Source organism: Microbacterium sp. Z10_103 (assembly GCF_058310455.1).
In genome coordinates this window covers 398,352-512,673 of sequence record NZ_JBZEGK010000001.1, presented here as the reverse complement: position 1 = coordinate 512,673, position 114,322 = coordinate 398,352, and the positions used below count along the sequence as shown (strand labels likewise).

The window sequence follows — 114,322 nt, the reverse complement described above, 5'->3', positions numbered from 1 at the left end:
TTCAGCAAGCCGGCGCTCGAAGGCCATGTCGGCACCCTGCGCAGCGTCCGCACGCCCGCGGGCCGGTATGTGCTCGTCATCGGTGCGCGCACCCACTTCTACGAAGGGCACGGCGTGCGCCGCGTCGTGCACAGCGTCCGGACGGCGGCGGCGACCGGGGCATCCACGATGATCCTCACCAACGGCGCCGGAGGCATCCGCGAGACGTGGCGTCCCGGGCAGCCCGTGCTCATCAGCGACCACATCAACCTCACGGCTGCCTCGCCGTTGGAGGGTGCGACGTTCATCGACCTGACCGACCTTTATTCGGCGCGGCTGCGGGCGGTCGCCCGGACGATCGAGCCGGAGCTGGATGAGGGCGTCTACTGCCAGTTCCGCGGGCCGCACTACGAGACTCCGGCCGAGGTCCAGATGGCCAAGGCGATCGGGGGGCACATCGTGGGGATGTCGACCGCGCTCGAGGCGATCGCCGCGCGTGAGGGCGGGATGGAAGTTCTGGGGATGTCGCTGATCACCAACCTCGCCGCGGGCATCCAAAAAACGCCCTTGAGCCACCAAGAGGTACTCGAAGCCGGCCGCGAGGCCGAACCGGTGATCTCGTCGCTGCTGGCGCGGATCATCGAGGCGCTGTGAGTGCCGCGCCTGAGGAGGTGCTGGGGGCCGCGCGCGCGTGGCTCGCCCAGGACCCGGATGCGCAGACCCGCAGCGAGCTGCGCGAACTGATCGACCGGACCGAGGCCGGAGACGCCGAAGCGACCGCCGACCTTCTCGATCGCTTCACCCACCGCCTCGCCTTCGGCACGGCAGGTCTCCGCGGGGCACTCGGGGCGGGCCCGAACCGGATGAACCGCGTTCTCGTCGCGCAGGCGGCTGCCGGACTCGCCGCGTACGTCGCCGAGCGTGCGGCGGCCGATGCGACGCCTCTCGTGGTCGTCGGGTACGACGGCCGACGCAACTCCGACGTCTTCGCCCGTGAGTCGGCGGAGATCTTCGCCGGGGCGGGGCTGCACGCCGTCCTCCTGCCGCGGATGCTGCCGACCCCGGTTCTCGCGTTCGCCGTTCGGCATCTCGGCGCGGCGGCGGGCGTCATGGTCACGGCCAGCCACAATCCGCCCAATGACAACGGGTACAAGGTGTACCTCGGCGGCGAGGACGGCGGCGCGCAGATCGTCTCCCCCGCGGATGCGGAGATCGCCGCGCACATCCAGGCGGTCGCGGACCGCGGCGACATCGGCACGATCCCGCGGTCGGTCGGCTACGCGAACGCGCCCGAGGAGCTGGTCGAGGCGTACGTCGCCGCGACCGCGGCCGTCGCCCCGGCGCCTGCATCCGCCGAAGGGCTCAACTGGGTGTACACCGCGATGCACGGCGTCGGGTGGGAGACCCTCCGCAGCATCCTGGTCACCGCCGGCTACCCCGAGCCCACGGTGGTGGCCGAGCAGATCGAACCCGACGGGGCATTCCCGACGGTCGCGTTCCCCAATCCGGAGGAACCGGGCGCGATGGATCTCTCGTTCGAAACCGCCCGGCGCGTCGGCGCGGAGCTCGTGATCGCCAACGATCCGGACGCCGACCGCCTGGCCGTCGCGATCCCGGATGCTGACGCCGAAGGCGGATGGCGGCGCCTCAGCGGCAACGAGGTCGGCCTGCTTCTCGGCTGGCGCGCCGCACGCAGAGCGTCCGAAGCCGGCACCGAAGGTGCCACCCTGGCCTGCTCCCTCGTCTCCTCCCCCGGACTGCAGGCGATCGCCGAGCACTACGGTCTCGGCTTCACCGCGACCCTCACGGGCTTCAAGTGGATCTCCCGCGCCCCCGGGATCGTGTACGGGTTCGAGGAGGCTCTCGGGTACCTCGTCAACCCGGAGACGGTGCGTGACAAGGACGGCGTGTCGGCGGCGATCGCCCTCCTCGGGCTCGTCTCCGAAGCGCGTGGTCGCGGGACGGACCTGCGCGGACTGCTCGACGAGATGCTCGAGACGTTCGGGGCGTTCGCGAGCGACCAGATCTCGATCCGGGTCGCGGATGTGTCGGAGATCGGGCGGATCATGCAGGCGCTGCGGTCCCAGCCGCCCACCCGGCTCGGCGACAGCCCGGTCGCCCGCATCGACGATCTCCTCACCGGGTTCGAGGATCTGCCGCCCGGCGATGTGCTGCGCATCTGGCTCGACGACGGGTCGCGCCTCATCGTGCGACCCAGCGGGACCGAGCCGAAGCTCAAGATGTACCTCGACGTGCACGGCGACTCGGATGTGGAAGCCCGCGCACGTTTGGCCGCTCTCGCCGCGGGCGCGCGGGCGCTGCTCGACAGCATCCGCTGACCCGCGTCCGCTGCACCGCCCTGGTCCGGCGGGGGGCGGCGGCTTGCGCCCGGATCGTGGTTGGGGCGAATTCGGTGCTTTGGGGCGGGTCGGCGCGCGCCCCAAAGCACCGATGGCGCCCCAAACCCGCGGGGCGCACTCGTCCTCCACAGGCGGGGATGAGGGGCGTTACTCCCCCGGAAGCGCTGCGCGGCACAGCCGCGGGGGCACTGGGGGTCAGCATCGGTGGATGCGGAACATCGGGCGCGTGCCACTGCTGACGCGAGACGACCTCGCCCAAGAGGGCGCCCGCTCCCGTGCGATCCGGCGACAGGTCGACGCGGGGCGACTCCAGGTCGTGCGTCCGGGCGTCTTCACCCGCGCGCCCGCGGATGCGCCGTACACCGTCGAGGAGAAGACGCTCGCGCGCGCGGCCGCGTGGGACATGGTCGCCACCGTACGACCGGTCTTCTCGCATCTCACGGCCGCGGCCGCTCACGGCTACCCGCTGTACGGTCCCGAGGACCGGCGCATCCACGTCATCACACCTCCGGAGCGCCCCGGCGCGGCGCAAGGTCTCACCCGTCACCGCGGCGACCTTCCGGACGGCGAACTCGTCGAGACTCACGGGATGCTGTTCACCTCCGCCGAGCGCACTGTGGCCGACGTGGCGCGCACCGCCGCCTTCGCCACCGCCGTCTGCATCGCGGATTCCGCGCTGCACGGGGTCGCCCATGTGCGCAACGGCGAGTATCTGGTCGACCGGGCCGAGGCGTTCCGCGGAACGGCGGCAGACGTGGCCCACCGTTCGGCCCACGGGGCGCGGCGCGCCGAACGCGTGCTCGACTTCGCTGACGGACGAGCGGACCTGCCGGGTGAGAGCGTCAGCCGCATCCACCTCGTCGAGCTCGGCTTCGCCCTTCCTCGGCTGCAGGTGCACGTCGCCGGCCCCGGCGGTACCGACTACTGGGTGGACTTCGGCCTCGACGATGTCCTGGCCTTCGGTGAATTCGACGGGAAAGGGAAGTACCGCGACATCCTGCTGCGCCGCGGCCTCACCATGGAGCAGGTGGTCGAGCGCGAAAAGCAGCGCGAAGACTGGATCCGCGGTACCACCCAGCGCCGCTTCGCGCGGTGGGGATCCGTGCACAACCGAACGGCCCTGACTCTCGGCGATCGTCTCGCGTCGTTCGGCATCGTCCCGCCAGGCGTCCCTCGCCGCGGCCGATGACCACGTGCCCCGGATTGGGGCGCCACAGGTGCTTTGGGGCGCGGCAAACCCCGCCCCAAAGCACAGAATTCGCCCCAAATGCAGTTGGCGGCCCACCGGCATGCGGGCTCAGCCGGCCGTAGGCTCTGCGGCATGGAGTTCGCCGAGCCGGTCGTGCTGGAAAACGCGTACGTGCGCCTTGAGCCGCTGACCCGCGAGCAGGCGACGGGCCTCGCCGAAGCCGCCAGAGGGCTCGAACATGTCTGGTACACATCGGTGCCCGCGCCGGATGCTGTCGCCGACGACATCGCGCAGCGCCTCCGGTGGCGCGACGAGGGTGCCATGAACCCGTGGGCCGTGATCCGTGGCGGGGCCGTGGTGGGCGAAACCACCTTCTGCAACATCGACAAGGCGAACCGGCGCGTCGAGATCGGGCACACCTGGCTGGCACCCGCCGCCCAGCGAACCGCCGTCAACACCGCCGCGAAACTCTTGCTCCTCGGCCACGCCTTCGACGCGTGCGACGCCATCGCCGTGGAATTCCGCACCCACTGGCACAACCGGCAGTCCCGGGCGGCGATCGAGCGACTCGGCGCAAAGCAGGACGGGGTGCTGCGCAACCACCGCCTCGGGCCCGACGGCATCCTCCGCGACACCGTCGTCTACTCCATCCTCCCAGGCGAGTGGCCGGCGGTACGCCGCGGGCTGGAGGCGCGCCTCGGCCACCACCGCTGATCGGGCCACCCCGGCCCCGCCCGGCGCACCCCGCCCCGGCGCCCGGTCCCGCCGGGCGGATCAGCCGTCGATGACGGCGACGAGCTCGTCGAGGAATCCGGGGAAGTCCGCCACGCGCCGCACGATGCGCTGCACGCTCTCGCGCTCGGAGAAGACCTCCACGAACTGCTCGAAGACCGTCTGGAAGGCCTCGCGGTCCGCCTCCGAGAACGCCACGAGCGCCACCACCTGCACGCGCCCGTCCCCCCACGGGATCGAGGGATCCGCAATGCCGATGGCGATCTGCGTGCGCGTCGCGGTCATTCCGATCGCATGCGGCACCGCGAGCGCGTCGGTGAAGGCCGTGGACGACAGGCGCTCGCGCTCGATCGCCCGCTCGACGTAGTGGTCGTCGATCACACCCTGCCGCACGAGGAGCCCCCCGAGGTGACGGATGACGCCCTCCTCGCCCTGCGCGCTGTCGATGCCTCGGACGAACGCGGACGAGTCGAAATACCGCTCCAGCTCTGCCCGGAGGCGCTGCAGCCGCCGGCCACGGCGGATGCGGGCGGCGGCCGCCTGCACGCGGTCGACGTCGGCATCGGTGAGGAACGGCTGGATGCGGACGATCCGGTCTCCTGCGACGGGCGGGTCGATCGTGGTCAGCACGAGGTCGGTGTCGATGGAGGGCCAGTCGGGGTCGACGCGCGTTTCGACTCCGACGACCTCGATCGCCTGCCCGAGGGAGCGGTCGACGCTCGAACGCAGCAGCTCGTGCAGCTCGTAGTATCCGGGGCACACGATCGTCGCCGTCAGGAGCTGGTCGGCGCGGCGGCTGCGCTCGAGCCGTCCGCCGACGTGCATCGCGATGTAGGCGATCTCGTCATCCAGGATCGGGATGCCGAGGCTCTCGTGCAGCCCGCTGGCGATGAAGACGGCGACTTCGAAGATCATCGGGTACGACGACTTCAGCGAACGCGTCAGCGGGTTGCGCGACCACGCCTGCTCCTTCGAGCGGTGCAGCAGGTTCTGCACATGCAAGGCAAGGCGCAGGATGAAGTCCTCGTCGGCGATATCGACGAGGAATTCGGATGCGGCCCGCTCGACGACCGCCCGCACCGCCCGATCCACGTCGGGCTCGAGCCGGGAGCGCGCATCATCGGCGGCAGGAGCGCCGGGCGCGACCACCCGCGTGAGGACGAGAGTGGCTAAGTGCTGCTGGTCTCCGGCGCCCAGGCGTACGCCGAGATGGGTGTCTGCGAGGCGGTCCAGCAGCGCGGCGACATCGCGGTGCGCCGGGGAAGAGTCCCCCGCCGTCCGCTCCAGTGCCCGGTCGCGCGCGATCCGGTCGGCGGCGATCGCGATGTGCATGACGACGTCCCCGATGCCGTACTCGTTGACGAAATACCCGAGGGCACCCAGCTCCGCCGCGAGTTCGGCCTTGAAGGGTCCGAACGCCTCCGCACCCACCGACCCCTGGCCGAGCGTGCGTCGAAGCGCCTCGAGATCGAAGGATCCCGCATCCATCTCGTCGTGGGCGAGGCGGCTGAGGAGACGCCGCTGGGCCATCTCCGTGCCGCGCAACCGGGCCGTCGACGCAGAACGCTCCAGCGTCAGCTCCGTGCCGCCGAGAAGTCCCCGCACGCGGGCAAGGTCGGCCTCGAGCGTCGCGGGGCTGACGTGCAGCGTGTCAGCGGTGACGAAGACGTCGATGCCGTCTTCGCTGTCCAGGAGCGTCCGCACCAGGATGTGGAGGCGATCGCGCGGCGTGCCGCCATCGGTGGCCGGGGCCGCGCGGAGTGCTGCCGCCGCATCCGGGCCTGCCCGGTAACCGAGCGGACCCGACTCCACCGCCGCACCGCCGGGCACCCGGGCATTCAGCGAGGTGACATACGACCGGATGCTGCGGGGGGTGACCCCGAGCACATCGGCGAGCGAAGCGGCTGTCGCCCATTCACCATTGCGGGTCAGCAGGCCGAGGAGCCGGTCTTGGCGAGCCCTCGTCATCATGTGCCGTCACGATCGTTTCCGCGGGAGGTGCGTTCCTTGCCGCTGTCCCAGTCAATCACGCCCCTTCCTGCCCGGCTCCGAGGTGCGCCGGTGGCGCCGGGCCCTGGGCGTCCGGCTCGCACCTCGCCGCGGCGCAGACCTGCACCGGTCGCCCACACGGCGAGACGCCCGGATGCGGCAGCGCCGGCCGTGATGACGTTCCGGGGGGTGGGAAACAGACCTGGTTGTCCGCTCCCAGGAGACTCACAAGAATGGCAGGGAAGGAGGCGGGTCGATGAGGATCCTTGTGGTGTGCGGCGCGGGCGCGTCCAGCACGTTCGTGGCTCAGCGCGTCCGGCGCGCCGCGCACGCGCGCGGCCTGGCATACACAGCGGTGGCGGGAACAGCCGGATCCCTCGTGGTCGACCTGGACTCCGCCGACATCGTGCTGGTGGGGCCCCACCTCGTATCCGAGCGCGAATGGATAGAGCGCAGCGCCGCCGGACATGGCGTGGCCGTGGCGTTCCTCCCCGACGATGTCTTCACGGACCTGACCGGGGAGCGCACGCTCGACCTGGTACGAACGACTCTGCCGGATGCACCCCCGGCAGGTCTTGACTCTCACACGACGAACGCGTAGACGCGAGAAAGCAGGAACCATGCCTCCCCTCACCCGCACGGTACGGATCGGGTCCAGCCACGGGCTGCACGCGCGCCCGGCGAAGCTCTTCGCCCAGGCGGCGAAGGAAGCCGGCATCCCGATCACGATCGCGAAGGGATCCGGAGCGCCGGTCAACGCCGCCAGCATCCTCGGCGTCATCGCACTCGGAATCGACCAGGGCGACTACGTCACGCTGACCGCGGACGGCGAGGGAAGCGAAGCGACCCTGGATACGCTCGCCGACCTGTTGAGCACCGACCATGACGCCGAATGAGGACGGGACAGCCACGATGAGCGAGGTCCGCGGAGTCGGGATCGGCCTGGGCGTGGCCCAAGGGCCGATCGCGCGCATGGCCGAGCCGCTTCCGGCACCCGCCGATGCCCCGAGCACGATGTCGCCCGAAGAGGAGACCGCGCGGGTGCGGGATGCGGTGGCCGCGGTGGCCCGCGAGCTGGAGCAGCGTGGATCGCAGGCCGGCGGCGCCGCCCGAGACGTTCTCGAGGCCCAGGCGATGATGGCGGAAGATCCCTCACTCGAGGCTGAGATCGACACCCGCCTCACGGCAGGGAAGACCGGCGAATGGGCCGTGTGGGATGCCTTCGCCTCGTTCCGTGACCAGCTCACCGCGCTCGGGGGTTACCTCGGCGAGCGCGCCGCGGATCTCGACGACGTGGCCCAGCGCGTGCTGGCGCACCTGCGCGGAGTACCGGCGCCGGGCGTGCCCGATCCGGGGCATCCGTTCGTGCTCGTCGCGAAAGACCTCGCCCCCGCCGACACCGCCCTGCTCGACCTCGACAAGGTGCTCGCGCTCGTCACCACCGAGGGTGGCCCGACGTCCCACACCGCGATCCTCGCCCGCGAGAAGTCCATCGTCGCCGTGGTCGGCGCGGCGCAGGCCAAGGACCTCGCCGACGGCACGGTCGTGATCGTGGATGCCGCCGCCGGCGTCGTGACCGTCGACCCGAGCCAAGACGACCTCGACCGCGCGCAGAACCGGGCCGCCGAGCGGGCGTCCGCGTCCTCGGCGCCCATCACCCCCGGAGCGCTCGCCGACGGTACCGCGGTTCCGCTGCTCGCCAACCTGGGCAAACCAGGAGGCGCCGCGGAGGCGGTCGAACTGGGCGCCGAGGGCGTCGGGCTGTTCCGCACCGAGTTCCTCTTCCTCAGCGCGAACTCCGCGCCGACGGTCGAGGAGCAGCGCACGGCGTACACCGAGCTCCTCTCGACCTTCCCGGGAAAGAAGGTCGTCGTGCGGGTGCTGGATGCCGGTGCCGACAAGCCGCTGCCCTTCCTCAACGACGCGCACGAGGAGAACCCGGCGCTCGGGCTGCGAGGCCTGCGCGCGCTCCGCGCGAGCGAAGACATCCTCCGCGAGCAGCTGACCGCGCTGGCCGAGGCGGATGCAGCGACCCGCGCGACGTCGGAAGGCCCGGCCGACCTGTGGGTCATGGCGCCGATGGTCTCGACGGTCGAGGAGACGGAGTACTTCGTCGCCCTGGCCCATGACTACGGACTGAAAACGGCCGGGGTCATGGTCGAGGTGCCCTCCTCCGCGCTCCTGGCCGACCGCATCCTCGCCCGGGCCGACTTCGCCTCCATCGGCACGAACGACCTCACGCAGTACACGCTCGCCGCGGACCGTCTGCTCGGTTCGGTCGCATCGTTCCAGGACCCGTGGCATCCCGCGGTGCTCCGCCTCATCCGTGAGGTGGGCGCGGCAGGAGCCGCCGCGGGTAAGCCGGTGGGAATCTGCGGCGAAGCAGCGGCCGACCCCCTCCTGGCGGTGGTGCTCGTGGGGTTGGGCGCGACGACCTTGTCCATGGCCCCCACCGCGCTGGCGGACGTGCGCGCTTCCCTCCTTACCCACACGCTCGACGACGCCCGACGCGTCGCCGAAGCAGCCCTGGCCGCGGATGACGCGGCCTCCGCCCGCGATGCGGCACGAGCCGCTTCGCTGGAACCAGCACCGGAGGCGGCACGTGCGGCCTCCGCATCACAGAAAGTGACACAGCCATGACAACGACGTCACCAGAGGTGACCCCCAAGAGAGGGGGCGCCCGCGTCGCCGTTCAGCGATTCGGCACGTTCCTGTCCGGCATGATCATGCCGAACATCCCCGCGCTGATCGCGTGGGGTATCTTCACGGCCTTCTTCATCGACGTGGGATGGACGCCGAACGCGGATCTCGCCACGATCGTCGGGCCGTTCATCCACTACCTGCTGCCGATCATCATCGCCTACACCGCCGGCCACATGGTCTACGGGGTGCGCGGTGCCGTCGTCGGCGCCATCGCCACGATGGGCGTCATCGCAGGCTCCGACCTGCTGATCGCCCAGTTCAACGCCACGCTGCCCGCGGGCGAGGAGCCGCTGGGTCAGATCCACCAGTTCATCGGTGCCATGATCATGGCACCGCTCGCGGCCTACACCATGAAGTGGCTCGACAAGCTGTGGGACGGCAAGATCCGGGCCGGCTTCGAGATGCTCGTGAACATGTTCTCTGCGGGCATCTGGGGCTTCGTGATGGCCATCGTCGGGTTCTACCCCGTCGCGTGGCTGGTCAACGGCCTGATGAACGTGCTCAGCATCGCGGTGAACTGGCTGGTGGAGACGAACCTGCTTCCGCTGACCAGCATCATCATCGAGCCGGCGAAGGTGTTCTTCCTCAACAACGCCATCAACCACGGCGTGCTCACGCCCCTCGGCATCGCACAGGCGTCGGAGAACGGCTCCTCGATCCTGTTCCTCCTCGAGGCCAACCCCGGCCCCGGTCTGGGTCTGCTCCTCGCGTTCACGTTCTTCGGCATCGGCGCGGCCCGCGCGTCGGCACCGGGCGCGGCGGTCATCCAGTTCTTCGGTGGCATCCACGAGGTCTACTTCCCGTTCGCCCTCATGAAGCCGGTGCTCATCGTCGCGCTGATCGCGGGTGGTGCGACCGGCGTCACCACGAACATGCTGCTCGGCGGAGCGCTGCGAGCCCCTGCCGCCCCGGGAAGCATCTTCGCGGTGCTCGCGCAAACGGCATCGGGTGCGTACTTCGCGGTCATCCTCTCCGTCGTGCTGTCGGCGGCGGTGACGTTCCTCGTCGCGGCGGTCATCCTGCGCGCCTCTCGCAAACGTGACCTCCTCGCGGAGGGCGACCAGTTCTCCGCTGCGGTTTCGAAGACGGCGGCGAACAAGGGCAAGTCGTCCTCGGCCCTGGATGGGCTGCGCGCCTCCGACAACCGGGACCGCGAGTCCGTGCGCGAGGCCGAGGATGCCGTGGACCGACTCGAGACCGAGGCTGAGACCGGCGGCCGGCTGGACGGCGGCATCGTCGCGACCAAGCCGGTACGCAACATCGTGTTCGCCTGCGACGCGGGTATGGGATCGTCGGCGATGGGCGCGAGCGTCCTGCGCAACAAGATCAAGAAGGCCGGCTACGAGGGGGTCACGGTCACCAACAAGGCCATCGCGAACCTCGACGACTCGGCCGATCTGGTGATCACGCAGAACCAGCTCACCGATCGCGCGCGCCGGCAGTCCCCGGGTGCGATCCACGTGTCGGTGGACAACTTCATGAACTCGCCGAAGTACGACGAGGTCGTGGAGATCGTGCGCGACCAGAACGACGGCGCGTAACAGAACGACCGCTGCGGGGCCGGGCCGGCGTGATGCCCCCGGCCTCGCGGCCTTTCCGTTCGGCTGAGCATTTGCCAGGCTGAATACATCGAACGAAAGGCGAGACCATGGCACGTGATGTCCTCAGCATCGGACAGGTGCGCATCCACTCTGGGAGCGCGACGCGCGAGGAGGCGATGAAGGAGGCCGCAGACATCCTCCAAGCCGCCGGCGCCGTCACCGGCGCGTACTTCGACGCGATGCAACAGCGCGAGGAGACGGTCTCCACCTACATGGGCAACGAGCTTGCGATCCCCCATGGCACGAACGAGACGAAGCAGACGATCCTCGACTCCGGCCTGTCGGTGGTCCGGTACGACGGAGGCGTGGATTGGGGCGGGGAGCCCGTCACCTTCGTCGTCGGCATCGCGGGCAAGGGCGACGAGCACCTCGAGATCCTGTCGCAGATCGCGATCCTGTTCTCCGACGAGGACGAGGTGGCGCGGCTGAAGACGGTGGAGTCGCCCGAAGAGCTCTTCGCGGCGCTATCGGCGGTCAACCAGTGAGCAAAGCCGTCCACTTCGGCGCCGGCAACATCGGCCGGGGGTTCGTCGGGCTGCTCCTGCACGAGGGCGGGTACGAGCTGGTGTTCTCGGACGTCGCCGAGGCGCTCGTCGATGCGATCAACGCCGCGTCCGAATACACGGTCCACGAGGTCGGCGAGGGGGGCGTCGACACCGTCGTCACCGGATTCCGCGCGATCAACAGCGCGACCGACGCGTCCGCCCTGGTGGACGAGATCGCCACGGCCGACGTGGTCACGACCGCGGTCGGGCCGACCATCCTGAAGTTCGTCGCCCCGCACATCGTCGCGGGTCTCGGACTGCGCGATCCGGCCGCCGCTCCCCTGCAAGTGATGGCATGCGAGAACGCCATCGGCGCGACCGACACCCTCCGCGACGAGATGGCCGCCGCCGCCGGCGACGCGTGGGACGCGGTGTCGGGGCGAGCGGTGTTCGCGAACACCGCCGTCGACCGCATCGTTCCCGCGCAGGCCCCGGGTGGCGGGATCGACGTGACGGTGGAGCCGTTCTACGAGTGGGCGATCGAGCGTGGACCGTTCGGTGACGCCCCGCCGCACATCCCCGGCGCACACTTCGTCGACGACCTGACCCCGTACATCGAACGGAAGCTGTTCACGGTCAACACCGGGCACGCGACGACGGCGTACTTCGGGGCCGCCGCGGGCATCGAGCGCATCTCCGACGCCCTCGCCGACCCCGCCATCGCCGCGAAGGTCGAGAAGGCCCTGCGGGAGACCTCGGACCTCCTCATCCAGAAGCACGATCTCGAACCCGCGGCGCAGCACGCGTACCGCGAGACGATCCTGCGGCGCTTCCGCAACCCCGCCCTCCCCGACACGGTGTGGCGGGTGGGCCGGCAGCCGCTGCGCAAGCTCTCGCGGCACGAGCGCTTCGTGGGCCCGGCCGCGGAGGCGATCGAGCGTGGGCTGCCGGTCGACGGGCTCGTGGACGCGATGAGCGCCGCACTGGCCTTCGATGACCCCGAGGATGCGCAGTCCGTGGACCTGCAGCGGATGCTGCGGGAGCAGTCGGCTGCGGAGTTCACCTCAGCGGTGACCGGCCTGGAGGCGGAGCATCCGCTCTTCCCCCGGATCGAGCGGATCGTGGCCTCCCGGCAGGCCGCCCTGTCCTGACGCCGGTTCATGTCCCGGTGAAGCAGCTTTCCGGGCTGAGTTTGCTGCGAAGGTGGGACATCAGACAGGGCCGGGGCGCCACCCGGCGCGGATGAGGGCAGCCCGGGTGCGATCGAGAGCGACGGACCCGTCGCCCGGGAGATGATGGTGGAGCACCCGGACGAGCGTCCACCCGCTTTCGGCCAACCCGTGCCAGCGGTCGGCGTCACGGGCGAACTGCACGGGTCGCTCGCGTGCTGACGACCGTCGTACTCCACGAGCACCCGCCAGCGGGGGAACACCAGGTCGCCGCGGCCGAGGAAGCGGCCCTCATCGTCGAAGAGGTCGATGTTCAGCTCGGGTTCCGGCAGCCCACCGCGCAGCAACACGAGCCGCAGCCGCGTCTCTTCGGGCGACTCGGACCCGACGCGGACGGCCGCGAGCACACCGGCGAGCGTCCGTCCGCGGCGTGCCCATGCCGCCTCCGCACGAAGCTCCTCCATCGTCGCGAGAGGCCGCCGCCGTGCGACGAGGAAGTCGCCCGCGGCCACCATCGCGTCGAACGGCCACTCGTGGGCGAGCTGCACCCACGCGCGACAGGGGTCTTCGAACCGCAGTCCCTCCACCTCTCGAACCGCCGGAACGCGTTGTTGCAGACGGTGACCGCGGATGCCGCGGATCCGTGGCGCCTGGTGCGGCCGGTGCACGGCGACATGGAGGTCACCCAGCCGCCACCCGTAGGGGGTAGGAGCGCCGTACATCACCAGGGCGGTGTCGTGGCTGAAGAACTCGTTCGCGGCCATCCGCTGCGCGTACTGGCGGCAGCGGATGAGCAGCCGAGAGCGCTCGGTGTCGGGCTGCGGGGCGCCCTTCCACTGGCGAACGCCGCGAAACGGCGCAGTGAACCTCGGGCCGGCCAGCGCTCCGCGCCCGATTCCGGCCGCCTCGCCGGCGGCCACCGAGAACGGTCGGTCGTCGAAAGGCGAGTTCCGCGTGGTCACTCCCCCAGGAGACACCCCCAGCGCGCCCCGAGCCGCGCCATCCACAGCCGCCCCTTCGCCCCGCGGACCCGACCGCCCCTGTGGAGGACGGGTCAAAGCCCGTCGTGTCTCAGTTGTGCAGCTTCTGGCACGTCAGAAGCTGCAGAACTGAGACACGACCGGCCGTGAGGTTCTGGCAGAGAGGTCAGGAGGCGAAGCCGTCGGCGATGAGGTCGATGAGCTCCTCGCGCTCCTCGATGGGGAGGAACGCGGCCGCCGCCGCATTGAGCTGGAACGCTTCCAGGTCGTCCAGACCGTACTCGAACGCCTCGACGAGCAGAGCCAGCTCGCGGGTCAGCGAGGTGCGGCTCATCGTCCGGTTGTCGACGTTCACCGTCACGGAGAAACCCAGCTGGTAGAGCAGGTCGAACGGGTGGTCCTCGAGGTTGGTCCCCCACGCCGCAACGGCGCCGGTCTGCAGATTGGATGAGGGGGCAAGCTCCAGAGCGATCTCTCGATCCCGCACCCATCGGGCGAGGTCACCGAGGTGCACGCGCACCTCGTCGCCCGCACGCGAAACGACATCGAGGTCTTCCGCGACCCGAACGCCATGGCCGAGCCGCACGGCGCGCCCGTCCAGCAGAGCCGAACGGATGGAGTCCAACCCGGCCGCTTCGCCGGCGTGCACGGTCACCGGGAAGAACTCCCCCGCGAGGTAGTCGAAGGCCTCCCGGTGGAGGGCGGGTAAGAACCCGTCCTCGGGGCCGGCGATGTCGAACCCGACCACGCCCCTCCCCCGCCACTGCACGGCGAGCCGGGCGATGTCGAGCGAGCGGTCATTGTGGCGCAGCGCCGTCAACAGCTGCCCGACCCGGATGTCCTGGCCGGCCGCCTGCGCGGCATCCTCACCCTCTTCGATGCCCTCCTGCACGGCTGCCACGGCCTCCTCGAGCGTGAGGCCCTGCGTGAGGTGCTGCTCGGGTGCCCAGCGCACTTCGCCGTAGACGACGCCGTCGGTGGCGAGATCCTCGACGAACTCGCGGGCGACGCGCGCCAGTCCCTCACGGGTCTGCATGACCGCCACGGTCAGGTCGAAGGTCTTCAGGTAGTCCACGAGCGTGCCACCCTCGGCGCTTTCCGCAAACCAGTCAGCGAGGTCGTCGGGGTCTGCTTCCGGGAGGTCCACGCCGGCAGCGTCGGCGAGCTCGATCACCGTGGCGGGACGCACCGCGCCGTCGAGATGGTCGTGCAGCGACACCTTGGGCAGCGCGCGCAGCGACCGCCCTTCGATGCGGACGTCGCCGTCGGGTTCGATGGCCATGGTTCCTCCCGGAGCTTCGATCGTCAGGCGGTGATGCGTTCGCGGACCAGCGGTGCGGCCGGTGGAGCCTCGTCGCCGATCTCCCACGCGCCCGCCACCGCATCCAGGGCGCGCGAGAACCGCTCCCCATCATCGGCCAGCAGGGTGAACAGCGGCTGACCGGCAGAGACGGAATCGCCGGGTTTCACGTGCAGGTCGACGCCGGCGGCGTGGATGATCGGATCCTGCGCGCGCGCCCGGCCGGCACCCAGGCGCCACGCGGCGATCCCGAACGGCAGAGCCTCGACGCGCGCCACCACCCCGGCGCGGTCGGCGGTGACCGTGTGGGTCTCGCGCGGCTGCGGCAGCGCCCCATCCGGGTCTCCGTCCTGCGCGCGGATCATGCGCCGCCAGACGTCCATGGCGCGGCCGTCCGCGAGCGCCCGCTCGACGTCGGCGTCGGGCTGGCCCGCGAGCGCGAGCATCTCGCGCGCCAGGGCCACGGTGAGCTCGACGATGTCGGCAGGGCCGCCGCCGGCGAGCACCTCCACCGATTCGCGCACCTCGTTGGCGTTGCCGATCGCACGCCCGAGAGGCGTGTTCATGTCGGTCAGGAGCGCCGTCGTGGCCACACCCGAGTCGGTCCCCAGCGCAACCATGGTGCGCGCCAGCTCCCGTGCGCGGTCGAGGTCCTGCATGAAGGCTCCGGAGCCGAACTTCACGTCCAGCACGAGCGAATCCGTCCCCTCGGCGATCTTCTTGGACATGATGCTGGACGCGATGAGCGGGATCGCCTCGACGGTGCCGGTGACATCCCGGAGCGCGTAGAGCTTCTTGTCGGCCGGAGCCAGGCCGATGCCGGCCGCGCAGATGACGGCGCCGACCCCTTCGAGCTGCGCGAGGATCTCGTCGTTCGACAGGGCGGCGCGCCAGCCCGGGATGGACTCGAGCTTGTCGAGTGTTCCGCCGGTGTGGCCGAGTCCGCGACCGGACAGCTGCGGGACCGCGACGCCGAAGCTCGCCACCAGCGGGGCGAGGGGCAGTGTGATCTTGTCGCCGACCCCACCGGTGGAGTGCTTGTCGACGGTGGGCTTGCCGAGCGAGGAGAAGTCCATGCGCTCACCCGAGTCGATCATCGCGTCGGTCATCACGCGGATCTCATCGCGCTCCATGCCGTTGAGGAGCACGGCCATCGCGAACGCCGACATCTGGGGGTCGGTGACGTACCCGCGGGTGTAGGCGTCGATCATCCAGCGCAGCGCCGGCTCCGGGATGCTGCCGCCATCGCGCTTGGCGCGGATGACATCGATCGCGTCATGCGACTCGATCGACGCGAACTCGGAAGATGAGACGGTCATCGATTGACCGATCCCTGTTGCTGTCGGGTGGCGAGGTCGCGCGGACCGAAGGCGTCGGGCAGAACCTCGTCGATCGTGCGGATGCCCGACACCGTCTCCAGCAGCATCCCGGGAATCGAGTGCTCGAACAGCAGCTGACGGCAGCGTCCGCAGGGCATGAGGGTGCGGCCTTCCCCGTCCACGCAGACGAAGGCCACGAGCTGCCCACCGCCGGACATGTGCAGCTCCGACACGAGGCCGCACTCTGCGCACAGCGTCACGCCATAGGAGGCGTTCTCCACGTTGCATCCCGCGACGATGCGCCCGTCGCTGACGAGGGCCGCAGCGCCCACCTTGAACCGCGAGTACGGTGCGTAGGCGCGTTGCATGGCCTCGGTGGCGGCGACGCGGAGAACGTCCCAGTCGATGTCCGTCACTTCACTCCTTGACATAGGGTTTGCCGGCGGCCTTGGGGCCGATGACTCGGCCGGCCACGATCGCCACGGCGATGAGGGTGACCACGTACGGGGTCATCTCGATGAGGTCGGTCGGAATCTGCGATCCGGCTTGGCCGGCCCAGATGCGGAAGTTGCTGGCGAAGCCGAACAGGAGTGCCGCGATCGCGGCCCCCCACGGGTTCCACCGGCCGAGGATGACCGCAGCCAGGGCGATGAATCCCTGTCCCGCGCTCATCTCTCGGACGAACGCGCCGACCGAGCCGATGGTCAGCGACGCGCCGCCGAGACCGGCGATGAGACCGGCGACGCTGACGGTCCAGAACCGCCACACGTTGACCTTGATGCCGACGGTGTCGGCGGCCAGCGGATGCTCGCCGAGGGCACGGATGCGCAGCCCCCAGGTCGTGCGGAACAGCAGGAACCAGGTCAGGGGCACCAGCAGGAACATGATGTAGGTCGTCAGCCGCTGGTCGAACAACACCGGGCCGAGAACAGGGATGTCCGAGAGCAGCGGGATCTTGATCCGCGGGAGGGTGCCCGGGTCGTTGAGCGCCGCGGAATTGGCGCCGATCACCGCCGAGTAGAGGAAGTTCGTGATGGCGGTGACCAGGCCGATCAGCACGACACCGACCACCACCTGGTCGACGAGGTAGCTGATGGAGAACCATGCCAGCACCATGGCGATCAGCGCGCCGGAGATCATGGCGGCACCGAGGGCGAGGATCTGGTTTCCGGTGACGGATGCCACCATCGCGGCCGTGCAGGCACCGGCGAGCAGCTGCCCTTCGATGGCGATGTTCACGATGCCGACGCGCTCGCCGATGACCCCGGAGAGCGCGCCGAACACGATGGGGGTGGACAGCGCGATCGCGCCGGTGAGGAGGAAGACCACCGGCACCGATCCCCCGGCGCCGACCCAGGCGACGAGGGCCACGAGGAATCCGAGGCCGACGACGAGCGGGAGCCAGACGCTCACCCGGCGTCGGCGGGCGGCCAGCGCGAACGCGCCGGCGGCCGCGGCGACCGCGATGACGCCGGACACGAGACCGGCCGCACGCGCGGTGGTGACGAACGGGGCGAGCTGGATCGCGTCGTCGCGCCCGGAAAGCTGGAACGCCACCGTCTCGTCATTGCCCAGCAGACCGAACGCCACGAGCGTGATCGCGGCGAGCGCGCCGAGGAGGATCGGGGTGCGCCAGGCGCGGGGCGGGAGGGCGCCGGCGGGAGCGCGCGTTTCGGGAACGGCGACGGCGGTCATCACTCGTCTCCCTTCGCCTCGAGCTGCGGCTTTCGACCGGTGTTCAGCTCGGTCACTTCGCGCGGAGTCGGCAGGAACCGGAAGATGGCGCGCACCAGCGGCGGCGCGGCGATGAACAGCACGATGAGGCCCTGCACGACACCGAGGATCTCCGGTGCGACATCGGCCAGCTGCATCGTGGGGCCGGCGGCACGCAGCATCCCGAACAGGATCCCGGCCAGCAGCACGCCGCCCGCCCGCGAGCCGCCGAGCAGAGCCACGGTGATCGCGTCGAATCCGATGCCGGAGTCGATCGAGGGGCCGAAGTTGCCGTCGCGCCCCAGCGACTGGTTGATGCCCGCCAGACCGATGAACAGGCCGGACAGCACCATCGCGACGATGTACATCCGCTTCACGTCGATGCCCGCCGTGCGCGCGGCGTCGGGGTTCAACCCGACCATGCGCAGCCGGAAGCCCAGCGACGAGCGCTCCATGAGCCACCAGTAGACGCCGACGGCCAGGATGCAGAGGACGAAGCTCCAGCGGAGATCGAAGCCCGGACCGAAGATGCGGGAGAACACCGCGGTCGGGTCGGGCGCCCGCGTCGTCGGGTTGTTCCCCGACTCCATGTCGTGCAGCACCGGGGTGCGCATGAGGAACGTCGCGAACGACACCGCGATGTAATTCATCATGATCGTGACGATCACTTCGTGGGCGCCGGTGGTCGCCTTGAGCAGCCCCGCGATGCCTGCCCAGATCGCGGCGCCGACGAGCCCGAACAGCACCGCGACGACGAGGTGGATGCCATAGGGCAGGTGCAGCTGGAACGAGGCCCATGCCGACCAGATCGCGGCCATGACCATCTGGCCCTGGCCACCGATGTTGAACAGACCGGCGCGGAAGGTCAGCGCGACACCGAGGCCGGCGGCGATGAGGGGGCCGGCGAAGCGGAGCGACTCCAGGAGGGGCCGGATCGCGCGGTCGGGGGAATCGGCGGAGAAGTTGTAGATCGATCCCCGGAAGAGCGCCGCGTAGGCATTCCCGACCGCGCGCGCGGCTTCCCCGAGGAAGTCCGTCGGGCGGGAGAAGAAGTACGGCAGCGTGCGACCGACGTCTTCGTTCGTGAAGATGATGAGCACCGATGCCACGATGAGCGAGAGCACGATCGCGGCGAGGGTGCGGACGATGCCGCCGGAGGCGATGTCACGAAGCACGTCGCCGAGCGTCGGGCGGCTCCCCGGAGCCGGGTCCGGCGTGATGACGTCGGTCTGCGGCTGGGTCATTCGTGCACTCCTGCCATGAGGCGGCCGAGCCGCTCGCGAGGCGTGTCGGCGGGGACGATGTCGATGATGGCGCCCCGGTACATCACGGCGATGCGGTCGGCGAGGGCGACGACCTCGTCGAGCTCGGTCGAGATGATGAGGACGGGAATGCCCGAGTCGCGGATCTCCACGATCCGCTCGTGGATGAACTCGATCGACCCCACGTCCACGCCACGCGTCGGCTGCGACGCCACGAAGAGTTTGAGGTCGCGTCCGAGCTCGCGGGCGAGCACCACCTTCTGCTGGTTGCCGCCGGAGAGGCGTCCGACCAGGACGCCGCGGTGCGGGGTGCGGATGTCGAACTCCTCGATCGCCTCGTCGGCGAAGCGGTCGCGTTCGGCGAAGTCGATCGCGGGGCCTTTCGTGAAGGGGCCGGAGAACGATCGGTCGAGCATCAGGTTCTCCGCCACGGAGAACTCCGCGACCAGCCCGTCCACTTTCCGGTCTTCCGGCACGAACCCGACGCCGCTGTCGAGCACGTGTCGCACGTGAGCGGAGGAGAGCTCCTCCCCGTCCAGGCGGATGCTGCCCTGCACCTTGTCGCGGAGTCCGACGAGGGCCTCGGTGAGTTCGGTCTGCCCGTTTCCCTGCACACCGGCCACGGCGAGCACTTCGCCGGCGCGGATGGTGAAGGAGATGTCATCCAGGAGTCGCTCGCCGGCGGGCCCGAACAGGGTGAGGTTCTCCACGACCAGCGCTTCCGCGCCGAGCTTCGGCGGATCCTTGTGGACGGTCAGTTCGACCGCGCGCCCCACCATGAGGGCGGCCAGTTCGTCGGTGGATGCACTGGGGGCGGCTGATCCGACGACCTTGCCGAGCCGGATGACCGTGATGGTGTCGGCGACCGCGCGCACCTCACGGAGCTTGTGCGTGATGAAGACGATGGAGGTGCCGCCGTCGGCGAGGCGACGCATCGTCGCCATCAGCTCGTCGGTCTCCTGGGGGGTGAGCACCGCGGTGGGCTCGTCGAGGATGAGCACGCGGGCATCCCGCGCCAGCGCTTTGATGATCTCGACGCGCTGCTGCGCGCCCACGGGGAGGTCGCCCACGACGGCGTCCGGGTCGAGTTCGAAGCCGAAGCGGTCGGAGATCTCGCGGACGCGGCGGCGGGCCTCGGCGAGGTCGAGCACCCCGCCCCGGCTGGGCTCGTGGCCGAGGATCACGTTCTCGGCGACGGTGAAGACGGGGATGAGCATGAAGTGCTGGTGCACCATTCCGATGCCGGCGGCCATGGCCTGCCCCGGTCCGGAGAAGCGCTGCGGGACGTCGTCGAGAAGGATCTCACCCTCGTCGGGCTGGTAGAGCCCGAAAAGCACATTCATGAGGGTGGACTTCCCGGCGCCGTTCTCCCCGAGGAGGGCGTGGATTTCGCCGGTTTCCACCACGAGGTCGATGGCATCGTTGGCCACGAGCGGTCCGAACCGCTTCGTGATCCCACGGAGTTCGAGTTTCATGGTGCGACCCATCCTGCCGGAACCGGCTCGAAACGGCACACGCCGAGGCGGACTCTGCCGCCCCGGCGTGTGCCAGGGGTGTGACTGTGCCAGTGAGGGGACGAAGGATCAGACGCCGGCGAGCGGGTCGATCGAGCCGTCGATGATGCCTGCCTTGAGCTCTTCGAGCTTGTCCTTCACGTCCTGCGGGATCTCGCTGTCGAAGTCGCCGAACCCGCTCAGTGCGGTGCCGTCGTTCGCGAGCGTGCCGACGTACGGCTCAGCGGTGAACTCGTCACTGTCGATGATCGACGTGATGACCTCGAGCACGGCCTGCGTCATGCGCTTCTCCACCGAGGTGAGCGTGATGTCGGCGAGCTCGGGCTGGGTGACGGCGATGTCCTTGTCGACACCGAGCATGACGCCCGAGCCGGCCTCGCGGATCGCCTCAGCGGTCGCGGTGAAGAGGCTGCCCGCGACGGGGAAGATGACATCCGCGCCGGCGGCGAGCTGCCCCTGCGAGATGGTCTTGGCCACACCGGTGTTCGCGAAGTCGCCCACGAAGTCACCGGTGTTCGCTGCCGGGTCCCAGCCGACGATGGTGATCGGCGTACCGGTCTCCTCCTCGTAGTACTTCGCACCGTTGTAGTAGCCGGTCATGAAGGAGGTGACGGAGTCGATCTGGTCGCCACCGTAGGTGCCGATGATCTTGCTGGTGGAGTACGCCGCGGCGAGGTAGCCGGCGAGGAAGCTCGACTCCTGCATCGCGTAGGTGATCGGCTTGAGGTTCTCCTGGCCCTGGTTCCACCCGTCGATCCACACGAGGCGGGCTTCGGGGTTGGCGTCGGCGAAGTCGAAGATGACGTCGTTGATGGAGAAGTTGAAGCCGACCGCGAAGGTCACGTCGCAACCGGCGTCGACCATCTGCGTGAGGTTCGGGGTGAAGTCCTCTTCGCTGTTGGACTCGGCGTCGGCGATCTCGATGCCGAGGTCGGACTCCGCGTCGAGCAGGCCCTGGTAGGCCGACTCGTTGAAGCTCTTGTCGTTCCAGCTGCCCTCGTCGGACACGGCGCAGGCGAGGAAGTCGCTGTCCTCTGCGGAGCCGCCACCCTCCTCGGGAGCCGGTGCGCACGCCGACAGCAGCAGGCCGGCGGCTCCGATGAACGCCATGGTGGCGAAAGTCCGCTTACGGGTGGGTGCAGTCACTGCAGTCCTCTCTGAACAGGTTCCGGGCGCGGAGAAACCGCAGCGCCCAGCCGGGATATTTCTGAACGTTACGTCGGATGGCGCACAACCACCCACTCTGGTAAGCCCTCAGGCCCGAAGAGTTACCAAGTTGCGATGCTTCCGGGTCGCTCAGAGCACGTCGCCGCGACCGGTGAGCTTCAGAGCATCCACAACGCCCTTCACGCGCTGGGCGTGTTCGCTCGTGGTCACCAGCAGTGCGTCGGCGGTGTCGACGACGACGATGTCCTGCACACCGATGAGGCTGATGATGCGGTCGGTCTGCGACACCACGATCCCGCTGGAGGCGTCCGCGAGAACCCGCGCCGAGCCGCCGAGGATCGCCAGCTCGTTCTTGCCCCCGTGGGAGTTGAGCTTGGCCAGACTCGCGAAGTCGCCCACGTCGTCCCAGTCGAAGTGTCCGGGGATGACCGCGAGGCGGCCCTTCTCGGCAGCAGGCTCCGCGACGGCGTAGTCGATGGCGATCTTCTTCAGAGTCGGCCACACCCGATCAACGACGGGACCGCGCCGCTCGCGGTCGTCCCAGGCCTCGGCCAGTTCCAAGAGCCCCGCGTGCAACTCGGGCTCGTTGGCGGCCAGTTCGGCCAGCAGCACATCGGCCCGACTGATGAACATGCCGGCGTTCCACAGGTAGTTGCGGTCGGCGAAGTAGGTGCGCGCGGTCTCCAGGTCGGGTTTCTCCACGAACCGCTCGACCATCGCCGCCTCGGGAGCGCCGTCGACGTCGAGCTCTCCGTCCTTACGGATGTACCCGAAGCCGACCGAGGGCTCGCTCGGCTGGATGCCGATCGTGCAGATGTACCCGGCGCGGGCGACCGCGACCGCCTGATGCACGGCGAACTCGAACGTGCGAGTGCCCCGGATGACGTGGTCCGCGGCGAAGGAGCCGATGATCACGTCGGGGTGTCGGCGGTGCAGGATGGCCGCGGCCAGCCCGATCGCCGCAGACGAGTCGCGCGGCTCGGACTCGAGGAAGACGTTGTGGTCGGGGACGGCCGGAAGTTCCCTCTCGACGGCCGCGCGGTGCGCTCGCCCGGTGACGACGGCGATGCGGTCGTGCCCTGCCAGTGGCTCCAGCCGATCCCACGTGTCACGCAGCAACGTCTGACCCGAGCCGGTCAGGTCGTGCAGGAATTTGGGCGCCTCAGCGCGAGAGAGCGGCCACAGCCGGCTGCCGATGCCGCCGGCGGGGATGACGGCGTAGAAGTTCTCGATCGGGTCGTTGGGCATGGGATCAGGCTATCCGGGCGGGGATCGCGGGGCATGTCGCTCGTGTGACCGTTGTGGGACGGGGCATCCGCCGCCCGCCGGGACTATCTCGATATCGAGACACTAAGGCCGCCCTAATCCCCGGGATTACGCCCCCCGACGTAGGATGAACCAGCGCCCGTGTGACGCAGGAGCCTTGTGCTTCTTGGGGCAAAGAAAGCCCCGCCCAGCCGTGTTCGATCAGGGAGGACGATCGTGTCTGCACCAGCGCGCGTCACGCCGACGGTGGCCGAGACCACCTCCAAGGTCCCGCGCGGGACTCTGTACCGCGGCCGTGAAGGCATGTGGTCGTGGGTTCTGCACCGGATCACCGGCGTCGCCATCTTCTTCTTCCTGCTCGTCCACGTCCTGGACACCGCGCTCATCCGCGTCTCCCCCGAGGCATACGACGCCGTCATCGGCACGTACAAGAATCCGATCATGGGCCTCGGTGAGGTCGCGCTCGTCGGCGCGATCGCGTACCACGCGTTCAACGGGCTGCGGATCATCCTCGTGGACTTCTGGGGTTGGGCCACCCGCCACCAGCGTCAGCTGTGGTGGATCGTCCTGGGCGTATGGGTCGTCACCATGCTCGGCTTCACGCCCCGCCACCTCATCAATGTCTTCTCGTCGATGGGAGGCGGTCACTGATGTCCCTTCGACAGGCTCAGGGAGCGGCCGACGTCTCGATGATCGTCCCGCCGCGCACCCGCAACAAGGGCTCGAACTGGGAGAAGTGGGGCTGGGTGTACATGCGCGCCTCCGGCGTGCTCCTGGTCGTCCTCATCTTCGGGCACCTGTTCGTCAACCTCATGACGGGCGACGGCATCCACCAGATCGACTTCGCCTTCGTCGTCGGCAAGTTCGCCTCGCCGTTCTGGCAGTGGTGGGACGTGCTGATGCTCTGGCTGGCGCTCATCCACGGCGCGAATGGCATGCGCACGATCGTGAACGACTACGTCGCCTCCCCCACCGTGCGTCGCGTGCTGGTGTGGGCGCTGTGGCTGTCGGCCGGTTTCCTGATCCTGCTGGGCACGCTCGTGGTCTTCACCTTCGACCCGTGCATCGGCGTGACCGAGTCCAGTTCCCTCTGGGACATGTGCCAGGCCGCCTGACCTTCCGACCGAACCAGTAGAGGCATCATTCCGTGAGCACCCAGACCAACGCTGATTCCGTCGTCCGCGACGGCGTGCACTACCACCAGTTCGATATCGTCATCGTCGGCGCCGGCGGCGCCGGGATGCGCGCGGCGATCGAGGCGGGCCCGGGTGCGAAGACCGCGGTCATCTCCAAGCTGTACCCCACCCGGTCGCACACCGGCGCGGCGCAGGGCGGCATGGCCGCGGCGCTGGCGAACGTCGAAGAGGACTCGTGGGAGTGGCACACCTTCGACACCGTCAAGGGCGGCGACTACCTCGTCGACCAGGATGCGGCGGAGATCCTCGCCAAGGAAGCCATCGACGCGGTCATCGACCTCGAGAACATGGGCCTGCCCTTCAACCGCACGCCCGAGGGAAAGATCGACCAGCGCCGCTTCGGCGGACACACCGCCGACCACGGCAAGACCCCCGTGCGTCGCGCGTGCTACGCCGCGGACCGCACCGGTCACATGATCTTGCAGACGCTCTTCCAGAACTGCGTCAAGCTCGGCATCAACTTCTTCAACGAGTTCTACGTGCTCGACCTGATCACGGTGAAGGATGCTGCCGGCGACACGCAGGTCGCGGGTGTCGTCGCGTACGAGCTGGCCACCGGCGATCTCCACGTCTTCCAGTCCAAGGCCGTCATCTTCGCCACCGGCGGCTTCGGCAAGATCTTCAAGACCACGTCCAACGCGCACACCCTCACCGGTGACGGCGTCGGAATCGTCTGGCGGAAGGGCCTGCCGCTGGAAGACATGGAGTTCTTCCAGTTCCACCCCACCGGTCTGGCCGGTCTCGGCATCCTGCTGACCGAGGGCGCCCGCGGTGAGGGCGCGATCCTGCGCAACGCGTCCGGCGAACGCTTCATGGAGCGCTACGCACCCACGATCAAAGACCTCGCCCCGCGTGACATCGTCGCGCGCTGCATGGTGCAGGAGGTCGCGGAGGGCCGCGGTGCCGGTCCTCACCGCGACTACGTGCTGCTGGACTGCACGCACCTGGGCGCCGAGGTGCTCGAGACCAAGCTCCCCGACATCACCGAGTTCGCCCGTACCTATCTGGGCGTAGACCCGGTGGTCGAGCCGGTGCCGGTGATGCCCACGGCGCACTACGCCATGGGCGGCATCCCCACCAACAACAACGCCGAGGTGCTCAGCAACAACACCACCGTGGTCCCCGGCCTGTACGCCGCCGGCGAGTGCGCGTGCGTCTCGGTGCATGGCTCGAACCGCCTCGGCACGAACTCGCTGCTGGACATCAACGTCTTCGGCAAGCGCGCCGGCCGCAACGCGGTCCAGTACGTGCAGACCGCCGACTTCGTGGCGATCCCGGACGACCCCACCCGGGAGATCCGCGAGATGATCGAGCGCCTCCGGGTCAACCCCGGCACCGAGCGCATCGCGGTGCTGCGCAAGACCCTCCAGGACGAGATGGACAAGGGTGCTCAGGTGTTCCGCACCGAAGAATCCCTCGCCCACGTGCTCGACGTCATCGCCGACCTCCGTGAGCGCTACCTCAACGTGCACGTCGACGACAAGGGCAAGCGCTACAACACCGACCTGCTCGAGGCTGTGGAACTCGGGTTCCTCCTCGATCTCGCCGAGGTCGTGGTCTACGCCGCGCAGAACCGCAAGGAGAGCCGTGGCGGACACATGCGCGACGACTACCCCAAGCGGGACGACGAGAACTACATGCAGCACACCATGGCCTACCTGACGGGCGACCCCCACTCGTCGCATCCGGCCGACCACATCGAACTCGGCTGGAAGCCCGTCGTCATCACGCGGTACCAGCCGATGGAGAGGAAGTACTGAGATGGCCATCGCCACCATCGACACCGTCAACGATTCGCAGAGCGTCGAGCAGGCGCCCGCTGCCACCGGCATCCAGTCGTTCCTGGTGACCTTCAACATCCGTCGCTTCGACCCGGAGGTCGACGCGGAACCGCGCTGGGTCGACTACGACGTCGAGCTCTACCCCACCGACCGTGTGCTGGACGCCCTGCACAAGATCAAGTGGGAGGTGGACGGGTCGCTCGCGTTCCGCCGCTCCTGTGCGCACGGCATCTGCGGTTCCGACGCGATGCGCATCAACGGGCGCAACCGGCTCGCATGCAAGACGCTCATCAAAGACCTCGACATCTCGCAGCCGATCTACGTCGAGGCGATCAAGGGCCTTCCGCTGGAGAAGGACCTGATCGTCGACATGGAGCCGTTCTTCGCGTCGTACCGCGACGTGCAGCCGTTCCTCATCGCCAGCTCGAAGCCCGAGCCCGGCAAGGAGCGGATCCAGTCGATCGTCGACCGCGAGGTCTTCGACGACACCACCAAGTGCATCCTCTGCGCCGCGTGCACGTCGTCGTGCCCCGTCTTCTGGACCGACGGGCAGTACTTCGGGCCGGCCGCGATCGTCAACGCGCACCGGTTCATCTTCGACTCCCGTGACGACGCCGCCGACGTGCGACTCGACATCCTCAACGACAAGGAGGGCGTCTGGCGCTGCCGGACGACCTTCAACTGCACCGAGGCATGCCCGCGCGGCATCGAGGTGACCAAGGCCATCGCCGAGGTCAAGCAGGCGGTCCTGAGCGGCAGGCGCTGACCCCGACCGGATCGCCCCCGCGCCGGAGCACCCGGTGCGCTCAGCTCCCACTGCGGGGGCCCGGGCGCTTCGCCGACCGTCGCGGTCACCGGCGGGTATGCGGCCCGAGGAGCATGGGTAGCCTGTTCGCGTGACCGACACGCCTCCGTCGCGCCGCCGCCCGTCCGACCCCGCTCCCCTGCCGGGGCCGATCGGCGCGGCCGAGGCATCCCCGTCGGACCCGCGGCGCACCGCTCGCCTGCGGGAACGCCTGGACCAACCGATCGAGCGTGCAACGGAGATCACGCGACGCACCCTGGAGTGGTTCCCCATCCGCGTGTGGCGGCATTTCCTGCAGCACAACGGCTTCCTTCTCGCCGCCGGCATCTCCTACCAGTCGCTGTTCGCGATCTTCGCGGGCATCTATCTGGCGTTCGCCGCCGTCGGCGTATGGCTCGGCGACAGCGAACGCGCGGTGAGCCTCCTCATCAGCGTCATCAACCGGTATATCCCCGACCTCATCAGCGAGAGCGGCCTGGTCAAACCCGCGCAGGTGCATGCCGTGGCATCCAGCAGCAGCGGGCTCCTCACGATCACTGGATCCGTCGCGGCCATCGTGGTGATCTGGACGGCGATCGGATTCGTCACGTATGCCCGCCGCGCTGTGCGAGACACGTTCGGGCTCCCGTTCGACCGGCGCAACTACGTGATCCTCAAGGCGCGCGACCTCTTCGCTGCCGCTCTGTTCGGTCTGGCGCTCCTCGTCGGCGCCGCGCTGAGCGCCGTCACCACCGGCGCCGTCGACCTGGTCTTCGGGCTGCTCGGGTGGCAGGGCGACTCCGCAGCCGTCCAGGTGGCCACCCGAGCCGTGTCGCTTCTCGTCGCATTCGCGATCAATTCCCTGGCACTCGGGGGGCTGTTCCGCTTCCTCACCGACACATCGCTCCCCTGGCAACGGATCTGGCCGGGTGCACTCCTGGGCGGCGCAGCGACGGTGGTGCTGCAGATCGGCGCGGGCTTCCTCTTCGTCTACACGCCGTCGAATCCGCTGCTGGCCACCTTCGCGGTCCTCGTCGGCTTCCTCCTGTGGTCCCGGTTGAACGGGATCGTCATCCTCGTCGCCGCCGCGTGGATCGCCGTCTCCGCACGGGACCACGGGGAGACTCTGGAGAGCGGCGCGGATGCCGAAGCTGCCGAGCGGGCCGCCGTATTGGCCGCCGCCGGCGTTGCGCTGGAGCGGGCGCTGCGCGACGCCGCGGATGCTCCGTGGTACGCACGGCGCGCTGCTCGCCGCCGCGTGGCCGAAGCCGAAGCGGCCGTGGCCGAGGCCGAGCGCAACGTCACGCCGCTTCCCGGCTCAGCGCTCCCCTGGGACTGAGCCCGGGGCTACGAATCGGTCGACGGCGCGGCCCAGGCGGGGCGGATGTGGCCGCTCTCCTCCGCGAAGGCCGCGACACCGGCTCGACTTCGGGCGCCGGCGAGCCGGAGTCGGGCCGGCGTCGGGCCGCCGCGGACCGGGGTCGGAGGCCGCCGTTAAGCTCGGGAGGTGCCCCGCCGCGTTCGCATCGTCTCCATCAACGTCAACGGCATCCGCGCCGCCGCCCGCAAGGGCATGAGCGAGTGGCTCGCCGAGGCCGACGCCGACATCCTCGCGATCCAGGAGGTGCGCGCCACCCAGGACGAGCTGCGTTCCGCGCTCCCCGGATGGGAGGTGGTCAACGACGAAGCACTGGCCAAGGGCCGCGCCGGCGTCGCCATCGCGAGCCGGCTGCCCTCCGTCGAGATGCGGACCGTCCTCGGGCCGGAACCGCTGGATTCGGCCGGCCGGTGGATCGAGGCCGACTTCGACATCGACGGCGAGAGCATCGCCATCGTGAGCGCCTACGTGCATACGGGTGAGGCCGAGACTCCTCGGCAGGATGCCAAGTGGGCCTTCCTCGACGCGATGGAACGACGGATGCCGCAGCTGGAGGCGGAGCATCCCCTGGCCCTCATCATGGGCGACCTCAACGTCGGGCACCGCGAGTTCGACATCCGCAATTGGAAGGGCAACGTCAAGAAGGCCGGCTTTCTCCCCCGCGAGCGCGCCTACTTCGACCGCTTCCTCGGTCCGGCCGGCGCGGAGGTCACCGCCAGCGACGGCACGACCGGGACCGGGCTCGGCTGGGTCGACGTCGGCCGGCGGTTCGCCGGTGACATCGACGGGCCCTACACGTGGTGGTCGATGCGCGGCCGCGCCTTCGACACCGACACCGGGTGGCGCATCGACTACCACCTGGCCACCCCCGCTCTGGCCGAGCGCGTGGCGGACTACCGCGTGGAGCGCGCTCCGTCGTGGGACACGCGGTGGAGCGACCACGCGCCCGTCATCGCGGATTACACGCTCGGACACTGACCCGCCGCCGGCCTCCCTCGGCCTCGGGTAGGTTTCGGCGCCGCGGGTGCCGGGGGCGCGGGTGCCGCGGTGGGCCGGGGGCGCGTGGGCCGGGGGCGCGGGTGCCGCGCTGGGCCGTGGTTCCGCTGTTGCCGCCGCCGGATTCGGAGCTCGTCGCCAGATTCGGACATTTCGGCACACGCCAACCCCAATTCACGGACGTCGTCCGAATCTGCAACAGCCGCGCCACCGCCACGCGCCCCGGGCGCACGTCAGCCACCGCCGGACGCCCCGGGGACGCATATCCTGCCCGGCACCCCGAGGCCCCCGCCCGCTCATGTCGCACCGGCGAAGCGGTCCGGGCGGCGCCACGGGCGGCCGCCGCATCCACCGCCGGTAGAATCGGTCAGTGACCAAACCCCGTCTCTACTCCGGCATGCAGCCCTCGGCCGACTCGCTTCAGATCGGCAACTACATCGGGGCTCTCATGCAGTGGCGGGAGTTGCAGGACTCGTACGACGCGTTCTTCTCGGTCGTCGACCTGCATGCGCTGACGCAGCCGAACGACCCGTCGGAGTTGCGCGAGAAGACGCGCCGTACTGCCGCGCAGTACATCGCCGCGGGTATCGAGCCCGCACGCTCGACGCTGTACGTGCAATCGCACGTACCGGCGCACGCCGAGCTGGCGTGGGTGCTTTCGACCATCACCGGATTCGGTGAGGCCGGGCGGATGACGCAGTTCAAAGACAAATCCGCCCGCTACGGCGTGGATGCCACCAACGTGGGGCTCTTCACCTACCCCGTGCTGATGGCCGCCGACATCCTGCTGTACCAGACCGATGTGGTGCCCGTCGGCGATGACCAGAAGCAGCACATCGAGCTCACCCGCGACCTGGCCGAGCGGTTCAACGCACGGTACGGCGAGACCTTCACGGTTCCGATGCCCGTGATCCAGCGTGACACCGCCCGGATCTTCGACCTGCAGAACCCGACGGCGAAGATGTCGAAGTCCGCCGAGTCGGACGCGGGAGTCCTGTGGCTGCTGGACGATCCGTCGGCGACCGCCAAGAAGATCATGCGCGCCGTGACCGACAGCGAAGGCAGCGTGCGCTTCGATCGCGAGGCGAAGCCGGGCGTGTCGAACCTCCTCGTGATCTACGCCGCCCTCACCGGCCGGCAGATTCCCGCGATCGAGGACGAGTACGCCGGCCGCGGTTACGGCGACTTCAAGAAGGGCCTCGCCGAGGTTGTCGTGAACGAGTTCGCGCCGGTCCGCGAGCGGGCACTGGCGATGCTCGACGACCCGGCTGAACTCGACCGCGTGCTGGCGGACAACGCCGGGCGCGCCGCATCCGTCGCTGACCGCACCCTCTCCGACGTGTACGACCGGATGGGCCTCCTCCGCCGCGTCTGACCCGCGCTCCGACACACTCGGGTGGCTCCCGCCGGAACCTAACTCAGGCTCGATGCGTCGGCGCGCCTCCGCGGCGGCGGAATTCCGCCCCTGGCCAATCGCCCCACCCGATCGAGCCTGAGTTCGTGCGCGCGGCGGGGGAAGAACGTGTTTCCGGGTGGAGGCGCGTCGGCTGCCCGCACAGCCGGGCGCCGCGCCGCGGAGTGGGTCGGAACCGAGCTCAGGCTGAGTGCGTGAATGTCGGACGAATGCACCGCGATTCCGCCCGCAGTTCACATTCAGCCTGAGTTAGTGCAGACCGTACGCAGCACCGCGATGCGGTCCTGGGTCCGGCCCGGCCCGGGTGCTTCGGTGGGGACCTCAGCGGGACCACCGGTGCGGGTGGGGCCCTACGGGCGTGTGTCGAGAAGGCCGCGCACGGCGTTCAGTACGAGCTCCGGCTCCTCGTAGATCATCTTCGCGGTGGGCCGCAGCGGCGTGAAGTTCCGCGCTGCGAGGAGGAGGTCGCGCCTCCGATCGCGGGCCTGGGCTTCCCAGCCCCCATGGAATTCCTCGCTGTCACACTCGATGACCAGCCATCCATCGACCAGGAGGTCGACCCTGCCCACACCCTCGATGCTGACTTGCACCTCGATGTGACAGCCCAAGCCACGCAGCATGAGGCGCATCAGTGTCTCCGGCCCCGACTCAGCACAGCCATTGACTAACGCCTGCAGCACTCGATACCGGCCCGGAAGCCGCCGAAAGACCTCGGCCAGTTCGACGAGCGATAGCAGCCCGCTATGCAACGCACTGTCGAGACTTGCGACCGCCGCACGGGGAGGCTGGCACAGCACGCTGTGCACCAGGGCATCGATGATCGAAACCGTGGCTGACTGCCCCGGATCATCCCCCAGGGGGAGCCAGTGCAGGCGCACCCCACGCGAGGATCGGTGCTCCAAGCGACGCCGGCGGTCGTGCGGTGACCGCATCCGACTGGCGTTGCCTTTCATATGTACATGGAGCGCGTCGTTCCTCAGCACGAAAATGCCGAGCATCGCCAAGAGCGACAGGCAGGTCAGGCGTCCGCCCACCCGCACCGCACGGATGACGGCGTCCGGAGTGCCGCCGGGGAGGTAGTGGTCCCGACGTGCGCGGACCAGGTGTCCCAGCGCGACAGCATCATCGACCTCCCTGCGATTCAGGCCTTGCAGAAAGAGCTCCCCGCGGCTCATGATTTCGACGGTCATGGGATCGAGAGTGCGGGCACGAGGCCGGCGCAGGCATCTCGAACGGGCGGACGGTGGATAAGCGGCGACGCGACGCGGCTGGGGAGGAGACTCTCGGGCGCACTAAATCAGGCTCGGCTGAGCGCGTGGCCGCACGCCAGCCGGAATTCCGCCCCTCGTCATCCATGCGATGCGTGCCAGCCTGAGTACGGTTCGGAGCGGAGGCGAGACGGGGACGCCACGTGCGCGGGCCACGGGCGAAGCGGCGGGCCGTAGGGTGGCGGCATGGAGCCGGTCGAACTACGCACGCCGCGCACAGTGCTGACGACACCGACACGGCGCGACACCGACGCGATCTTCGCCGCGTGCCAGGATGCGGACATCCAGCGCTACACGACGGTCCCCTCCCCGTATCTTCGCGAGCACGCCGAGAGCTTCGTCGAGGCCGTGCCCGGCCGCTGGGCGGACGGGATCGAGGCGACCTGGGCCATCCGCGATGGCGGCACGCTCGCGGGGATGCTCGGCCTTCACCGCCTCACGAGCGGCACGCCCGAGATCGGCTACTGGATGGCGCGGCCCTCCCGGGGGCGAGGCCTCCTCACCGAGGCGGCCCGCGCGGTCATCGACTGGGCGTTCGCCTCGGACGGGCTACGGGCGGCGCGCATCGAGTGGCGCGCCGTCGTCGGCAACCGGGCATCCGCGCGTGTGGCACAGGCCCTCGGATTCCAGTACGAGGGGACGATGCGCCAGGCACTGTCGAACTCGTTCGGGCGCGACGACGCGTGGCTCGCCGGCCTCCTCCCCGCCGATGACCGCACACCCCGGCGGTGGGCCGTCCTCGGCGACTGAGCCGCCGATCCGTGGCAGGATGACCGTATGCCGGAGATGCCCGAAGTCCAGGGGCTCGTCGACTTCCTGCGCGGGCGAGTGGTCGGTCTCACCATCACGCGCGCCACGGTGTCGGCGATCTCGGCCCTGAAGACCTACGACCCGCCGATCACCGCGCTGCAGGATGCGGCGGTCACCGGCGTCGAGCGGCACGGGAAGTTCCTCGACCTCGCCACCGACGGCGAGGCCCACCTCGTGTTCCACCTCGCCAAGGCCGGCTGGCTGCGGTGGTACGACGCGCTCCCCGCGACCGTGATCCGCCCGGGAAAGTCGCCGATCGCCCTCCGCATCGCGTTCGACGACGGCTCGGGCTTCGACCTCACCGAGGCGGGCACGAAGAAGTCCCTCGCGGTCTACGTCGTCCGCGACCCTGCCGACGTTCCCGGGATCGCCCGCCTCGGCCCCGATCCCCTCGACCGGGGCTTCACCCGCGACACCCTGGCCGGCCTCCTCACCGGTCGGCGCACACAGATCAAGGGAGTCCTGCGCGACCAGTCCATCATCGCCGGTGTCGGCAACGCCTACTCCGACGAGATCCTCCACGCGGCGAAGATGTCGCCCTACGCCCTCGCGTCGACCCTCGACGAAGCCGAGATCGATCGCCTGTTCGCCGCGATGACCTCCACCCTCGCCGAGGCGTTGCAGGAAGCATCCGGGAAGCCGCCCGCCGACCTGAAGGATGCCAAGCGCCGCGGCATGCGCGTGCACGGCCGTCGTGGCGAGACATGCCCCGTGTGCGGCGACGAAGTGCGCAGCGTCTTCTTCGCCGACAACTCCCTCGAGTACTGCGCCACGTGCCAGACCGGCGGCAAGATCCTCGCCGACCGGCGGCTCTCGCGCCTGCTGAAGTAAGCGGGATGCCGCCGCCGCGGCGGGAATGCGTCGCGCCGTCGCGTGTTGACTAGTATCAGATACATCAACGTGCTCCGGGGTCGGTGAGAATCCGAACCGGCGGTGACAGTCCGCGAGTCCGAGTATCCGCCCCAGGGCGGAAACGAGGGCCGATCCGGTGGAAATCCGGGACCGACGGTGATGCGACGGTCAGCCGTCGCGAGTCCGGATGGGAGGCAGCACGGTCGGCGTAACGCGCCGCCCTGCCGCAGCGACCCCGGGACCGGACCGGAGGATCGATATGGCGGATGCAGCGGAACGCGAGGCGATGCGGCATGCGCTCGACCTCGCCGCACGCGGACCTGTCGGTGTGAATCCGCAGGTGGGCGCCGTCATCCTCTCCCCCGACGGCGACGTGATCGCCGAGGGATGGCACCACGGCGCCGGCACCGCCCACGCCGAGGTCGACGCCCTGTCCAAGCTCGCCCCCGGGCAGGCCCGCGGGACGACCGCGGTCGTCACTCTCGAGCCGTGCAACCACACGGGGCGCACCGGCCCGTGTGCCGTCGCGCTCCTCGAGGCCGGTGTGGCGCGCGTGGTCTACGCCCTGGATGACCCGAACCCCGCCGCATCCGGCGGGGCCGAGCACCTGCGTGCGGGCGGCGTCTCCGTCGAGGGCGGCGTCGGAGCGGACGACGCACGCCAGCTTCTCGATGGCTGGCTCACGGTCCAGCGCCTGGGGCGTCCGTTCGTGACGGTGAAGTGGGCGCAGAGCCTCGACGGGCGCGCCGCCGCGGACGACGGCACCAGCCAGTGGATCAGCGGTCCCGCCGCCCGCGCCGACGTGCACGAGCGCCGCGCCCAGGCCGATGCCATCCTCGTCGGTACCGGCACCGCCCTCAGCGATGACCCCTCGCTCACCGCCCGGCGCGACGACGGCACGCTCTACGCGAAGCAGCCGGTCCCGGTCGTGATCGGCGCGTCCTCGGTCCCCGAGGGTGCCGCCCTGCGTCGCCATCCCGCCGCCGCACTGTTCTATCCGACGCACGATCTGCCTGCCGTGCTCGCCGATCTCCGCGAGCGCGGGATGCAGCGGGTCTTCGTCGAGGGCGGGCCCACCCTCGCCAGCGCGTTCCTGGCGGCCGGTCTGGTCGACGAAGTCCTCATCTACCTGGCGCCCCTGCTCCTCGGCGGCCGCAGACTCGCCCTCGGCGATGTCGGCGTCGCCACACTCCCCGACGCGCGGCGGCTCGCCGTGTCGTCCTTCCAACCCCTGGGCGACGACTTCCTCGTCGTCGCCACCCCGGTGAAAGGAGACCGGTGATGTTCACCGGAATCGTCGAAGAACTCGGCACGCTCACCGCCGTCGAACCATCCGGCGACGGCGTGCGACTGACCGTCCGAGCGCCCCTGGCCGTGACGGATGCTGGCCACGGAGACTCCATCTCCGTCAGCGGCGTGTGCCTCACCGTCGTTGAGCAGGGCCCGGACTGGTTCACGGCCGACGTCATGAAGCAGACGCTCGACATGTCGACCCTCGGCGGCGCGGAACCCGGCCGCTCGGTCAACATCGAGCGGGCGACCGCTGCCCACGGCCGGCTGGGCGGACACATCGTCCAGGGTCACATCGACGGCACCGGAACGGTGCTCGACGTGCGACCCGGCGACCGCTGGCAGGTCGTGCGGATCGGGGTCCCCGTCCATCTCGCCCCTCTCGTGGTCGACAAGGGTTCCATCGCCATCGACGGCGTCTCGCTCACCATCAGCGCGGTGAGCGATGCCGACGACGCCGAACCATGGCTCGAGGTCTCGCTCATCCCCGAGACGCTCGAGGCCACCACGCTCGGCACCGCCGCCATCGGTGACCCCGTCAACCTCGAAACCGACATCCTCGCCCGCCATGTGCAGCGGCTCCTGGCATTTCCCGCATCCCCCGAAGGAGGCTCACGATGAGCCTTTCCACCATCCCGCAGGCGCTGGAGTCTCTCCGCGCCGGACGCCCCGTCATCGTCGCCGACGATGAAGATCGCGAGAACGAAGGCGACGTCATCCTGTCGGCGGAGCTCGCGACGCCGGAGTGGATCGCCTGGACCGTCCGGTGGTCCAGCGGGTTCCTCTGCGCCCCGATGCCGGCCGACTGGGCTGACCGTCTCGAGCTTCCGCCGATGGTCGCGGTCAACGAAGACGCCCGGGGGACGGCGTACACCGTCAGTGTCGATGCGTCCGACCGCGACAGCACCGGCATCAGTGCCTCTGACCGCGCCCACACCCTGAACGTCCTGGCCACGCCTGCCTCCGGGCCGGCCAGCCTCATCCGCCCCGGGCACGTCCTGCCGCTGCGCGCGGTCGACGGTGGCGTGCGCGAGCGCAGCGGCCACACCGAGGCGGCAGTGGAATTGATGAAGCTCGCCGGCCTGCAGCCGGTCGGAGCGATCGCGGAGGTCGTGGCCGAAGACGGGTCGATGATGCGGATGCCCGGGCTTCTCGAGCTCGGCGAGCGCAACGACATCCCGGTCATCACGATCGAGCAGCTCATCGCCTACCTCGACGAGGATGAGCCGAGCTCGGCCACCGCCGCGCGGGAGCGACACACGCGCCGCGTGAGCCTTCGCGCCGAAGCGCGGGTGCCTACGACGCACGGGGAGTTCCGCTTCCTGGCCTACAAGGATCGCGCGACCGGCACCGACCACCTGGCCGTGGTGTCGGGAGACCTGAGCGATGACGCACCCCTCGTGCGGGTGCACTCCGAGTGCCTGACCGGTGAGGCATTCGGCTCGCTGAAATGCGAGTGCGGCCCGCAACTGGGGGCCGCCCTGGACGCGATCGACGAGCACGGCGGCGTCGTGGTGTACATGCGCGGACACGAAGGTCGCGGCATCGGGCTCATCAACAAGCTCCGGGCGTACAGCCTGCAGGAGCAGGGGCTCGACACCGTCGACGCGAATCTCGCGCTGGGGCTTCCTGCCGACGCGCGCGACTACGCCGCGGCCGCCGGCATCCTCGCCGACCTGGGCGTCAGTCGGGTGCGTCTGATGACGAACAACACGGACAAGGTCGCGCAGCTGCGCGAACTGGGGTTGGATGTCGCCGAGCAGGTGCCGCTGCTGGTCGGAGTCGGTCCCAACAATCACCAGTACCTGGAGACCAAGCGCGACCGCATGGGACACCTCATCGCGGAGGCCGACCTGACCGAGGCGTTGAAAGAGATGAAGGAAGGTGCCGAGGCATGAGCGGCAAGGGTGCGCCGGAGGCGCAACAGATCGACGCGAAGGACCTGCGCGTGGTCGTCGTGGCCGGGACCTGGCATGACGTCATCACCGACGGGCTGATCGCGGGTGCTCGCCGGGTGCTCGACGCATCGGGAGCCTCGTGGGAGCTCGTTCGCGTGCCGGGGTCGTTCGAGCTTCCCGTCGCCGCAAAGGCGGCGCTCGACGCCGGGGCCGACGCCGTCGTGGCGCTGGGTGTCATCATCCGCGGCGGCACCCCGCACTTCGAGTACGTCTCCTCCGCCGCCACCGACGGCCTGACGCGCGTCGCGCTCGACACCGGCAAGCCGGTCGGCTTCGGACTCTTGACCCTCGACGACGAACGGCAGGGCCTCGATCGCGCCGGCCTGCCGGATTCGAAAGAGGACAAGGGCGCCGAGGCGGCGGATGCGGCGCTCCGCACGGCGCTGACCCTCCGCGCCCTCCGCGCCTGACGCCGGGACGGCGCCGACCCTTCGTCTCGTCGCTCCGCTCCTCGCTCAGGGCCCGGTACCCCGAACCGCGCCCCGCGGCGCACCCCGGCCGCGGAGCGAGCGCAGCGGAACCCCCGGACGCTGAGCGAGCGCAGCGGAACCCGCGGACGCTGAGCGAGCGCAGCGAGACGAAGCGTCACGCCCGCACGGCGTCGACCCCTCGTCTCGTCGCTGCGCTCCTCGCTCAGGGTCCGGTACCCCGGGCCCGCGCCCCGGACGCTGAGCGAGCGCAGCGAGACGAAGCGTCACGCCCGCACGGCGTCGCCCCCTCGTCTCGTCGCTGCGCTCCTCGCTCAGGGTCCGGTACCCCGGATCAGCACCCCGGACGCTGAGCGAGCGCAGCGAGACGAAGCGTCACCCCGTTGCGGTTGAGGCGTGCCTTCCTGGCGCCGGAGCCGGGGCTCCCCCTACGGTGATAGCCATGGAGATCCTGCGCCACGTCGTCGTCCTCATCCACCTCGTCGGGTTCGCCACGCTGTTCGGGTCATGGGTCGTCGAAGCGGTAGCTCGCCGCGTCCGGTTCACGCGCGTCATGGACTGGGGCCTCGCCATCGCCGGCGTCGCCGGTCTCATCCTGGCCGCGCCGTGGGGTATCGACGGCGACCTGAACTACGTCAAGATCGGCGTGAAGCTCGTCATCCTCGTCGTGATCGGAGCGCTCCTGGGCATCGGGTCGGCGCGTCAACGGCGCACGAACGCCCTGCCGCCGGTCATGTTCTGGCTCGTCGGCATCCTCACCCTCACCAACGCCGCCATCGCGGTGCTGTGGTGAGACCGACCACACCCACTCCCGTCCTCATGCCCGCCCGCCGCCCCGCATCCCACACCCACCCTTCACCGCGCTCACTGACAGGCATCTCATGACATCATCAGCCCCCGTCACCGCCGCCCCCGCCAACCCGCGCTCCCGCGTCATCACGGCCAGCCTCGTGGGAACGACCATCGAGTTCTACGACTTCTACGTCTACGCGACGGCAGCCGTTCTCGTCTTCCCGGTCCTCTTCTTCCCCACCGGCGATGACACCACGGCGCTGCTGTCGTCGTTCGCGGTCTTCGGTGCCGCCATGGTCGCCCGCCCCGTGGGCGCGGTGATCTTCGGCCACTTCGGTGACCGCTTCGGCCGCAAGGCCACGCTGGTCGCGTCGCTGCTGACCATGGGCATCGCGACCTTCATCATCGGTCTGCTGCCGACGTACAACGAGATCGGCTGGTGGGCAGCGCTCCTGTTGCTGTTCCTGCGCCTGGCCCAGGGATTCGCCCTCGGCGGCGAATGGTCGGGCGCGGCCCTCGTCGCCACCGAGAACGCTCCGCCCGGCAAGCGCGCCTGGTACGGCACGTTCCCGCAGTTGGGTGCGCCGATCGGCTTCATCATCGCCAACACAATCTTCCTCATCATCAATTTCGCGCTCCCCCACCCCGACGGCCCGGCCCAGCGTTCGGAGGCCTTCCTGGCATGGGGATGGCGCGTGCCGTTCCTGTTCTCGGCGGTCATGGTCATCATCGGCCTGTGGGTACGTCTGAAGCTGGTCGAGTCCGAGACGTTCGAGAAGGCGGAGAAGAAGGGCGCCCTGCGCCGATTCCCCCTCGGGGAGGTGCTGCGCCGGCACTGGCGGCAGCTGATCCTCGGGACCTTCATCATGCTCGCCACCTACGTGCTCTTCTACCTGATGACGAGCTTCACGCTCTCTTACGGGACGAAGGCGACGGCGGATGCTGCCCAGGCCGCGGCGGATGCGGCGGGGCAGCCCTTCGACGCGGCGACCTACGTCGCGGGCCTCGGGTTCGGCTACACCGACTTCGTGCTCATGCAGATCATCGGGGTGGTCTTCTTCGGAATCTTCACGCTCCTGTCCGGGCCGATCGCCGACGCGATCGGGCGTCGTCGCCTGCTGTTGTGGGTCACGGCCGCGATCGCCGTCTTCGGCCTGACGTTCAACGTCTTCCTCTCCCCGCAGATCGACCCCAAGTTCACCGGGGCTCTCACGCAGGCGTTCCTCATTCTCGGGTTCCTGCTGATGGGCGCGACGTTCGGCCCCATGGGCGCGGTGCTGCCCGAGCTGTTCCCGACCAACGTCCGGTACACCGGATCCGCGATCTCCTACAACGTGTCGTCGATCCTGGGTGCGGCGGTGGCGCCGCTCATCGCCGTCTGGCTGTGGGCGGTGGCCGACGGACAGCCGTGGCTGGTCGGGGTCTACCTCACCGGCGCCGCCGTGCTGACCTTCGTGGCGCTGGCGTTGTCCAAGGAGACGAAGGACGTCGACTACGGCGAGAACATCGGAATGGGCGCGACCGGCTCCCTCTGACCTCGGCAGACATGCGGATGCCGCGGGGCTTCGGCTCCGCGGCATCCGTCGTCGTAGGGGGTTCAGTCCAGGAAGAGAGCGCGCAGCCGCTTGGTCGTGAAGACCAGGCCGACCGCGATCATCACGACGTAATAGAGGACGTGCCAGAGCATCCCGGCATTGAGAGCTCCGGTCGTGAATCCGCGGATGAGCTCGACCCCGTGCCACAGCGGCAGGGCCTGCACGATCCACTGCACGACCTGCGGGTACACCGTGATCGGGTAGAACGTCGCCGAGAAGAGGAACATGGGCAACAGCACGAAGGTGATCCAGTCCATGTGCTGGAACGTCTTCATGTAGCTGGTGATCGCCATACCGACGCTCGCGAACCCGAAGGCGATGAGCAGCACCGCGGGCAGGGCCAGGATCGCGGTCGGCGCGAGGTTCAGGCCCAGGATTTGCATGATGATCATGAAGCCGGTCGCGTAGAGGAGCCCCCGCAGCAGCGCGTAGAGGATCTCCCCGAGCGCGACGTCCAGAGGGCCGAGCGAAGTAGACAGCATCCCCTCGTAGAGCTTGCCGTAGTTGAGCTTGAAGAAGACGTTCCACGTGGAGTCGTAGATGGCGCCGTTCATCGCCGACACGGCCAGCAGCGCCGGCGCGATGAACGCGGCGTAGGGTACGTCGACACCCGCGGAAGTCTGCACGTCGCCGACGAGGGAGCCGAGACCGATGCCCATCGACGCGAGGTAGAAGACCGGCTCGAAGAAGCCGGAGAGCACGACGATCCAGCTCGACGAGCGGGCGGCGAGCAGCCCTCGCTGCACGACCGCCTGGGGATTGCCGGCCCACAGGGCGCGGACGCCGCGGCGTCCGGTTTCGGGCGCGAGAACCGCCGTCACTTCGCCAGCCTCCGTTCGAAGATGCGACGGCCGAGCACGTAGCCGACGACGGCGAGGATCAGCAGGTACGCCACATGGAGGGTGGCTACAGCCGGCTCGAGAGGGCCGTACGTGAGCATCCGGCCGAACTCGGTCGCGTGCCACAGGGGTGAGATCCAGCCGATCCACTGCAGCCAATCCGGCAGGCTCGCCAGCGGATAGAACGTTCCGGAGAAGAGGAACATCGGGACGAAGATGAAGCGCTGGACCAGCGCGAACTGACCCTTGTCGTCTTCGATCGACGCGGCGTAGGCCATGAGCGGGATGCCGAAGCTCACGCCGGCCAGCACGCCGACCGCGATGGAGATCCACCCCGTGGCCGGGTTCGGCACCGCACCGAAGACCCAGATGAAGATGTAGTACGCAGCGACGGCGATGAACATCCGGGCCGAGGCGCCGAGAATGACCCCGTTGGCGATCTGCGGTGACGACAGCGGCGACGCGTTGAATCCGTAGAAGTACCGGCGCCACTTGAACCCCGCCATGACGGGGTAGGTGAACTCCTCGGACGCCACGCCGATCGCAGCCGTCATGAGCAGCGCGGGTGCGATGAAGACGAGATAGGGCACCGGCTGTCCGCCGTCGTCGATGTCGCTCTGGATGAGGGCGGCAAGGCCCACGCCGAGGCCCAGCAGGTAGAGGATGGGCTGCCCCAGCGCGCCGAAGATGATCGTCCAGCCGTACGCGCGCATCGCGCGCACCATGTGCTCGGTGACGTACCACGAGCCCCGAGCACGCGGCTTGCGCCCCCACTCGAGGGCTTCGGCGCGTAGCTCGTCGAGCGAGGGGTGGAGGCGCGCGTCCCCCGCGCCGGGCGCCTGGCTCAGGGTCATTCGATCAGCGACCTTCCCGTGAGTCGCAGGAACACATCCTCCAGGCTCGATCGACGGACGAGCGAGGTGATCGGCTGGAGGCCGAGGGCGGTGACGCGCTCGAGGGCGGCCTCACCGTCGGACGCGTAGATCAGCACGCGGTCGGGGAGCACCTCGACACGGTCGCCGATGCCCTGGACCTCCGCGGCGGCCTGCTCATTGCGCTCCGAGCCGAAACGCACCTCGAGCACCTCACGGCTGGAGTGCTCGCGGATGAGGGATGCCGGGGTGCCTTCGGCCATGATGCGGCCCTTGTCGACGACGACGAGCCGATCGCACAGCTGCTCCGCCTCATCCATGTAGTGCGTCGTCAGCACGAGGGTGGTGCCCTGCTCCTTCAAGCGGAACAGTCGGTCCCACAGCACATGGCGCGCCTGCGGGTCGAGTCCCGTGGTGGGTTCGTCCAGCAGCAGGATGCGCGGATCGTTGATCAGACCGCGCGCGATCGTCAGCCGCCGCTTCATTCCGCCGGAGAGCTGGTCGACCTTGCTCTTGGCCTTGTCTTCGAGCTGCGCGAAGGCGAGGAGCTCATCCGCCTTCTGTGCGCACACCTTGCCGGGGAGGCCGAAGTAGCGCCCGTAGATGTAGAGGTTCTCCCGGGCGTTCAGTTCCCCGTCGAGGTTGTCCTGCTGCGGCACGACCCCCAGCCGCGAGCGGATCTCCGGGCCATGGCGATCGGGATCGAGACCGAGGATGCTGAGGTCTCCGCTGGTGCGCGTGGAGACAGCGCCGATCATCTTCATGGTCGTCGACTTGCCGGCACCGTTGGGTCCGAGCAGCCCGAACGACTCGCCCGGGGCGACGTCGAAGGACAACCCATCGACCGCGAGGAAATCGGGTTTGCCCTTCACCTTGTACGCCTTGACGAGGTTGCTGGCGTGGATCACCGCTTCTGGCACCGGACCACCCTATCCACCGCCGTCGACACCGATGATCGTCGTCGTGGGCTGAGGGGCGAGACTGTCAACCTTGATTGACTTTGCCCTGGCCGTCAACTACGGTTGACCGCGAGCAGGAGGAATCCATGACCGGGAACGAGATCCGCACCGCACTGGGGGCGCTGCCCGACCCCGAGCCGATCGCCGAGCTGCACCGCCTCGCCGAGGTGCGCCGCGAGCTCGCACGGGCAGAAGAAGTGCAGGTGCGCCGCGCCCGCCACCAGGGATTCTCCTGGCAGGCCATCGCCGCAGCCCTCGGCGTGACCAAACAGGCCGTGCACAAGAAGTACGGTCGAAAGTAACCCACCCGAATGAGGAACCACCTATGTCGACCTCAACCCCCGCCCGCGCGCGCCGCGGCCGCCGCGCGCAGCCCGAGGGTCCGCGCGCGACCCTGCGGCAGCTCCTGCCGTTCCTCCTCGAACACCGTCGTGTGCTCGTCGTCGTGGCGATCCTCAGCGTTCTGGGCGCGGGCGCCACGCTCGCGCAGCCGCTCTTGGTCGGTCAGGTGATCGCGCGGGTGCAGGAGGGGCTCGACCTCGGTGCGCTCATCTGGCTCGTCGTGGGGCTCGTGGTGCTGTCATCGGTGATCTCGGGCTACCAGCACTACCTGCTCCAGCGCACCGGCACGGCCGTCGTCTACTCCAGCCGGCGGCGACTCATCGGCCGCATCCTGCACCTCCCGATCAGCGAGTTCGACGCGCGCCGCACCGGCGACCTCGTCTCCCGCGTCGGCACCGATACGACCCTGCTGTATGCGGTACTCACGCAGGGGCTCGCGGATGCGGTGGGTAACGTGCTCATCTTCCTCGGCGCGCTCATTGCCATGGCGCTGATAGACCCCGTGCTGCTGGCGCTCATCGTGCTCGTTCTCGGGCTCTCCGTGCTCACCGTCGTGCTCCTCAGCGGCCGCATCCGCACGGCGTCGACCGAGCAGCAGGTCAAGGTCGGCGAGCTGGCCTCTGCCGTCGAGCGCGCGGTCGGTTCCATCCGCACCGTGCGGGCGGCGGGCGCGACGGAGCGCGAGACGACCTCGGTGACGGAACTGGCGACCGAGGCTTACGGGGTGGGCGTGCGCATCGCGAAGGTGTCGGCGCTCGTCGTGCCGGTCGCCGGCATCGCGCTGCAGGTGTCGCTCCTGGTCGTGCTGGGGGTGGGCGGATTCCGCGTCGCGTCCGGCGCGCTGGAGATCGCCGGACTCATCACGTTCATCATGTTCCTCTTCCTCCTGATCGCTCCCCTGGGCTCGACCCTGGGCGCCATCACGTCGGTGAGCCAGGCGCTCGGCGCACTCGGCCGCATCCAGGAGATCCTCGACCTGCCCACCGAGACCGACGATGACCGGCCCGACGCCGCCGCGCGTCCGGATCCGGGCGCTCCGGCGATCGAGTTCCGCGACGTGCGTTTCCACTACCCCGCGCACGTGGTCCAGGCCCGCGAAGCCGCCGCGAAAGAGGCACGAGCAGTGTTGGAGCAGGCGCACCTGGAACGTGCCGCCGACGAGGTCGCCGCCGCGGACGACGCCGATCGCGACGTCCTCCGCGGGGTGTCCTTCGCCGTCCCGCGCGGCGCGCGGGTGGCGCTGGTCGGGCCCTCCGGAGCCGGCAAGAGCACGATCCTCTCCCTCGTGGAGCGCTTCTACGACCCGACCGGCGGCGAGATCCTCGTCGACGGCGTCGACGCGCGGCAGCTGGAGCGTGACGCGCTGCGCGCGCGCTTCGGATACGTCGAGCAGGACGCGCCGACCCTGGCCGGCTCCATCGCGGACAACCTGCGGCTCGCCTCCCCGGACGCGACCGACGCGGAATGCGAGAGCGTGCTGCGTGCGGTGAACCTCGGCGACGTGCTCGAACGCAGTCCGCTCGGGGTGGATGCGCCCGTCGGCGAAGACGGCGTCATGCTCTCCGGCGGGGAGCGCCAGCGCCTGGCGATCGCCCGCGCCCTGCTCGCCGCTCCCCCGGTGCTGCTGCTGGACGAGTCCACGTCATCGCTCGACGGGCTCAACGAACAGCGCATGCGGGACGCGATCGATGCGGTCGCGACCGGGCGCACGCTCCTGGTGATCGCGCACCGGCTGTCGACGGTGGTCGACAGCGACCTCATCGTGGTGCTGGACTCCGGGCAGGTCGTGGGTGCGGGGACGCACTCGGAGCTCGTCGCATCCACCCCCCTGTACCGCGACCTCGCCCGGCACCAGCTGCTGGTGTGACCCGACGCAGGCCCGAGAGGAGCACGTCACCGTGACCCAGCATCTTCTGAGCATTGGCGAGGTCAGCCGCCGAACCGGGCTCAGCGCCGACACTCTCCGCTTCTACGAGCGGGAGAATCTCCTGCCCACCGTGGAGCGGAGCTCCGCAGGACGCCGGATGTTCACCGAGGAGGACGTGGAGTGGATCGGCGTGTGTCGTCGGTTGCGCGATTCCGGGATGCCGCTGGCCCGCGTCGCCGAGTACGCCGCGCTCGTACGCGCCGGATCCGGCAACGAGGCGGAGCGGCTGGAGATGCTCCGGCGGCACGAGCCGATGTCCGCCGGAAGATGGCCGAGTTGCAGGACGCGCTCGATCTGATCTCCTTCAAGGTCCAGGTCTACAGCGAAGCGCTCCAGCGGGGAACCGCGTGCGAGCTGTTCGTCAGCGATCGGAGGGACGACGCCTTCCTCGGCGTCTCGCATCCTGCCCCGTCGACGAGTCGGCGCGGCGCACGGCGCGGACGCCTTGACCTGGAGTGAACTCCAGCTTCTAGGTTATGACCGTGTCGGTCACCAGACCCGCCGACGAGTGATTCGGAGGATGCCACCATGTCCCAGTTCATCGAGCCCGACGACACGCGCTACGACGAGCGCTCCCGCGCCCTCGTCAACGTCGGCCGGAAAGCCATCGCCCAGGAGAACCCTGAAGCGCTGCGGGCCTACTTCAGCTCGGACTTCCAGTTCCACGGCCCGGACGGCGACGCGGAGTTCGCGGAACTGGAGGCCTCCTTCGCTCAGATGCGCCAATCTTTCAGCGGCTACTACTGCGAGCGCTACGAGATCGTCTCCGCCGGCGACTTCATCGGCTGCCGCACCGAGATGGGAGGCACATTCACCGCGCCGTTCGCCACCCCGTTCGGCACCGTCCAGCCGCACGGCAAGACGGTCACGCTGTCGCTGATCAACATGTTCCGCTAAAACGCCGACGGCAAGCTGGCCGAGGAGTGGGTGGCGTACGACAACGTCGAGTGGATGCGCCAACTCGGCCTCGAGCTCGCCCCCACGCAGTCCTAGACCGCGTCCCCCCGGCGCGAGAAACAACATCCCGGCCGAGACAGCACGCGATGCGTTGTTTCTCGGCCGGGATGTTGTTTCTCGGCGGATGCGGCGAGCCTCAGGCTTGCGCGGCCTTCGCGGCCTTCAGGCGGTAGCGCAGCGACGCCAGCTCGGCCTTGAGCGGGGCGGGGATGCGGGTGCCGAAGGTCGCGTAGAACTCCTCGGTGAGGTCGGCCTCCTGCAGCCACGAATCCGGGTCGACCGCGAAGAGCTCATCGAGGTCGGCCTGCGGGATGTCCAGGCCATGAAGGTTCAGGTCCTGCACGCGCGGGATGCGGCCGATCGGTGTCTCCACCGCGCCGGCGCCTCCGTCGATGCGTCGGATGATCCAGTCGATCACGCGAGAGTTCTCCCCGAATCCGGGCCACAGGAACCGGCCGTCGGCGCCCTTGCGGAACCAGTTCACCTGGAAGATCCGCGGGGCGCGGTCGAACCGCAGCTGCTGCCCGACCTTCAGCCAGTGGCCGAAGTAGTCGGCCATGTTGTAGCCGCAGAACGGCAGCATCGCGAACGGGTCACGACGCAGCTCGCCGACGGTTCCCTCGGCGGCAGCGGTCTTCTCGGACGAGATCGTCGAGCCCAGGAAGACGCCGTGCGTCCAGTCCGTGGCCTCCACCACGAGCGGGACGTTGGTGGCCCGACGGCCGCCGAACAAGATGACATCCAGCGGCACGCCCTCCGGAGAATCCCAGTCGGTCGCGATCTGCGGGCACTGCGCGGCAGCCACGGTGAACCGGGAGTTGGGGTGCGCGGCGGGGCGACCACTGTCGGGCGTCCACGCGTTGCCCTCCCAGTCGGTCAGGTGCGGCGGGACGTCGTCGGTCAGACCCTCCCACCACACGTCGCCGTCGGGGCGCAACGCGACGTTGGTGAAGATGGTGTTGCCCCACAGCGTCTCCACCGCGGTCACGTTGGTCGACTCGCCCGTGCCGGGCGCCACACCGAAGAACCCGGCCTCGGGGTTGATCGCCCAGAGGCGTCCATCCTGTCCTGGACGGATCCAGGCGATGTCGTCGCCGAGCGTCTCGACGCGCCAGCCGGGGATGGTGGGGCGGAGCATCGCGAGGTTGGTCTTGCCGCACGCCGACGGGAACGCTGCGGCGACATGGTACGCACGACCGGCGGGGTCGATGACGCGGATGAGCAGCATGTGCTCGGCGAGCCATCCCTCGTCGCGGCCGATCACCGACGCGATGCGCAGTGCGAAACACTTCTTGGCGAGGATCGCGTTGCCGCCGTATCCGGAGCCGAACGACCAGACCTCGAGAGTGTCGGGGAAGTGGACGATGTACTTCTCGTCGTTGCACGGCCACGAGACGTCGGTCTCGCCCGGCGCCAGCGGAGCGCCGACCGAGTGCACGGTCTTCACCCACGGGTCGCCCTCCGCGATGCGACGCAGCACGTCGGGTCCGACGCGGGTCATGACGCCGATCGAGGTGACCGCGTACGCGCTGTCGGTGACCTGCACGCCGATGTGCGAGAGGGGGCCGCCCACGGCGCCCATCGAGAACGGCACGACGTACATCGTGCGTCCGCGCATCGACCCCTCGAAAACCTCATCGAGGGTGCCGCGGATCGTCTTGGGCGCGATCCAGTTGTTGGTCGGGCCGGCATCTTCTTCGAGCTCGGAGGCGATGTAGGTCCGCGACTCCAGTCGCGCCACGTCGCCGGGGTGCGAGCGCGCCAGGTACGAGCCCGGCCGCCATTCCGGGTTGAGCTTGAGCAGCTTGCCTTCGTCCACCATCTGGCGCAGCAGGGCCTCGTTCTCCGCACGCGACCCATCGACCCAGTGGATGCGGTCGGGCTGAGTGAGCGCGGCGATCTCGTCCACCCACGCCACGAGGGCGTCCATGCCGGCGCCGCGCACGTCGGGGCGCTTTCCGAAGCGACGCAGTGCTCCGTCGGATGCGCGGACCGCGGTCGGACGGCTGGTGTGGATTTCGGCGAGAGCCATGGACGCTCCTTCATGTTCAGAACGGGTGTCTTGTTCCACTTTGGCGCGCTGGGGACTCCTTTTACCCGGGAAGGTGGCATCAAGAGTCGCGATTCTTTCGCTAACATCAAGGAATGGCCCCTCCCGCGATCGAGCTGACCACCCTCGGTCACCGCATCCGCCATCACCGCCTTGCCTCCGGGCTCACCCTCGATGAGCTCGGTGCCCTCGTCGGCGTGGCGGGCAGTCAGCTGAGCCTCATCGAGAACGGGAAGCGCGAGCCGAAGCTCTCCCTGCTGCAGGAGATCGCGCGCGCCACCGGCACCGAAGTTTCCGATCTCCTCTCCACGGAGCCGCCGAACCGTCGCGCCGCCCTGGAGATCGAGCTGGAGCGCGCTCAGGCGGGCTCCGTGTTCCGTCAGCTGGGGATTCCGCCTATCAAGGTGACCAAGGGTGTGAGCGACGAAACCCTCGAGTCGATCCTCGGTCTGCATCGCGAGCTGCAGCGACGGGAGCGGGAGGCCATCGCGACTCCCGAGGAAGCCCGCCGGGCGAACACCGAGCTGCGACTGCGCATGCGCGAGAGCGCGAACTACCTGCCCGAGATCGAGCGTCTCGCCGAGAAGCAGCTGAAGGCGGCGGGGCATGTGTCGGGCGCCCTCACCCACCGGACGGTCGGCATCATGGCCGAGCAGCTGGGCTTCGAGCTCATCTACGTCAACGACCTGCCGCACTCCGCACGCTCGGTCACCGACCTCGAGAACGGCCGCATCTACCTGCCCCCCGCCTCGATCCCCGGTGGCCACGGCCTGCGCTCGATGGCGCTGCAGGCGATGGCCCACCGCATCCTGGGCCACGAACGCCCCAACGACTACGCCGATTTCCTTCAGCAGCGACTGGAGATCAACTACTTCGCCGCGTGCTGCCTCATGCCCGAGACGAACGCGGTCGCCTTCCTCCAACAGGCCAAGAAAGACCGGAACCTCGCCGTGGAGGACTTCCGCGACGCGTTCGGCGTCACCCACGAGGCGGCGGGGATGCGGCTCACCAACCTCGCGACCGAGCACCTGGGGATCCGGCTCCACTTCCTGCGCGTGGACGGGTCGGGCGCCATTTCCCGCGTCTACGAGAACGACGACCTGCCGCTTCCCACCGATGTCACCGGTTCGGTGGAGGGCCAGGTCGCGTGCCGCCGGTTCTCCGCCCGCCGGGCATTCTCGGAGCAGAACCGCACCACCGAGCATTACCAGTACACCGATACCCCCGCGGGCACGTTCTGGTGCTCGACGCAGACGGGGTCGACGTCGGACGGTGATTTCTCGATCACCGTGGGCGTGCCCTTCGACGATGCGAAGTGGTTCCGCGGACGTGAGACCCAGCAGCGGGCGGAGTCCCACTGCCCGGACGAGTCATGCTGCCGCCGGCCACCGGCCGAGGTGGCCGCACGGTGGGGCGGCAAGGCCTGGCCGAGCGCCCGGGTGCACATGCACATGTTCTCCCCGCTCCCCCGGGGCGACTTCCCCGGCGTCGACGACAACGAGGTCTTCGAGTTCCTGGAACGCCACGCCGGCTGACGAGCCAACCGCATTCACGCACCCTGCGTGCCGGTGGTGCTCAGCGGGTGATGCTCACCCGGTGACGAATGCGGCATAGCGGGCGAGCGCCGCCGCGACCTGATCCGGATCGGTCGGGGCGAAGAGCTCCGGCAGCGGGTCCTCGTCGTGGCGGCCGACCGCGAGGGAGTGCGTCCACACACCCACGACCCGCCCCTCGTCGACCAGGATCGGCCGGACGATGCCGTTCTTGCTCGGCCCGACGGCGTCGAGGAACTCCGGGGCGCACGGCACGGTGCGGTCGGCGTAGGAGAGGTAGTACTCCTCGAACGGCGGAAGTGCCAGCACGCGAGGCGCGGATGCTGCCCGCCGCGGTGCCGATCCGACCGTGACGTGGGGCGCATCCGGGCCGTCCTCGAGAGCGACGATGCGTCCCGCCGCCCGCGCCATCGCCGTGCGGGCGATGCCGACAGGTAGCCCGGTCCACCACGCGAGGTCACGCGCGCCGGCCGGACCGTGCGAGGCGACGAAACGCGCCGCCAGCTCGGCGAGCGGGTCTGCGGGTGTCCGGGGATCACGGATCCACTCGTCGGCCAGCACGACGTACTGCTCGCGGGACGGTCCGCCGGCGCGGGGCACCACCGGCCCCGACACGATCACCCCCCGGAGTGCGAGCACGTGCAGCACATGGATGCCGCGCTGACCGGCGGGATCGATGCCTCCGGTGGCCAGCATCGCGGTGAAGTCCGCCCGGGTGAGCCTGCCGCCGCCGGCGAGGGCCCTGCGTGCCAGAGCTTCGGCTCGCGTGAAGTCGCCCGCATCAAGCCCGAGGTCGCGGTGCCGGGGAGCGGCCTGTCGTAGCTGCCGCTCACCCGTGATCGACAGCATCCACGCCAGATCGCGCGCGGGGACGATGTGCAGCGTGCCGCGCATCGGCCACGCGCGCACGACGTCGCCCCGCTCGAACGCCGCGTCGACGGCGCGGATCGTCGGGGTGCCGCGCGCGCGGACCCCGAGCGCCCACCGGCCACCCCAGAACTCCTGGGCCTGCACGGCGAGCATATGATCCGCCGCTTCCACCACCGACGCCGTCGGTGCCGACAGGCGGTGCGAGCGGAGCCGGCGCTCGAGGACCGCAGAACTCATAGGCACAGTGTGCCGTGTCCCGCGGACACGAGCGGTCCGGAATGTCCGGAGGCTCAGCCCGCCGCAGCGACGGGCGCGGGGCTCTGCACGAGCATGTTCCCCGCGAAGAACCGCGTGAGTTCGTCGCGGGCGGTCAGCGGCAGGACCGCAGCGACGTACTGGTCGGGGCGCACCACCACGACGCACCCGCCGCGATCAATGCCCCGCTCGTCGAAGATGTCACCGCTGTCGGGATCGACGGCATAGACCTTCTCGTAGTCGATCACGCCGAAAGGGCCGACGCGCGGGAGGAAGATCTCGGGGACGTCGCCCATCTCCACCCCGTCGAGGGCCTGCTGGTAGATCACCTTCACGTCGAAGACGCCGTCGACATCCGCGCCGGCCGGAGTGAATCGCACCACCGGTGACTCGGGGGACGTCGCCAGCCACTCGGCCCACTCACCGAGGGGCGAGGCCTCGCCGGGGGCGGCAGCGTCCCCGAAGGCGTACACGCGCCAGCGACCGTCGGCGCGGTGGTGATGGCCGAGATGCACGGGATTGGCGTCGCCGATCCGCATCGCAGGGGCCGACTTGAAGCGCTTGCCGATCGGAAATCCGGTCGCGAGCGACTGGTGCTCGTCAGTGGCGACGAGGATGGACGGCGCGTACTGTGTCATGAAGCCGGCGGGGAACTCCGCGGTGTCGACGTAGAACTTCGCCAGTGCATCGGGGCTGTCGAAGTCCTCGGGCTTCCGGGCCATCATCGACGACCACTCGCGGTCGAAGTCGATGAGGTTCTGCGCGATGACCTGCCGCTCGTTCGAGTAGGTCCCGAGCAGGGATGCGGGGCTCCGCCCTTCGAGCACCTGCGCGAGCTTCCACCCGAGGTTGAACCCGTCCTGCATGGAGACGTTCATCCCCTGGCCGGCCTTCGCGCTGTGCGTGTGGCACGCGTCCCCGCAGATGAACACGCGCGGGTCGCGCTGCCCTGTCAGCTCGACCGGCACGTCGTCGAACTTGTCGGTGACCCGGTGTCCGACCTCGTAGACGCTGTGCCACGCGACGTCGCGCACTTCCAGCGTGTACGGGCTCATGATGCGGTTCGCCTTGGCGACGATCTGCTCGAGGCTCGTCCTGCGCACGGCGCCGTTGTCACCCTCGGGTACCTCACCGAGGTCGACGTACATCCGGAACAGGAAGCCGCCTTCCCGCGGAATGAGCAGGATGCTGCCATCGCCCGCCGACTGGATCGCGCACTTCGTGCGGATATCGGGGAAATCGGTCGTAGCGAGCACGTCCATGACGCCCCAGGCGTGCTTCGCGTGCTCGCCGATGTGCTTGCGGCCGATGGCCTCGCGCACGCGGCTGCGGGCGCCGTCGCACCCGACGACGTACTTCGCGTGCACGACGCGCTCCTCACCCTCGTGCGTTCCGTCGGAGCGGCGGAGCGTCACGGCCACCGGGTGGTCACCCTCGCTGCCGACCTCGAGTGAGACGAACTCCCACCCGTAGTCGGGGCGCACACGCGCCGGGCCGTTCGCCGCGAACTCCGCGAAGTAGTCCAGGACGCGGGCCTGGTTGACGATGAGGTGCTTGAACTCGCTGATGCCGTGCTCGTCGTCTTTCGTGCGCTGAGCGCGCATGATGTGCGAAGGGTTGCTCGGGTCGGGTGCCCAGAAGTTCATCGCCGTGAGCCAGTACGCCTCAGCCACGATGCGCTCGGCGAACCCGAAGGCCTGGAACGTCTCGACGCTGCGCGCCTGGATGCCGTCGGCCTGGCCGATCTCCAGCCGCCCCGGCCGCCGCTCGACCAGGCGGGTGGTGATGCTCGGGAACATCGACAGCTGCGCGGCCAGCAGCATCCCCGCAGGACCCGAACCGACGATGAGCACATCCGTCGTGTCGGGAAGATCGTCCGGCCGATCCACGCCCGTACCCGCCGCTGCGAGCAGACGTGGGTCACCGGAAACGTACCCGTGGTGGTGGAACTGCATCGTTGATTTCCTTCCCTGACGGCATTGTCGAGGCTGCACCCCGAGGAAGCTTGTCCTATTATCGAACGTGTGATTCGATTATGGATCAGTTGAGGTTACCCCCTCGTGCGGGATGCGTATAGCCCGCCTCGACCGAAGGACCCGCCATGCCCGCACCCGCCGTGGAGAGCCGGACCGCTCCGCCGTCCCAGACGCTGAGTCGTGGGATCCGCATCCTGGAGGCGCTGGCCGAGGCGCCGGCGCCCCTCACCACGGACGAGATCGCGCGGGCGATCGACGTGCACCGCTCGATCGCCTACCGCCTCGTGCGCACGCTCGAGGACCACGGCCTGGTCACCCGCGATGACGCCGGCCGGGTGGCACTGGGCGTGCGCCTGGCGGCCCTGGCGGCCGGCGTCTCGCCCGACGTGCAGTCCGCCGCTCTGCCGGAGCTGACCGCGGTGGCCAACGAGCTCGGCATGACGGCCTTCCTCGGTGTCCTCGACGGCAGCCAATGCGTCACGCTGACGTCCGTCGAGCCGCGCGGGGTGATCGCGTCCATGGCGCGACGCCCGGGAACCCAGCATCCGGTCTCCGTGGGCGCGACCGGAAAGGCGCTCCTCGCCATGCTGCCGGATGAGCAGTGGCCGGTCGAGCGAACGCCGAAGCTCACCGCCGACGTCGGGGCGATCCGCGGGCGCGGATTCGCCGTCAGCTCCGACGAAGTGATCCCCACGGTGCGGGCCGTGGCCGTCCCGCTCCCCCTCCGCGGACACGCTCCCGCGGCCATCGCGGTCATCTACGTCGGTGATGGGGCCGACCCGGCAGCCCTCGCCGAGCGACTGCGCCGGGCGGCCGTCACGGTGCGAGATGCCGTAGAGGGATGACACCGAAACGCCGCACGGCGGATGCTGTGACATCCGCCGTGCGGCGTGGGCGCGGTGCTGCGCTCAGGCGAACGGGTTCGCCGTGAGGGTGTACTTCGTCTGGAGGTACTCGTGGATGCCCTCGGCTCCGCCCTCGCGGCCGAGGCCGGAGAGCTTCCAGCCGCCGAAAGGCGCCGCGGCGTTGGACACCACACCCACATTGAGGCCCATCATCCCCGTCTCCAGCCGCTCGATCATGCGCTGGCCACGGGCGAGGTTCTCGGTGAACACGTAGGAGACCAGGCCGTACTCCGTGTCGTTCGCGATGCGGACGGCATCGTCTTCGGTGTCGAACGGCACGATGGCGAGAACGGGCCCGAAGATCTCCTCGCGCAGGATTTCGCTGCCCGGCTGCACGTCCGCGACCACGGTGGGTTCGTAGAACGTGCCGGGACCGTCGACCGCCGAGCCGCCGATCGTCACGGTCGCGCCGCGCTCGACGGCGTCGCCGACCAGCTGCGTGGCCTTCGCCACCGCACGGTCGTCGATGAGCGGGCCGATCGCCACGCCCTCCTCCGTGCCGCGGCCGATCCGCAGATCCTTGACCCGCTCGGTGACACGGCGGGTGAATTCCTCCACGACCGAGCGGTGCACGATGAAGCGATTGGCGGCGGTGCACGCCTGGCCGATGTTGCGGAACTTCGCGAGCATGGCGCCATCCACCGCCTTGTCGAGGTCGGCGTCGTCGAAGACGACGAACGGCGCGTTGCCGCCGAGCTCCATCGAGGTGCGCAGCACGTTCTCCGACGCCTGCTTGAGCAGACCCTGTCCCACGGGCGTGGAGCCGGTGAAGGAGAGCTTGCGCAGGCGCGGGTCGCGGATGATGCGCTCGGACACGGCGCCCGACGAGGTCGTGGTCACCACGTTGACGACACCGGCGGGAACCCCGGCCTCCTCCAGCAGCTTCACGAAGAACAGCGTCGTCAGCGGCGTCAGCGAGGCGGGCTTGATGACGACGGTGCAGCCGGCGGCGAGCGCCGGAGCGATCTTGCGGGTCGCCATCGCGAGCGGGAAGTTCCACGGTGTGATGAGGAACGCCGGTCCGACGGGATGCTGCGTCACGATCATGCGACCGGTGCCCTCGGGGTTCGCGCCGTAGCGGCCGGACACGTGGGCTGCCTCTTCGCTGAACCACCGCAGGAACTCGCCGCCGTACGCGATCTCCCCGCGCGCCTCCGCGAGGGGCTTGCCCATCTCCAGCGTCATGACCAGGGCGACGTCCTCCTTGCGGGCCTGCAGCAGGTCGAAGGCCCGCCGGAGGATGTCGGCGCGCTCGCGCACCGGCGTGGCCGCCCAGGCGGGGAAGGCGTCGGCGGCAGCATCCATCGCAGCCTGGCCGTCGGCTACTGACGCGTCGGCGATCGAGCGGATGACGTTGCCCGTCGACGGGTCGGAGACGTTCAACGTCTTGCCGCCCTCGGCCGCCCGCCACTGCCCGCCGATGAACAGGCCGTCCGGCACGGTCGCCAGCAGTACTTCCTCGCGTGACTCGCTCATGTTCGTCCTCCTGGATCGAAAGTTCCTCACCATTCTCCTGCGGCCCGGCCGGTGCGCCGATATACGCCGCGTACAGGATCCAGCGCCGAGGTAGCCCGCAGGGCGAGCGCAGGCGCGCTCGCTCGCGAGGGGTGGGGCGGCGTAACCCGTCCGCCTTATACTGGCGACCGTCCGGCGCCGAGTTGCCGCCGGTGCCCGAAAAAGGGGCACGCAGCCCGCTCCGGCAGGAGTGCGCGAGACACATACGGCCCGATCCGTCCCTGTCTCGAAAGGCTTCGCCATGCCCTCCGTCTCCGCCCACGTCGCCGCCACCCTCGCCCGCCGCATCGACGCCGTGTTCGGCGTCATGGGAAACGGCAATGCGTACTTCCTCGACGCGCTCGAGCGCGACACCCCCGCGAGCTTCGTCGCCGTCCGGCATGAGGCCGCAGGCGTCGCAGCCGCGGACGCGTACTACCGCGCATCCGGTCGCATCGCCGCGGCGACGGCCACCTACGGCGCCGGGTTCACCAACACCCTCACGGCTCTCGCCGAAGCGGTGCAGGCCCGCACGCCTCTCGTGCTGCTCGTCGGTGACGAACCGACTTCCGGCCCGCGCCCGTGGGGCGTCGACCAGATCGCGCTGGCCGACGGCGTCGGCGCACGCACCTACAGCGTCGGGCACCGGGATGCGGCGGCCACCGTGACGATCGCGCTCGAGCACGCCTACTCCTACCGCGTGCCCGTCGTGCTGGCGATCCCCTACGACCTCGCAACGCGCGACGCCGGTCCTGTTCCCACGGACATCGAACCGGAACCGGCGGCGTTCGTCCCGCCTCGGACGGCGTTCGCCGACTCGGTCATCGACGCGATCGCGGACGCTCTGGCCGCGGCCGAGCGGCCGGTGTTGCTGGGTGGCCGCGGCGCGTGGCTGGCCGGTGCGGGCGCCGTGCTGGGCGAACTGGCGGAGGCGTCCGGGGCGCTCACCACCACGACGGCGCTCGGGCGCGGCCTCTTCCCCGATGACCGGTTCGACCTGGGGGTGGCCGGCGGATTCGGCGCGCCGGGGGCGATGTCCCTCGTCCGGGAGGCGGATGTCGTCGTTGTTTTCGGGGCCGCGCTGAACCAGTTCACGATGCGGTTCGGCGACCTGTTCGGCCCGGGCACGCGCGTCTTCCAGATCGATCTCGCCCCGACGGCGACGCATCCGAATGTCGGCGGCTTCGTCCGCGGCGACGCCTCCGAGGTCGCCGGCGAGATCCTCCGGCGGATGCGCGACCGAGGCGTCCGCCCGTCGAGCTGGCGCGAGAGCGTGGATGTCGCGGCGGCCCGGAAGCAGGAGAGCGGTGGCACGGTCGGTCCTGACGGGCGGATGGACCCGCGCGCCGCGGCCGCACGCATCGCCGAACTCCTGCCCGAAGACCGCGTGATCGTCTCGGACGGCGGGCATTTCCTGGGCTGGTCGAACATGTACTGGCCGGTGGCATCCCCCGACCGGATGATCATGGTCGGCACCGCCTACCAGTCCATCGGGCTGGGGTTCCCGAGCGTCCCTGGCGCCGCTGTCGCCCGACCCGACTCGACGATCGTGCTCACCACGGGTGACGGGGGCGGCCTCATGGCCCTCGCCGACCTCGAGACGGCCATCCGCGTGGCCGGCGGCCGAGGCGTCGCGGTGGTGTGGAACGACGCGCAGTACGGCGCGGAGGTCAACAACTACGGGCTCAAGGGCCTCGCACGCGAGCCGATGCTGATCCCCGAGGTCGACTTCGCGGCCGTGGCCGCCGGCTTCGGTGCCGAGGGCGTCGTGGTCCGGACCGTGGCCGACCTCGACGCGTTGGCCGCGTGGACGGCGCGGGCTGCTGAGGAGCGCCCCTTCCTGCTCCTGGACCTGCGCGTGAGCGGCGACGTGATCGCTCCGTACTGGCAGGAGATCGTCCACGCGGGCTGACCCGTCGACTCGCCAGAAAACGTCGGATTCTCGCTCGAAATCCGACGTTTTCTGGCGACTCGACCGTCCGGGGGTGCGGGGTCACATGCCGTAGATGGGGCTCCTTGCCTGCTCCTCCTCGTTATCGGGACCGAGGGGGATCCCGCTGCGGTCGCGCAGCAGGAGCGTCGCGATGAAACCGAGCACCACCATGCCGGCCAGGTACCACGTGACCGAGTCGGTGGAACCGGTCGCCTGCACGAGCGCCTGGGCGATGGTCGGGGCGAACGCGCCACCGAGGATCGCCCCCAGCGCGTAGGAGATCGACACTCCGGAGAACCGGATGGATGCGGGGAACAGCTCGGCGTACAGGGCGGCCTGCGGTCCGTAGGTGAAGCCGAGTCCGACCGTGAGGATCACCAACCCCAGCGTCAGCAGGACGACGCTGCCGGTGTTCACGAGCGGGAACAGCAGGAGGACGCCCACGAGCAGGCTGACCCAGCCAATGAGGTAGGTGTTCCGGCGGCCGAGGCGATCGCCCGCCCAACCCGCGATCCATGTGAACAGCAGCCACGAGACGGCCGAGATGGTCACGGCGCCCAGGACCTCGGCGGTGGGCAGGCCGATGGGGCCCTCGGGGTCGGTCGCGTACCGCTGGATGTACCCACCGGTGGTCATGTATCCGACGGCGTTGTTGCCGGCGAAGACGAACGCGGCGATGACGACGAGCAGGGCGTGCTTGCGGAAGAGCTGAACGATCGGCATCCGCGACTTCTCTTTGCGCTGGGCGAGTTCCAGGAAGACCGGGCTCTCCTCGACGCGCCGGCGCACGTAGTACCCGATGAGGATGAGGACGAAGGACAGCAGGAACGGGATGCGCCAGCCCCACTCGAGGAAGGCGTCGCCGGGGGCGATCACCGCCATGAGACCGAGCATGCCGCTGGCCAACAGCAGTCCGAGCGGAACGCCGAGCTGCGGGGATGCACCGAACAGGCTCCGGCGCTTCTTCGGGGCGTGCTCCACGGCCATGAGGACCGCTCCGCCCCACTCCCCGCCGGCGGAGATGCCCTGCAGAATGCGCAGCACCACCAGGAGGATGGGGGCTGCGACGCCGATCACGGCGTAGGTCGGCAGGAGACCGACCAGCGTCGTCGCGGCGCCCATGAGGATGAGCGTCAGCATCAGGACGAGGCGACGACCGTATTTGTCACCGAGATGTCCGGCCAGGAACGCGCCGAGCGGTCGGAAGAGGAAGCTGATGCCGACCGTGATGAAGGACAGGATCTGCGCGAATTCCTCGCCCGCGGGCGCGAAGAACAGCTGCCCGAAGATGAGGCCGGCGGCCGAGGCGTAGAGGAAGAAGTCGTACCACTCGACTGTGGTGCCGACCACGGTCGCGAAGACCACCCGTCGCCGGTCGGTGGAAGAGGAGATGGTGCCGGTCGGCGTGAAGCCTTCCGGCCCTCGGGGGGATGGTGTGCTCATGGGGGCTCCCTGGTGACGCCGCTGTCTGGGCTGCGACGTCTCTGTCGAATGCGATCCGCGATGTTGCCCGCGTGGTAAGGATGATATACGATTTCGAATACGACGCAAGAGCGAAGGAGCTCGGATGACCCCGACGGAGACCACAGACCCCCGTTTCGCGGCGCTGGGCGGCCGCCCCGGCAAGATCGTCGCGGTGCATCTGGCCTACGCATCCCGTGCTGACCAGCGCGGGAGACGACCCGCTCATCCCTCCTACTTCTTCAAGCCATCGAGCTCTCTCGCGCCCACCGGCGCGAGCATCGAGCGACCGCACGGTACGGAGCTCCTCGCCTTCGAGGGCGAGATCGCCCTGATCATCGGCCGACCCGCGCGCCGCGTGGCCGTGGACGAGGCCTGGGCGCATGTGGGGGCGATCACGGCGGCGAACGACTTCGGCCTGTACGACCTCCGCGCAAACGACAAGGGCTCCAACGTCCGCTCCAAGGGCGGCGACGGTTATACGCCCGTGGGCCCGGCGCTGATCGACGCGCGCTCGATCGACCCGGCCGCGATCCGCCTGCGTACCTGGGTCAACGGCGAGCTCGCCCAGGACGACACGACGGCCGGGCTCATCTTCTCCCTGTCTCAGATCGTCGCCGACCTGTCCCAGCACTTCACCCTGGAGACCGGAGACGTGATCCTCACCGGCACACCGGCCGGGTCGCGCGTGGTCGTGCCCGGCGATCGGGTCGAGGTGCAGGTCGACGCGGGCGACGCCTCGACGGGGCGCCTCGTGACCACCGTCGTGCAGGGTGCGCACGCGTTCGACGCCTCCGTCGGTTCGCTGCCCGCGGCCGACGACACACAGCGCGCCGAGGCCTGGGGGTCGCGCGAGGCAGCGGGACTCCCGCCCGAGACTCCCCCGGTCCCTGAGCGAGGGAGCGCAGCGACCGGAACTCTCCCGGTCCCTGAGCAAGGGAGCGCAGCGACCGAAACTCTCCCGGTCCCTGAGCGAGGGAGCGCAGCGACCGAGACGAAGGGCCTCTCCGCCGAGCTCCGCGAAAAGCTCGAGCGCGTCCCCGTCGCCGGGCTCTCGGCCCAACTGCGCAAGCGCGGACTCAACAACGTCACGATCGACGGCGTCCGCCCGATGCATCCCGGAACCAAAGTCGTCGGACGGGCGCGGACACTCCGGTTCGTGCCGAACCGCGAAGACCTGTTCGCCTCACATGGCGGCGGCTACAACGCGCAGAAGCGCGCGTTCGACGCGGTCGGCGAGGGCGAAGTGATCGTCATCGAGGCCCGCGGCGAAACCGGCTCCGGCACGCTCGGCGACATCCTCGCCCTGCGCGCTCACGCCCGCGGAGCCGCCGGCATCGTGACCGACGGGGGCGTCCGCGACTACGTCGCCGTCGCCGCGATCGGACTTCCGGTGTTCTCGAACGGCGCCCATCCCGCAGTCCTCGGCCGCAAGCACGTGCCGTGGGAGCATGACGTGGCCGTCGGATGCGGCGGAACCACGGTCGAGCCGGGCGACGTCATCGTGGGCGACAGCGATGGAGTGATCGTGATCCCCCCGGGGCTCGTCGAAGAGGTCGTCGATGCCGCGCTCGCCCAGGAGGACGAAGACGCCTGGGTGGCCGGACAGGTCGCGGCAGGGCACCCGGTGGATGGTCTCTTCCCGATGAACGCGCAGTGGCGCGCGCGATACGAGGACGAGCAGGGCGCGCGATGACCCTCCGCCAGGAGCCGGGGACCGTGGATACGTCGCGGAGCAAGTCGCAGCAGGCCTACACCTGGATCAAGGAGCGGATCGCGGGCCAGCAGTTCAGCGCGGGCTACCGCCTGGTGCTCGGCGCGATCGCGGCCGATCTCGGCATGAGCGTCGTCCCTGTCCGCGAAGCGATCAGACAGCTCGAGGCCGAAGGCCTCGTGACCTTCGAGCGCAACGTCGGCGCGCGCGTGTCGATGGTCGATGACTCCCAGTACCGCTTCAGCATGCAGGCCCTCAGCATCCTGGAGGGAGCCGCGACCGCGCTGTCGGCGCGGGCGCTCACCGTCGAGGACGTGCGCCGTGCCCGGGACATCAACGAGCGCATGATCGAGACCCTCGACCACTTCGATCCGCGCGCCTTCACCACCCTCAATCAGGAGTTCCACGCGACGCTCTTCGAGCGCTGCACGAACCCGCGCATGCTCGATCTCGTGCACGCCGAATGGGCGCGCCTCGGCCACCTGCGCGAATCCACGTTCAGCTTCGTGCCCGGCCGCGCCGCCGAATCGGTGCGCGAGCACGAGCACATCCTCTCCCTGATCGAAACCGGCGCGCCGCTCGGCGACATCGAGCACGCCTCGCGCCGGCACCGATCGGCCACCCTCGACGCCTATCTGACCCACGAGCACCCCGGCGAGGCCCTCGGCCTCCTGGCGTTCTGAACAGGAGCACATCATGACCGACGTACGGACGACCTCCCGGCACATCCCCGCCGACCTGCCCACACGCATCCAGCACTACATCGACGGGCAGTTCGTCGACTCGGTCGACGGTGACACCTTCGACGTGCTCGACCCGGTCACGAACGAGACCTACCTGCAGGCAGCGGCCGGTAAGAAGGCCGACATCGACGGGGCCGTCGCATCCGCTCGCCGCGCGTTCACCGAGGGACCCTGGCCGCGGATGCTGCCGCGCGAGCGGTCGCGCATCCTCCACAAGATCGCCGACCTCGTCGAATCCCGCGACACGCGCCTGGCGGAGCTGGAGAGCTTCGACTCGGGGCTGCCGATCACGCAGGCCCTCGGTCAGGCCCGCCGTGCCGCGGAGAACTTCCGGTTCTTCGCCGACCTGATCGTGGCGCAGACCGACGACGCGTTCAAGGTGCCCGGGCGCCAGATGAACTACGTCAACCGCAAGCCCATCGGCGTAGCCGGGCTCATCACGCCATGGAACACCCCGTTCATGCTGGAGTCGTGGAAGCTCGGCCCGGCCCTGGCGACCGGCAACACGGTTGTGCTGAAGCCGGCGGAGTTCACCCCGCTGTCGGCATCGCTGTGGGCGGGCATCTTCGAGGAGGCGGGGCTTCCCCAGGGCGTGTTCAACCTCGTGAACGGCCTCGGCGAAGACGCCGGCGACACGCTGGTGAAGCACCCCGACGTGCCGCTGATCTCCTTCACCGGCGAGAGCCGCACGGGGCAGATCATCTTCGGCAACGCGGCGCCCTTCCTCAAGGGCCTGTCTATGGAACTGGGCGGCAAGTCGCCCGCGATCGTCTTCGCCGACGCCGACCTGGAGGCCGCGATCGACGCGACCATCTTCGGTGTCTTCTCCCTCAACGGCGAGCGCTGCACCGCCGGCAGCCGCATCCTCGTCGAGCGGCCGGTCTACGACGAGTTCGTCGAGCGTTACGCCGCGCAGGCGAAGCGCGTGATCGTCGGCGACCCGCAAGACCCGAAGACCGAGGTGGGCGCGCTCGTGCACCCGGAGCACTACGACAAGGTCATGAGCTACATCGAGATCGGCAAGGCTGAGGCCCGCCTCGTGGCCGGCGGCGGACGCCCCGACGGCTTCGACACCGGCAACTACGTCGCGCCGACGGTGTTCGCCGATGTCGCCCCCGACGCACGGATCTTCCAGGAGGAGATCTTCGGACCGGTCGTGGCGATCACGCCCTTCGACACCGACGAAGAGGCGCTCGCCCTGGCCAACGGCGTGCGGTACGGCCTGGCCGCCTACGTCTGGACGAACGATCTGAAGCGATCGCACAACTTCGCGCAGGCCATCGAAGCCGGCATGGTGTGGCTCAACTCCAACAACGTCCGCGACCTCCGCACCCCGTTCGGCGGCGTGAAGGCGTCCGGCCTCGGGCACGAGGGCGGCTACCGCTCGATCGATTTCTACACCGACCAGCAGGCGGTGCACATCACCCTGGGCAAGGTCCACAACCCCACCTTCGGCAAGTCCGACCCCGCCGCATCCCACTGACCCGCCACTGACGCAAGGACGCTGACATGAGCAACCGCGACGACATGACCCTCACCTCCTCCGGCTTCTACGTCTCGCAGGAGGCGCCCATCGTCACGGGCAACCCGGTCCCGACACCCACGGCGCCGGCCCCCGACATCCTGCGCTGCGCGTACATGGAGCTCGTGGTCACCCACCTCGCCGCATCCCGTACCTTCTACGTCGACGTGCTCGGGCTCTACGTGACGGAAGAGGACGAGCAGGCGATCTACCTGCGGTCGACCGAGGAGTTCATCCACCACAACCTTGTGCTGCGCCAGGGACCGGTGGCCGCCGTCGCTGCCTTCTCCTACCGCGTGCGCACGCCCGAAGACCTCGACAAGGCGGTCGCGTTCTACTCGGAGCTGGGCTGCCGCGTCGAGCGTCGTCACGGCGGCTTCACCCGCGGCATCGGCGACTCGGTGCGCGTGGAAGATCCGCTGGGCTTCCCCTACGAGTTCTTCTACCAGACCGACCACGTCGAGCGGCTCGCGTGGCGGTACGACCTGCACACGCCGGGCGAACTGGTCCGTCTGGACCACTTCAATCAGGTCACCCCCGACGTGCCGCGCGGCGTGAAGTTCATGCAGGACCTCGGATTCCGCGTCACCGAAGACATCCAGGACGAATCCGGCACCGTCTACGCCGCGTGGATGCGCCGGAAGCCCACGGTGCACGACACCGCCATGACCGGCGGCGACGGCCCGCGGATGCACCACGTCGCGTTCGCCACGCACGAGAAGCACAACATCCTCGCCATCTGCGACAAGCTCGGCGCGCTCCGCCGGTCCGACGCGATCGAGCGCGGCCCCGGCCGTCACGGCGTGTCCAACGCGTTCTACCTCTACCTGCGCGACCCCGACGGGCACCGCGTGGAGATCTACACGCAGGACTACTACACCGGCGATCCCGACAACCCCGTCATCACGTGGGACGTGCATGACAACCAGCGTCGCGACTGGTGGGGCAACCCCGTCGTGCCGTCCTGGTACACCGAGGCCTCGCTCGTGCTCGACCTCGACGGCAACCCCAAGGAGGTCGTGGCACGCACCGACACGTCTGAGATGGCCGTGACCATCGGCGCCGACGGGTTCTCGTACACGCGCCGCGACGAGGGCGAAGAGTCGATGCCCGAGTACAAGCAGGGCGAGTACAAGCTCGGCCACCAGCTGTAACGGGCCGCCCGGCGCCCTAACTCCTCAAGATCCGGCCGTTCGGGGCGAGCGGCCCCGCGTTCCGGGCCCGGTCTTGAGGAGTTCGGGTATCGGCGACTGGCTAGTCTGACAACGAAGGAGACACCCATGCTGGATGACGAGACACTCGCCGCCATCGCCGCGGAGCTGGCCGAGGCCGACCGCACGCACGGGGTGATTCCGCGCATCACCGCGCGGTACCCGGATGCTGCCGTCGAGGACGCGTACGCGATTCAGCGCCTCTGGCGCGACGCGCGCATCGCCGACGGACGGCGTCTGGTCGGCCGCAAGATCGGGCTGACGTCGAAGGTGATGCAGGCCGCGACCGGCATCACCGAGCCCGACTACGGCGTCATGTTCGACGACACCGTGTGGGACAACGGCGCCGTGATCCCGCACGCGGACTTCTCGAACGTCCGCATCGAGGTGGAGCTGGCCTTCGTGCTCGCCGAGCCGCTCGAGGGTCCGAACTGCACACTCTTTGACGTGCTGCGCGCCACCGAGTATGTCGTCCCCGCCCTCGAGGTGCTCAACTCGCACATCGAGCTCGAAGGGCGCACGATCGTGGACACCATCTCCGACAACGCCGCATACGGCGGGATGGTTCTCGGGGGCAACCCCACGGCGCCGGATGCCATCGACCTGCGGTGGGTCTCGGCGCTCCTGTACCGCAACGAGACGATCGAGGAGTCCGGGGTCGCCGCGGCGGTGCTGAACCACCCGGCCGCCGGGGTCGCGTGGCTCGCGAACAAGCTCGCCCAGCACGGCGACCGGCTCGAAGCCGGGGAGATCATCCTCGCCGGCTCGTTCACGCGTCCGATGTGGGTGCACCCGGGCGACACCGTCCTGGCCGACTACGGACCCATGGGGACGATCGCATGCCGCTTCATCTGACCCCGACCTTCCGCGACCGCCTGGGCGCAGCATCCCGTCCCCTTGCGGGGATGTGGGTGTGCTCGGGCAGCCCGCTGGTCGCCGAGATCTGCGCCGGGGCCGGGCTCGACTGGCTGCTCATCGACATGGAGCACTCCCCCAATGGCCTGGAGAGCGTGCTCGCGCAGCTGCAGGCGGTGGCGGCTTACCCGTCCACGCCCGTCGTGCGGGTGCCGATCGGCGACGTCGTGACGCTCAAGCAGGTGCTCGACGTCGGCGCGCAGAACATCCTCGTTCCGATGGTGTCCTCGGGCGAGCAGGCCCGCGAGCTCGTCTCGGCGGTGCGTTATCCCCCGCGGGGCGTGCGCGGGGTGGGATCGGCACTGGCCCGATCGGGCCGCTGGAACCGGATCGACGATTACCTCGCCGACGGCGATTCCCACGTCTCGCTGTTCGTCCAGGTCGAGAACGTCGAGGGCGTGGATGCGGCGGGCGACATCGCCGCGGTGGACGGCATCGACGGCGTGTTCGTCGGACCCAGCGACCTCGCCGCATCCCTGGGGCTCCTCGGGCAGCAGACCCACCCCGCGGTCGTCGCGGCGGTGCAGCGGGCGTTCGACGCGGTGCGCGCGGCGGGCAAGCCGGTGGGCGTCAACGCGTTCGACCCGGCTGCCGCCCAGGCGTACCTGGATGCCGGCGCCGCGTTCGTGCTCGTCGGCGCCGACGTCGCGCTGCTCGCCCGCGGGTCGGAAGCGCTCGCCGCGCGCTGGGTGCCGGCATCCGAGACGGGGCGTCGCGCGTCGTACTGACCCGCGCGCGGCCCGGGCGGGTCGCCGGATGTGCGACGCTGGCTGCATGCAGCGGAATGTGGCGAGCACCATCCTCCTGGACGTGACCGAACCGGCCGACCTCGTGTTCGCCATCGCGGTGTCGGCGGCCTACCCCTCCGTCACCGAAGAGCTCCTGGTGTCGCTGGACGGTGCAGCAGTGGAGGCGGAAGAGCTCCCCGACGCGCACGGAACCCGATTGCACCGCGTCCGCTGCGGCACCGGACGTCTCGAGGTGTCCTACACCGCCACCGTTGACGATTCCGCCGACGACCTCCCGACTTCGCCGACCGATCTGCTCGTGTACACGCGCCCGAGCCGGTACGCCGAGTCCGACGCCCTGGGCCCGACGGCCTGGGCGGAGTTCTCCGGGATCTCCGACACCGGCGACCTCCTCGCGGCCGTGTCGTCCTGGGTCGGTACCGAGCTCGCGTACGTCTCCGGGGCGAGCATGCCGACCGACGGCGCGGTGCAGACGCTGCTGAACCGGCGGGGCGTGTGCCGGGACTTCGCCCACCTGTGCGTCGCTCTGCTGCGCGCACGCAACGTGCCGGCGCGCGTCGTGTCGGTGTACGCCCCGGGGCTCGCGCCGATGGACTTCCACGCGGTCGCCGAGGCGTGGGTCGACGACGCGTGGCGGGTGGTGGATGCGACGACCCTGGCGCCGCGCGCCTCGCTGGTGCGCATCGCCACCGGACGCGATGCGTCGGACACGGCGTTCCTGACGGTCCTCGGCGGCCGCGCGACGTTCGAACGCCTGACCGTGACCGCGGTGGTCGATTCCCTGCCGGACGACGACGTGACGCAGCTCGTGCAGCTGACGTGACGGGTCGGCTGGCCGCATCCTGTGTCAGGCTGGACGCATGAGGGCCTGGATCATCCGCTTCGCTTCGCTGTACGTCTTCGACGTCGTCGTTCTGCTCCTGATCGGCGCGCTCGTCCCGGGCGTGCGCGTCGGCTGGTCGGCGCTGTGGGCGGGCGTGGTGCTCGCCGCCGCCACGATCTGGTTGAAGCCGGTGATCCACCGGTGGTTCCGCTCCATGGCGGCTCGCTCCGCCGCGCAGCGCTCGTGGCTGGCGGAGAAGGGCGTGCAGTACCTGGTCGTTCTCGCCGTCGCCGCGATCATCTGGGTTCTCCTCGTGATCTTCACGGGCGTGAACGTGCGAGGCTTCGTGTTCGGATGGTTCGTCCCACCCCTGATGCTGCTGATCGCGTGGGCCATCTACGACCTCATCGACGACCGCATCGAGGCCCGCACCGGGGCGCTGTACGACCGCGCGACCGCCGGGCGCCGGGCGACGGGTGGGGGCGCCGGCGGTTCCGCGTCGTCTCTTCCGTCGACCCTCGGCGGCTCCGCCGCATCCGCTCCCGGTCGCCCCTCGGCGGCGACGCCTCGGCCGCACGGCGACGACGGCCTGACCGACGAACAGCGCCGGATGCTCGACGGCCTGTGACCGCGGCGGGTCTTGCGCCCCGACCCTTCGTCTCGCTCGCTCGCTCAGAGTCCGGGGGCGCGCTGGCCGTTCAGGCCCCGGCCCGCGGACACGCAGCGAGCGACACCTGTCCGGACACTAAGCGAGCGGCACCTGTCCCGGCCACTGAGCGAGCCGCCACCTGTCCCGGACACTGAGCGAGCGCAGCGAGACGAAGTGTCCCGCCGCACGGCTGTCAGGATGCGGCGCGCTCGGCGGCCTCGACGACGTTCGTCAGCAGCAGCGCCACGGTCATCGGCCCCACCCCGCCGGGGTTCGGCGAGAGCCATCCGGCGACCTCGGCGACGTCCGGCGCGACGTCCCCGTACACACGACTCTTGCCGGTCTCGGGGTCGGTCTCGCGCGTGACCCCGACGTCGAGCACGGCCGCGCCGGGCTTGACGTCTTCGGCCCGGACGATGTGCTTGACACCCGCGGCGGCGACGATGACGTCGGCCTGGCGCAGGTGGTGAGAGAGGTCGGTCGTCCCCGTGTGGGTGAGGGTCACCGTCGCGTTGATCTCGCGCCGAGTGAGGAGAAGCCCGATCGAGCGGCCGATCGTGACGCCGCGCCCGACGACGACGACGTCCTTACCGGCGAGGTCGTAGCCGTTCCGCTGCAGCAGCTCGATGACCCCCCGCGGCGTGCACGGAAGGGGCGTGGTGATCGGGGCGCTGACGTTGAGCACGAGTCGGCCGAGGTTGGTGGGGTGCAGGCCGTCGGCATCCTTCGCCGGGTCGATCCGCTCGAGGATCGCGTCGGTGTCGAGGTGCTTGGGCAACGGCAGTTGCACGATGTAGCCGTGGCACGCGGGATCGGCGTTGAGGGCGTCGATCGCGGCCTCCACGTCGGCCTGCGTCGACTCGGCGGGGAGCTCCACCTGGATGGAGTTCATGCCGATCGCCTCGGAGTCGCGGTGCTTCATCCCCACGTACAGCTGCGACGCCGGGTCGGCGCCGACGAGCACCGTCGCAATGCCCGGGGTGATCCCGCGCTCCTTGAGCGCCGCGACGCGCTCGGCGAGCTCCGCCTTGATCTCTGCCGCCGCGGCCTTCCCATCGAGCCTGATCGCCGTCATCCGTCTCTCCTTCCGTCCATCCCGCGAAACTGCATCTCCGCCACGAGACTCCCGCCGATGGATGCAGTGTCGTGGCGGAGATGCTGTCTCGCTGGTCGGGTTACTGCTGCAAGCCGGGGTACAGGGGGAACGCGGCGGTCAGGGCCGAGACCCGTAGGCGCAGCGCCTCGAGGTCGGCGCCGGGCTGCAGCGCCAGCGCGATCACATCGGCCACCTCGGTGAACTCGGCGTCGCCGAATCCCCGGGTCGCGAGCGCCGGCGTGCCGATGCGCAGGCCCGAGGTCACCATGGGCGGGCGCGGGTCGTTGGGCACCGCGTTGCGGTTGACGGTGATGTGGATCTCGTGCAGCAGATCCTCGGCCTGCTTTCCGTCGATGGCTGCGTCCCTCAGGTCGACGAGAACGAGGTGCACGTCGGTGCCGCCCGAGCGCACCGCGATACCGGCGGCGGCCACATCCGGCTGCGTCAGGCGCTCCGCGATCATCGCGGCGCCGCGGAGGGTGCGCTCCTGGCGCTCACGGAACTCCTTCGTCGCGGCGAGCTTGAACGCGGTCGCCTTCGCGGCGATCACGTGCATGAGCGGCCCGCCCTGCTGCCCCGGGAAGACAGCGGAGTTGATCTTCTTCGCGATGTCGGCGTCGTTGGTGAGGATGAAGCCGGAGCGCGGCCCGCCGATCGTCTTGTGCACGGTGGACGACACCACGTGCGCGTACGGCACCGGGTTCGGATGCAGCCCTGCCGCGACGAGCCCGGCGAAGTGCGCCATATCGACCCACAGCAGGGCTCCGACCTCGTCGGCGATCTCGCGGAACCGGGCGAAGTCGAGCTGGCGGGGGTAGGCCGACCAGCCCGCGATGATCACCTTGGGCTGGTGCTCCACGGCGAGGCGATGCACCTCGTCCATGTCGATGATGGATGTCTGCGGATCGACGCCGTACGCCACGATGTTGTACAGCCGGCCGGAGAAGTTGATCTTCATGCCGTGCGTGAGGTGACCACCCTGGTCGAGCGAGAGCCCGAGGAGCGTGTCGCCCGGGCGCGCGATCGCGTGGAGCACGGCGGCGTTGGCGGTGGCACCCGAGTGCGGCTGGACGTTGGCGAACTCGGCACCGAACAGCGACTTGGCGCGCGCGATCGCGAGCTCCTCGGCGACGTCGACCTCTTCGCACCCGCCGTAATAGCGGCGTCCAGGGTAGCCCTCGGCGTACTTGTTGGTCAGCACGGAGCCCTGCGACTGCAGCACCGACACCGGAACGAAGTTCTCGGATGCGATCATCTCGAGATATCCGCGCTGACGCTCGAGCTCGCGCTCCAGCACCTGGGCGATCTCAGGGTCGACCTCGGCGAGCGGGGCGTTGAAATACTGGTCGGACACGGCGATCTCCTCGGACGTCGGCAGAATATCTGCGGTTGTTGGGCAGCACGCGTGGCGGGCTGACGGAACACCTACATCGGCCCAGGCGTGCGGTCGAATGCCGTCGTACGGTCGCTCCCCGGTGGTGGCCCACCTCAACGCCAGTCGCGACGTGTCCACCCTAGCGGGTCGGCGATAAGGTGAGGCAACGTCGCTGTTTGCAAGGCGTCCTGACAGAGCGTCCGGCTGCGGCTCGTCCCTCCTCGGGCCACCCAGGCCGCCAGGAAGGAGCATCCGTGCCCACACCCCCACTGGTGCCGTTCCCCCTGTCCGTCCGCGAGCGTCCCGATGCCGAGCCGTTCGTCCTCGCGGGTGCCGGCATCGCGGGCGACACCGACGCGTCCGCCGAACTCGCAGCGCTCCTCCGTGCGCGCACAGGCGCCGAACCCGCCCCGGCGCCCGATGGGTCGATCCGGCTCCGCATCGCTGCGGGCGGGGCCGCAGAGTCGTACACGCTCACCGTCGACGGGGCATCCATCGTGCTCACCGGCGCGGATGCTGCGGGACTCTTCTACGGCGTGCAGACACTGGCGCAGCTCATCCAGCAGCGCGGGGATTCCTGGATCGTGCCGGCGATGCAGATCGAGGATGCGCCGCGATTCGCCTATCGCGGGATGATGCTCGACGTGGCGCGGCACTTCTTCGGCGTGGACGACGTGAAGGCGCTCATCGACCGCGCGTCGGCGCTCAAGTGCAACCACCTGCACCTGCACCTCACGGACGATCAGGGCTGGCGTCTGCAGCTGCGCTCACGCCCCGAGCTCACGGCCCGCGCGTCCGGCACCGCGGTGGGTGGGGATGCCGGCGGCTTCTACACGCGGGAGGATTACGCGGAGATCGTCTCGTACGCGGCATCCCGGCACATGACGGTGGTGCCGGAGGTCGACATTCCCGGTCACACGCACGCCGTGGGCCTGGCCTATCCCGAGCTCGCCGCGGATCCGGTCATCACCGACCAGGTTCGCACCACCGCAGCGGAGTTCGGTGGCGGACTCCCCGAGACCGGCCGCCCGTACACCGGGATCGCTGTGGGTTTCTCATCGCTGCGCATCGACGACGAGCGCACGTACGAGTTCCTCGCCGACGTGCTGGGCGAGCTCGCCGGGATGACGCCCGGCCCGTACCTCCACCTCGGCGGTGACGAGGCCCTGGGGACGAGCGCCGAGGACTACGCCACGATCATCACCCGCGCGGTGGGCATCGTCGCGGCCGCCGGCAAGCGGCCGATCGCCTGGCATGAGGCCAGCACCGTCCCCGACCTGCCGGCCGATGTGGTCGCACAGTACTGGGGATACGTGGCGCCCGACCGACCCGTCACGACCGGTTCAGCCGACTCGGTCATCCTCTCCCCCGCCGACGCGGTGTACCTCGATATGAAGCCCGAGGCGGGGTTCCCCCTGGGCCTCACGTGGGCGAACGGCCCCACGAGCGTCGAGCGTGCCTATTCCTGGGAGCCGGACGGCCTCCTTCCGGGCGTGGATGCCGAGCACATCCTGGGCGTGGAGGCACCGCTGTGGACCGAGACGGTGCGCACGCTCGCCGACATCGACGCGCTCGCCTTCCCCCGCCTGGCCGCGGCCGCAGAGATCGCATGGTCGCCCGCCGCCGGCGCGAGCGCCGAACGCACCTGGGGCTCCTTCCGCGAGCGCGTCGGCGGGCTCGGCGCCCTGTGGACGGCGCTCGGTGTGGGCTTCACCCGCTCGCCCGAAATCCCCTGGCGCGCGTCGTGAGCCTCGTTGTGCACTCCGCACGCCTCATCGACGACGGCGTGGCGACGGATGCGGCGTGGGTGCGTTTTGCGGACGGCCGGGTCGTCGCATCCGGGGTCGGCGACACCTGGCGCGACCTCGCCGTCGGCGACGACGTCGTCGACGCTCGTGCGCTCGCGGGCCACGCCGCGGTGCTCTCCCCCGGGTTCGTCGACATCCACGGCCACGGCGGCGGCGGATACGCCTTCGACGATGGAGCCGATGCGATCCGCGCTGCCCGCGCCGTCCACCGGCGGCACGGCACCACCAGCGCCGTGATCTCCCTCGTCACCGCCCCTCTGGACGCACTCGCCCGGAGGGCGGCGGTCGTCGCGGAGTTGACCCGCACCGACTCCGACATCCTCGGCTCGCACCTCGAGGGACCCTTCCTCGACCCGGGACATCGGGGTGCACACGACCCCACCGCGCTGGTCTGGCCGGTCGCCGTGGAATCGCTGCTCGAGGCCGGCGCCGGAACCATCCGCCAGGTGACGCTCGCCCCCGAACTGCCGGGCGCCTTCGAGGGCATCCGGGCGCTCACGGCGGCGGGCTCGACCGCGGCGGTCGGTCACACCGGGGCGGATGCGGCCTTGGCGGCAGCCGCTTTCGACGCCGGCGCCCGCATCCTCACCCACGCCTTCAACGGGATGCCGGGGCTTCACCACCGAGCGCCCGGGCCGGTCGGGGCGGCGCTCGCCGACGAACGGGTCGTTCTCGAGCTGATCGCCGACGGCGTGCACCTGCACCCCGACATCGTGCGGATCGCGTTCGCGGCCGCCCCGGGTCGCATCGCGCTCGTCACCGACGCGATGTCGGCCACCGACGCCGGCGACGGGCGGTATTCGCTGGGCGGTCTCGACGTCATCGTCGCGGACGGCGTGGCGCGCTTGGCCGACGGCGGCTCGATCGCGGGGTCGACGCTCACCCAGGATGAGGCCGTCCGGATCGCCGTGGCGGCGGGCGTCGACGTGCGGGAGGCGCTCCGCGCCGTTACCGCCACACCGGCGCGGGCGATCGGGCTCGCCGGAGAGGTCGGCCACCTCCGCGAGGGCAGCCGCGCCGATGCCGTGCTGCTCGACGCCGATCTCCGCGTCCGGGCGGTGTGGGCCGGCGGGGCACCCGTGCGTTGAGGGGCTGCGTCGGCGGGTCGGGCGGTGCGTTCGCCGGGGCAGGAGCTGCCCGGCGGCCGGTCGTAGACTGGAAATCATGACCGATACCCCTCGCGTGCGCGCGGAAGCACCGCCGGCACCCGGGACCCGCCCCGCCCTGTCGGTCGTCGATGTCGTTTCCGTGCTGTGCGGCGTGCTCGCTTTCGGAACTCTCGCCCTGTGGGGTTTCACGGCGTGGGCGTTCCCCTGGAACATCGTCTTCGGCATCGGCGCGCCGGTCGTGGCGGTGTTGGTGTGGGCTCTGTTCGTCTCCCCCCGCGCCGTTCTCGCCGTGCACCCGTTCGTCCGCGCCGTCGTCGAGCTGCTCGTGTACCTGTCGGCGACCATCGCGTGGTGGAGCATGGGCCAGCCGTGGATCGGCCTCGGCTACGCCGTCGTCGCTGTCGCCTTCGGCCTCGTGGTCGGTCGGCGGCGCCTCGGATGACCGCCGACGTCGTCGCGCGGCTCGTCGACGCCCTCGGTGAGCGCGTGGACGTCTCTTCCGAAGCCCGCAACGCCGCGCGCGCGGACAAGTCCGGTCACACCGCCGAAGGAATGCCGCTCGCCGTCGTGCACGCCCAGTCCGTCGCCGACGTGCAGGCTGTCATGCGCATCGCGTCCGAGACCGGCACACCGGTCGTACCCCGCGGCGCCGGAACGGGCCTGGCCGGAGCCGCCAACACCGGGGCGGGCGAGATCTCGCTGTCGCTGCGGCGCATGGACCGCATCCTCGAGGTGCGCCGTGACGATCTGCTCGCCGTCGTGGAACCCGGCATCCTCAACGGCGACCTCAACGCGGTGCTGGCCGAAGAGGGGCTCTGGTGGGCGCCCGACCCCGCCAGCCGGGCGATCTCGACCGTGGGCGGCAACATCGCCACCGGCGCCGGCGGCCTGCTGTGTGCCAAGTACGGTGTGGTGCGCGATGCGGTTCTCGGCCTCGACCTCGTGCTCGCCGACGGACGTCTCCTGCACCTCGGGCATCGCAGCGTCAAGGGCGTCACGGGCCTTGACCTCACCTCGCTGGTGATCGGGTCGGAGGGCGTCCTCGGCGTCGTCGTGGCCGCCACCCTCAAGCTCCGCCGGCTCGTCCCCGGGGAGGTGCAGACGCTGTCGGCGACCTTCCCCGACGTGCGGGCCGCTGCCGTCGCATCCGCCGCCGTGACCGCGTCCGGAGTACAGCCGGCGATCATGGAACTGATGGATGCGGCGAGCCTCGCCCGCACGCACGCCTACCTCGGTCTCCCCGCACCGGCCGTCGGTGCCGCACAGTTGCTGATCCAGACCGACGGTCCTGCGGCGGCAGCGGAGGCCGACGCCATCGCGGCCGTCCTCGCCTCCGTCGGCGGGACCGTCGTGATCGCGGCGGACACCGCCGAAGCCGAGCACCTGCTGTCCGTGCGCCGGTCGATGCATCCCGCCTGGGAAGCGGCCGGCACGACGCTCATCGAGGACGTGTCGGTTCCCCGGAGCGCGCTGCCCGCCATGTTCGACGCCATCGCCGACATCGAGCAGCGCTTCGGCCTCGCGATCCCGACGGTCGCCCACGCGGGCGACGGCAACCTGCATCCGAACTTCGTCTTCCCCGGACCCGACGTGCCGGACGAGATCTGGGTAGCGGCGGGCGAACTCTTCCAAGCCGCCCTCGCCCTCGGTGGGACGCTGACCGGCGAGCACGGAGTGGGCATCCTCAAGCGTCGCTGGCTCGCCGACGAGCTGGGGGACGACCAGTGGCAGCTGCAGCGGCAGATCGCCCGGGTGTTCGACCCCGCCGGCATCCTCAATCCCGGCAAGGTCTTCGCTCCCGCCCTGTAGCCCGTCGCTCTTAGCCCGGTCGCCGTGATGGGTCGCTGTAGCGGGTCGCTGTGGCTGGTCGCTGTAGCGGGTGGCCCCTAGCGGGAGCGGGTCGCGGAAGCCGTTGCAGCACGGGAGGCGTGCACCTCAGGAGGAGAAGTGCACTCCGGAGGGCCAAAACCCTTACATCCACCCTCCCCAACGCACATCTCCTCCCCAACGGCACACCGACGCCCCACCCGCCCAGCCGCCACCGCGACCCCCCTCCACCCGTACACCTCGGGAGGAGAAGTGCACCACGGAGGACCAAAACCCCCACACCCGCCCTCCCCAACGCACATCTCCTCCCCAACGGCACACTCCGGGCCTAGAGGCGCCACGCCTCCACCCACCCGTGCAGCCCGGGAGGAGAAGTGCACTACGGAGGGCCAAAACACCCACATCCACCCTCCCCAACGCACATCTCCTCCCCAACGGCACACTCCGGGCCTAGAGCCGCCACGCCGGTCCACTCCACCCGGGCACCTCGGGAGGAGAAGTGCACTACGGAGGGCCAAAACCCCCACATCCACCCTCCCCAACGCACTTCTCCTCCCCCGCGGCACGCCGACGCCCACCCGCCCGCCCAGCCGCCACCGTCAGACCCGCCCACCCGTTCACCGCGGGAGGAGAAGTGCACTACGGAGGACGAAAACCGCCCCTTCACCGACGGCTCAGCGTCTCCTCCGGCGTCGCGCCGATCAGCGCAGCACCCAGCGCCGCCGCCGGGGAGCCGGCCGGGAGCAGTTCCACGCGTTCCGCCACGCGCAGCGAGCGAAGGAACGGGGATGCCGCGGCGCTGTCAGCGAGCGCAGCATCCACGTCAGCCGTCAGGCGCGGCGCGAGGGCGGTGAGCCCACCGCCCAGGACGACGGTATCCGCGTCGGTCGTGAGGACCAGGATTCGGACCGCCGCGGCGACGCCGCGGGCGAGGCCGGCTCGCAGCATCCCGGCGTGCGGATCTCCGGCGTCGGCGGCGTCGAAGATGTCCTGTACCGGCAGCCGGCCGGGTCTTCCCCACCGCTCGGCCAGCGAGGCGCCGCCGACGAGCGCCTCGATGCATCCGCGCTGCCCGCACCGGCACGGCGGACCCGCGGGGTCGACGGAGATGTGCCCCACCTCCCCGGCGGTCCCGCGCGATCCCCGCCACAGGGAACCGTCGGTCACCAGGCCCGCCGCTATGCCGGTGCCCAGGTTCAGGTACGCCATCGAGCCCGACCCGCCGCGGAGGGCGTACGCGCCGGCGGCGGCGGCTTTCACGTCGTTCTCCGCCCGCACCGGCACGCCGAGGAGGGGTTCGAGTGCGTCGGCGACGTCAAGCCGCTCGATGCCGAGGTTGACCGCGTGCACCACCCGCGATCCACCGGGCTCGACCTGACCGGGCATCCCCACACCGACCGAAGCCAGTCCGCGGCCGTCGACGCCCGGTTGGGCGGCGAGATCTTCCACAGCGGCGAGGATGCTCCGGACCACGGCATCCGGTCCCCACCCCGTGGCCCGGCGCACCCGGGCGAGCACCGAGTCGTCTGCGCCGAGCGCGACCGCGTCGGTCTTCGTCCCGCCCACGTCGAGGCCGACACGGATGCGGGCCGGCGCCGCATCCGCGGGAGAACTGGATGCCATCAGCCTTTGACCGCCCCGGAGACCAGGCCGCTTGTCATTCGGTGCTGCACGATGAGGAAGAATCCCACGACCGGGATGGCCACGAGGGTGGAGCCGGCCATGAGCTCGGCCCAGTTGATTCCCCCGTTGGGGTCGAGGAAGGTCCGCAGCCACACGGGCAGAGTCATCGCCTCGGGGCGGGGGTTGAGAACGAGGGCGAAAATGAACTCGTTCCAGGCCTGGATGAAACCGAACACGCCCGTGGCGACGAGGCCCGGGGCGAGCAGAGGGAAGGTGACGCGCCAGAACGCCTGCGCGCGGCTCAGCCCGTCGATCATCGCGGCCTCCTCGAGTTCCACGGGGATGCCCTGCACGAAGCCACGGAGAGTCCAGATCGTGAACGGCAGCACCGTGGCGACGTAGACCGCCGTCAACCCGGCGATGGTGTTCAGCAGCTGCCACCCGTCCATGAGCCGGAAGATCGAGATGATCATCGCCTCCGCCGGGATCATCTGGATGATCAGGATCGTCACGAGAAACGCTCCGCGAGAGCGGAACCGGAAGCGCGCTACCGCCAGCGCGGCGAGGAACGCGAACACGAGTGCGACGACCACGGTCAGCAAGGTCACGGCAAGGGAGTTGCCGAGGGCGGGGAGGAAGGGGGCGCGATCGGAGCGGAAGATGACGCCGAGGTAGTTCTCGATCGTGGCGTTCTCGGGCCAGAAGTGCAGGTCGCTGCCGCGCACCTGCGAATTCGGCTGCAGCGAGGTGTTCACCATCCAGTACACCGGGAACGCCGAGAAGACGAACACCACGACCGCGGCGATGCCGGCCAGCACCGATCCGGTGCGGCGCCGGGTGCGGCCGTTCACAGCGTGTCCTCCTTCACCGTGCGGCGTACATAGAAGGCCGACAACGCCACGAGCAGCAGCACCACCAGCACCGAGATCGCCCCGCCCGCCCCGAAGTCACCCGAGCCGAGCGAGACCCGGTAGATGTAGACGCCGAGCGTGTTGGTCTGTTCGGCGATACCGCCGATGGACTGCAGCGAGTAGATCTGCGTGAACACCCGGAGATCCCAGATGACCTGCAAGATCGTGACGACCGTGAGGATGGGGCGGAGGTAGGGCATCACGACGAGGAAGAACCGCTTCGCACCTCCCGCACCATCCAGCTGCGCCGCCTCCATCACCTCATCCGGCACCTGGGTGAGGCCCGCGTAGACCGTGAAGGCGACGAACGGCACTGCTCCCCACACGATGATCACGGTCGCGACGAGGAAGAAGCTCTCCGGCGCGAGAAGCCACGAGTGCCCCTCGAAGGGCAGTCCGAACCCGCGACTGAGGATGTGATTGAGAACGCCGTACTGCGTGTCGAAGATCCATCCCCAGACGATCGTCGCCGACAGCGGAGGCATCGCCCACGCGAGCAGCAGCCCGGTCGACACCAGGGTGCGCAGCGCCATCCCCAGTCGCCGCATGAGCAGGGCGATGAGGATGCCGAGGAGCATCGTGAGCACGACGCACACTGCCGCGAACACGACCGAGCGTGAGAGCACCTGCCAGAACTCGGGGTCCGTCAGAACGGCGATGTAGTTACCGAAGGCGATGAACTCCGGCGGCCGCCCGAACACCTGCGCGCGACCGAACTCCTGGAACGACATCACCAGCAGCTGGATCAGCGGCCAGGCCGACAGCAGCGCCAGCACGACCAGAGCCGGCAGCAGAAGCGCATACGGCATGAAGCCGCCACGCCGCCTTCGCCGGCGACCCGATGCGGCCGGCGGGGCGGGCGCGACGAGCCGCTCTCCGTCCACGCCGCTCACAGCCGGCGCGACATCGCTCGGGAGAGGTGTCATGTGATCTCCAGCGGTTCATCCCCCTCCTGCGCGAGACGGAGCGAACGTCGGGTCCGACGCTCGGGCCGTTCTCGAGCAGGAGGAGGAGGGGGTCAGCCGTTCAGGATGTCTTCGATCTTGGTGTCGACCTCCGCAGCAAGTGTCGGGAGGTCACCACCCTGGGCGACCTGCACGAAGAAGTCCTCCAGAACGCGGGATGCTTCGACCTCGGCCCAGTTCGGAGCCGCCGGGGTCAGCTTCGCGTTCGCGGCCGCAGCCGTGAACGCCTCCGCATCCGGCGTGTCGCCGAGGGTCGAGGCGAGCGACTGCTTGGCGGGGATGAGGCCGTTCTCGCCGTAGATCGTCTGGAACCCGTCGCTCAGGATGATCTCCAGCGCGCTCTTGGCGAGCTCGGGGTTGGCCGAGCGGGCCGAGATGCCGATGTTCGATCCACCCGCGAACGCCTGTGCGACTCCGCCGTCGATCCCGGGAAGCGCATAGACGAAGGGCGCGGTCGGTGGAGCGTCCGTCTCGCACTCGCTGGCCAGGCCCAGCGCCCAGTTCGGCGCAGAGAACTGGATGGCGGCGCCTTCGCAGTACGGCGTCCACGGTTCGGCGTTGTCGCCGTCCTTGGGCGCCAGCGAGGCGTTCGTCATCAGGTCCTGCACCTGCGCGAGACCGGCGAGCGACTCCGGCGAGGAGAACTGGGCATCCCACTCCTCGCCGTCCTGCACCGCGATCTCCCCGCCGTTCTCCCACATGAAGGGGAGGGCGTTGTACCAGTCCTGGCCGGCGAAGTAGATGCCGGACTTATCGGGGTTGGCTGCGGCGAGCTCGGTCGCCTGGGCGACGTACTCGTCGAGGGTCGCGGGCGCCGCCGATACGAAGGCCGGGTCGGCGAAGACGACACGGGCGCCCGAGTACAACGGCGCGGCGTAGAACGCCCCGTCGTAGGAACCCGCCTCGACGAAGCCCGGGAGCAGGTCATCGCCCCCGAGGTCTTCGTAGATGTCGGTGATGTCCAGCAGTGCCCCGACCGAAGTGAACGCGGGCGCCTGCGTGTTGCCGAACTCGACGATGTCGGGGCTGTCGGAGCTGGACAGGCTCGTGGTGAGCTTGTCCACGAGACCGTCCCAGGTCTGTTCCTCGATCACGAGCGTCGACCCGGGGTTCTCCTCCTCGAAGGTCTCGACGAGGTAGTCCCGGGCATCCTGTGGCGTGTCGGTTCCGGCGAGCCACACGCGGATCTCGGCGCCGTCGCCGTCTCCGCCGGCACTGCCACTCCCGGCGCAACCGGCGAGTGCCACAGCCGACGCGCCGACGAGCGCGAGGGAAGCGAGCTTTCTGTTCATGGTGCCTTCCTTCATGGTTTCTCTGGTGCGGGATGAGCCGAGGCTCGCGGGGTCTCGGATGCCTACGACACTCCGAGGCGTCCGGACAGGACCATGACGGCCGCCCCGCGCAGGACGATGTCCTGGCCGTGCTCCGTCATCCGTACGCGCACGCCGTCGTGGAACTCAGCGAGCGTGCGGGCACGAAGGGTCTCGGCGGTGGAGTCCGCGAGGGGGCCGCCGAGGAGTTCGGGAGGGCCGGAGAGCACGATCTCCGACAGGTCCAGAGCGCCGACCACGGGCGCCAGCGCGATACCCAGCCGCTCCCCGGCGTCGCGGAGGATCCCGTCGCGGTCGGCAGCAGGCGCGGCGTCGAGTCGTGCGGACAATGCCGGAACGGACAGCCAGGCCTCCAGGCATCCGACCTTTCCGCAGACGCACCGCGGCCCCCCGTCGGTGCCGACGGTCACGTGACCGATCTCGCCCGCGGCGAATCGCCCCCCGCGCATCGGGCGCCCGTCGGCGAGAAGCCCCGAGCCCACGCCCCGGCCGACCTTCACGAGCAGGACGTCGTCCCGCGATCCGCCGAAGGTGTACTCCGCCAGAACGGCGGCGTTGGCGTCGTTCGCGACCAGCACCGGCAGGTCGAGCGCCTCGGACAACAGCGATTGCAGGTCCAGCCGTTCCCATCCGAAGTTCGGCGCGGTCAGCACCACGCCGGCGTCATCGACCACACCCGGTGACCCGACCCCGACACCGAGCACCGGGGCGTGCGAATCCGCGACGAGCGCCGCGGCCAGGTCGGCCACGATGCGCACCACGTCGGCATCCGCCGGGGGAACAGGCACCTGCCGACGCGCGACGATCTCGCCGTCCATCGTCAGCACGGCGCCGAGAATGACGTCGCTCCCCGACAGGTCGATCCCGACGATGCGGTGTCCGGAACGATCGAGGTCGACGAGCATGGCGGGCTTGCCCGGACCGGAGCTCTCCCGCATCCCCTTCTCGGTCACGTAACCCTCGGTGATCAGCGCCGCCACGAGGTCGGAGATGGTCACGCGGGTGAGCCCCGTCTCGCGCGCCAGGTCGGCCCGGCTCATCGCCCCCCCGGAGTACAAGGTCTGCAGGACGAGGGACCGATTGTGGGTCCGCGCCTGCTCGGGGAGGACCTTCCCGTGCGGGCGCAGCGCCCGGCCTCCGCCGAAGGCTCGGGCGGAGGTCATCGATCCTGGGGTGCTCACATTTGTTAGTAGACCTTACGAACTAACTCGCCGCAAGACCGAATCTGTGACTACTCGGGTCTTTACCCACTCGTTATCCGCGCAGAGACGGGGGCGATAACCCTCCGCGTCTAGGGTGGAGACCCCCTCGAAGGAGCACGTCATATGAACGCCCGCCACGCCCTGGGTACGCTCGCCCTCCTCGCAGCGCTCGTTGTTACGGGCTGCACCGCCTCCCCCGCGCCGGCCATCACGACGTCGCCCGCGACCGCCGCCCCCGCGGATGAAACGGGGGACGGCGGGCAGTCCACCGCTGACGCCTGCGCCATCGTCGCCGAGTCGGTGGACAGCGCCATAGCGGCGTTCGCCTCCGCCTCCCCCGACGACCCCGCAGCCGTGATCTCTGCCCTGCAGGCCGCATCCAGGGAACTGGTCACCGTCTCCGAGCGCGTCACCAACGACGACGTGGCGGCGCTGCTCCCGCCCCTCCGCGACATGTTCGGCGAAGCATCCGAGGCCATGAAGGCTGTCGCAGACGGGGACCTCACGCGCGTGGCCGACGTCTCGCGCCTCAGCGGGGCGTTCCAGGAGGCCGCGAGCGCTTATCAGGAATTGTGCGCAATCGGCTGACCGTGATCGGAACGTTGCCCCGGACATCCAGTCCCGCGCTTAGCATAGAACCAGAAGAAGGGGTGCCACGACATGACGGATCTCGTTACGAGACCCGAAGCCGGCGAAGAGAACGCGCACGACGCGGTCTCGGGCCTCGACGGTGACGGTCCTGCGTACGCCTGGGCGCCTGGGGAGCCCGCACCCGCCAAGAGGAAGCACGCGCTCCTCTGGATCGGCATCCCGGCCGGAGCGACGGTCATCGCGCTCGTGGCCGCGTCGATCGTGCTGATCGCCCCCGGGACCGCCGTCGCAGGAGTGTCTGTCGGTGGACTCACCCCCGGTGCAGCAGCGGACGCCGTCGCGTCGCGCCTGGCCGAGACGACGCTCGTCCTCGAGGGTCCCGACGGCGAGTTCACCGTCACCGGCGCCGACCTCGGCGCCTCCGTCGATGCGACCGCCGCAGCCGAGGCGGCATTCGCCGAGCATCCCATGTGGAGCCCGGCCGGTTGGTTCCCCAGCGGAATCGACGCGCCCGTGTCCCTCGACGAGACACGCGCGACCGAGACGCTGCGCTCCGTCGCCGGTGAGCTGTTCGTCGACCCCGTCGACGCCGCCGTGTCGTTCGACCCGGCTTCGGCGACCTACATCGTGACCGACGCCATCCCCGGCGAGGGCGTCGACCTGGAAACGGTGCGCGCCGCCCTGCAGGACGCGTTCGACTCCGGGGCGACGACCATGCCGCTCGACGTCGCCGTCGTCTCGGTCGAGGCGGCCGCCACCACCGAAGAGGCAGCGACGACGGCGGCCGGCCTCAACGGCATGCTCGACTCCGTCGGCTTCTACGTGGGCGAAGAGCGCGTCGTCCCCGTCGATCGCACGGTCGCAGCATCCTGGCTGACGGTCGGCGTCGAAGCGGGAGCCTTCCACGTCACCGCCGATCCCGCTGCCATCCAGCCCGTCGTCGACGGGCTCCCCGCCGCGGTGAACCGTGATCCCATCAACGCCACGGTCATCACCGACTCCGCCGGATCCGTTCTGCGCGAGCAGACCGCGGGCGTCACCGGCCGCGTGCTGGAGAACACCGACGGCATCGCCAACCAGTTCGCCGGCCTGCTCGGCGACGGACAGTCCGCCTTCCCTCTCACCGTCGCCGAGACCCCGTTCACAACAACAGCCCTCGTCCGCCGCATCGAGGCGAACCTGAGCACCCAGCGGGTCTACCTGTACGAGAACGACCAGCTCGTCCAGTCCTGGGCCGCCTCGTCGGGGCTCCCGGGCTCGGCGACTCAGCCGGGCAACTTCCGCATCGGGTGGAAGACGCCCATGCAGGACATGGGGTGCTTCCCCGGCGCGCCCTACTGCACCGAGAACGTGCCGTGGGTGTCGTACTTCAACGGCGACCAGGCCTTCCACGGCGCGTACTGGCACAACAACTTCGGCAACCCCATGAGCCACGGGTGCGTGAACCTGCCCGTGAGCGCTGCGAAGTTCCTCTACGACTGGGCTCCGAAGGGCACGCAGGTCTCGGTGCACTACTGAGCGACGCCGTCGCGATATCGTGACGGGGTGCCGCGTTTCGATCTGCCCCTGACCGAGCTCGAGCAGTACCGGCCCGACGTGGCCGAGCCCGACGACTTCGACGCATTCTGGGGTCGCACCCTCGCCCAGTCACGAGCGGCCGGTGCTGACCTCGTCGTCGCGCGCGCCGCGACCATGCTGCGCACGGTGGACGTGTGGGATGTCACCTTCCCCGGTTTCGCCGGCGACCCGATCAAGGCCTGGTATCTCAGGCCGGTAGGGCGCGACGAGCCACTCCCCGTGGTCGTCGAATTCGTCGGGTACGGCGGCGGACGCGGACTCCCCGTCGACCGCCTGGCGTGGTCGGCCGCCGGCTACGGGCACCTCATCATGGACACCCGCGGCCAGGGTTCGGGCTGGGGTTCGGGCGGTGACACGGCCGACCCGCACGGGGCGGGTCCCGCCTCCGCCGGGTTCATGACCCGCGGCATCGACGACCCCGTCGACCATTACTACCGGCGGGTCTTCACCGATGCCGTGCGGGCGGTGGATGCTGCGCGCCTGCTCCCCGGCGCCGACCCCGACCGGATCGCGGTCGCCGGAGGCAGCCAGGGCGGCGGCATCGCGCTGGCTGCAGCGGGCCTGTGTTCGGGGTTGGTCGGTGTGATGCCGGACGTGCCGTTCCTCTGCCATTTCGAGCGCGCCGTGGGCCTCACCGACCGCGACCCGTACCACGAGATCGTGCGGTACCTCTCCGTCCACCGCGGCGCGGAGGAGCGGGTCTTCCACACGCTGTCCTACTTCGACGGCGTGAACTTCGCCAAACGCGCGGAGGCGGCGGCGCTCTTCTCCACGGCGCTCATGGACCTCACCTGCCCGCCGTCGACGGTTTTCGCCGCCTACAACGCCTATGCCGGTCCGCGCGAGATCGACGTCTTCCCGCACAACGACCACGAGGGCGGCCAGTCCTACCAGCTCACACGTCAAGTCGCCTGGCTGGCCGAGCGCCTTTCCTGAGACGCGAAAAGCGGATGCCCCGGCACGCGCCGGGGCATCCGCTTTCGTGAGGCGATTCAGCCGATCGCGTCGACGATTCCGTTGAGCGTCGGCGAAGAGCGCATGACCTCGCGCACCTTCTCCTCGTCGGGGTGGTAATACCCTCCGATGTCAACGGGCGAGCCCTGCACGGCGAGCAGCTCGTCGACGATCTGCTGCTCGTTGGCGGCAAGGGCCTCGGCGATCGGCGCGAACACAGCGGCGAGGTCCGCATCCGCGGTCTGCCTGGCCAGCTCCTGCGTCCAGTACAGCGCGAGGTAGAAGTGGCTGCCGCGGTTGTCGATCATGCCGAGCGCGCGGCCGGGCGACTTGTCGTTCTCGAGGAATGTGCCGGTCGCCGCATCCAGCGTGTCGGCCAGAACCTGCGCTCGCGCGTTCCCGGTGGTCTGCGCGAGGTGCTCGAGCGAGGCGGCGAGAGCGAAGAACTCCCCCAGCGAGTCCCACCGCAGGTAGTTCTCGGTCAGCAACTGCTGCACGTGCTTGGGCGCCGAGCCACCCGCGCCCGTCTCGAAGAGTCCTCCGCCGGCGAGGAGCGGAACGATGGAGAGCATCTTGGCGCTCGTGCCGACCTCGAGGATCGGGAAGAGGTCGGTGAGGTAGTCGCGCAGCACGTTGCCGGTGACCGAGATCGTGTCCTCGCCGCGACGGATGCGCTCGAGGGAATACCTCGTCGCCTCCACCGGCGGCAAGACCTCGATCGTGAGGTCTTCGGTGTCGTGATCGGCCAGGTAGGTCTGCACCTTCTGGATCAGCCGCGCATCGTGGGCGCGCGAGGCATCGAGCCAGAAGACCGCGGGCGACCCGGTGGCACGTGCGCGCGAGACGGCGAGCTTGACCCAGTCGCGCACCGGCACATCCTTGGTCTGCGTCGCGCGCCAGATGTCACCCGGCTCGACGTCGTGCTCCAGGAGCACGTCGCCGGCGGAGTTCAGGACCTGCACGACACCCGGCGCCGAGATCTCGAACGTCTTGTCGTGGCTGCCGTACTCTTCCGCCGCCTGGGCCATCAGGCCGACGTTGGGGACGGTGCCGATGGTCGCAGGGTCGAGCGGTCCGTGCGCGTTGACGTCGTCGAGAACCGCCTGATAGACGCCGGCGTAGGACGAGTCGGGGATGACCGCGAGGGTGTCATCCTCGCTGCCGTCGGCACCCCACAGCTTGCCGCCGTTGCGGATGAGGGCCGGCATGGAGGCGTCCACGATGACGTCGGAGGGCACGTGGAGGTTGGTGATGCCCTTGTCGGAGTTCGTGTACGACAGCCGCGGTCCGCGTTCGATGTCGGCTGCGATCGCTGCGGCGATCTCCTCGCCGCCTTCGACGGAGGACAGCCCGTCGAGAATCGCGCCGAGTCCGTCGTTAGGGGTCAGGCCGGCGGCGGCGATCGCATCGCCGTACCGCTCGAACACGTCGGCGAAGTAGGCCCGGACGACGTGCCCGAAGATGATCGGGTCGCTGACCTTCATCATCGTCGCCTTGAGGTGCACCGAGTACAGGACATCCTCCGCCTGAGCCGCCTCGAGCGTGTCGGCCAGGAACGCGTCCAGCGCCTTCGCGGAGAGGAACGTGGCATCCACGATCTCGCCCGGGAGTACCTTGATGCCCTCCTTGAGCGAGGTCACCGTGCCGTCGGCGGCGACATGCTGGATGCGGAGCACGTCGTCGTCAGCGATGACGACCGACTTCTCGTTCGAGCGGAAGTCGTCATGACCGAGGGTGGCCACGCGGGTCTTCGAGCCCTCGGGGAACGCCTTGTTGCGGTGGGGGTGCTTGCGGGCGTAGTTCTTCACCGACAGCGGCGCGCGGCGGTCGCTGTTGCCCTCGCGCAGCACGGGGTTCACGGCGGAGCCCTTGATGCGGTCGTAGCGGGCGCGGATGTCCTTCTCCTCGAGGGAGACCGGCTCATCCGGGTAGTCGGGGATGTCGTAGCCCTGTCCCTGCAGCTCGGCGATGGCCGCCTTCAACTGCGGGATCGAGGCGGAGATGTTCGGCAGCTTGATGATGTTCGCCTCGGGCAGCGTCGCGAGACCACCGAGCTCCGCGAGGGCGTCGCCCACCTGCTGCTCGGGGGTGAGGCGCTGCGGGAAGGCCGCGAGGACGCGGCCGGCGAGGGAGATGTCGCGGGTTTCCACGTCCACCCCGGCCTGCCGGGTGACGGCCTGCACGATGGGCAGGAAGGAGGCGGTCGCCAGGGCCGGAGCCTCGTCGGTGTGGGTGTAGATGATGGTGGAGTCGGGCACGTGTCGTCTCTCCAAAATGGCCGTTCGCGGGGTCGATTCAGCCTATCGCACAGCGGTAGATATCTTGACGTCGAGATATCTGTGGAACAACAGGTAACGCGCGTTCCGAACCCGCCGCATCCCGGCTAGCCTGTGCACATGGCTGCCCTCCGCCTCGAAGCACTGTCCGCCGCGACCATCGTCGCCGTGAACACGCTGTCCCTGAAACCGGGCCAGGAGCAATTCCTCGCCCCGCTCAGCTACGGCATCGCCGCGACCGTCGTGAACCCGCAGACGTCGTGGCAACGCGTCATCCTCGACGACGACGAGGTCGTCGGGTACGTCAGCGCCAACTTCGATCCCGACGCACCGCAGGAACACTTCCGCTCGGTGCTGTGGCGCATCAACGTCGACGCGGACGATCAGGGCCGCGGCATCGGTCGCTTCGCCCTGGAGAGCCTCCTCGCCGAAGCGCGGGAGCGCGGCATGGACCACGTCGACGTCATCTACGAGCCCGGCGAGGAAGGGCCCGAGGCCTTCTTCCAGGCTGTGGGCTTCACGCCCACGGGCGAGACCGAGTACGGCGAGGTCATCGCCGAGATCCGCCTCTAGCCCCTGGTCCGCCCGGCGCCCGCGGCGCCCGGCGCCCGCGCGCCCCGGCGCCCGCCCGCAGTCGGCGCAGTGCACGAGCGTCGGATGATTGCGGCAAAGTCGGAGCATTTCGGGCCAAACCCTCCGACGTAGGCGCGATTCTCCGACGTAGGCGTGGCCCCGGCCAGGGCGGCGGCCCCTCCTCCCCAGGCACGGCGGTCGAGCGGTTCTCCACCGGGCGCGGCAAGCGGATGCTGCGGGCAGACGGCCTCGCGCAGGATGACGGCATGCGGGATCTGGAGAAGTGGCTGCGCGGGCAAGGCGGCATCGCGCATCGGCAGGCCGCGCTGGATGCCGGGTTCTCGCCCGCCGCGCTTCGTCGGGCCGGCGGCGTGCGCCGCATCCGCCGAGCGTGGCTCGCGCTGCCGGACGCGCCCGAGCACGAGGTCATCGCCGCTCGCGCGGGCGGAAGGATCGCGTGCGTGTCGATCGCGCAACGCCGTGGGTGGTGGATGCCAGACGAAGGAGATGGACGCGTGCATCTCGCTCTCCGAGCCCGCGGCCGCTCCGACGGGGTCTCGGGTTTCCCGGGCGTCGTGCACTGGACGGAGGCTCTCGCGCCCGTCTCGCCGTGGGCGCTCGAGGAGTCGGTGGAGGATGCCCTCGCTCACGTCGCCGTGTGTCTTCCGCGCGAACAGGCCCTCGTCGTGTGGGAGTCGGCGATGCGGAAGGAAGGGCTCAACGCCCTCGCCCTGCGTCAGGTGGAGTGGACCACCACTGACGCCACATGGTGCGCTCAGAACGCTACGGGTCTCTCGGACTCGGGGCTGGAGACGATCTTCCGGTACCGGCTGAGCGGGTGGGGCGTGCTGCTCCGCCAGCAGGTGGTCCTCGCCGGTCGGCCGGTGGATGTCCTCATCGGCGACCGTCTCGTCATCCAGGTCGACGGCTACGCCTACCACTCGAGCTCGGCAGACCGGACGCGGGATGTCGCACACGACGCCGAACTCCGCCTCCGCGGCTACACCGTGCTGCGCTTCACCTACGCGCAGGTCCTCCATGATTGGCCGGCGGTGGCACGCACCGTCGCGCGCGCCATCGCCTCCGGCGCTCACATTGCGCGCTGACCGTCGGACGGCCGCACCAACGTCGGAAGATCACACCAACGTCGGACGATCATGGGGAGATCGCCCGACGAAGGCGCAATCCTCCGACGTAACGGCACGTGTCAGACGAGGGACTCCCGCCAGGCGGCGTGCAGCTGAGCGAAGCGGCCGGTGCCGGCGATGAGGGTGTCGGGCTCGTCGTCCTCGATGATGCGGCCGTGCTCCATGACGAGCACCCGATCGGCGATCGCCACGGTGGAGAGGCGGTGCGCGATGATGATCGCGGTGCGGTCGGCCAGCAGCGTCTGCAGCGCCTCCTGGATGAGCCGCTCGCTGGGGATGTCGAGCGACGCCGTCGCCTCATCAAGAATGAGCACCGCCGGGTCGGCGAGGAACGCCCGAGCGAACGAGATCAGCTGTCGCTGCCCGGCCGATACCCGCCCACCGCGCTTGTTGACGTCGGTGCCGTAGCCATCCGGCAGGGCCTCGATGAACTCGTGCGCGCCGACGGCGCGCGCCGCCGCCTTGATCTCATCCAGTGTCGCGTCCGGCTTTCCGAGCGCGATGTTGTCCGCAACGGTGCCGCTGAAGAGGTACGCCTCCTGCGTCACCATCACGATGGCCCGGCGCAGATCCTTCGGATGCAGCGACCGCAGGTCGACGCCATCCAGGTTCACGCGGCCCGAGGTGGGGTCGTAGAACCGGGCGACGAGCTTCGCGAGTGTGGACTTCCCGGCGCCGGTGGTTCCGACCAGCGCGATCGTCTGGCCCGCCGGGATGTCGAGCGAGAAGTCGGGCAGGATGACGCGGTCTCCGGAATAGCCGAAGACGACGTCCTCGAACCGGACGTGTCCGCGGGCCTTCCACAGGTCGATCGGCGACGTGGGGTCGGGGACGGTCGGCTGTTCTTCCAGCACCCCCGACACCTTCTCCAGCGCTGCCGTGGCCGACTGGTAGGAGTTCAGGAAGAACGCCACCTCCTGCATGGGCGCGAAGAAGTTCCGCACGTACAGCACCGCGGCCAGCAGCAATCCGAGCTGGAAGGTGCCGTCGAGCACACGCAGCCCGCCCCACAGCACCACGACGCCCAGCGTCACGGAGGCGACCGCCATGAGGCCCGGTTCGAAGGTGCCGAATAGGCGGATGCTGCGCATGTTGATGTCGCGGTAGTCGCTCGCGAGCCGGCCGAACTCCTCGTCGTTCCGCGGCTCCTTGCGGAACGCCTTGACCGCCCTGATGCCGGTCATCGTCTCGACGAACTTCACGATGACCTGCGCGCTGATGACGCGGGATTCCCGGTACACCACCTGCGAGCGCAGGTAGAACCAACGCATGAGGAAGAACAGCGGCAGGCCCATCACGAACAGGATGAGGCCGGACTGCCAGTCCAGGAGCAGCAGCGCGATGAGCGTGAACCCACCGTAGAGGAGGCCGGAGACGAGCTCGTTCAGGCCACCGTCCAGCAGCTCGCGGATCGTGTCGAGGTCGCTCGTCTGACGCGAGATGATCCGTCCCGACGTGTAGGACTCGTGGAACTCCAGGCTCAGACGCTGCGTGTGCAGGAAGATGCGCTTGCGCAGATCGAACATGATCGCCTGCGTGAGGCGCGCAGCCACGACCGCGTACCAGCCGATCAGGGCGGCACCGGCGATGCCGGTGATGAGGTAGACGATCACGATGAGGATGGCGGGCATCCAGTCCATGTCGTCCACCACTGCCGGCAGGGCCGTGGTGATGCCGTAGCCGACGAGGGCGGGGCCGGCGACGCGGAGGGCGGTCGACACGATCAGGACGACAGCGGCGAGGACGAGCTGCCACCGCAGCGGCGAGACGAGCGAGCCGAGCAGTCGCAGCGAACGTCGACGGATGACGCGGCTCTCGTCGCGCGTGTAGTCGGAGCGGTCTTCGCCGGTGGTTCCCGTGACAGTAGCGGTACTCATCGGGCCACCTCCTTCTCTGTCTCCGAGCGGTCGGATCTCTCGTTCGCGGAGCGTTCCTGCCGGCGGATCTCTTCAGCCTCGAGGCTGGAGATCACATACCGGTAGTGCTCGTTGTCGCGCAGCAGCTCGGAGTGCGTCCCCACCGCGGTCACGCGGCCGGCCTCGAGCAGCGCCACCCGATCGGCCAGCGTCACCGTCGACGGACGGTGCGCGACGATCAGGGCCGTCGTCTCGGCCAACACCCGGCGAAGCGCCTCCTCCACGAGCGCCTCCGTGTCGACGTCGAGCGCCGACAAGGGGTCGTCGAGCACGAGCACGGCGGGGCGGGCAGCCACGGCGCGAGCAAGCGCCAGACGCTGTCGCTGACCGCCAGAGAGGCTCAGCCCCTCCTCGCCGATGACGGTGTCGAGACCCTTCGGCAGCTCGTAGACGAAGCCGGCCTGGGCGACCTGGAGCGCCTCGCGCAGCACCTCCTCCGCCTCCGCGGAGCCGGGCTCGAGTTCTTCCCGTCCGAGGAGCACGTTGTCGCGCACGGATGCGGAGAACAGGGTGGCGTCTTCGAAGGCCATGCCGACGTGGCGGCGCAGCTCGCGCAGCTCGAGGTCGCGCACATCCACGCCGTCCAGGGTCACCCGACCACCGGTGACGTCGTAGAGCCGGCCGGGAAGGGCCGTGAGCGTCGTCTTGCCGGAGCCGGTGAGCCCGACCAGCGCCATGGTCTCGCCCGGCCGGAGCACGAGGTCGATGCCATCGAGGAGGTCGCGCGTCGAGGACGGCGCATCCTGATACCGGAAGTGCGTGTTCTCGAACGCCAGCTGCCCGCGGACATCGGGAATGGTGCGCGGCTCCGCGGGATCGGTGATCGTGTTCTGCTCGTCGAAGACCTCGAAGATGCGGTCGGTCGCGGTGCGGGCGTCCACGAGGAAGGAGAAGAGGAAGCCGATCGACTCCACGGGCCACCGCAGAATCGTCGCCATCGCGAAGAAGGCGATGAGCTGGGCCACCTCGAGCTGCCCCATCTGCACCAGCACGATGCCGGCGCCCAGGCACAGCGCGAACGCGATGTCGGGGAGCAGCACGAGCCAGAACCAGATCCAGCCCACGGCGCGCGCCTTGGCGAGCTCCGTTTCGCGCAGCGTCTCCGCTTGACGGGCGAACTTCTGCAGCGCGTGCTTCCCGCGGCCGAACGCCTTCAGCACGCGGATGCCGTGCACGCTCTCTTCAACGGAGGTGGCGAGGTCGCCGGCCTGGTCCTGACTCTGGCGCGACAGCATCCCGTAGCGCTTTTCGAAGACGAATCCCGAGATCCACAGCGGGAGGGCGCAGACGACGAAGATGAGACCGAGCGCCCAATGCCACGTGAACAGGATCGCCGAACCCGCGACGATGGTGAGCAGATTCACCACCAGCAGGATGAGGCCGAAGGCGAGCCAGCGGCGGATGAGGCTGATGTCCTGCATCATCCGGCTGAGCAGCTGGCCCGACTGCCAGCGGTCGTGGAACGCGACGGGGAGCCGCTGCAGCCGGGAGTAGAACTGCGTGCGCAGATCGTATTCCACCGACGTAGCGGGGCCCAGCACGAACCATCGGCGCGCCCAGACCATGAGCGCCTCGAGAAGGCCGAGGACGAGGATGGCGCCGGCGCCCACGGCCACGAGTCCGGGGCTGCCGGAGTCGATCGGGCCCCCCTCGCCGACGATGACCTCGAGGATGAGCGGGATTCCGAGCGCGAGCAGGCTCGCCACGAGCGCGCTGACGGCACCCAGGGTGAGCCGCCCTGCGACGGGCTTGGCGAACGGGAGAAGCCTCGCCAGCGAGCGGAGCGTGGACGGGGAGGGAGCAGTATCGCGGGTCATGATCCTCAGAGGGTCGGAGCTCTGCGCCGGGATCGGGCGCGGAATGGATTGCCGAGCGTGGCGAGCGACGGCTCAGCCGTCAGCCGCTCGAAAGGGGAAACGAAGGGGCGGGTGGCGTTATGCCGCGATTGCCGCGGAAAGCGCCGAACCGGCCGGACGACCCACTCGCCCGCGAGCGGCGTGGATGCGCACGACGACCGGCTGAACAGCGGAAACGGTCGTGTCCATGACATCCTCCTCAGGTGGGGCGAACCGCCACACCCCTCGGCGCGACAGCCCTCCAGCCTATCCTGGGCGTTTCCTGAGCGCAACCGGACCGCGGGCGCGTCAGGCCGCGGCAGCCTCCCGCGCCAGGAGGCTTCGCTTCACGTCGAGCCCCCACGCGAATCCGCCCAGGGTGCCGTCGGTGCGGAGCACCCGATGGCACGGGACGAACAACGCGGGCGCATTGCGGGCACAGATGGATGCGGCGGCGCGCACGGCGCTCGGCTGCCCGAGCGCCGCGGCGAATCCGGTGTAGGTCAGCGCCTGTCCCGGTGGGATGCGGCGGAGCGCACCCCAGCCCGCGTGCTGGAGGTCGGTACCGAATTGGCGCACCTCAACGGCGTCGATGGCGGAGACATCGCCGGCGTAGTACGCCTGGACCGCGGCGGCAGCATCCGTCTCGCCCGCGGTGACGGCGACCGGACGGCGCTGCTCGGGCAGGCGGGCGACGATGGTGGCCGCATCCGCGGTCCACCCGGAGGCGAGGACACGGCCGTCGGTGTCGCTGAGGATCGTGAAGGGGCCATCCGGGGTCTCGAGGGTCTGGATGGTGGCGGTCGCGGTCATGCGGGAACCTCCTCGGTGCGGCCGGCAGCAGACGGGTCGCGGACGGATGACCGGCCGTAACTCAGGCCAATCGCTGCCTTTCGGGCCGGAATGGCCCCCTGCACGGCGTTTCTTCCTGAGTTCGGCGCGCGCGGGGCACGGACCGGCGCCGCCCGCCACAGGTGTGCGGTCAGGTAGCTGCGCCACGGAGCGAGGCGCGTAGACCATGCCGTGAGTGCGGCGGGATCGGCGGGGATGCCGGCGGCGGCGGCCCCGGCGCGGGCGGCCACGTCGCCGGGGAGCAGCACGTCGGGGTCGGCGAGCACCCGCATGCGCACGTAATCCGCCGTCCACGGTCCGACCCCGGGGAGGGCGAGGAGCGCAGCGCGTTGCTCGAGCCGGTCGTCACCGCTGGTGAGGACGAGATCGCCCGATGCGAGTGCCGCCGCGGCGCCGGTGATCGCCCGGATGCGCGCCGCGGGACCGCGGAGCACCTCCGAGCCGCGCTCGGCGATCGCGCTCATCGTCGGGAACAGCACGGCGGTCCCCTCGACCGCCGCCACCCGCTCCCCCAGCGCGTCCGCGAGCCCGGTGAGCGCGGTGCGCGCGGCGGCGACGGTGATCTGCTGCCCCACCATCGCGCGGATGAGCATCTCGTGCGGATCGGCGGCGCCGGGGACGCGGATGCCCGGCGTGGCAGCCACCAGCGGAGCCAGCTCCGGATGCTGCGCTAGAGCCTCGTCGATGGCGACCGGGTCGGCGTCGAGGTCGAACAGGCGCCGCGCACGCGTGACGAGCGTCGATAGGTCGGAGAGCCGCGCGAGGCGTGCCCGCAGGCGCACGCGGCCCGCTTCGTCGACGCGTAACTCGAACCATCCCGGGCCGCCGGGGAGCCGGATCGCGCGGGCGAAGCGCGTGGCATCCGCCGTCTCAACGCCGGGGAGGGCGCGCGCTGCCATCCACGCGAAGAGACCCGCGGAATCGAGGGGGCCGCGGTGCGGAAGGACGAGGTCGATGGCACCGCCCGTGGATTCGGTGGCACGACGGCGCGCGCGCAGCTGCAGCGGCGGCATCCCGAACACCTCACCGACGGTGTCGTTGAACTGGCGGACGCTGGAGAAGCCGGCCGAGAATGCCACGTCGGCGGCCGGCAGGTCCGTGCCCACCAGCAGCATCCGCGCCGTGTGCGCGCGGTGCGCACGACTGAGGGCGAGCGGGCCGGCGCCGAGCTCGGCCGTCAGGAGCCGCGTGAGGTGGCGTGGCGAGTACCCGAGGCGGCGGGCGAGGCCGGAAACACCCTCACGATCGACGACGCCCTCGGCGATCAGGCGCATGGCGCGGGCGGTGACGTCGCCGCGGACGTTCCATTCCGGCGAGCCGGGCGCCGCCTCGGGCAGACAACGCCGGCAGGCGCGATACCCGGCCTCGTGCGCCGCCGCCGACGTGGCGTAGAACGTCACGTTCGCCGGCTTCGGCGTCCGCGCCGGGCAGCTCGGACGGCAGTAGATCCCCGTCGTGCGCACGGCGGTGACGAACTGCCCGTCGAAGCGGCGGTCCCGAGAATGGATGACGCGGTACCTCTCGTCGAACGTCATCCCCGGGCTGGTCATGCCCCTAGCCTGCCACGGCCCCTCCTCGCCGGCTGGCGGAAATCGGACACGGCCGTTTGACCGCGGCGCAAGAGCATGGCGCGCGGGGGGCCGGCGGCCGCCCGGTCACTTGAATCCCTCGCCCTCGTCGATACACGTCAGTTCGCCCGTCCCTCCCCCCAGCCCCGGTAGCGTGGCGACATGAGCGCGCGCGAGTACGACGTGATCGTGATCGGGGCAGGGCCGGTGGGCGAGAACGTCGCCGACCGGGCCGTGCAGGGCGGCCTGTCCGCCGTCATCGTGGAGGCTGAGCTCGTCGGAGGCGAATGCTCCTACTGGGCATGCATGCCGTCGAAGGCACTTCTGCGCAGCGGGGCGGCACTTCGCGCGGCCCTGGCCGTGGATGGGGCGAAGCAGGCGGTCACCGGAGGCCTCGACGTGGGCGCCGTGCTGCGCCGCCGAAACGGCATCGTGCATGACTGGGACGACAGCTCGCAGGTGAAGTGGCTGGACGGTGCCGGAATAGACCTGGTACGCGGCCACGGGGCACTGACCGGCGCAAAGCGGGTGCGGGTGACGGCCGATGACGGGTCGACCATAGACCTCGTCGCCCGCCATGCCGTCGCCGTCTGCACAGGAACCGCTGCTCTCCTCCCGGACATCCCGGGTCTGCGCGACATCACCCCGTGGACGAGCCGCGAGGCCTCCGCGGCCCAGTCGGCACCGCAGTCGCTGGCCATTCTCGGGGGCGGCGTGGTGGCGGCCGAGATGGCCACCGCATACGCGAGCTTCGGCACCCGCGTCACTCTCCTGGCCCGGTCGGGGCTCCTGACGAACGAGGAACCCTTCGCCGGCGACCTCGTGGCGGCTTCTCTCCGCGATCTCGGCGCGGACGTACGGACGGGCGTCGAACTGGTGTCGGCTTCGCGCGACGGTGAGGGCCCCGCCGTGCTCGAGCTCTCCGACGGCACGACGCTCGAGGCCGAGGAGGTGCTCGTCGCCACCGGCCGGGTGCCCCGCACCGGCGACCTGGGCGTGGATGCTGTCGGACTGGAGCCCGGTGCGTGGCTCGAGGTCGACGACACCATGCTCGTGAAGGGGACCGATTGGCTGTACGCGGTCGGCGACGTGAACCACCGCGCGCTCCTGACCCACCAAGGGAAGTACCAGGCCCGCGCGGCGGGCGACGTCATCGCAGCGCGGGCGAAGGGCGAGCCCGTGCAGGATGCTCCGTGGGGTGCCCACGTCGCGACCGCCGACCACTCCGCGGTTCCGCAGGTCACCTTCACCGACCCCGAGGTCGCGTCGGTCGGGCTGACCGCCGCTGCGGCCGAGAAGGCGGGTCTGCGCACGCGCGTGGTCGATTACGACCTCTCGTGGGTGGCGGGCGCCAGCGAACTCTCGGACGACTATCGCGGCCAAGCGCGCGCCATCGTGGACGAGGACCGCGGCGTCCTGGTCGGGGTGACGTTCGTCGGACCCGGTGTGGGAGAGATGCTCCACGCCGCGACGATCGCCGTCGTCGGAGAGGTCCCGCTGCACCGCCTCTGGCACGCCGTGCCGTCGTACCCGACGGTCAGCGAAGTCTGGCTCCGCTTTCTCGAAACCTACGGGCGCTCCAGCGCGTCGCACTGACCCGGCGCGCGGGAGTCGAGAGCGTCCGCGACCAGACGGTCACGCCGCGCGCCCCGGCCGGCGTGGAGGAGACCCGCCGCAGCACGCCCGCTTTCTCAGCGGTACTCGAAGGTCAGCAGCGCTTTGATCGCGGCCAAGGCCTCACCGGACAACTCGGGGTGCCGCGCACGCACCCGCGCCACGAGAGCATCCCCCCACCCGGAGATGTTGTCCGCACCCCTCGGGTCCGCGTAACCGTCCACTTCCGCCATGAGCTCCCGCACAGTCCGGCGGGAAAGGGGGTCGGCGATACGCGCCGGCCACCGCCCGGGTACCGCACCACCGCCGTCGTAGCCGACGAAGGCCACGACCGCGGAACTGAGGGCATCGTCAATCATCCGCGCCTCGCGCTCCGCGGGGGGTGTCTCCCGCTCCCCCGCCGCCGAACGGATGGAGGTCAGCCTCCGCGAACAGACGCACCGTGCGCAGCGCAACCGCCAAGGCCGCTGCCTCTCCGGATATCGTCCGCCGGGAGCCTTCCTGGGGCACCGCGCGCTCGTCGGTGATGATGAGTTCCCAGAAGCCATCCCGCTGATACAGGCACACGCGGTTGGCCGTCGTTCCCGTCGGCGGCCCGTAGTGGAAGTATCGCTCCAGCGCTTCGTCGGCCAGTACCGACTCGAGTTCCGAAAGAGCCGCCGCAGAGCGCCCCTTCATCGCGCCTCCTCAGGGAAGCCCAGGCATCTCCGCCCTCAGCGCGCCAGCGGCGCGTCCGCAGCGGCGGCCTGGGCGCGCAACTCGGCAGGGGAATACGCGGCGTACCGCGAGAAGGCGGCGGCGTCTATGTCACTGGCGAACCAGAGGGCCCTCCCGTCCGGAGCTCCGAGAATCGACCCGCCCTCGGCACCGTTCTGCAGGCTCCAGCCCTCCGCGGCGATGGCGCCGCCGTCGGCGTCGAGTTCCACGAGGGGCCTCAACCGGCTCAGTCCCTTTGCCTCTCGAACCGATCCGAGGTAGAGCATCACCACGTAGCGTTCGATGTCCTCCCAGCGGGATGAGGACATCCGGGCGCCGAACGGGCCGGACCGCAGACTCTTGCTCACGGTCCATCCATCGCCCGACCGATCGATACGGAACCGCGCCTCCCCGTCGTCGACGAGCAACAGCGCGTCTGTGGACGGAAGAAGCTCCAGACCTTCGCCGGCCAGCCAGCGCGCGAGGTCATCCGGCGTGGCAACACTCACAGGAACACCCCCAACAGGTCCAGTTCGTTCACGGACAGGAACTCGTCCCGGCCGTTCTCGCCGACCCGCGGTCGGCCGTCGGGGCCGGCGCGGAAGAAGCGGATCTGCCAGCCACCGCCAGGGTAGCCGAGAGCGTCGTCGATCACCGACACCTCGATGCGGATGCCCGGCGGCAGGTCAGGAGCGAGCTGCCGATGCAGCAGATCCATGCCCTGATGTCCGGGCGTGAGCCCGCGCTGTTCGAAGGGCGTGTTCGCCACGGTGAGGTAGTCGCCGGACGTACGACCGATGCGGTCGAGGTTCGCGAACTGCGGGTAATCCCGCAGGAGGGCGTCGACGCCGTGGTAGTGCACGCGACTTCCCGGCACCGCTCCGTCGTTGGTGGGCCAGCGGGGCCCGCCGGGAGAGCCATCGGCGTTGTCCGGCAGGGCGTATCGCTCGTTCCACGCGTCCTGGTCGGGAAGCGGTGTGCCGTCTGCGTCGCGTCCGAACGGGGCGTCGGGGTCGCCGATCATCGGAGCAATGTCGGGGTTGGGCGACTCCGGAGCCTGGTAGTGCGCCGGCACCGTACCGTGGTCCGGGCGAGGCTCGCCGTAGTGCGGGTCATTCTGACCGGTGTCTCCATAACGGTTCCATCCATCACCGGACGCCTCGTTCGAGTACATCGGACCGGTGTGGTCGGGCTGGGGCTGGTGCGGTGCAGCCGGTGAGGCCGGATCCGTGGCGGGATCGGCTTCTGCCGGGTCGGCAGGTGACGTTCCCGAGTCGCCCGCTTCGGGCTGCCCGACAGGCGCATCGGCGCCGTCTCCGTCCGCGCCGACAGGCGCATCGGCATCGGCACCGTCTCCGTCCGCGCCGACGGGCGGCACGGCGTCATCACCGGGGGGCGGCGTGCTTTCCGGGCCCTGCGGGGTCGTGTCAGGACCCTGCGGCGTCGTGTCAGCACCCTGCGGTGTCGTGCCCGCGCCGTGGGGCGCGGGAGGCAAGCCCGCGTGGCCGTCGCCGTCGGCGTCCACCCCGAGGTCGCCCTCGGTGTCGTGGAAGATCGGCGTGTCGTCGCCACCGTGCGTCGGCGTGGTGCCGTCGCCCCCACCCGTGTGCACGGGAGGGGTGGGGATGTCCACCGGGTCGGGCGTGCGCGGGCCGGAGCCATTCCCCGAACCCGAACCCGAACCCCCACCGGCGTCGTTGCCGCCGGTCGCGTTGGGCGCCTCGCCCTGCGGAACCTGCGGTGCGGGTCCGCTGTCGCCGCCGCTGCCGCTGACGTCGTTGCCGCCCGTGACGTTGGGGCCGTCGTAATCGGTGCTGCCGGCCGGTCCGCCGTCGCCGCCGCCGCTGCTGACGTCGTTGCCGCCGCTGACGACGGGGCCTTCGTAATCGTTGTTGCCGGTGCGGCCGCCGTCGGGACCGCCGGCCTCGGCGTTGTTGCCACCGGTGATGACGGGAACCGGCTCGTCGACGCGGACGTCGCCTGCACCGGGGTCAGCGGCAGACGCCGAACCGCCCCGGCCCGAGCCGCCACGTGCCCCCCAGCCACTGAAGCCTGCGCCGCCGATACCGGAGATGACGACCTGGCGGATGTCGACGCTGCCGTCGCTGATCAGTCCGTCGGTCACGCCGCCGGCTGCCCCGCCGCCGCCCCCGGCCAGGGTCTGGACGAGGACGCGCTGGCCGTACCGGCCGAACGGGGCGACGATCGCTTCGGTGACGCCACCGCCAACGAGACCGGAACCGAACGCGACGAGGAGGTTGGCATCGCCGCGCTTGACGATGACCTCTGCCGTGACGGCTGCCGCCGTGCCGGACGCGATGTTGATCACGGCGCGAACGGACCGCTGGTGACGCAGGGCGAACGGGATGAGGCTGGCCCGGATGGCGCGGATGCGCACGGCCACGCGCGCAGCGGTGCCGCCGACGCGGGTCAGGATCGTGATGATGCGGCCGCCGATCACGGCGATCCGCGCGGTCATGGCGGCGGCGCCCGCGGCGGCGCTCGCTCCGAACGTGAAGGCGCTGAGCGCGGCGCTGATGGCGACGGTCGCGGCGATCTCCACGGCGAGCTGCACGAGCATCTCGATGACTTCCTTGTGCGCCTCGCGCACGTCATCGGCGTACTCGGCACACTGCGTACCCATGTCTTCGATGAGCTGGGCCACTTCGCCGATGTCGCTGGCGAAGTCGTTCACCTCGGTGCGCGCCTTGGCGAGCTCGATGCTGTCCAGGGAAGCCACGGCGTTGTCGGCTTGACGCACTTCGGTCGCGAGGCGGCGGACGTCGCGGGCGATGTCCTTCCACGTCTGGGCGGCCTCATCGAGCTGGTCGGTGTCCGCGTTGGGCCACATCATCCCGACGACGTCGGTGACGATCTCCCAGCCCTTCGGCTCCCCGGCGTTGCCGCCGAAGGCCGAGGGCGGCGATGCGACGCTCTGCGACTGCCGCGCCGGGCGCAGGGTGAATGTGCCGGAGTCGAACGGTTGCCCCGACGCGGTGGCCTCCGCCGAGGCGGCGTTCGCACCGCTGGCCATGAACAGGCGGTCGAGGCTGTTGGCACGGATGCCGATGTCGAAGATGTTCTGCAGTGCGTACCCGGCGACTTCGTCGTACGCGCTGGCGAACTGCTCGCCGCCGGGGTCAGAGCCGGCCATGCTGCCATAGCCGCCGGCGGAGCCTCGAGCGGAGCTGCCGACGGAGTCGGCTGAGGAGGCGACAGCGTCGAACGCGTCGGCCGCCTGGGTGTAGAGGGTGGGGTCGATCCGCCTCATCGTCATGCGCTGGCCCACATCGTGTTGTTGTCGTTCTGGGCGGCTTCGTAGACCGTAGCGGCCTCACCGACCCACTTCTTCAGGTCTTCCGCGTGCGTGCGAAGGGCGGTCGCGCCGACCTGCCAGGTGCCCACGAGGCCGAGGAACTCGACGCTTGCCACGCCGGCCCACTGGGAGCTCGCGGCGGCGGTGGCGCCGGCGGCGTGGGTCTCCAGATCGGTGCAGTAGCCGATGAGCTGGTTCAGCGCGGTTTCGAGTTCGCGGAGCTGCGCGAGGTCGAAGGTGTGCAGACTCACGCGACTCCCCCGCCCTGCCGGCGCGTGCCGACGGTGGACGAGCGGGATGCGGCGGTCACCTGCATCTCGGTCGAGACGTAACCGGTCTCGGCGCCCTGCAGGCGCGCGACGATGTCGGTGAGTGCGTCACGCACGAGGCCGGAATTCTTCTGCCATTCGGTCCAGCTCTCGCCGAACGCCTCCGCGGCGTCACCGCTCCAGGACGCGCCGACCACGGAGGACACGACGCCCGAGATCTGCGACACGTGCCCGTCGAACTGGGCGACGGCCGCGCTCATGGCTGCCGCCGAATAACCCAGTGCCGGGGTCGATACCGAGAATTGCCCCATCTGCTGCTCCCTTGCTCGATCTTGCCGTCCACCCGCGGCGCATCGGGGGCACCGTCACACGGCGCCCCCGATGCTCACGCTCAGGCGCGGAAGCTGTTGCTGATGTTGTTCTCGGACTCCTCGTAGGCCAGAGCCGCCTTGGAGAGCTGGTCGCTGATGCCCGTGAGGGATTCCTTGAGCTGGAGCCCGGCAGCATCCCACTGCTCGTACAGCTCGTTGAAGGACTGCGAGGCGGCGCCGCCCCAGTCGCCGGCGATGAGCCCCTGCACGAGCGACTTGAGGTTGCTCAGCTGGGACTCGATGGATGCAGCGCCCGATGAGAGCTGGTTCGCGACGCCCGACAGCGACTCCGAGGTGACCTTGATGTCCGCCATGTGATCCTCCGTGATTCAGGGCGTGGAATCCGCCCGGGTCTAGGTTCCGCTCTGTTTGTAGCACATATACGCGATGTGGAATCGAGGGATTGTGCTGACCGGGCGAAGTATGGAATAAATCGCACGCACCTACGCGTCGCGCCGCATCGGCCGCCCCGTTGCCATGCTTGCGGCCGCCCGCCCGACTCTACGGGGATCGTCGGTCTCCAGATACCGGACCGAACCATTTCGGGCCAGGACGCGCAGCGCTCCGGTCAGGTGCGACAGCTGCGCGTCGCTGAGGGCGGTGTCGATCGGCAGCGTCAGCGCGCCGAGGTCGAATGCCGCACTGAGGTAACGCGCCAGTCCTCCGGTCGACGCGTCGCGGAATCGCTTGGGGCGATTGACGCCGACGTGCAACGTGACCTGGGAGCCGCCTGATCCGTAGACGAGTCGCTTCATCCACCGCGCGAACCCGCCCCCGAGAGCCAGGTTGGCGCGCTCATCGCAATAGACCACGCCCAGCACGTCCGCCCACGGGATGGGCGGAACCCCTGAGAAGACGATCGCCTCGGGCGTCAGCAGCAGAAGCGGGTCGGCAGCACGCAGGAAACCGCGGATCCGGCCGCGCAGGCGCAGCCCCAGCACGAGGCTCGCCAGCAGGATGACCAGGAGGAGACCGAGAAGGAAGTAGGTGGCGAGCCGACCGACGTCGGTGACGGCGAGCGCGACGATCCCCGCGACCACCACCGCCGTGAAGCTCGCATACGCCGCGACGTAGCCCGTGTTGCGCCGAAGGGCGGCACCCAGCCGCTCCCGATCGGCGTCGAGCGCAACGGCAGGGATCGGGCGGCCGTCGGTGGGCGTCACGTCGGTCACCGCATCGACCTCATCGGGCTGTTCCGACCTCGACGATCACGTCACCCAGCAGCAGCCGGTCGCCGGCCTGAATGGCGTACGGGTCGCGGGGACGCAGCGGCTGGCGCACACCCGCCCGCTCCACGGAGCTGCCGTTGCCCGAGCCGGCATCCTCCGCGGTCGCCTCACCGGGAGCGCCCGGCCGGATGATCAAGTGCACGCGCGAAACCGATCGCGTCGGGTCGGCCACCTCGACGGGCTCGCCGCCATGGTCGGCGGCCCGACCGGCGGGGTTCCGCCCCAGAACGAGCACCCGGTCGAGGGCGACCTCGGCGCCCTGCGGCAGGCGCAACGCGAGCGCGGCCGGAGCGACGGGGGCAGGAGGAGCCACCGATGTCGATCGGCCCAGCGAGCGGGGGTTCACGTCGGGCAGGGGTACGGGTGCCACCGGCTCGGGTGGGGCGACCGGCGCCGCCTCGGCCTTCGGCTCGCGGCTGCCGCCGCCCGTGGTGCGGAAGGGCGGAGGGAGCGCGCTCCCGCCGGCGGCGGGCGCATCGGCGACGACGATCTGCCCGCAGGACGGGCAAAACATCGTGTTCGGCCGGACGGCCGCACCGCAGAAGCGGCACTGCGTAGTCATGGGCGGATCCTCGCGACAGGGACGTGCGGCCCCCGGACCGCACACAACGCTCTCAGCTTACGCGGGCGAGAGGGGCGTGCGTTCCGGCATTCAGGCACGAAGATCGGGCACCTGCACCGCCGTGTACCCTCCGGCGGCGAAGAGCACTCCCGAGCCGGGGGCGCCGCGCCCGACGAACGGGCGAGGGATCTGCGTGCTGAACAGCTGCGTTCCCAGGATCGTCGATGTCGGCGACAGCACCAGGCCGGTGCGCCCGCGTTTGGCGTCGGTGACGACCCCGCTGACGGCCGTCCCTGCAGAGTCCGCACCGAGCGAGACGATGAAGCGCAGGCGGCCCCGCGCCGCGGCGAGCGTGCGTTCCAGGACCGAGTCCCGGATGGCCTCGGCATCGTCGACGATCACGGTCAGCAGATCATCCGCCGCAATCGCCGCCTCGATCTGCTCGGCGGTGGAGGACGTTCCCAGCAGCGGAGCGTTGTGCGCGGCAGCGACCTCGGCGAGGACGGAACCGTTCGCCGCGGCGACGACCATGCGGGTGCCCGCCCAGCCGAGCTGGTGCGCGATGAGGGCGAGCGCGTCGGTCTTGCCGCTGCGCCGATCGCCGACCACCACGAATCCGCCGAGCTCGGGCCAGTCGATGGTGAACCGCGACAGCGTGTCACCGCCGACACCCACCACAGGCGTCTCGGGCGCGTCCGGCTCGGCGAGCGGCAGGAGGGCGGCGTCGGACAGGCCGATGTGCGAGGGGAGCGGGTCGACGCGCAGCGCCGCGGGCAGCTCGGCCAGCTGGGGGAACCGAGCGAAGTGCGCGGCGGCGTGCTCGACCGTGCCCCGAAGCGTTGCTCCCTGCGCCTCCCCCGAGGTGTCGGCCGTGACGACGGCGATCTGACCTTCCGTACCGTCGGTACCGAACAGCACGCGACCGGCGGGCATGTCGGACGGGATCTCCCGCACCATGATCCCCGCACCCCGGTAGTCGTTGACGTCGCGCATGGGCAGCGCGTACTGCGTGTCGATGAAGCTGGCGATGCGGTCGGACGGCACGGTGCGGTCGGCCGTCACGACGACCCGGAGACCCACCGCGGGGCCCTCACGCAGCAGCCGCAGCATCTGGTCCCGCAGCGCGACCATCTCGTCGGGGCTGAGGGATGCCGACAGCCGCTCCCATCCGTCGATGACGACGATCGCGTAGGCAAGCGCCTCCCGCGGGTCGGCGGTGCGTCGCTGCTCGGCGATGCTGCCGACGGCGGCCTGGGCGAGGACGCCCTGGCGCCGCGACAACTCTGCAGCGAGACTCCCGAGCAGGCGAGGGAGGCGTTCGGCGTCCTGCGGGGTGACGACGGCTCCCGTGTGCGGCGCGCCGGCCAGCGGCAGAAGCGCGCCGTTGCCCCAGTCCACGACGTACAGGTGCAAGTCGGCCGGGGTGAAGCGGAGCACCACCTGCGACAGGATCGTCCGCAGTGCCGTGGTGCGGCCCGACCGGCTTCCCCCGAACAGCAGCAGGTGCGAGTCGTCGAGGATGCTCCACACCAACGGTCGCTGGGTCTGCTCGCTGGGGACGTCCTCGAGGCCGAGGATGGCGGCGCCCTCGGGGACGGCGTCATCATCGAAGCGGTCGAGCGGCAGCACGTCGGGCAGCGGCATCAGCCACGGCGACGGGCTCTTCGGGACCCCGAGCAGCTGCGCGGCCTGGCCGGCCAGCTGCACGAGTGCCCGCAGGTCGGTGTCGTCCTGGTCGGGCCGGTGCGTCGTCTGCTCGGTGGCGACGGGATAGCGCGGCGGAAGCCCCAGGGTCTGCCACTCCACGCGGGCCGCCGGCGGGAGCACGCGCGCGGCTCGCTGGTGCCCCAGCCGGAGCGCCGCGACCCGCGCCGTCTGGAAGGGAGTGGGCGCCGCATCCAGCCCCGCCCGCACGTACCCACGACCGGGTGAGCCCGCCGGGATGAGTGCGGCGTCGGGGGTTCCGATCACATCGCCCGAGTCCCCACGGTCCGTGACGCGGAGGGCTACCCGCAGGTTGATGTTGGACTGCATCTCCGGCGTGATGACACCCGACGGACGCTGCGTCGCGAGGACGAGGTTCACCCCGAGCGACCGGCCGACACGGGCGATGCGGACGAGGCCGTTGATGAAGTCGGGCAGCTCGGTCTTCAGCTCGGCGAACTCGTCGACGACGATCATGAGCCGCGCCAGGCCCAGCCGGGCGGCGGCATCCGGGTCCTTCTCCCACGCCGCATCGACGTCCTTCGCACCGATGTCGTCGCGGAGCACCCGTTCGCGACGCTTCAGCTCGGCGTCCAGCGACGCCAGGGCGCGCTCCGTTTCGCGTGCGTCGAGGTTGGTGACCATGCCGACGGTGTGCGGCAGGCGGCTGCAGTCGGCGAAGGCCGAGCCGCCCTTGTAATCGATCAGCACGAAGTTCAGCGCATCCGGCCGGTTGGCCAGGGCGAGCGAGATGACAAGGGTCTGCAGGAACTCCGATTTCCCCGAGCCGGTCGTGCCGGCCACCAGGGCGTGCGGACCGTCGGAGGCGATGTCGATCGCGAACTCGCCCTCCGTGCCCGCGCCGACGACGACGTAGGACTGCCGCGGCACCAGTTGCCACTGCTCGGCGATCGGGCGGGCGTCGTCGAGGTCGATGCCCATCAGCTCGCTGTACCGGACGCTGGAGGGCAGGGTCGCGTCGTCCCCCACGCCGCGGACGTGCTCGATCGGGCACAGCGCGCGGGCGATGTCTTCGGCGTAAGCGAGGCTCACCTGGTCCAAGAGCACGGGCGCGTAGTACTCCTCGGCCGATTCCACGCGACCCAGGAGCGGGTCGACGCCGTCGACGGCCACGACGGATGCTGCCTCTTCGGGCAGCCGTGACCGGTCGCTGTCGATCGCGATGACGTGGATGCCGAACTGGGCGCCCTTCTCGAGAATCGTGACCATGCCGGGCAGCATGCGGTAGCGCCGTGCCCCGTCGATGACCAGCACGAGATGCGCGTCCGACGAACCGCCGCGGCGTTCACCGGCCACCCGCATCCGGGCGTCCAGCAGGGCCCCGATCTCGCGGAGGCGCTCGCGCCGGGTGTGGTCGGTGTTACCGATCAGGGCGACCGGGCCGGCTCCGGCGTTCAGGTGGGGGAGCCACTGCACCCACGACCAGGCCGCCTCCTGCTCCCGGTCGCAGAGCACGACGAATTGCAGGTCGCGCGGCGAGCGCAGCGTCGCAAGGTCGGTGATCATCGCCCTGGCCAGGCCCGCGGTCACATCCTCCGGACCGGAGATGCCGACCGGGCCGGACGCGAGGTCCACCGACACGGGCGCGGGCGAGACCCCGACGCGGCGTTCGAGTGTGCGCTCCTTCTGCGGCCCGCCCTCGAAGCGCACGTCCAGGGGAATCTCCGCCACGCCGACGCGCACGCGCAGCGCATCCTGGTCCGACCGGCGCCGCTCCCAGAGGCGGGCGAGCGGGCGGGTGGCGATGTCGCGGATCACCACGGGATCGAGGTGGCGGTACCACGCGTCCAGGCGCTGCTCGCGGGTCAGTTCCGCGATCCGGACGCGCGCGTCGGCGATGTCCTGCACCCACTCGGCCTCGGTGCGCTGGCCCTTCCGCTCGGCCAGCCGCTTGTTCATCATGAACGAGCCGACCACCATCACCGGCGACGCCGCCGCCATGAGCAGCATGATGGGCCGCTGGAACACCACGGCCAGGGTCACACCGAGGACGATGGGGATGATCGCCGACAGCCACGGCAGGGGCGATGCGTCGGCTTCGTCGGGCTTGTCGCCGGGGAGCGCGACCACGGGCATCTGGCGGGCCGGCCGGATCCGCGAGGGGCGGTTGAAGGCGCGCGTGCCGACCTCGTCGACCGTCAGATCGGCGTCGGGGGCCGGCGACATGCCCAGCCGCACGATGCTGCTTCCCAGCTGAACCAGGTCGGCGGGGACGATCTGCACGGGCGCCGCGGTCTCGGAACCGTTGACGACGAGGCTCCCGTCCGGGTCGGCGAGCGCCACGGTCGCCGTCAGCGGCGCGTAGGTGCCGTCGGGCGACGGCCCGCCCACGGCGGTGAGCGTGGCGTGGCGACCGGCCAGGTGCGGGTCGGCGACGCAGATCCCGGCGTCGTTCGACCGGCCGATCGTGACCTCGCGACCGGGCTCGAGCGGCACGACCTCCCCCGCGAACGGCCCCGCGACGAACTCGAGCCGAAGACGGCCCGGGGAGATCACGACCGGGGATGCGGCGGGAACGCGCACGCCGCTGCGCACCCCGGACTCGGCGAAGTTCTCCGCGGTGTCAGCACCGGGCGCCAGGACCTCGGGGTCGACCCTCAGCGACTCCGCGAGTTCGGAGACGGTGGTGGCAGCATCCACCTTCACCACCCATGACTCGGCGGGCGCGGCGTCGTGGGTGCGGTCGATCGTGAGCCGGAGCGTCATGACGCGGGTACCTCCTGGAGCATGCGGGCGAGGGGAGCGAGAAGCGACGGCGCTTCCGCTTCGTCTTCGGACGGGACGGGAACGGCGATGCCGAGAACGGCGGTCTGGGCCCAGGACGGCGCGACCGGAAGCGGGGGCGCCGATGCGGGATCGACGGTCAGGCTGCCCAGCGACTGCCGACCGGTGGCATCCACCACGCGGAAGGCGACCTGGACGGGGATCGCCGACTCGGCGGTGCGGGTGATCTGGCCGTCTGTGCCGCAGGTGAGCGCGACATCCACCGCCAGGCACGAGATCGTGACGTCGTCCCCCGCGGTCAGCTCGGACAGGGCCACCGGCTCGGGACCGCGCACATGCAGCGCGAGGGGCGCCCCGGGGGCAGCCGCGGTCGCGAACAGCGCGAGTTCGGCGTCGACGGATTGCCCGGCGTCGTCGGTGACGGTGAGCTTGACCGAGATGGGGCCAGGTGCGGTGGGCCGCACGGCGAGGTGCGCGGAACCGATCCCCACGACCGTCGACGCGGGTACGACCTCCCGGACCTCGATCCGAGCATCGGTGCAGAGGACGCAGGTGAGCTCGAGCAGCGACAGCGGCACGAGGCTTTGACGGCCTACCGGCAGGGGGATGTCGATCGAGGATGCCGCGATCTCCGGCGGGGCAGGAGGCTCGAGCCGCACGCGGTAACGCACCTCGGCGCTTGCCGCACCCGCCCGCAAGGGGACGGGAAGAATCCGCTCCCCCGCCTCCGCATCGAACGGGGCGGTGAGGGTGATCCCCTCCTCGGTGCACACGAGCTCGGCTCCCTCGAGCGTGCCGACACCGGCGCAGTCGATGGTCCACCCCGCGCTCGGGCGCACGTCGACGGGCTCGCCGTAAGGGATCTCGACGATCCCGCTGTCGGCGGGTGAGTCGCCCGCGGCGGACGCGGCCGCCGGAATCGCCCCGAACGTCGCGCACACGAAGAACGCCGCGAGGGCGCTGACGACGCGCACGGACGAGCGGGGCATGGGCGCCTCCAGGGCGGGGGGACGATCCCGTCTATGATAGGCGGGTGCCCGGCGCCGGACCGGAGCCCGGGAGCGTGGAATGAACGACAGCATCCCGACCCGCCGTGCGCAGCGCGAGGCGGTCGACGGATACGGCCCGACGGGATTGTCCACGACAGTGGCGGAGCCCGAGCGTGAGTTCGGCCACACCGAGTGGCGTCCCGCCGAGGGCATTCCCGCCGCGACCGTGGCGGCCGCACCGCGCCGCTCCGGCGCACCGATCACCGGCACGCCGGTGTTCGCCCCGACCCGCATCGAGCGGCCACCCGCCGGCGTGGAAGCCGCACGCATCGGGTGGGACACCGCCCGCGCGAGCCTGACGGCGACGACCGGGGACATCCGCCGCCTGGAGACCGCGGCCGATGTGCTCCCCGAGCTCGAGGAGGCTCAGGTCGCGCCCCGCCCGATGTGGCGGCATCCCGCGTTCCTCCTCTCCGCCGGCATGACGTTCGTGGCCCTCGTCGTCCTGGCCGTTTTCGTGGTGCTCGGCCTGCTCAACCCGCGGCCGGCAGCGAGCGGGCTGACCCTCACCCCCGGCGACGACAACATCCGCGTGTCGTGGTCGGGTCCGGATGTCGCGTACCAGGTGATCGTCGTCGGCGGACCCGCCGGGAACGAGCTGGACGTGTCGCAGCTGGTCACCGGAACCGAGGCCTGGATTCCGTCGGGCATGGGATTCATCGACGACCGCTCGTGCGTTCTCGTCCGGCCCGCCGCCGGAAACGAGACGGCTCCGGTGGAGCTGGACGCCGCCACCGTCTCCGGCCAGGGCGGCGCTTCGGCGTGCGTGGCGGATGGCTGACCGCCGCATCCGCGCCCTGACCGTCGTCGCGGTGTCGGCAGTGCTCTTGGCAGGATGCTCCGCGACGGCGACGGAGCCGATCCCCACCCCCACCGCCGCCGACCTGTCGACGTACGACCCGGCCGATCACGGCAACGGCGTGGGGCTTCTGCCGCCGGCCGCCGTCCGCGACAGCGTGCTGGCCGCGATGCGCGCGGCGGGCGGCGCGGAGCTCGTCGGCAGTTACCGCGACGGAGCGACCGGGCGCGAGATGCAGGTGCGACGCACCGGCAGCGAGCAGGCCTGGACCGCCGAGATCACCCTCGACGGTGCGGCGACGTCGATCGTGGTGGATGCGGGCACGGCGTGGGTGAACCCCTCCCCCGCCGTCGCCACACTTCTCGCGGTTCCGGCAGGGCAGTGGGCGTGCGTCTCACCGGAGGATCCCGCCGTGCAGCGCTGGATGCCGCTCGTGCAGCCCGTCGACCTCGTCGCGCAGCTCACCGCCGACGCGTCGGGGCTGAGCGCGCCCGGCGACGGCACCATCGACCTCCTCCTCGGCGAGGAGGGAGCCACCGGCGTGCTGACGGTCGCGACCTCCGGGGCGCCTCTCCCCACACGCCTCGTGCGCGCCGACGAGACCGGCGCGGTGGATGTGGCGTTCACCGCCTGGGGCTCCGAGGCCGACGTCACCGCACCGATCCCCTGCTGAACCCCTCCCGCGCGCCCGCTCCCGGTCCCACTCCCGCGCGCCCACTGGACCCCGCCCGCACGCACACTCCCGGGTTTGGGGCGCTTTTCGTGCCTTGGGGCGCGCTCGGGCACGCCCCAAGGCACATATGTCGCCCCAAACCCCCGGGTGAGGTGCGGGGATGCGGACGGGGCGGGGCGGGGCGTCAGGTCACCAGCGGGGCTGGCCCTGGCAGGCGGTGCCCACACGGTGCAGCCCGACCTGGGGGTCGGCGAACGCCGCCCACACGCCCTCGGGGTCGCGCCGCTCGGCCGCCTGCTCCATGGCGGTGAGCACCGCCGGTGCCCCGGCCGACCACGCGGCGTAGTCGGGCTGCGAAACGCCCGCAGACCCCTGCTCGGCGATCGCGCGCACCTGCCCGGCCAGGGCGATCACCTTGGCGAACGACTCCGGGCTCTTGGTCTGACACTCGATCGAGGCCGCCATGAGGTCGACCACGGGCTGAGCGAGAGCGGCGCAGCGCTCCGCGAGGATTTCGGACATCCGTGTCCCTTTCTTTCGTGTGGATCAGTGGAAGAAGTGACGCTCGCGCGTGAAGAACATCGTGACACCCGCCGCGCGGGCCGCGTCGATGACCTCCTGATCGCGCACCGAGCCGCCCGGCTGGATGATCGCCGACACACCGGCATCGATGAGCACCTGGGGGCCGTCGGCGAACGGGAAGAACGCGTCGGATGCGGCGACCGACCCGGCCGCCCGGTCCCCGGCGCGCTCGACCGCGAGCCGGCACGAGTCCACCCGATTGACCTGGCCCATGCCGATGCCGACCGTGGCCGAACCCTTCGCCAGCACGATCGCGTTCGACTTCACGGCTCGGCATGCCTTCCACGCGAAGATGAGGTTCGTCATCTCTTCCTCGGCAGGACGCTCCCCCGACACGAGTTCCCAGTTCCGCGCGACCGATTCGATGTCGGCGGGGAACCGGTCGGCGTCCTGCAGCAGCAGCCCGCCGGATACCAGCCGCACGTCCATCCGCTCCTGCTGCCAGTCCGTGGGAAGGCACAGCACGCGCAGGTTCTGCTTGAGCCGGAAGACCTCCAGCGCCGCAGGCTCGAAATCGGGCGCCACGATGACCTCGGTGAAGATGTCGCGGAGATTCTCCGCCATCTTGAGGGTGACCGTGCGGTTCGCCGCGATCACGCCGCCGAACGCCGACACCGGGTCGCACTCGTGCGCCCGGAGGTGCGCGCTGGCGATCTCGTCGAGCGCGTTGGGCGCCGCCACCGCGATGCCGCACGGGTTGGCGTGTTTGATGATCGCGACGGCCGGCTTGACCATGTCGAACGCGGCGCGGAGGGCAGCATCCGCGTCGACGTAGTTGTTGTACGACATCTCCTTGCCCTGCAGCTGCGTCGCCTGGGCGATGCCGTGTCCGCCCGCGCGCGTGTAGATCGCGGCGCGCTGGTGGGAGTTCTCGCCGTAGCGCAGGGTGGTGAGGCGCTCCGCCTTGATCGTGAGGTGCGCGGGCAGGCCGTCTTCGACGAGCGTGCCCTCGGTGAACCAGGCCGCGACCGCGGTGTCGTACGCGGCGGTGTGGGAGAACGCGCGCGCGGCGAGCTCTTTCCGCTGGGTGAGCGTCGTGCCGCCCTCCCCGATCGCCTCGATGAGCGCGGGGTACGACTCGGGCGAGACGACGATCGCCACATTGGCGTAGTTCTTCGCCGCAGCGCGCACCATCGCGGGGCCGCCGATGTCGATCTGCTCGACCACGTCGTCGCCGGTGGCACCGGATGCCACGGTCTCCACGAACGGGTACAGATTCACCACGACGAGTTCGAACGGGGCGATGCCGAGCTGGTCGAGCTGACGCTCGTGGTCGGCGAGACGGAGATCGGCGAGCAACCCCGCGTGCACTCCGGGATGCAGCGTCTTCACACGACCGTCGAGGGACTCGGGAAAGCCGGTGACGGTGGACACGTCCGTGACCGGGTGCCCTGCCTCGCGGATCTTCGACGCCGTCGAACCGGTGGAGACGATCTCCACGTCGGCGGCGATGAGCGCTTCGGCCAGGCGCAGAAGGTCGGTCTTGTCGCTGACCGAGACGAGCGCACGTCGGATGGGAACGACGTCGCGTTCGCGGTAGAGCGTCGGATCGTGGCGAGGGCCGGCCATACGTGTGCTCCTAGGGTTGGGGGGCGGAATCGGATGCCGCGGCGAGGTCGAGCTCGCCGGTGGCGACGCGGCGGATGACGTCGATGAGCAGACGACGCTCGACCGGCTTGATCCGCTCGTGCAGGGAGCGCTCATCGTCGCCGGCGACCACCGAAACCCGTTCGCGGGCGAGGATCGGTCCGGTGTCGATCCCGGCGTCGACGATGATGACGCTCGCTCCGGTTTCCGTAGCGCCCGCGGCGAGCGCGTCGCGCACGGCATGGGCGCCGGGGAACTCGGGAAGATACGCCGGGTGGGTGTTGATGATGCGGGGCATCCACTTCTCCACCACGGCCCCCGGCAGGAGACGCATGAAACCGCTCAGCACCACGAGGTCGGGCTTCCAGGCGTCGAGCTGGGCATCGAGTTCGGCGCCCCACGCTTCCCGAGAGTCGAACCCGCTCCAGGGAACGAGGAAGGTCGGGATGCCGTAGGCCTCGGCGTGCGCGAAGCCGTCGGCTTCCCGGTCGGCCCCCACCACGATGACCCGGGCGGGAAAGTCGGGTGCCGCGGCGGCATCCAGCAGTGCGCGGAGGTTGGAGCCCGTGCCGGAGATGAGAACGGCGACCGTGAGCACCCGGTCAGTCTAGCCAGCACCGGGGCGCGGCTCGGACGGCTCATCCCCATCGTCGTCCCGCGGCCGTGGGAGGGGGTCGGACGAGAACGCGCCCACCGGAAGCGTCGGGAAGGGGACGGGCTCGCGACGGGCGACCGGATCGATCGCGCCGAAGGGTGCGCCGCCCATCGGCGCCGTGTCGTAGGCCGTGCCGGTGGGCGCGGACGCCGAGTCCGTCGCATCCGGCGCGCGACGCGGCGACAGCAGCAGGATCGCTGCCCCCACCCCGACCTCCAACGCGACGGCGAGCGCCACGGGCCCGGGCTCGGGGCCGGTCTCGGCGAGCTGCCCCGGTCCGATCGAGCCCCGTGCGCAGACGGCGAGCAGGGCGAAGACGGCTCCGGTGAGCAGGCTGACCCCCGCGGCGAGGACGATCCGTGGGCCGTACGGTTCGGCTCCGGGATGCTCCGCGACCAGCCGCGAGCGCAGCATCCACCCCGCGAGCGCTCCCAGGCCCACCGGAAGCAGGGCCAGCAGCAACAGCCACGGTGAGGTCGAGTCGGGGACGGCGCCGAGGACCGGGATGCCGGGGATCACTCCGAGTTGCGTGCCGGAGGGCGACACGGCGCTGCCGATTCCGAGGGCGAACCCGGGACCGGCGACGAACGAGGCACCCCAGATCACCAGGGTGGGGAGATAGGCCAGCTGCGCGAGGGCGATCACGGTCGCGCCCACCACGTCGACGTTTCCCGCCTCGAAAAGCGCGACCACCTGGCCGCCGCGGGCGAACACCGCCACACCGACCACGAGGGCGCCGACGCCGACAAGGCCGGTGACGGCGATCGCGGTACCGCGCACGAGAAGGCCCGGCACGGTGCCCCATCCGCCACCGACCGCCTCCACGCGCTCACGCAGGCGCCCGGCCGCTCCGATCCGGGACACCCACGCACCGATGGCGGCGCCGAGAGCGCACGGCACCGAGAACACCAGCACGGGAAAGAGAAGCGCCTGCCACAACGTCACCGTCGCGAACGGTGTGGCGCCGGTGAGCGCCACCGCCGCAGTTGCCACCGCGAAAACGAGCGTGCCGGCGACGGTGCCGGTGAGCGGCTCGCCGGCGCGCGCTGCCCGGCCGCCGGAGCGGGCGGCGAACAGCGCCGTGAAGGCGGCGAATCCGAGCGGTGCCAGAGAGAGGGCGAAGTCCGCCGCGGCGGGATCGATCCCTGCCGCGGCGATGTACGTACCGGGCAGGTGGATGCTGAGGGGCACGAGGTGGCCGAACTGCCACACCGCGGCGCTGGCGGGCCACAGCGCGGACCAATCCGCCCCGCCGCCCAGGGCCAGCACCCACAAGAGGGTCAGGGGCGCGAGCGCGATCGCCACACCGCCCGCGGCCGCCACGAGGGCGTCGAAGGCCGCGAGAAGGGCGACGAGAAGGCGATTCATGCGCGAACGACCCTACCCGGGGCCGCGACCCCCCGCGGGACGGCACCCCGCACCGCGGGCACGTGCAGCCCAGGCGGGCAGCGTGTGCTCAGCCCTCGACGGGATCCAGCACGAAGAGGGCGATCCGCCGGTCGGTTTTCTTCTGGTACTCGGCGTAGTCGGGCCACGCCTCAACGGCCCGTGCCCACCATTCGTCGTGCTCGGCGCCTTCGGCGCGGTGGGCGGTGTAGTCCCGGAGGCTGTCGCCATCCTGCAGCTGCACGTGGGGGTTCTTGACGAGGTTCCAGTACCAGGCAGGCGGACGGGGCGCACCGCCATCGGACGCGACGACCGCGTATCGCCCTTCGTGCTCCACGCGCATCAGCGCCGTCTTGCGCAATCCGCCCGTCTTCGCGCCGACCGTGGTCAGAACGATGATCGGCTTGCCGCGCATCTCGCTGGCCTCAGCGCCGCCCGAGGCTTCGAAGGTCTCGGCTTGAGTGCGGGCCCATTCGTCTGTTCCGGGCAGATATTCTCCTGTGAGCGGCATCTATCCAGCCTAGATCGCAGCCGAGCCCCCCACCCGCCCCTTCCTCTGAGGTCCCATGAGCACCAACGCGACCGAAACGTCTTCCGCCATGCCCACCGCCAAGAACGGCTTCGACCGATTCTTCGAGATCACCGCCCGCGGGTCCACCGTCGGCACCGAGGTGCGCGGCGGCGTCGTCACCTTCGTCACCATGGCCTACATCGTCATCCTGAACCCCATCATCCTGTCCGGCGGCACCGATGTCGCCGGCGACAACCTCGGTTTCGCCCCCGTCGCCGCCGTCACCGCGCTCACGGCCGGCGTGATGACGATCCTGTTCGGCCTCGTCACACGCCTGCCGTTCGCCTTCGCTGCGGGGCTCGGCATCAACTCGTTCCTCGCGGTGAGCGTGGTGGGACAGGTGACGTGGCCCGAAGCCATGGGCCTGGTCGTCATCAACGGCCTGATCATCGTGCTGCTGGCCGCCACAGGGCTCCGCCGCCTGATCTTCGATGCGGTGCCGATGGCGCTGAAGACGGCGATCACGGTCGGCATCGGGCTGTTCATCGCCTTCATCGGGTTCGTCGACAGCGGCTTCGTCACGGCGACCGGTGTCGGATCGCCCCCGGTGGGTCTGGGCGTCGGCGGGTCGATCGCGACGGTTCCGACGCTGCTGTTCGTCTTCACGCTCGTGATCACCGGCATCCTGATGGCTCGGAAGATCAAGGCCGGCCTGCTCATCGGTCTTCTCAGCGGCACCGTCGTCGCGCTGATCGTCGAAGCGATCTGGAATCTCGGACCACGCTCCGAAGACAACCCCGGCGGATGGAGCCTGTCGGTGCCGGAACTTCCCGCCCAGCTGGTGAGCCTGCCGGATCTGTCGCTGGTCGGCCAGGTCGACCTGATCGGCTCCTTTGAGCGCATCGGCATCCTCGCGGCGACCATGCTGGTGTTCACTCTCGTGTTCACGAACTTCTTCGACGCGATGGGAACCATGACCGGGCTCTCCCGGGAGGCGGGCCTGGCCGACGACAAGGGCAACTTCCCGCGCCTGCGCTCGGCGCTGATCGTGGAAGGCATCGGCGCGGTCGCCGGCGGCGCGACCTCGTCGTCCTCGAACACCGTGTTCATCGAGTCGGGATCCGGGATCGGGGAGGGCGCCCGCACCGGCCTCGCCAACGTCGTGACCGGGGCCCTGTTCGTGCTGGCGATGTTCTTCACGCCGCTGACGACGATCGTCCCGACGGAGATCGCCGGTGCGGCACTGGTCATCGTGGGCGCGCTGATGATGTCGCAGATCCGCCATGTGGACCTCAGCGACCTGTCCGCCCTCATCCCGGTGTTCCTCACGATCACCGTGATGCCGCTGACCTACTCGATCGCCAACGGCATCGGCGCGGGCTTCATCAGCTGGGTGGTCATCCGCTCGCTCTCCGGCCGCGCACGGGAGATCAGCCCGCTCCTGTGGGTGGTGGCCGCCGGCTTCGTGGTGTTCTTCGCCCGCGGCCCCCTCGAGCTTCTCCTGACCTGACCCCGGGCCCCCGCCGAGACTCCATCTCCGCCACGAGACCGCAGCCGTCGCCCGGCGTCTCGTGGCGGAGATGGAGTCTCGCGGACTCGGGGGGCGGGAGCGGGCGGGACAGACGAGGGGCCCGGATGCGGTGCATCCGGGCCCCTCGTGAGAACCCGGGTTACAGGGACTCGATGATCTCGCGCATCAGGGCGGCGGCCTCGGACGGGGTCTTGCCGACCTTGACGCCTGCGGCCTCGAGGGCTTCCTTCTTCGCCTGGGCGGTGCCGGCCGAGCCGGACACGATCGCCCCGGCGTGGCCCATGGTCTTGCCCTCGGGGGCGGTGAAGCCCGCGACGTAGCCGACAACGGGCTTCGTGACGTTGGCGCGGATGAAGTCGGCCGCGCGCTCCTCGGCGTCGCCGCCGATCTCACCGATCATGACGATCGCCTTCGTCTCGGGGTCTGCTTCGAACGCGGCGAGCGCATCGATGTGCGTCGTGCCGATGACGGGGTCGCCGCCGATGCCGATGGCCGTGGAGAAGCCCAGGTCCCGCA

102 protein-coding genes and 2 riboswitches (2 of these 104 only partly in view) are annotated in these 114,322 nt (G+C 70.1%); of the genes, 54 read left to right on the top strand and 48 right to left on the bottom strand.

Annotated elements, in window-relative coordinates; translation table 11 throughout:
• From AC4FS2_RS02270 to AC4FS2_RS02255, 4 genes are all read left to right on the top strand, one after another.
• Positions 1-633: the 3' portion of a purine-nucleoside phosphorylase gene (locus AC4FS2_RS02270; RefSeq protein ID WP_491153886.1), read on the top strand. Its footprint begins 201 nt before the window's first position; only the last 633 of its 834 coding nucleotides appear in the window; the start codon falls outside the window, past its left edge; the stop codon is at positions 631-633.
• Positions 630-2,318: a phospho-sugar mutase gene (locus AC4FS2_RS02265; protein ID WP_491176306.1), complete on the top strand. Its 1,689-nt coding sequence runs from the start codon at positions 630-632 to the stop codon at positions 2,316-2,318. The genes AC4FS2_RS02270 and AC4FS2_RS02265 overlap by 4 nt, the downstream gene beginning before the upstream one ends.
• A gap of 229 nt (positions 2,319-2,547) precedes the next feature.
• Complete coding sequence (locus AC4FS2_RS02260) at positions 2,548-3,528, top strand: hypothetical protein (RefSeq protein WP_491176304.1); 981 nt, start codon at positions 2,548-2,550, stop codon at positions 3,526-3,528.
• 132 nt (positions 3,529-3,660) lie between these two features.
• Complete coding sequence (locus AC4FS2_RS02255) at positions 3,661-4,242, top strand: GNAT family N-acetyltransferase (RefSeq protein WP_491176302.1); 582 nt, start codon at positions 3,661-3,663, stop codon at positions 4,240-4,242.
• Between the two features lie 60 nt (positions 4,243-4,302).
• Here AC4FS2_RS02255 and AC4FS2_RS02250 read toward each other — a convergent pair whose 3' ends face one another.
• Positions 4,303-6,228, bottom strand: coding sequence for a BglG family transcription antiterminator (locus AC4FS2_RS02250; protein WP_491155677.1), 1,926 nt, complete (start codon positions 6,226-6,228; stop codon positions 4,303-4,305).
• A 277-nt stretch (positions 6,229-6,505) separates the two neighbouring features.
• On the opposite strand from AC4FS2_RS02250, the gene AC4FS2_RS02245 reads away from it, so the two are divergent.
• The 6 genes from AC4FS2_RS02245 (at position 6,506) to AC4FS2_RS02220 (ending at position 12,189) form a co-directional block, all read left to right on the top strand.
• Positions 6,506-6,850 (top strand): PTS sugar transporter subunit IIB, encoded by a 345-nt coding sequence (locus tag AC4FS2_RS02245; RefSeq protein ID WP_491153891.1) that lies wholly within the window; start codon positions 6,506-6,508, stop codon positions 6,848-6,850.
• 19 nt (positions 6,851-6,869) lie between these two features.
• Entirely contained in the window at positions 6,870-7,145 is a 276-nt protein-coding gene (locus AC4FS2_RS02240; RefSeq protein ID WP_491153893.1) for an HPr family phosphocarrier protein, read from the top strand.
• A gap of 16 nt (positions 7,146-7,161) precedes the next feature.
• Entirely contained in the window at positions 7,162-8,889 is a 1,728-nt protein-coding gene (gene ptsP / locus AC4FS2_RS02235; RefSeq protein WP_491155678.1) for a phosphoenolpyruvate--protein phosphotransferase, read from the top strand.
• Positions 8,886-10,493: a PTS mannitol transporter subunit IIBC gene (locus AC4FS2_RS02230; protein ID WP_491153895.1), complete on the top strand. Its 1,608-nt coding sequence runs from the start codon at positions 8,886-8,888 to the stop codon at positions 10,491-10,493. The genes ptsP and AC4FS2_RS02230 overlap by 4 nt, the downstream gene beginning before the upstream one ends.
• 107 nt (positions 10,494-10,600) lie before the next feature.
• Entirely contained in the window at positions 10,601-11,038 is a 438-nt protein-coding gene (locus AC4FS2_RS02225) for a PTS mannitol transporter subunit IIA (protein WP_491153897.1), read from the top strand.
• The gene (locus AC4FS2_RS02220; RefSeq protein ID WP_491153899.1) at positions 11,035-12,189 is read left to right on the top strand and encodes a mannitol-1-phosphate 5-dehydrogenase; all 1,155 of its coding nucleotides are present in this window, start codon (positions 11,035-11,037) and stop codon (positions 12,187-12,189) included. Before AC4FS2_RS02225 ends, AC4FS2_RS02220 begins: the two co-directional genes overlap by 4 nt.
• A gap of 60 nt (positions 12,190-12,249) precedes the next feature.
• Here the strand turns inward: AC4FS2_RS02220 and AC4FS2_RS02215 are convergent, their stop codons facing one another.
• The 9 genes from AC4FS2_RS02215 to AC4FS2_RS02175 all read right to left on the bottom strand — a co-directional run bounded on the left by AC4FS2_RS02215 (position 12,250) and on the right by AC4FS2_RS02175 (position 22,710).
• Entirely contained in the window at positions 12,250-12,411 is a 162-nt protein-coding gene (locus AC4FS2_RS02215; protein ID WP_491176301.1) for a hypothetical protein, read from the bottom strand.
• Positions 12,412-13,353: 942 nt separating this feature from the next.
• Positions 13,354-14,469 (bottom strand): adenosine deaminase, encoded by a 1,116-nt coding sequence (locus tag AC4FS2_RS02210; RefSeq protein WP_491153900.1) that lies wholly within the window; start codon positions 14,467-14,469, stop codon positions 13,354-13,356.
• Between the two features lie 23 nt (positions 14,470-14,492).
• Positions 14,493-15,806 carry a thymidine phosphorylase gene (locus AC4FS2_RS02205; protein WP_491153902.1) on the bottom strand — a complete coding sequence of 438 codons (1,314 nt, stop codon included), beginning with the start codon at positions 15,804-15,806 and terminating at the stop codon, positions 14,493-14,495.
• Positions 15,803-16,222: a cytidine deaminase gene (locus tag AC4FS2_RS02200; RefSeq protein ID WP_491153904.1), complete on the bottom strand. Its 420-nt coding sequence runs from the start codon at positions 16,220-16,222 to the stop codon at positions 15,803-15,805. The genes AC4FS2_RS02205 and AC4FS2_RS02200 overlap by 4 nt, the downstream gene beginning before the upstream one ends.
• A gap of 1 nt (position 16,223) precedes the next feature.
• Entirely contained in the window at positions 16,224-17,501 is a 1,278-nt protein-coding gene (locus AC4FS2_RS02195; RefSeq protein ID WP_491153906.1) for an ABC transporter permease, read from the bottom strand.
• The gene (locus tag AC4FS2_RS02190) at positions 17,501-18,763 is read right to left on the bottom strand and encodes an ABC transporter permease (RefSeq protein WP_491153907.1); all 1,263 of its coding nucleotides are present in this window, start codon (positions 18,761-18,763) and stop codon (positions 17,501-17,503) included. The genes AC4FS2_RS02195 and AC4FS2_RS02190 overlap by 1 nt, the downstream gene beginning before the upstream one ends.
• A complete protein-coding gene (locus AC4FS2_RS02185; RefSeq protein ID WP_491153909.1) occupies positions 18,760-20,256 on the bottom strand; it encodes an ABC transporter ATP-binding protein in 1,497 nt (498 codons plus the stop codon). Before AC4FS2_RS02185 ends, AC4FS2_RS02190 begins: the two co-directional genes overlap by 4 nt.
• Positions 20,257-20,364: 108 nt before the next feature.
• Positions 20,365-21,441 (bottom strand): BMP family lipoprotein, encoded by a 1,077-nt coding sequence (locus AC4FS2_RS02180; protein ID WP_491153911.1) that lies wholly within the window; start codon positions 21,439-21,441, stop codon positions 20,365-20,367.
• A gap of 150 nt (positions 21,442-21,591) precedes the next feature.
• Entirely contained in the window at positions 21,592-22,710 is a 1,119-nt protein-coding gene (locus AC4FS2_RS02175; protein ID WP_491153913.1) for a mannose-1-phosphate guanylyltransferase, read from the bottom strand.
• 234 nt (positions 22,711-22,944) lie between these two features.
• Between AC4FS2_RS02175 and sdhC the strand changes: the two genes are divergently transcribed.
• The 7 genes from sdhC to trpS all read left to right on the top strand — a co-directional run bounded on the left by sdhC (position 22,945) and on the right by trpS (position 30,238).
• Positions 22,945-23,379, top strand: coding sequence for a succinate dehydrogenase, cytochrome b556 subunit (sdhC, locus tag AC4FS2_RS02170; protein ID WP_491153915.1), 435 nt, complete (start codon positions 22,945-22,947; stop codon positions 23,377-23,379).
• Positions 23,379-23,843 carry a succinate dehydrogenase hydrophobic membrane anchor subunit gene (locus AC4FS2_RS02165; protein WP_491153917.1) on the top strand — a complete coding sequence of 155 codons (465 nt, stop codon included), beginning with the start codon at positions 23,379-23,381 and terminating at the stop codon, positions 23,841-23,843. The genes sdhC and AC4FS2_RS02165 overlap by 1 nt, the downstream gene beginning before the upstream one ends.
• A 32-nt stretch (positions 23,844-23,875) precedes the next feature.
• On the top strand, positions 23,876-25,684 hold the full coding sequence (gene sdhA, locus AC4FS2_RS02160; protein WP_491153919.1) for a succinate dehydrogenase flavoprotein subunit: 1,809 nt from the start codon (positions 23,876-23,878) through the stop codon (positions 25,682-25,684).
• 1 nt (position 25,685) lies between these two features.
• Positions 25,686-26,471: a succinate dehydrogenase iron-sulfur subunit gene (locus AC4FS2_RS02155; protein WP_491153921.1), complete on the top strand. Its 786-nt coding sequence runs from the start codon at positions 25,686-25,688 to the stop codon at positions 26,469-26,471.
• Between the two features lie 130 nt (positions 26,472-26,601).
• On the top strand, positions 26,602-27,828 hold the full coding sequence (locus AC4FS2_RS02150) for a YihY/virulence factor BrkB family protein (protein ID WP_491153923.1): 1,227 nt from the start codon (positions 26,602-26,604) through the stop codon (positions 27,826-27,828).
• A 168-nt stretch (positions 27,829-27,996) separates the two neighbouring features.
• A complete protein-coding gene (locus AC4FS2_RS02145; RefSeq protein WP_491153925.1) occupies positions 27,997-28,845 on the top strand; it encodes an exodeoxyribonuclease III in 849 nt (282 codons plus the stop codon).
• Positions 28,846-29,233: 388 nt separating this feature from the next.
• Positions 29,234-30,238, top strand: a complete 1,005-nt coding sequence (gene trpS, locus AC4FS2_RS02140; protein ID WP_491153927.1) for a tryptophan--tRNA ligase — start codon at positions 29,234-29,236, stop codon at positions 30,236-30,238.
• 389 nt (positions 30,239-30,627) lie between these two features.
• Here trpS and AC4FS2_RS02135 read toward each other — a convergent pair whose 3' ends face one another.
• A complete protein-coding gene (locus AC4FS2_RS02135; protein ID WP_491153929.1) occupies positions 30,628-31,467 on the bottom strand; it encodes an endonuclease domain-containing protein in 840 nt (279 codons plus the stop codon).
• Between the two features lie 264 nt (positions 31,468-31,731).
• Between AC4FS2_RS02135 and AC4FS2_RS02130 the strand changes: the two genes are divergently transcribed.
• From AC4FS2_RS02130 to AC4FS2_RS02095, 8 genes are all read left to right on the top strand, one after another.
• Entirely contained in the window at positions 31,732-32,295 is a 564-nt protein-coding gene (locus tag AC4FS2_RS02130; protein ID WP_491153930.1) for a GNAT family N-acetyltransferase, read from the top strand.
• A gap of 27 nt (positions 32,296-32,322) precedes the next feature.
• The gene (locus AC4FS2_RS02125) at positions 32,323-33,186 is read left to right on the top strand and encodes an Fpg/Nei family DNA glycosylase (RefSeq protein WP_491153932.1); all 864 of its coding nucleotides are present in this window, start codon (positions 32,323-32,325) and stop codon (positions 33,184-33,186) included.
• A 66-nt stretch (positions 33,187-33,252) separates the two neighbouring features.
• A riboswitch (FMN riboswitch) is annotated at positions 33,253-33,411 on the top strand.
• Between the two features lie 55 nt (positions 33,412-33,466).
• Entirely contained in the window at positions 33,467-34,489 is a 1,023-nt protein-coding gene (ribD, locus tag AC4FS2_RS02120) for a bifunctional diaminohydroxyphosphoribosylaminopyrimidine deaminase/5-amino-6-(5-phosphoribosylamino)uracil reductase RibD (protein WP_491153934.1), read from the top strand.
• Positions 34,489-35,118 (top strand): riboflavin synthase, encoded by a 630-nt coding sequence (locus AC4FS2_RS02115; RefSeq protein WP_491153935.1) that lies wholly within the window; start codon positions 34,489-34,491, stop codon positions 35,116-35,118. The genes ribD and AC4FS2_RS02115 overlap by 1 nt, the downstream gene beginning before the upstream one ends.
• On the top strand, positions 35,115-36,395 hold the full coding sequence (ribA, locus tag AC4FS2_RS02110; protein ID WP_491153937.1) for a GTP cyclohydrolase II: 1,281 nt from the start codon (positions 35,115-35,117) through the stop codon (positions 36,393-36,395). The genes AC4FS2_RS02115 and ribA overlap by 4 nt, the downstream gene beginning before the upstream one ends.
• Positions 36,392-36,865 (top strand): 6,7-dimethyl-8-ribityllumazine synthase, encoded by a 474-nt coding sequence (gene ribH, locus AC4FS2_RS02105; protein WP_491153938.1) that lies wholly within the window; start codon positions 36,392-36,394, stop codon positions 36,863-36,865. Before ribA ends, ribH begins: the two co-directional genes overlap by 4 nt.
• 460 nt (positions 36,866-37,325) lie before the next feature.
• On the top strand, positions 37,326-37,676 hold the full coding sequence (locus AC4FS2_RS02100) for a Fe-S protein (protein ID WP_491153940.1): 351 nt from the start codon (positions 37,326-37,328) through the stop codon (positions 37,674-37,676).
• A gap of 88 nt (positions 37,677-37,764) precedes the next feature.
• Positions 37,765-39,210 carry an MFS transporter gene (locus tag AC4FS2_RS02095; RefSeq protein WP_491153942.1) on the top strand — a complete coding sequence of 482 codons (1,446 nt, stop codon included), beginning with the start codon at positions 37,765-37,767 and terminating at the stop codon, positions 39,208-39,210.
• A gap of 62 nt (positions 39,211-39,272) precedes the next feature.
• On the opposite strand, the gene AC4FS2_RS02090 is transcribed toward AC4FS2_RS02095, so the two are convergent.
• Genes AC4FS2_RS02090 through AC4FS2_RS02080 form a run of 3 tightly spaced genes read right to left on the bottom strand, consistent with a single transcriptional unit; the run spans position 39,273 to position 41,901 of the window.
• The gene (locus AC4FS2_RS02090) at positions 39,273-40,091 is read right to left on the bottom strand and encodes an ABC transporter permease (protein WP_491153944.1); all 819 of its coding nucleotides are present in this window, start codon (positions 40,089-40,091) and stop codon (positions 39,273-39,275) included.
• Positions 40,088-40,963: an ABC transporter permease gene (locus AC4FS2_RS02085; RefSeq protein ID WP_491153946.1), complete on the bottom strand. Its 876-nt coding sequence runs from the start codon at positions 40,961-40,963 to the stop codon at positions 40,088-40,090. The genes AC4FS2_RS02090 and AC4FS2_RS02085 overlap by 4 nt, the downstream gene beginning before the upstream one ends.
• Complete coding sequence (locus AC4FS2_RS02080; protein WP_491153947.1) at positions 40,960-41,901, bottom strand: ABC transporter ATP-binding protein; 942 nt, start codon at positions 41,899-41,901, stop codon at positions 40,960-40,962. The genes AC4FS2_RS02085 and AC4FS2_RS02080 overlap by 4 nt, the downstream gene beginning before the upstream one ends.
• Positions 41,902-42,026: 125 nt before the next feature.
• Between AC4FS2_RS02080 and AC4FS2_RS02075 the strand changes: the two genes are divergently transcribed.
• The 5 genes from AC4FS2_RS02075 (at position 42,027) to AC4FS2_RS02055 (ending at position 45,106) form a co-directional block, all read left to right on the top strand.
• Positions 42,027-42,242, top strand: coding sequence for an AsnC family protein (locus AC4FS2_RS02075; RefSeq protein ID WP_491153949.1), 216 nt, complete (start codon positions 42,027-42,029; stop codon positions 42,240-42,242).
• A 23-nt stretch (positions 42,243-42,265) separates the two neighbouring features.
• Positions 42,266-44,149 carry an ABC transporter ATP-binding protein gene (locus AC4FS2_RS02070; protein WP_491153951.1) on the top strand — a complete coding sequence of 628 codons (1,884 nt, stop codon included), beginning with the start codon at positions 42,266-42,268 and terminating at the stop codon, positions 44,147-44,149.
• 31 nt (positions 44,150-44,180) lie between these two features.
• A complete protein-coding gene (locus AC4FS2_RS02065) occupies positions 44,181-44,507 on the top strand; it encodes a MerR family transcriptional regulator (RefSeq protein WP_491176299.1) in 327 nt (108 codons plus the stop codon).
• The gene (locus tag AC4FS2_RS02060; RefSeq protein ID WP_491176298.1) at positions 44,477-44,668 is read left to right on the top strand and encodes a hypothetical protein; all 192 of its coding nucleotides are present in this window, start codon (positions 44,477-44,479) and stop codon (positions 44,666-44,668) included. The genes AC4FS2_RS02065 and AC4FS2_RS02060 overlap by 31 nt, the downstream gene beginning before the upstream one ends.
• 69 nt (positions 44,669-44,737) lie before the next feature.
• Positions 44,738-45,106: a nuclear transport factor 2 family protein gene (locus tag AC4FS2_RS02055; RefSeq protein ID WP_491176297.1), complete on the top strand. Its 369-nt coding sequence runs from the start codon at positions 44,738-44,740 to the stop codon at positions 45,104-45,106.
• 196 nt (positions 45,107-45,302) lie between these two features.
• Here the strand turns inward: AC4FS2_RS02055 and AC4FS2_RS02050 are convergent, their stop codons facing one another.
• Positions 45,303-47,198, bottom strand: a complete 1,896-nt coding sequence (locus tag AC4FS2_RS02050) for a phosphoenolpyruvate carboxykinase (GTP) (protein WP_491153957.1) — start codon at positions 47,196-47,198, stop codon at positions 45,303-45,305.
• Between the two features lie 113 nt (positions 47,199-47,311).
• Between AC4FS2_RS02050 and AC4FS2_RS02045 the strand changes: the two genes are divergently transcribed.
• On the top strand, positions 47,312-48,751 hold the full coding sequence (locus tag AC4FS2_RS02045; protein ID WP_491153959.1) for a helix-turn-helix domain-containing protein: 1,440 nt from the start codon (positions 47,312-47,314) through the stop codon (positions 48,749-48,751).
• Between the two features lie 54 nt (positions 48,752-48,805).
• Here AC4FS2_RS02045 and AC4FS2_RS02040 read toward each other — a convergent pair whose 3' ends face one another.
• Together AC4FS2_RS02040 and AC4FS2_RS02035 are read right to left on the bottom strand one after the other, a co-directional pair.
• Positions 48,806-49,876 carry a winged helix DNA-binding domain-containing protein gene (locus tag AC4FS2_RS02040; RefSeq protein WP_491153961.1) on the bottom strand — a complete coding sequence of 357 codons (1,071 nt, stop codon included), beginning with the start codon at positions 49,874-49,876 and terminating at the stop codon, positions 48,806-48,808.
• Between the two features lie 53 nt (positions 49,877-49,929).
• On the bottom strand, positions 49,930-51,849 hold the full coding sequence (locus tag AC4FS2_RS02035; RefSeq protein ID WP_491153963.1) for an FAD-binding monooxygenase: 1,920 nt from the start codon (positions 51,847-51,849) through the stop codon (positions 49,930-49,932).
• A gap of 146 nt (positions 51,850-51,995) precedes the next feature.
• Here AC4FS2_RS02035 and AC4FS2_RS02030 point away from each other — a divergent pair, with 146 nt between their 5' ends.
• Positions 51,996-52,715: an IclR family transcriptional regulator gene (locus AC4FS2_RS02030; protein ID WP_491153964.1), complete on the top strand. Its 720-nt coding sequence runs from the start codon at positions 51,996-51,998 to the stop codon at positions 52,713-52,715.
• A gap of 63 nt (positions 52,716-52,778) precedes the next feature.
• On the opposite strand, the gene AC4FS2_RS02025 is transcribed toward AC4FS2_RS02030, so the two are convergent.
• Entirely contained in the window at positions 52,779-54,251 is a 1,473-nt protein-coding gene (locus AC4FS2_RS02025) for an NAD-dependent succinate-semialdehyde dehydrogenase (RefSeq protein WP_491153966.1), read from the bottom strand.
• 280 nt (positions 54,252-54,531) lie between these two features.
• Here AC4FS2_RS02025 and AC4FS2_RS02020 point away from each other — a divergent pair, with 280 nt between their 5' ends.
• Positions 54,532-56,181: a thiamine pyrophosphate-binding protein gene (locus AC4FS2_RS02020; RefSeq protein ID WP_491153967.1), complete on the top strand. Its 1,650-nt coding sequence runs from the start codon at positions 54,532-54,534 to the stop codon at positions 56,179-56,181.
• Between the two features lie 81 nt (positions 56,182-56,262).
• Here AC4FS2_RS02020 and AC4FS2_RS02015 read toward each other — a convergent pair whose 3' ends face one another.
• Positions 56,263-57,645: an MFS transporter gene (locus AC4FS2_RS02015; RefSeq protein WP_491153969.1), complete on the bottom strand. Its 1,383-nt coding sequence runs from the start codon at positions 57,643-57,645 to the stop codon at positions 56,263-56,265.
• 124 nt (positions 57,646-57,769) lie between these two features.
• Between AC4FS2_RS02015 and AC4FS2_RS02010 the strand changes: the two genes are divergently transcribed.
• The 8 genes from AC4FS2_RS02010 to AC4FS2_RS01975 all read left to right on the top strand — a co-directional run bounded on the left by AC4FS2_RS02010 (position 57,770) and on the right by AC4FS2_RS01975 (position 65,968).
• Complete coding sequence (locus AC4FS2_RS02010; protein WP_491153970.1) at positions 57,770-59,359, top strand: fumarylacetoacetate hydrolase family protein; 1,590 nt, start codon at positions 57,770-57,772, stop codon at positions 59,357-59,359.
• Positions 59,356-60,060, top strand: a complete 705-nt coding sequence (locus tag AC4FS2_RS02005; protein ID WP_491153971.1) for a GntR family transcriptional regulator — start codon at positions 59,356-59,358, stop codon at positions 60,058-60,060. Before AC4FS2_RS02010 ends, AC4FS2_RS02005 begins: the two co-directional genes overlap by 4 nt.
• A 13-nt stretch (positions 60,061-60,073) precedes the next feature.
• The gene (hpaE, locus tag AC4FS2_RS02000; RefSeq protein ID WP_491153973.1) at positions 60,074-61,603 is read left to right on the top strand and encodes a 5-carboxymethyl-2-hydroxymuconate semialdehyde dehydrogenase; all 1,530 of its coding nucleotides are present in this window, start codon (positions 60,074-60,076) and stop codon (positions 61,601-61,603) included.
• Between the two features lie 26 nt (positions 61,604-61,629).
• Positions 61,630-62,796 carry a 3,4-dihydroxyphenylacetate 2,3-dioxygenase gene (gene hpaD / locus AC4FS2_RS01995; protein WP_491153975.1) on the top strand — a complete coding sequence of 389 codons (1,167 nt, stop codon included), beginning with the start codon at positions 61,630-61,632 and terminating at the stop codon, positions 62,794-62,796.
• Between the two features lie 126 nt (positions 62,797-62,922).
• Positions 62,923-63,708, top strand: coding sequence for a 2-oxo-hept-4-ene-1,7-dioate hydratase (gene hpaH, locus AC4FS2_RS01990; protein WP_491153977.1), 786 nt, complete (start codon positions 62,923-62,925; stop codon positions 63,706-63,708).
• Positions 63,693-64,496, top strand: a complete 804-nt coding sequence (locus tag AC4FS2_RS01985; RefSeq protein WP_491153979.1) for an HpcH/HpaI aldolase family protein — start codon at positions 63,693-63,695, stop codon at positions 64,494-64,496. The genes hpaH and AC4FS2_RS01985 overlap by 16 nt, the downstream gene beginning before the upstream one ends.
• A 46-nt stretch (positions 64,497-64,542) precedes the next feature.
• Complete coding sequence (locus AC4FS2_RS01980) at positions 64,543-65,340, top strand: transglutaminase-like domain-containing protein (RefSeq protein WP_491153981.1); 798 nt, start codon at positions 64,543-64,545, stop codon at positions 65,338-65,340.
• Positions 65,341-65,377: 37 nt separating this feature from the next.
• Positions 65,378-65,968: a hypothetical protein gene (locus tag AC4FS2_RS01975; protein ID WP_491153983.1), complete on the top strand. Its 591-nt coding sequence runs from the start codon at positions 65,378-65,380 to the stop codon at positions 65,966-65,968.
• 214 nt (positions 65,969-66,182) lie between these two features.
• Here AC4FS2_RS01975 and AC4FS2_RS01970 read toward each other — a convergent pair whose 3' ends face one another.
• The gene (locus tag AC4FS2_RS01970) at positions 66,183-67,064 is read right to left on the bottom strand and encodes a bifunctional methylenetetrahydrofolate dehydrogenase/methenyltetrahydrofolate cyclohydrolase (protein ID WP_491153985.1); all 882 of its coding nucleotides are present in this window, start codon (positions 67,062-67,064) and stop codon (positions 66,183-66,185) included.
• Between the two features lie 100 nt (positions 67,065-67,164).
• Positions 67,165-68,439 (bottom strand): serine hydroxymethyltransferase, encoded by a 1,275-nt coding sequence (glyA, locus tag AC4FS2_RS01965; RefSeq protein WP_491153987.1) that lies wholly within the window; start codon positions 68,437-68,439, stop codon positions 67,165-67,167.
• Positions 68,440-68,511: 72 nt separating this feature from the next.
• A riboswitch (ZMP/ZTP riboswitch) is annotated at positions 68,512-68,597 on the bottom strand.
• Between the two features lie 117 nt (positions 68,598-68,714).
• Here glyA and AC4FS2_RS01960 point away from each other — a divergent pair.
• From AC4FS2_RS01960 to AC4FS2_RS01945, 4 genes are all read left to right on the top strand, one after another.
• Positions 68,715-70,208, top strand: coding sequence for a beta-N-acetylhexosaminidase (locus tag AC4FS2_RS01960; RefSeq protein ID WP_491153989.1), 1,494 nt, complete (start codon positions 68,715-68,717; stop codon positions 70,206-70,208).
• An 8-nt stretch (positions 70,209-70,216) separates the two neighbouring features.
• Positions 70,217-71,356, top strand: coding sequence for an N-acetylglucosamine-6-phosphate deacetylase (gene nagA / locus AC4FS2_RS01955; protein WP_491176295.1), 1,140 nt, complete (start codon positions 70,217-70,219; stop codon positions 71,354-71,356).
• 76 nt (positions 71,357-71,432) lie between these two features.
• A complete protein-coding gene (locus AC4FS2_RS01950) occupies positions 71,433-71,819 on the top strand; it encodes a YrdB family protein (RefSeq protein WP_491153993.1) in 387 nt (128 codons plus the stop codon).
• Entirely contained in the window at positions 71,816-73,186 is a 1,371-nt protein-coding gene (locus tag AC4FS2_RS01945; protein ID WP_491153994.1) for an FAD-binding oxidoreductase, read from the top strand. The genes AC4FS2_RS01950 and AC4FS2_RS01945 overlap by 4 nt, the downstream gene beginning before the upstream one ends.
• Positions 73,187-73,867: 681 nt before the next feature.
• Here the strand turns inward: AC4FS2_RS01945 and AC4FS2_RS01940 are convergent.
• From AC4FS2_RS01940 to AC4FS2_RS01920, 5 genes are all read right to left on the bottom strand, one after another.
• A complete protein-coding gene (locus tag AC4FS2_RS01940) occupies positions 73,868-74,827 on the bottom strand; it encodes an ROK family protein (protein WP_491153995.1) in 960 nt (319 codons plus the stop codon).
• Positions 74,827-75,678 carry a carbohydrate ABC transporter permease gene (locus AC4FS2_RS01935; protein WP_491153996.1) on the bottom strand — a complete coding sequence of 284 codons (852 nt, stop codon included), beginning with the start codon at positions 75,676-75,678 and terminating at the stop codon, positions 74,827-74,829. The genes AC4FS2_RS01940 and AC4FS2_RS01935 overlap by 1 nt, the downstream gene beginning before the upstream one ends.
• The gene (locus AC4FS2_RS01930) at positions 75,675-76,664 is read right to left on the bottom strand and encodes a carbohydrate ABC transporter permease (RefSeq protein ID WP_491176294.1); all 990 of its coding nucleotides are present in this window, start codon (positions 76,662-76,664) and stop codon (positions 75,675-75,677) included. The genes AC4FS2_RS01935 and AC4FS2_RS01930 overlap by 4 nt, the downstream gene beginning before the upstream one ends.
• A gap of 92 nt (positions 76,665-76,756) precedes the next feature.
• Positions 76,757-77,995 (bottom strand): extracellular solute-binding protein, encoded by a 1,239-nt coding sequence (locus tag AC4FS2_RS01925; RefSeq protein ID WP_491153998.1) that lies wholly within the window; start codon positions 77,993-77,995, stop codon positions 76,757-76,759.
• 62 nt (positions 77,996-78,057) lie between these two features.
• A complete protein-coding gene (locus AC4FS2_RS01920) occupies positions 78,058-79,197 on the bottom strand; it encodes an ROK family transcriptional regulator (protein WP_491153999.1) in 1,140 nt (379 codons plus the stop codon).
• A 162-nt stretch (positions 79,198-79,359) separates the two neighbouring features.
• Between AC4FS2_RS01920 and AC4FS2_RS01915 the strand changes: the two genes are divergently transcribed.
• From AC4FS2_RS01915 to AC4FS2_RS01905, 3 genes are all read left to right on the top strand, one after another.
• Positions 79,360-79,824 (top strand): hypothetical protein, encoded by a 465-nt coding sequence (locus AC4FS2_RS01915; protein ID WP_491154000.1) that lies wholly within the window; start codon positions 79,360-79,362, stop codon positions 79,822-79,824.
• A 72-nt stretch (positions 79,825-79,896) separates the two neighbouring features.
• Positions 79,897-81,345 carry a L,D-transpeptidase family protein gene (locus tag AC4FS2_RS01910; protein ID WP_491154001.1) on the top strand — a complete coding sequence of 483 codons (1,449 nt, stop codon included), beginning with the start codon at positions 79,897-79,899 and terminating at the stop codon, positions 81,343-81,345.
• Positions 81,346-81,372: 27 nt separating this feature from the next.
• Positions 81,373-82,341 (top strand): acetylxylan esterase, encoded by a 969-nt coding sequence (locus AC4FS2_RS01905; RefSeq protein WP_491154002.1) that lies wholly within the window; start codon positions 81,373-81,375, stop codon positions 82,339-82,341.
• 56 nt (positions 82,342-82,397) lie between these two features.
• Here AC4FS2_RS01905 and AC4FS2_RS01900 read toward each other — a convergent pair whose 3' ends face one another.
• Positions 82,398-84,617 (bottom strand): NADP-dependent isocitrate dehydrogenase, encoded by a 2,220-nt coding sequence (locus AC4FS2_RS01900; protein WP_491154004.1) that lies wholly within the window; start codon positions 84,615-84,617, stop codon positions 82,398-82,400.
• A gap of 138 nt (positions 84,618-84,755) precedes the next feature.
• On the opposite strand from AC4FS2_RS01900, the gene AC4FS2_RS01895 reads away from it, so the two are divergent.
• Positions 84,756-85,208, top strand: a complete 453-nt coding sequence (locus tag AC4FS2_RS01895; protein WP_491154006.1) for a GNAT family N-acetyltransferase — start codon at positions 84,756-84,758, stop codon at positions 85,206-85,208.
• Between the two features lie 266 nt (positions 85,209-85,474).
• Entirely contained in the window at positions 85,475-86,314 is an 840-nt protein-coding gene (locus AC4FS2_RS01890) for an endonuclease domain-containing protein (protein WP_491154008.1), read from the top strand.
• A gap of 101 nt (positions 86,315-86,415) precedes the next feature.
• On the opposite strand, the gene AC4FS2_RS01885 is transcribed toward AC4FS2_RS01890, so the two are convergent.
• The 4 genes from AC4FS2_RS01885 to AC4FS2_RS01870 form a co-directional block, all read right to left on the bottom strand.
• Positions 86,416-88,233 (bottom strand): ABC transporter ATP-binding protein, encoded by a 1,818-nt coding sequence (locus tag AC4FS2_RS01885; protein WP_491154010.1) that lies wholly within the window; start codon positions 88,231-88,233, stop codon positions 86,416-86,418.
• Positions 88,230-90,089: an ABC transporter ATP-binding protein gene (locus AC4FS2_RS01880; protein WP_491154012.1), complete on the bottom strand. Its 1,860-nt coding sequence runs from the start codon at positions 90,087-90,089 to the stop codon at positions 88,230-88,232. Before AC4FS2_RS01880 ends, AC4FS2_RS01885 begins: the two co-directional genes overlap by 4 nt.
• Before the next feature lie 327 nt (positions 90,090-90,416).
• Entirely contained in the window at positions 90,417-90,920 is a 504-nt protein-coding gene (locus AC4FS2_RS01875) for a methylated-DNA--[protein]-cysteine S-methyltransferase (protein WP_491154013.1), read from the bottom strand.
• Entirely contained in the window at positions 90,917-92,509 is a 1,593-nt protein-coding gene (locus AC4FS2_RS01870) for an AlkA N-terminal domain-containing protein (RefSeq protein WP_491154015.1), read from the bottom strand. Before AC4FS2_RS01870 ends, AC4FS2_RS01875 begins: the two co-directional genes overlap by 4 nt.
• Positions 92,510-92,689: 180 nt before the next feature.
• Here AC4FS2_RS01870 and AC4FS2_RS01865 point away from each other — a divergent pair, with 180 nt between their 5' ends.
• Positions 92,690-94,123: a dihydrolipoyl dehydrogenase family protein gene (locus AC4FS2_RS01865; RefSeq protein ID WP_491154016.1), complete on the top strand. Its 1,434-nt coding sequence runs from the start codon at positions 92,690-92,692 to the stop codon at positions 94,121-94,123.
• 95 nt (positions 94,124-94,218) lie between these two features.
• Here AC4FS2_RS01865 and AC4FS2_RS01860 read toward each other — a convergent pair whose 3' ends face one another.
• From AC4FS2_RS01860 to AC4FS2_RS01810, 11 genes are all read right to left on the bottom strand, one after another.
• On the bottom strand, positions 94,219-94,500 hold the full coding sequence (locus tag AC4FS2_RS01860; RefSeq protein ID WP_491154017.1) for a hypothetical protein: 282 nt from the start codon (positions 94,498-94,500) through the stop codon (positions 94,219-94,221).
• Positions 94,493-94,819: a hypothetical protein gene (locus AC4FS2_RS01855; protein WP_491154019.1), complete on the bottom strand. Its 327-nt coding sequence runs from the start codon at positions 94,817-94,819 to the stop codon at positions 94,493-94,495. Before AC4FS2_RS01855 ends, AC4FS2_RS01860 begins: the two co-directional genes overlap by 8 nt.
• A gap of 35 nt (positions 94,820-94,854) precedes the next feature.
• A complete protein-coding gene (locus AC4FS2_RS01850; RefSeq protein WP_491154020.1) occupies positions 94,855-95,346 on the bottom strand; it encodes an Imm61 family immunity protein in 492 nt (163 codons plus the stop codon).
• A complete protein-coding gene (locus AC4FS2_RS01845; RefSeq protein ID WP_491154022.1) occupies positions 95,343-98,114 on the bottom strand; it encodes a WXG100-like domain-containing protein in 2,772 nt (923 codons plus the stop codon). Before AC4FS2_RS01845 ends, AC4FS2_RS01850 begins: the two co-directional genes overlap by 4 nt.
• Entirely contained in the window at positions 98,111-98,404 is a 294-nt protein-coding gene (locus AC4FS2_RS01840) for a hypothetical protein (protein WP_491154024.1), read from the bottom strand. The genes AC4FS2_RS01845 and AC4FS2_RS01840 overlap by 4 nt, the downstream gene beginning before the upstream one ends.
• Positions 98,401-98,733, bottom strand: a complete 333-nt coding sequence (locus AC4FS2_RS01835; protein ID WP_491154026.1) for a WXG100 family type VII secretion target — start codon at positions 98,731-98,733, stop codon at positions 98,401-98,403. Before AC4FS2_RS01835 ends, AC4FS2_RS01840 begins: the two co-directional genes overlap by 4 nt.
• An 80-nt stretch (positions 98,734-98,813) precedes the next feature.
• Entirely contained in the window at positions 98,814-99,107 is a 294-nt protein-coding gene (locus AC4FS2_RS01830) for a WXG100 family type VII secretion target (protein WP_135063853.1), read from the bottom strand.
• A 129-nt stretch (positions 99,108-99,236) separates the two neighbouring features.
• On the bottom strand, positions 99,237-99,965 hold the full coding sequence (locus AC4FS2_RS01825) for a hypothetical protein (protein ID WP_491154028.1): 729 nt from the start codon (positions 99,963-99,965) through the stop codon (positions 99,237-99,239).
• Positions 99,966-99,975: 10 nt separating this feature from the next.
• The gene (locus tag AC4FS2_RS01820; protein ID WP_491154030.1) at positions 99,976-100,584 is read right to left on the bottom strand and encodes an FHA domain-containing protein; all 609 of its coding nucleotides are present in this window, start codon (positions 100,582-100,584) and stop codon (positions 99,976-99,978) included.
• A 90-nt stretch (positions 100,585-100,674) separates the two neighbouring features.
• Positions 100,675-105,015 carry a type VII secretion EssC family protein gene (locus AC4FS2_RS01815; protein ID WP_491154031.1) on the bottom strand — a complete coding sequence of 1,447 codons (4,341 nt, stop codon included), beginning with the start codon at positions 105,013-105,015 and terminating at the stop codon, positions 100,675-100,677.
• Entirely contained in the window at positions 105,012-106,022 is a 1,011-nt protein-coding gene (locus AC4FS2_RS01810) for a hypothetical protein (protein ID WP_491154033.1), read from the bottom strand. The genes AC4FS2_RS01815 and AC4FS2_RS01810 overlap by 4 nt, the downstream gene beginning before the upstream one ends.
• A gap of 79 nt (positions 106,023-106,101) precedes the next feature.
• Between AC4FS2_RS01810 and AC4FS2_RS01805 the strand changes: the two genes are divergently transcribed.
• Positions 106,102-106,863 carry a hypothetical protein gene (locus tag AC4FS2_RS01805; protein WP_491154034.1) on the top strand — a complete coding sequence of 254 codons (762 nt, stop codon included), beginning with the start codon at positions 106,102-106,104 and terminating at the stop codon, positions 106,861-106,863.
• Complete coding sequence (locus AC4FS2_RS01800) at positions 106,856-107,554, top strand: hypothetical protein (protein WP_491154036.1); 699 nt, start codon at positions 106,856-106,858, stop codon at positions 107,552-107,554. Before AC4FS2_RS01805 ends, AC4FS2_RS01800 begins: the two co-directional genes overlap by 8 nt.
• A 189-nt stretch (positions 107,555-107,743) precedes the next feature.
• Here AC4FS2_RS01800 and AC4FS2_RS01795 read toward each other — a convergent pair whose 3' ends face one another.
• From AC4FS2_RS01795 to AC4FS2_RS01775, 5 genes are all read right to left on the bottom strand, one after another.
• Positions 107,744-108,076, bottom strand: coding sequence for a hypothetical protein (locus tag AC4FS2_RS01795; protein ID WP_491154037.1), 333 nt, complete (start codon positions 108,074-108,076; stop codon positions 107,744-107,746).
• A gap of 24 nt (positions 108,077-108,100) precedes the next feature.
• Entirely contained in the window at positions 108,101-109,705 is a 1,605-nt protein-coding gene (gene purH / locus AC4FS2_RS01790) for a bifunctional phosphoribosylaminoimidazolecarboxamide formyltransferase/IMP cyclohydrolase (protein ID WP_491154038.1), read from the bottom strand.
• Positions 109,706-109,715: 10 nt separating this feature from the next.
• On the bottom strand, positions 109,716-110,321 hold the full coding sequence (gene purN / locus AC4FS2_RS01785) for a phosphoribosylglycinamide formyltransferase (RefSeq protein WP_491154040.1): 606 nt from the start codon (positions 110,319-110,321) through the stop codon (positions 109,716-109,718).
• A gap of 9 nt (positions 110,322-110,330) precedes the next feature.
• Positions 110,331-111,746 carry a cell division protein PerM gene (locus tag AC4FS2_RS01780; protein WP_491154041.1) on the bottom strand — a complete coding sequence of 472 codons (1,416 nt, stop codon included), beginning with the start codon at positions 111,744-111,746 and terminating at the stop codon, positions 110,331-110,333.
• An 88-nt stretch (positions 111,747-111,834) separates the two neighbouring features.
• Positions 111,835-112,275 carry a nitroreductase family deazaflavin-dependent oxidoreductase gene (locus AC4FS2_RS01775; protein ID WP_491154043.1) on the bottom strand — a complete coding sequence of 147 codons (441 nt, stop codon included), beginning with the start codon at positions 112,273-112,275 and terminating at the stop codon, positions 111,835-111,837.
• Between the two features lie 55 nt (positions 112,276-112,330).
• Here AC4FS2_RS01775 and AC4FS2_RS01770 point away from each other — a divergent pair, with 55 nt between their 5' ends.
• Positions 112,331-113,785: an NCS2 family permease gene (locus AC4FS2_RS01770; protein WP_491154045.1), complete on the top strand. Its 1,455-nt coding sequence runs from the start codon at positions 112,331-112,333 to the stop codon at positions 113,783-113,785.
• Between the two features lie 160 nt (positions 113,786-113,945).
• Here AC4FS2_RS01770 and sucD read toward each other — a convergent pair whose 3' ends face one another.
• On the bottom strand, positions 113,946-114,322 hold the final stretch of the coding sequence (sucD, locus tag AC4FS2_RS01765) for a succinate--CoA ligase subunit alpha (protein ID WP_491154047.1). Its footprint extends 526 nt past the window's final position; 377 of the gene's 903 nt are visible here — the last part of the coding sequence; its start codon lies off the right edge, out of view — the gene reads right to left on this strand; its stop codon occupies positions 113,946-113,948.

Bases quoted from the DNA above. Each gene is read 5' to 3' on its own strand.
- AC4FS2_RS02260 (WP_491176304.1), top strand. From the start codon at position 2,548: ATGCGGAACATCGGGCGCGTGCCACTGCTGACGCGAGACGACCTCGCC.
- AC4FS2_RS02255 (WP_491176302.1), top strand. From the start codon at position 3,661: ATGGAGTTCGCCGAGCCGGTCGTGCTGGAAAACGCGTACGTGCGCCTT.
- AC4FS2_RS02250 (WP_491155677.1), bottom strand. From the start codon at position 6,228: ATGACGAGGGCTCGCCAAGACCGGCTCCTCGGCCTGCTGACCCGCAAT.
- AC4FS2_RS02245 (WP_491153891.1), top strand. From the start codon at position 6,506: ATGAGGATCCTTGTGGTGTGCGGCGCGGGCGCGTCCAGCACGTTCGTG.
- AC4FS2_RS02240 (WP_491153893.1), top strand. From the start codon at position 6,870: ATGCCTCCCCTCACCCGCACGGTACGGATCGGGTCCAGCCACGGGCTG.
- ptsP (WP_491155678.1), top strand. From the start codon at position 7,162: ATGAGCGAGGTCCGCGGAGTCGGGATCGGCCTGGGCGTGGCCCAAGGG.
- AC4FS2_RS02230 (WP_491153895.1), top strand. From the start codon at position 8,886: ATGACAACGACGTCACCAGAGGTGACCCCCAAGAGAGGGGGCGCCCGC.
- AC4FS2_RS02225 (WP_491153897.1), top strand. From the start codon at position 10,601: ATGGCACGTGATGTCCTCAGCATCGGACAGGTGCGCATCCACTCTGGG.
- AC4FS2_RS02210 (WP_491153900.1), bottom strand. From the start codon at position 14,469: ATGGCCATCGAACCCGACGGCGACGTCCGCATCGAAGGGCGGTCGCTG.
- AC4FS2_RS02205 (WP_491153902.1), bottom strand. From the start codon at position 15,806: ATGACCGTCTCATCTTCCGAGTTCGCGTCGATCGAGTCGCATGACGCG.
- AC4FS2_RS02195 (WP_491153906.1), bottom strand. From the start codon at position 17,501: ATGACCGCCGTCGCCGTTCCCGAAACGCGCGCTCCCGCCGGCGCCCTC.
- AC4FS2_RS02190 (WP_491153907.1), bottom strand. From the start codon at position 18,763: ATGACCCAGCCGCAGACCGACGTCATCACGCCGGACCCGGCTCCGGGG.
- AC4FS2_RS02185 (WP_491153909.1), bottom strand. From the start codon at position 20,256: ATGAAACTCGAACTCCGTGGGATCACGAAGCGGTTCGGACCGCTCGTG.
- AC4FS2_RS02175 (WP_491153913.1), bottom strand. From the start codon at position 22,710: ATGCCCAACGACCCGATCGAGAACTTCTACGCCGTCATCCCCGCCGGC.
- AC4FS2_RS02165 (WP_491153917.1), top strand. From the start codon at position 23,379: ATGTCCCTTCGACAGGCTCAGGGAGCGGCCGACGTCTCGATGATCGTC.
- AC4FS2_RS02155 (WP_491153921.1), top strand. From the start codon at position 25,686: ATGGCCATCGCCACCATCGACACCGTCAACGATTCGCAGAGCGTCGAG.
- AC4FS2_RS02135 (WP_491153929.1), bottom strand. From the start codon at position 31,467: ATGACCGTCGAAATCATGAGCCGCGGGGAGCTCTTTCTGCAAGGCCTG.
- AC4FS2_RS02130 (WP_491153930.1), top strand. From the start codon at position 31,732: ATGGAGCCGGTCGAACTACGCACGCCGCGCACAGTGCTGACGACACCG.
- AC4FS2_RS02125 (WP_491153932.1), top strand. From the start codon at position 32,323: ATGCCGGAGATGCCCGAAGTCCAGGGGCTCGTCGACTTCCTGCGCGGG.
- ribD (WP_491153934.1), top strand. From the start codon at position 33,467: ATGGCGGATGCAGCGGAACGCGAGGCGATGCGGCATGCGCTCGACCTC.
- AC4FS2_RS02115 (WP_491153935.1), top strand. From the start codon at position 34,489: ATGTTCACCGGAATCGTCGAAGAACTCGGCACGCTCACCGCCGTCGAA.
- ribA (WP_491153937.1), top strand. From the start codon at position 35,115: ATGAGCCTTTCCACCATCCCGCAGGCGCTGGAGTCTCTCCGCGCCGGA.
- ribH (WP_491153938.1), top strand. From the start codon at position 36,392: ATGAGCGGCAAGGGTGCGCCGGAGGCGCAACAGATCGACGCGAAGGAC.
- AC4FS2_RS02100 (WP_491153940.1), top strand. From the start codon at position 37,326: ATGGAGATCCTGCGCCACGTCGTCGTCCTCATCCACCTCGTCGGGTTC.
- AC4FS2_RS02095 (WP_491153942.1), top strand. From the start codon at position 37,765: ATGACATCATCAGCCCCCGTCACCGCCGCCCCCGCCAACCCGCGCTCC.
- AC4FS2_RS02085 (WP_491153946.1), bottom strand. From the start codon at position 40,963: ATGACCCTGAGCCAGGCGCCCGGCGCGGGGGACGCGCGCCTCCACCCC.
- AC4FS2_RS02075 (WP_491153949.1), top strand. From the start codon at position 42,027: ATGACCGGGAACGAGATCCGCACCGCACTGGGGGCGCTGCCCGACCCC.
- AC4FS2_RS02070 (WP_491153951.1), top strand. From the start codon at position 42,266: ATGTCGACCTCAACCCCCGCCCGCGCGCGCCGCGGCCGCCGCGCGCAG.
- AC4FS2_RS02060 (WP_491176298.1), top strand. From the start codon at position 44,477: ATGGCCGAGTTGCAGGACGCGCTCGATCTGATCTCCTTCAAGGTCCAG.
- AC4FS2_RS02055 (WP_491176297.1), top strand. From the start codon at position 44,738: ATGTCCCAGTTCATCGAGCCCGACGACACGCGCTACGACGAGCGCTCC.
- AC4FS2_RS02050 (WP_491153957.1), bottom strand. From the start codon at position 47,198: ATGGCTCTCGCCGAAATCCACACCAGCCGTCCGACCGCGGTCCGCGCA.
- AC4FS2_RS02045 (WP_491153959.1), top strand. From the start codon at position 47,312: ATGGCCCCTCCCGCGATCGAGCTGACCACCCTCGGTCACCGCATCCGC.
- AC4FS2_RS02040 (WP_491153961.1), bottom strand. From the start codon at position 49,876: ATGAGTTCTGCGGTCCTCGAGCGCCGGCTCCGCTCGCACCGCCTGTCG.
- AC4FS2_RS02035 (WP_491153963.1), bottom strand. From the start codon at position 51,849: ATGCAGTTCCACCACCACGGGTACGTTTCCGGTGACCCACGTCTGCTC.
- AC4FS2_RS02030 (WP_491153964.1), top strand. From the start codon at position 51,996: ATGCCCGCACCCGCCGTGGAGAGCCGGACCGCTCCGCCGTCCCAGACG.
- AC4FS2_RS02025 (WP_491153966.1), bottom strand. From the start codon at position 54,251: ATGAGCGAGTCACGCGAGGAAGTACTGCTGGCGACCGTGCCGGACGGC.
- AC4FS2_RS02020 (WP_491153967.1), top strand. From the start codon at position 54,532: ATGCCCTCCGTCTCCGCCCACGTCGCCGCCACCCTCGCCCGCCGCATC.
- AC4FS2_RS02015 (WP_491153969.1), bottom strand. From the start codon at position 57,645: ATGAGCACACCATCCCCCCGAGGGCCGGAAGGCTTCACGCCGACCGGC.
- AC4FS2_RS02010 (WP_491153970.1), top strand. From the start codon at position 57,770: ATGACCCCGACGGAGACCACAGACCCCCGTTTCGCGGCGCTGGGCGGC.
- AC4FS2_RS02005 (WP_491153971.1), top strand. From the start codon at position 59,356: ATGACCCTCCGCCAGGAGCCGGGGACCGTGGATACGTCGCGGAGCAAG.
- hpaE (WP_491153973.1), top strand. From the start codon at position 60,074: ATGACCGACGTACGGACGACCTCCCGGCACATCCCCGCCGACCTGCCC.
- hpaD (WP_491153975.1), top strand. From the start codon at position 61,630: ATGAGCAACCGCGACGACATGACCCTCACCTCCTCCGGCTTCTACGTC.
- hpaH (WP_491153977.1), top strand. From the start codon at position 62,923: ATGCTGGATGACGAGACACTCGCCGCCATCGCCGCGGAGCTGGCCGAG.
- AC4FS2_RS01985 (WP_491153979.1), top strand. From the start codon at position 63,693: ATGCCGCTTCATCTGACCCCGACCTTCCGCGACCGCCTGGGCGCAGCA.
- AC4FS2_RS01980 (WP_491153981.1), top strand. From the start codon at position 64,543: ATGCAGCGGAATGTGGCGAGCACCATCCTCCTGGACGTGACCGAACCG.
- AC4FS2_RS01975 (WP_491153983.1), top strand. From the start codon at position 65,378: ATGAGGGCCTGGATCATCCGCTTCGCTTCGCTGTACGTCTTCGACGTC.
- AC4FS2_RS01970 (WP_491153985.1), bottom strand. From the start codon at position 67,064: ATGACGGCGATCAGGCTCGATGGGAAGGCCGCGGCGGCAGAGATCAAG.
- AC4FS2_RS01950 (WP_491153993.1), top strand. From the start codon at position 71,433: ATGACCGATACCCCTCGCGTGCGCGCGGAAGCACCGCCGGCACCCGGG.
- AC4FS2_RS01945 (WP_491153994.1), top strand. From the start codon at position 71,816: ATGACCGCCGACGTCGTCGCGCGGCTCGTCGACGCCCTCGGTGAGCGC.
- AC4FS2_RS01940 (WP_491153995.1), bottom strand. From the start codon at position 74,827: ATGGCATCCAGTTCTCCCGCGGATGCGGCGCCGGCCCGCATCCGTGTC.
- AC4FS2_RS01930 (WP_491176294.1), bottom strand. From the start codon at position 76,664: ATGACACCTCTCCCGAGCGATGTCGCGCCGGCTGTGAGCGGCGTGGAC.
- AC4FS2_RS01925 (WP_491153998.1), bottom strand. From the start codon at position 77,995: ATGAACAGAAAGCTCGCTTCCCTCGCGCTCGTCGGCGCGTCGGCTGTG.
- AC4FS2_RS01920 (WP_491153999.1), bottom strand. From the start codon at position 79,197: ATGACCTCCGCCCGAGCCTTCGGCGGAGGCCGGGCGCTGCGCCCGCAC.
- AC4FS2_RS01915 (WP_491154000.1), top strand. From the start codon at position 79,360: ATGAACGCCCGCCACGCCCTGGGTACGCTCGCCCTCCTCGCAGCGCTC.
- AC4FS2_RS01910 (WP_491154001.1), top strand. From the start codon at position 79,897: ATGACGGATCTCGTTACGAGACCCGAAGCCGGCGAAGAGAACGCGCAC.
- AC4FS2_RS01895 (WP_491154006.1), top strand. From the start codon at position 84,756: ATGGCTGCCCTCCGCCTCGAAGCACTGTCCGCCGCGACCATCGTCGCC.
- AC4FS2_RS01890 (WP_491154008.1), top strand. From the start codon at position 85,475: ATGCGGGATCTGGAGAAGTGGCTGCGCGGGCAAGGCGGCATCGCGCAT.
- AC4FS2_RS01885 (WP_491154010.1), bottom strand. From the start codon at position 88,233: ATGAGTACCGCTACTGTCACGGGAACCACCGGCGAAGACCGCTCCGAC.
- AC4FS2_RS01880 (WP_491154012.1), bottom strand. From the start codon at position 90,089: ATGACCCGCGATACTGCTCCCTCCCCGTCCACGCTCCGCTCGCTGGCG.
- AC4FS2_RS01875 (WP_491154013.1), bottom strand. From the start codon at position 90,920: ATGACCGCGACCGCCACCATCCAGACCCTCGAGACCCCGGATGGCCCC.
- AC4FS2_RS01870 (WP_491154015.1), bottom strand. From the start codon at position 92,509: ATGACCAGCCCGGGGATGACGTTCGACGAGAGGTACCGCGTCATCCAT.
- AC4FS2_RS01865 (WP_491154016.1), top strand. From the start codon at position 92,690: ATGAGCGCGCGCGAGTACGACGTGATCGTGATCGGGGCAGGGCCGGTG.
- AC4FS2_RS01860 (WP_491154017.1), bottom strand. From the start codon at position 94,500: ATGATTGACGATGCCCTCAGTTCCGCGGTCGTGGCCTTCGTCGGCTAC.
- AC4FS2_RS01855 (WP_491154019.1), bottom strand. From the start codon at position 94,819: ATGAAGGGGCGCTCTGCGGCGGCTCTTTCGGAACTCGAGTCGGTACTG.
- AC4FS2_RS01845 (WP_491154022.1), bottom strand. From the start codon at position 98,114: ATGACGATGAGGCGGATCGACCCCACCCTCTACACCCAGGCGGCCGAC.
- AC4FS2_RS01835 (WP_491154026.1), bottom strand. From the start codon at position 98,733: ATGGGGCAATTCTCGGTATCGACCCCGGCACTGGGTTATTCGGCGGCA.
- AC4FS2_RS01830 (WP_135063853.1), bottom strand. From the start codon at position 99,107: ATGGCGGACATCAAGGTCACCTCGGAGTCGCTGTCGGGCGTCGCGAAC.
- AC4FS2_RS01820 (WP_491154030.1), bottom strand. From the start codon at position 100,584: ATGACTACGCAGTGCCGCTTCTGCGGTGCGGCCGTCCGGCCGAACACG.
- AC4FS2_RS01815 (WP_491154031.1), bottom strand. From the start codon at position 105,015: ATGACGCTCCGGCTCACGATCGACCGCACCCACGACGCCGCGCCCGCC.
- AC4FS2_RS01810 (WP_491154033.1), bottom strand. From the start codon at position 106,022: ATGCCCCGCTCGTCCGTGCGCGTCGTCAGCGCCCTCGCGGCGTTCTTC.
- AC4FS2_RS01805 (WP_491154034.1), top strand. From the start codon at position 106,102: ATGAACGACAGCATCCCGACCCGCCGTGCGCAGCGCGAGGCGGTCGAC.
- AC4FS2_RS01800 (WP_491154036.1), top strand. From the start codon at position 106,856: ATGGCTGACCGCCGCATCCGCGCCCTGACCGTCGTCGCGGTGTCGGCA.
- AC4FS2_RS01795 (WP_491154037.1), bottom strand. From the start codon at position 108,076: ATGTCCGAAATCCTCGCGGAGCGCTGCGCCGCTCTCGCTCAGCCCGTG.
- purH (WP_491154038.1), bottom strand. From the start codon at position 109,705: ATGGCCGGCCCTCGCCACGATCCGACGCTCTACCGCGAACGCGACGTC.
- AC4FS2_RS01780 (WP_491154041.1), bottom strand. From the start codon at position 111,746: ATGAATCGCCTTCTCGTCGCCCTTCTCGCGGCCTTCGACGCCCTCGTG.
- AC4FS2_RS01775 (WP_491154043.1), bottom strand. From the start codon at position 112,275: ATGCCGCTCACAGGAGAATATCTGCCCGGAACAGACGAATGGGCCCGC.
- AC4FS2_RS01770 (WP_491154045.1), top strand. From the start codon at position 112,331: ATGAGCACCAACGCGACCGAAACGTCTTCCGCCATGCCCACCGCCAAG.